The sequence below is a fragment of the Barnesiella intestinihominis YIT 11860 genome, assembly GCF_000296465.1.
In the GTDB taxonomy this organism is placed as follows: domain Bacteria; phylum Bacteroidota; class Bacteroidia; order Bacteroidales; family Barnesiellaceae; genus Barnesiella; species Barnesiella intestinihominis.
Genome location: NZ_JH815206.1, coordinates 1 through 108,930, shown reverse-complemented (window position 1 = coordinate 108,930; position 108,930 = coordinate 1). Strand labels below are relative to the sequence as shown.

97 protein-coding genes, 5 tRNA genes and 2 rRNA genes are annotated in these 108,930 nt (G+C 44.8%); 80 read left to right on the top strand and 24 right to left on the bottom strand.

Annotated features, from left to right (window positions below; translation table 11 throughout):
* The 8 genes from HMPREF9448_RS14725 to HMPREF9448_RS12400 all read left to right on the top strand — a co-directional run.
* On the top strand, window positions 1-729 hold a 729-nt coding region (locus HMPREF9448_RS14725), incomplete at its 5' end, for a tetratricopeptide repeat protein (RefSeq protein ID WP_008862926.1).
* A 114-nt stretch (window positions 730-843) separates the two neighbouring features.
* A complete protein-coding gene (locus HMPREF9448_RS12430; protein ID WP_008862925.1) occupies window positions 844-1,965 on the top strand; it encodes an acyltransferase family protein in 1,122 nt (373 codons plus the stop codon).
* Between the two features lie 471 nt (window positions 1,966-2,436).
* Window positions 2,437-5,022: a DNA mismatch repair protein MutS gene (gene mutS, locus HMPREF9448_RS12425; RefSeq protein WP_195342683.1), complete on the top strand. Its 2,586-nt coding sequence runs from the start codon at window positions 2,437-2,439 to the stop codon at window positions 5,020-5,022.
* Window positions 5,023-5,037: 15 nt separating this feature from the next.
* Window positions 5,038-6,294: a peptidase U32 family protein gene (locus HMPREF9448_RS12420; protein WP_040296281.1), complete on the top strand. Its 1,257-nt coding sequence runs from the start codon at window positions 5,038-5,040 to the stop codon at window positions 6,292-6,294.
* 8 nt (window positions 6,295-6,302) lie between these two features.
* The gene (locus HMPREF9448_RS12415) at window positions 6,303-9,311 is read left to right on the top strand and encodes a tetratricopeptide repeat protein (RefSeq protein ID WP_040296303.1); all 3,009 of its coding nucleotides are present in this window, start codon (window positions 6,303-6,305) and stop codon (window positions 9,309-9,311) included.
* A 25-nt stretch (window positions 9,312-9,336) separates the two neighbouring features.
* The gene (locus HMPREF9448_RS12410) at window positions 9,337-11,007 is read left to right on the top strand and encodes a TonB-dependent receptor (RefSeq protein WP_008862921.1); all 1,671 of its coding nucleotides are present in this window, start codon (window positions 9,337-9,339) and stop codon (window positions 11,005-11,007) included.
* Window positions 11,008-11,379: 372 nt separating this feature from the next.
* Window positions 11,380-13,710, top strand: a complete 2,331-nt coding sequence (gene topA / locus HMPREF9448_RS12405; RefSeq protein WP_008862920.1) for a type I DNA topoisomerase — start codon at window positions 11,380-11,382, stop codon at window positions 13,708-13,710.
* Between the two features lie 465 nt (window positions 13,711-14,175).
* On the top strand, window positions 14,176-15,108 hold the full coding sequence (locus HMPREF9448_RS12400) for a helix-turn-helix transcriptional regulator (protein ID WP_008862919.1): 933 nt from the start codon (window positions 14,176-14,178) through the stop codon (window positions 15,106-15,108).
* 596 nt (window positions 15,109-15,704) lie between these two features.
* Here HMPREF9448_RS12400 and HMPREF9448_RS12395 read toward each other — a convergent pair.
* The 3 genes from HMPREF9448_RS12395 to HMPREF9448_RS12385 form a co-directional block, all read right to left on the bottom strand.
* Complete coding sequence (locus HMPREF9448_RS12395) at window positions 15,705-16,496, bottom strand: DUF3108 domain-containing protein (protein WP_008862917.1); 792 nt, start codon at window positions 16,494-16,496, stop codon at window positions 15,705-15,707.
* Between the two features lie 20 nt (window positions 16,497-16,516).
* Window positions 16,517-18,391: an Ig-like domain-containing domain gene (locus HMPREF9448_RS12390; RefSeq protein WP_008862916.1), complete on the bottom strand. Its 1,875-nt coding sequence runs from the start codon at window positions 18,389-18,391 to the stop codon at window positions 16,517-16,519.
* A 436-nt stretch (window positions 18,392-18,827) separates the two neighbouring features.
* Window positions 18,828-19,856, bottom strand: a complete 1,029-nt coding sequence (locus HMPREF9448_RS12385) for an acyltransferase (RefSeq protein WP_008862915.1) — start codon at window positions 19,854-19,856, stop codon at window positions 18,828-18,830.
* A 292-nt stretch (window positions 19,857-20,148) separates the two neighbouring features.
* On the opposite strand from HMPREF9448_RS12385, the gene secDF reads away from it, so the two are divergent.
* The gene (gene secDF / locus HMPREF9448_RS12380) at window positions 20,149-23,121 is read left to right on the top strand and encodes a protein translocase subunit SecDF (RefSeq protein WP_008862914.1); all 2,973 of its coding nucleotides are present in this window, start codon (window positions 20,149-20,151) and stop codon (window positions 23,119-23,121) included.
* A 53-nt stretch (window positions 23,122-23,174) separates the two neighbouring features.
* On the opposite strand, the gene HMPREF9448_RS12375 is transcribed toward secDF, so the two are convergent.
* Window positions 23,175-23,246: transfer RNA gene (locus HMPREF9448_RS12375), tRNA-Arg, on the bottom strand.
* Between the two features lie 55 nt (window positions 23,247-23,301).
* On the bottom strand, window positions 23,302-24,189 hold the full coding sequence (gene recO, locus HMPREF9448_RS12370) for a DNA repair protein RecO (protein ID WP_232297250.1): 888 nt from the start codon (window positions 24,187-24,189) through the stop codon (window positions 23,302-23,304).
* A 16-nt stretch (window positions 24,190-24,205) separates the two neighbouring features.
* On the opposite strand from recO, the gene HMPREF9448_RS12365 reads away from it, so the two are divergent.
* From HMPREF9448_RS12365 to HMPREF9448_RS12325, 10 genes are all read left to right on the top strand, one after another.
* The gene (locus HMPREF9448_RS12365) at window positions 24,206-25,039 is read left to right on the top strand and encodes a helix-turn-helix transcriptional regulator (protein WP_008862912.1); all 834 of its coding nucleotides are present in this window, start codon (window positions 24,206-24,208) and stop codon (window positions 25,037-25,039) included.
* A 179-nt stretch (window positions 25,040-25,218) separates the two neighbouring features.
* Complete coding sequence (locus HMPREF9448_RS12360) at window positions 25,219-26,055, top strand: carboxymuconolactone decarboxylase family protein (RefSeq protein ID WP_083855876.1); 837 nt, start codon at window positions 25,219-25,221, stop codon at window positions 26,053-26,055.
* A 73-nt stretch (window positions 26,056-26,128) separates the two neighbouring features.
* Window positions 26,129-26,716, top strand: coding sequence for a flavodoxin (locus HMPREF9448_RS12355; RefSeq protein WP_008862910.1), 588 nt, complete (start codon window positions 26,129-26,131; stop codon window positions 26,714-26,716).
* 110 nt (window positions 26,717-26,826) lie between these two features.
* Entirely contained in the window at window positions 26,827-27,396 is a 570-nt protein-coding gene (locus HMPREF9448_RS12350) for a sugar O-acetyltransferase (RefSeq protein WP_008862909.1), read from the top strand.
* A 5-nt stretch (window positions 27,397-27,401) separates the two neighbouring features.
* A complete protein-coding gene (locus HMPREF9448_RS14490) occupies window positions 27,402-27,512 on the top strand; it encodes a twin-arginine translocation signal domain-containing protein (RefSeq protein ID WP_008862908.1) in 111 nt (36 codons plus the stop codon).
* Between the two features lie 284 nt (window positions 27,513-27,796).
* Window positions 27,797-27,868: transfer RNA gene (locus tag HMPREF9448_RS12345), tRNA-Glu, on the top strand.
* A gap of 36 nt (window positions 27,869-27,904) precedes the next feature.
* On the top strand, window positions 27,905-28,156 hold the full coding sequence (rpsT, locus tag HMPREF9448_RS12340; protein ID WP_008862907.1) for a 30S ribosomal protein S20: 252 nt from the start codon (window positions 27,905-27,907) through the stop codon (window positions 28,154-28,156).
* Window positions 28,157-28,204: 48 nt separating this feature from the next.
* Window positions 28,205-28,276: transfer RNA gene (locus HMPREF9448_RS12335), tRNA-Glu, on the top strand.
* A gap of 966 nt (window positions 28,277-29,242) precedes the next feature.
* Window positions 29,243-31,198, top strand: a complete 1,956-nt coding sequence (gene gyrB / locus HMPREF9448_RS12330; protein WP_008862906.1) for a DNA topoisomerase (ATP-hydrolyzing) subunit B — start codon at window positions 29,243-29,245, stop codon at window positions 31,196-31,198.
* Between the two features lie 126 nt (window positions 31,199-31,324).
* Window positions 31,325-31,594, top strand: a complete 270-nt coding sequence (locus HMPREF9448_RS12325; protein ID WP_008862905.1) for a hypothetical protein — start codon at window positions 31,325-31,327, stop codon at window positions 31,592-31,594.
* A 300-nt stretch (window positions 31,595-31,894) separates the two neighbouring features.
* Here HMPREF9448_RS12325 and HMPREF9448_RS12320 read toward each other — a convergent pair whose 3' ends face one another.
* Together HMPREF9448_RS12320 and HMPREF9448_RS12315 are read right to left on the bottom strand one after the other, a co-directional pair.
* On the bottom strand, window positions 31,895-34,033 hold the full coding sequence (locus HMPREF9448_RS12320) for a cation:proton antiporter (protein WP_008862904.1): 2,139 nt from the start codon (window positions 34,031-34,033) through the stop codon (window positions 31,895-31,897).
* 271 nt (window positions 34,034-34,304) lie between these two features.
* On the bottom strand, window positions 34,305-35,351 hold the full coding sequence (locus tag HMPREF9448_RS12315) for a hypothetical protein (RefSeq protein ID WP_008862903.1): 1,047 nt from the start codon (window positions 35,349-35,351) through the stop codon (window positions 34,305-34,307).
* 325 nt (window positions 35,352-35,676) lie between these two features.
* Here HMPREF9448_RS12315 and rnr point away from each other — a divergent pair, with 325 nt between their 5' ends.
* The 6 genes from rnr (at window position 35,677) to HMPREF9448_RS12285 (ending at window position 43,382) form a co-directional block, all read left to right on the top strand.
* On the top strand, window positions 35,677-37,818 hold the full coding sequence (gene rnr / locus HMPREF9448_RS12310) for a ribonuclease R (protein WP_394330246.1): 2,142 nt from the start codon (window positions 35,677-35,679) through the stop codon (window positions 37,816-37,818).
* Between the two features lie 98 nt (window positions 37,819-37,916).
* Window positions 37,917-38,810: a hypothetical protein gene (locus tag HMPREF9448_RS12305; protein ID WP_008862901.1), complete on the top strand. Its 894-nt coding sequence runs from the start codon at window positions 37,917-37,919 to the stop codon at window positions 38,808-38,810.
* A gap of 13 nt (window positions 38,811-38,823) precedes the next feature.
* Window positions 38,824-39,120 (top strand): STAS-like domain-containing protein, encoded by a 297-nt coding sequence (locus tag HMPREF9448_RS12300; protein WP_008862900.1) that lies wholly within the window; start codon window positions 38,824-38,826, stop codon window positions 39,118-39,120.
* A gap of 336 nt (window positions 39,121-39,456) precedes the next feature.
* Entirely contained in the window at window positions 39,457-41,322 is a 1,866-nt protein-coding gene (locus HMPREF9448_RS12295) for a DNA topoisomerase IV subunit B (RefSeq protein WP_008862899.1), read from the top strand.
* Window positions 41,303-41,776: a pantetheine-phosphate adenylyltransferase gene (gene coaD / locus HMPREF9448_RS12290; RefSeq protein ID WP_008862898.1), complete on the top strand. Its 474-nt coding sequence runs from the start codon at window positions 41,303-41,305 to the stop codon at window positions 41,774-41,776. The genes HMPREF9448_RS12295 and coaD overlap by 20 nt, the downstream gene beginning before the upstream one ends.
* Before the next feature lie 13 nt (window positions 41,777-41,789).
* Complete coding sequence (locus tag HMPREF9448_RS12285; RefSeq protein WP_008862897.1) at window positions 41,790-43,382, top strand: S41 family peptidase; 1,593 nt, start codon at window positions 41,790-41,792, stop codon at window positions 43,380-43,382.
* Window positions 43,383-43,442: 60 nt separating this feature from the next.
* Here HMPREF9448_RS12285 and HMPREF9448_RS14485 read toward each other — a convergent pair whose 3' ends face one another.
* From HMPREF9448_RS14485 to HMPREF9448_RS12250, 7 genes are all read right to left on the bottom strand, one after another.
* A complete protein-coding gene (locus tag HMPREF9448_RS14485) occupies window positions 43,443-44,381 on the bottom strand; it encodes an acyltransferase family protein (RefSeq protein ID WP_262483673.1) in 939 nt (312 codons plus the stop codon).
* A gap of 68 nt (window positions 44,382-44,449) precedes the next feature.
* Complete coding sequence (locus HMPREF9448_RS12275; RefSeq protein WP_008862895.1) at window positions 44,450-45,490, bottom strand: acyltransferase family protein; 1,041 nt, start codon at window positions 45,488-45,490, stop codon at window positions 44,450-44,452.
* Between the two features lie 13 nt (window positions 45,491-45,503).
* On the bottom strand, window positions 45,504-45,761 hold the full coding sequence (locus HMPREF9448_RS12270; protein ID WP_008862894.1) for an NfeD family protein: 258 nt from the start codon (window positions 45,759-45,761) through the stop codon (window positions 45,504-45,506).
* 157 nt (window positions 45,762-45,918) lie between these two features.
* Window positions 45,919-48,009, bottom strand: coding sequence for a M3 family metallopeptidase (locus HMPREF9448_RS12265; RefSeq protein WP_008862893.1), 2,091 nt, complete (start codon window positions 48,007-48,009; stop codon window positions 45,919-45,921).
* 19 nt (window positions 48,010-48,028) lie between these two features.
* On the bottom strand, window positions 48,029-49,105 hold the full coding sequence (locus tag HMPREF9448_RS12260) for an endonuclease/exonuclease/phosphatase family protein (RefSeq protein ID WP_008862892.1): 1,077 nt from the start codon (window positions 49,103-49,105) through the stop codon (window positions 48,029-48,031).
* Between the two features lie 7 nt (window positions 49,106-49,112).
* Window positions 49,113-50,006 carry a rhomboid family intramembrane serine protease gene (locus tag HMPREF9448_RS12255; RefSeq protein WP_008862891.1) on the bottom strand — a complete coding sequence of 298 codons (894 nt, stop codon included), beginning with the start codon at window positions 50,004-50,006 and terminating at the stop codon, window positions 49,113-49,115.
* The gene (locus HMPREF9448_RS12250; protein WP_008862890.1) at window positions 49,987-50,685 is read right to left on the bottom strand and encodes a rhomboid family intramembrane serine protease; all 699 of its coding nucleotides are present in this window, start codon (window positions 50,683-50,685) and stop codon (window positions 49,987-49,989) included. Before HMPREF9448_RS12250 ends, HMPREF9448_RS12255 begins: the two co-directional genes overlap by 20 nt.
* Before the next feature lie 252 nt (window positions 50,686-50,937).
* Here HMPREF9448_RS12250 and HMPREF9448_RS12245 point away from each other — a divergent pair, with 252 nt between their 5' ends.
* Window positions 50,938-51,210 (top strand): HU family DNA-binding protein, encoded by a 273-nt coding sequence (locus tag HMPREF9448_RS12245; RefSeq protein WP_008862889.1) that lies wholly within the window; start codon window positions 50,938-50,940, stop codon window positions 51,208-51,210.
* A gap of 965 nt (window positions 51,211-52,175) precedes the next feature.
* Here the strand turns inward: HMPREF9448_RS12245 and HMPREF9448_RS12240 are convergent.
* Window positions 52,176-54,329 carry a cation:proton antiporter gene (locus tag HMPREF9448_RS12240; protein WP_008862888.1) on the bottom strand — a complete coding sequence of 718 codons (2,154 nt, stop codon included), beginning with the start codon at window positions 54,327-54,329 and terminating at the stop codon, window positions 52,176-52,178.
* A 314-nt stretch (window positions 54,330-54,643) separates the two neighbouring features.
* Between HMPREF9448_RS12240 and HMPREF9448_RS12235 the strand changes: the two genes are divergently transcribed.
* Entirely contained in the window at window positions 54,644-55,648 is a 1,005-nt protein-coding gene (locus HMPREF9448_RS12235; RefSeq protein WP_008862887.1) for an aspartate-semialdehyde dehydrogenase, read from the top strand.
* 200 nt (window positions 55,649-55,848) lie between these two features.
* Here the strand turns inward: HMPREF9448_RS12235 and HMPREF9448_RS12230 are convergent, their stop codons facing one another.
* Genes HMPREF9448_RS12230 through HMPREF9448_RS12220 form a run of 3 tightly spaced genes read right to left on the bottom strand, consistent with a single transcriptional unit; the run spans window position 55,849 to window position 60,964 of the window.
* Window positions 55,849-58,347, bottom strand: a complete 2,499-nt coding sequence (locus tag HMPREF9448_RS12230; protein ID WP_008862886.1) for a family 20 glycosylhydrolase — start codon at window positions 58,345-58,347, stop codon at window positions 55,849-55,851.
* Between the two features lie 46 nt (window positions 58,348-58,393).
* The gene (locus HMPREF9448_RS12225) at window positions 58,394-59,623 is read right to left on the bottom strand and encodes a TPM domain-containing protein (RefSeq protein ID WP_008862885.1); all 1,230 of its coding nucleotides are present in this window, start codon (window positions 59,621-59,623) and stop codon (window positions 58,394-58,396) included.
* A 9-nt stretch (window positions 59,624-59,632) separates the two neighbouring features.
* The gene (locus HMPREF9448_RS12220) at window positions 59,633-60,964 is read right to left on the bottom strand and encodes a deoxyguanosinetriphosphate triphosphohydrolase (RefSeq protein WP_040296300.1); all 1,332 of its coding nucleotides are present in this window, start codon (window positions 60,962-60,964) and stop codon (window positions 59,633-59,635) included.
* 269 nt (window positions 60,965-61,233) lie between these two features.
* On the opposite strand from HMPREF9448_RS12220, the gene dut reads away from it, so the two are divergent.
* From dut to HMPREF9448_RS12190, 6 genes are read left to right on the top strand one after another with little or no spacing between them, the layout of a single operon-like run.
* A complete protein-coding gene (gene dut / locus HMPREF9448_RS12215; protein WP_008862883.1) occupies window positions 61,234-61,674 on the top strand; it encodes a dUTP diphosphatase in 441 nt (146 codons plus the stop codon).
* Between the two features lie 25 nt (window positions 61,675-61,699).
* A complete protein-coding gene (locus tag HMPREF9448_RS12210) occupies window positions 61,700-63,448 on the top strand; it encodes a tetratricopeptide repeat protein (RefSeq protein WP_008862882.1) in 1,749 nt (582 codons plus the stop codon).
* Window positions 63,445-64,275: a DUF4292 domain-containing protein gene (locus HMPREF9448_RS14285; protein WP_008862881.1), complete on the top strand. Its 831-nt coding sequence runs from the start codon at window positions 63,445-63,447 to the stop codon at window positions 64,273-64,275. Before HMPREF9448_RS12210 ends, HMPREF9448_RS14285 begins: the two co-directional genes overlap by 4 nt.
* Window positions 64,272-65,516 (top strand): murein hydrolase activator EnvC family protein, encoded by a 1,245-nt coding sequence (locus tag HMPREF9448_RS12200; RefSeq protein ID WP_008862880.1) that lies wholly within the window; start codon window positions 64,272-64,274, stop codon window positions 65,514-65,516. Before HMPREF9448_RS14285 ends, HMPREF9448_RS12200 begins: the two co-directional genes overlap by 4 nt.
* A gap of 17 nt (window positions 65,517-65,533) precedes the next feature.
* Complete coding sequence (locus HMPREF9448_RS12195) at window positions 65,534-66,469, top strand: GNAT family N-acetyltransferase (RefSeq protein ID WP_008862879.1); 936 nt, start codon at window positions 65,534-65,536, stop codon at window positions 66,467-66,469.
* Complete coding sequence (locus HMPREF9448_RS12190; protein ID WP_008862878.1) at window positions 66,466-67,920, top strand: oligosaccharide flippase family protein; 1,455 nt, start codon at window positions 66,466-66,468, stop codon at window positions 67,918-67,920. The genes HMPREF9448_RS12195 and HMPREF9448_RS12190 overlap by 4 nt, the downstream gene beginning before the upstream one ends.
* Here the strand turns inward: HMPREF9448_RS12190 and HMPREF9448_RS12185 are convergent, their stop codons facing one another.
* Together HMPREF9448_RS12185 and HMPREF9448_RS12180 are read right to left on the bottom strand one after the other, a co-directional pair.
* Window positions 67,921-69,021 carry a glycosyltransferase family protein gene (locus HMPREF9448_RS12185; protein WP_008862877.1) on the bottom strand — a complete coding sequence of 367 codons (1,101 nt, stop codon included), beginning with the start codon at window positions 69,019-69,021 and terminating at the stop codon, window positions 67,921-67,923.
* Complete coding sequence (locus HMPREF9448_RS12180) at window positions 68,999-70,102, bottom strand: glycosyltransferase family protein (protein ID WP_008862876.1); 1,104 nt, start codon at window positions 70,100-70,102, stop codon at window positions 68,999-69,001. Before HMPREF9448_RS12180 ends, HMPREF9448_RS12185 begins: the two co-directional genes overlap by 23 nt.
* Window positions 70,103-70,516: 414 nt before the next feature.
* Here HMPREF9448_RS12180 and HMPREF9448_RS12175 point away from each other — a divergent pair, with 414 nt between their 5' ends.
* Complete coding sequence (locus HMPREF9448_RS12175; RefSeq protein ID WP_008862875.1) at window positions 70,517-71,092, top strand: DUF4251 domain-containing protein; 576 nt, start codon at window positions 70,517-70,519, stop codon at window positions 71,090-71,092.
* Window positions 71,093-71,175: 83 nt separating this feature from the next.
* Window positions 71,176-72,120, top strand: coding sequence for a glycosyltransferase family A protein (locus HMPREF9448_RS14280; protein WP_008862874.1), 945 nt, complete (start codon window positions 71,176-71,178; stop codon window positions 72,118-72,120).
* Here HMPREF9448_RS14280 and HMPREF9448_RS12165 read toward each other — a convergent pair.
* Entirely contained in the window at window positions 72,109-73,191 is a 1,083-nt protein-coding gene (locus HMPREF9448_RS12165) for a M20 family metallo-hydrolase (RefSeq protein ID WP_008862873.1), read from the bottom strand. The genes HMPREF9448_RS14280 and HMPREF9448_RS12165 overlap by 12 nt on opposite strands.
* 277 nt (window positions 73,192-73,468) lie before the next feature.
* Here HMPREF9448_RS12165 and HMPREF9448_RS12160 point away from each other — a divergent pair, with 277 nt between their 5' ends.
* The 4 genes from HMPREF9448_RS12160 (at window position 73,469) to HMPREF9448_RS12145 (ending at window position 78,322) form a co-directional block, all read left to right on the top strand.
* Window positions 73,469-75,277, top strand: coding sequence for an AMP-dependent synthetase/ligase (locus tag HMPREF9448_RS12160; RefSeq protein WP_008862872.1), 1,809 nt, complete (start codon window positions 73,469-73,471; stop codon window positions 75,275-75,277).
* Between the two features lie 84 nt (window positions 75,278-75,361).
* Window positions 75,362-76,484, top strand: a protein-coding gene (gene prfB / locus HMPREF9448_RS12155; protein ID WP_118686971.1) for a peptide chain release factor 2 whose coding sequence is annotated in 2 segments (ribosomal slippage) — window positions 75,362-75,424 and window positions 75,426-76,484 — 1,122 coding nt in all. Because the reading frame shifts where the segments join, the coding sequence is not laid out codon by codon here.
* 4 nt (window positions 76,485-76,488) lie between these two features.
* Window positions 76,489-77,262: an acetylglutamate kinase gene (gene argB, locus HMPREF9448_RS12150; RefSeq protein WP_008862870.1), complete on the top strand. Its 774-nt coding sequence runs from the start codon at window positions 76,489-76,491 to the stop codon at window positions 77,260-77,262.
* A 52-nt stretch (window positions 77,263-77,314) separates the two neighbouring features.
* Complete coding sequence (locus HMPREF9448_RS12145; protein WP_083855873.1) at window positions 77,315-78,322, top strand: acyltransferase family protein; 1,008 nt, start codon at window positions 77,315-77,317, stop codon at window positions 78,320-78,322.
* 314 nt (window positions 78,323-78,636) lie between these two features.
* Here HMPREF9448_RS12145 and HMPREF9448_RS12140 read toward each other — a convergent pair whose 3' ends face one another.
* Both HMPREF9448_RS12140 and HMPREF9448_RS12135 read right to left on the bottom strand, forming a co-directional pair.
* A complete protein-coding gene (locus HMPREF9448_RS12140; RefSeq protein ID WP_157260382.1) occupies window positions 78,637-79,098 on the bottom strand; it encodes a hypothetical protein in 462 nt (153 codons plus the stop codon).
* Between the two features lie 314 nt (window positions 79,099-79,412).
* A complete protein-coding gene (locus HMPREF9448_RS12135; RefSeq protein ID WP_008862867.1) occupies window positions 79,413-80,606 on the bottom strand; it encodes a putative sugar nucleotidyl transferase in 1,194 nt (397 codons plus the stop codon).
* A 179-nt stretch (window positions 80,607-80,785) separates the two neighbouring features.
* On the opposite strand from HMPREF9448_RS12135, the gene HMPREF9448_RS12130 reads away from it, so the two are divergent.
* The 36 genes from HMPREF9448_RS12130 (at window position 80,786) to rplQ (ending at window position 101,645) form a co-directional block, all read left to right on the top strand.
* Complete coding sequence (locus HMPREF9448_RS12130; RefSeq protein WP_008862866.1) at window positions 80,786-81,031, top strand: hypothetical protein; 246 nt, start codon at window positions 80,786-80,788, stop codon at window positions 81,029-81,031.
* Between the two features lie 22 nt (window positions 81,032-81,053).
* A complete protein-coding gene (locus HMPREF9448_RS12125; RefSeq protein ID WP_008862865.1) occupies window positions 81,054-82,742 on the top strand; it encodes an asparagine synthetase B family protein in 1,689 nt (562 codons plus the stop codon).
* Window positions 82,743-82,869: 127 nt separating this feature from the next.
* A complete protein-coding gene (gene rfbC, locus HMPREF9448_RS12120; protein WP_040296275.1) occupies window positions 82,870-83,418 on the top strand; it encodes a dTDP-4-dehydrorhamnose 3,5-epimerase in 549 nt (182 codons plus the stop codon).
* 247 nt (window positions 83,419-83,665) lie between these two features.
* Complete coding sequence (rpsL, locus tag HMPREF9448_RS12115) at window positions 83,666-84,070, top strand: 30S ribosomal protein S12 (protein WP_008862863.1); 405 nt, start codon at window positions 83,666-83,668, stop codon at window positions 84,068-84,070.
* Window positions 84,071-84,237: 167 nt separating this feature from the next.
* Window positions 84,238-84,714: a 30S ribosomal protein S7 gene (rpsG, locus tag HMPREF9448_RS12110; protein ID WP_008862862.1), complete on the top strand. Its 477-nt coding sequence runs from the start codon at window positions 84,238-84,240 to the stop codon at window positions 84,712-84,714.
* A gap of 25 nt (window positions 84,715-84,739) precedes the next feature.
* A complete protein-coding gene (gene fusA / locus HMPREF9448_RS12105; protein ID WP_008862861.1) occupies window positions 84,740-86,860 on the top strand; it encodes an elongation factor G in 2,121 nt (706 codons plus the stop codon).
* Between the two features lie 19 nt (window positions 86,861-86,879).
* Window positions 86,880-87,185: a 30S ribosomal protein S10 gene (gene rpsJ, locus HMPREF9448_RS12100; protein WP_008862860.1), complete on the top strand. Its 306-nt coding sequence runs from the start codon at window positions 86,880-86,882 to the stop codon at window positions 87,183-87,185.
* Window positions 87,186-87,203: 18 nt separating this feature from the next.
* Entirely contained in the window at window positions 87,204-87,818 is a 615-nt protein-coding gene (gene rplC, locus HMPREF9448_RS12095; RefSeq protein ID WP_008862859.1) for a 50S ribosomal protein L3, read from the top strand.
* Entirely contained in the window at window positions 87,818-88,438 is a 621-nt protein-coding gene (gene rplD / locus HMPREF9448_RS12090) for a 50S ribosomal protein L4 (protein ID WP_008862858.1), read from the top strand. The genes rplC and rplD overlap by 1 nt, the downstream gene beginning before the upstream one ends.
* Before the next feature lie 17 nt (window positions 88,439-88,455).
* Window positions 88,456-88,746: a 50S ribosomal protein L23 gene (rplW, locus tag HMPREF9448_RS12085; RefSeq protein WP_008862857.1), complete on the top strand. Its 291-nt coding sequence runs from the start codon at window positions 88,456-88,458 to the stop codon at window positions 88,744-88,746.
* 7 nt (window positions 88,747-88,753) lie between these two features.
* Entirely contained in the window at window positions 88,754-89,578 is an 825-nt protein-coding gene (gene rplB, locus HMPREF9448_RS12080) for a 50S ribosomal protein L2 (protein ID WP_008862856.1), read from the top strand.
* A gap of 20 nt (window positions 89,579-89,598) precedes the next feature.
* A complete protein-coding gene (gene rpsS / locus HMPREF9448_RS12075; protein ID WP_008862855.1) occupies window positions 89,599-89,868 on the top strand; it encodes a 30S ribosomal protein S19 in 270 nt (89 codons plus the stop codon).
* 44 nt (window positions 89,869-89,912) lie between these two features.
* Window positions 89,913-90,323 (top strand): 50S ribosomal protein L22, encoded by a 411-nt coding sequence (gene rplV / locus HMPREF9448_RS12070; RefSeq protein ID WP_008862854.1) that lies wholly within the window; start codon window positions 89,913-89,915, stop codon window positions 90,321-90,323.
* Between the two features lie 7 nt (window positions 90,324-90,330).
* Entirely contained in the window at window positions 90,331-91,056 is a 726-nt protein-coding gene (rpsC, locus tag HMPREF9448_RS12065) for a 30S ribosomal protein S3 (protein WP_008862853.1), read from the top strand.
* Between the two features lie 13 nt (window positions 91,057-91,069).
* Window positions 91,070-91,501 carry a 50S ribosomal protein L16 gene (rplP, locus tag HMPREF9448_RS12060; protein WP_008862852.1) on the top strand — a complete coding sequence of 144 codons (432 nt, stop codon included), beginning with the start codon at window positions 91,070-91,072 and terminating at the stop codon, window positions 91,499-91,501.
* Window positions 91,502-91,504: 3 nt separating this feature from the next.
* Window positions 91,505-91,702 carry a 50S ribosomal protein L29 gene (rpmC, locus tag HMPREF9448_RS12055; protein ID WP_008862851.1) on the top strand — a complete coding sequence of 66 codons (198 nt, stop codon included), beginning with the start codon at window positions 91,505-91,507 and terminating at the stop codon, window positions 91,700-91,702.
* A gap of 17 nt (window positions 91,703-91,719) precedes the next feature.
* Window positions 91,720-91,977, top strand: a complete 258-nt coding sequence (gene rpsQ, locus HMPREF9448_RS12050; protein ID WP_008862850.1) for a 30S ribosomal protein S17 — start codon at window positions 91,720-91,722, stop codon at window positions 91,975-91,977.
* A gap of 2 nt (window positions 91,978-91,979) precedes the next feature.
* A complete protein-coding gene (gene rplN, locus HMPREF9448_RS12045; RefSeq protein ID WP_008862849.1) occupies window positions 91,980-92,345 on the top strand; it encodes a 50S ribosomal protein L14 in 366 nt (121 codons plus the stop codon).
* A 21-nt stretch (window positions 92,346-92,366) separates the two neighbouring features.
* Window positions 92,367-92,687: a 50S ribosomal protein L24 gene (gene rplX / locus HMPREF9448_RS12040; protein ID WP_008862848.1), complete on the top strand. Its 321-nt coding sequence runs from the start codon at window positions 92,367-92,369 to the stop codon at window positions 92,685-92,687.
* Window positions 92,687-93,244, top strand: a complete 558-nt coding sequence (gene rplE / locus HMPREF9448_RS12035) for a 50S ribosomal protein L5 (protein ID WP_008862847.1) — start codon at window positions 92,687-92,689, stop codon at window positions 93,242-93,244. Before rplX ends, rplE begins: the two co-directional genes overlap by 1 nt.
* Window positions 93,245-93,247: 3 nt before the next feature.
* Window positions 93,248-93,517, top strand: coding sequence for a 30S ribosomal protein S14 (rpsN, locus tag HMPREF9448_RS12030; RefSeq protein ID WP_008862846.1), 270 nt, complete (start codon window positions 93,248-93,250; stop codon window positions 93,515-93,517).
* A 58-nt stretch (window positions 93,518-93,575) separates the two neighbouring features.
* A complete protein-coding gene (rpsH, locus tag HMPREF9448_RS12025; protein ID WP_008862845.1) occupies window positions 93,576-93,971 on the top strand; it encodes a 30S ribosomal protein S8 in 396 nt (131 codons plus the stop codon).
* 19 nt (window positions 93,972-93,990) lie between these two features.
* Window positions 93,991-94,545, top strand: a complete 555-nt coding sequence (gene rplF, locus HMPREF9448_RS12020; RefSeq protein WP_008862844.1) for a 50S ribosomal protein L6 — start codon at window positions 93,991-93,993, stop codon at window positions 94,543-94,545.
* 19 nt (window positions 94,546-94,564) lie between these two features.
* Window positions 94,565-94,906, top strand: coding sequence for a 50S ribosomal protein L18 (gene rplR / locus HMPREF9448_RS12015; RefSeq protein ID WP_008862843.1), 342 nt, complete (start codon window positions 94,565-94,567; stop codon window positions 94,904-94,906).
* 5 nt (window positions 94,907-94,911) lie between these two features.
* Window positions 94,912-95,430: a 30S ribosomal protein S5 gene (gene rpsE / locus HMPREF9448_RS12010; RefSeq protein WP_008862842.1), complete on the top strand. Its 519-nt coding sequence runs from the start codon at window positions 94,912-94,914 to the stop codon at window positions 95,428-95,430.
* Between the two features lie 15 nt (window positions 95,431-95,445).
* Window positions 95,446-95,622 carry a 50S ribosomal protein L30 gene (gene rpmD / locus HMPREF9448_RS12005; protein ID WP_008862841.1) on the top strand — a complete coding sequence of 59 codons (177 nt, stop codon included), beginning with the start codon at window positions 95,446-95,448 and terminating at the stop codon, window positions 95,620-95,622.
* Between the two features lie 29 nt (window positions 95,623-95,651).
* On the top strand, window positions 95,652-96,098 hold the full coding sequence (rplO, locus tag HMPREF9448_RS12000) for a 50S ribosomal protein L15 (RefSeq protein WP_008862840.1): 447 nt from the start codon (window positions 95,652-95,654) through the stop codon (window positions 96,096-96,098).
* A gap of 4 nt (window positions 96,099-96,102) precedes the next feature.
* The gene (gene secY / locus HMPREF9448_RS11995; protein ID WP_008862839.1) at window positions 96,103-97,425 is read left to right on the top strand and encodes a preprotein translocase subunit SecY; all 1,323 of its coding nucleotides are present in this window, start codon (window positions 96,103-96,105) and stop codon (window positions 97,423-97,425) included.
* A 15-nt stretch (window positions 97,426-97,440) separates the two neighbouring features.
* Window positions 97,441-98,223: a type I methionyl aminopeptidase gene (gene map, locus HMPREF9448_RS11990; RefSeq protein WP_008862838.1), complete on the top strand. Its 783-nt coding sequence runs from the start codon at window positions 97,441-97,443 to the stop codon at window positions 98,221-98,223.
* 7 nt (window positions 98,224-98,230) lie between these two features.
* Window positions 98,231-98,449 (top strand): translation initiation factor IF-1, encoded by a 219-nt coding sequence (gene infA, locus HMPREF9448_RS11985; protein WP_008862837.1) that lies wholly within the window; start codon window positions 98,231-98,233, stop codon window positions 98,447-98,449.
* Window positions 98,450-98,460: 11 nt separating this feature from the next.
* Entirely contained in the window at window positions 98,461-98,577 is a 117-nt protein-coding gene (gene ykgO / locus HMPREF9448_RS14480; RefSeq protein WP_008862836.1) for a type B 50S ribosomal protein L36, read from the top strand.
* Between the two features lie 38 nt (window positions 98,578-98,615).
* Complete coding sequence (rpsM, locus tag HMPREF9448_RS11980; RefSeq protein ID WP_008862835.1) at window positions 98,616-98,996, top strand: 30S ribosomal protein S13; 381 nt, start codon at window positions 98,616-98,618, stop codon at window positions 98,994-98,996.
* A 9-nt stretch (window positions 98,997-99,005) separates the two neighbouring features.
* On the top strand, window positions 99,006-99,395 hold the full coding sequence (gene rpsK, locus HMPREF9448_RS11975) for a 30S ribosomal protein S11 (protein ID WP_008862834.1): 390 nt from the start codon (window positions 99,006-99,008) through the stop codon (window positions 99,393-99,395).
* A gap of 120 nt (window positions 99,396-99,515) precedes the next feature.
* Window positions 99,516-100,121, top strand: a complete 606-nt coding sequence (rpsD, locus tag HMPREF9448_RS11970; protein WP_008862833.1) for a 30S ribosomal protein S4 — start codon at window positions 99,516-99,518, stop codon at window positions 100,119-100,121.
* A gap of 11 nt (window positions 100,122-100,132) precedes the next feature.
* Window positions 100,133-101,125, top strand: coding sequence for a DNA-directed RNA polymerase subunit alpha (locus HMPREF9448_RS11965; RefSeq protein WP_008862832.1), 993 nt, complete (start codon window positions 100,133-100,135; stop codon window positions 101,123-101,125).
* A 4-nt stretch (window positions 101,126-101,129) separates the two neighbouring features.
* The gene (rplQ, locus tag HMPREF9448_RS11960) at window positions 101,130-101,645 is read left to right on the top strand and encodes a 50S ribosomal protein L17 (RefSeq protein ID WP_008862831.1); all 516 of its coding nucleotides are present in this window, start codon (window positions 101,130-101,132) and stop codon (window positions 101,643-101,645) included.
* A gap of 343 nt (window positions 101,646-101,988) precedes the next feature.
* Here the strand turns inward: rplQ and HMPREF9448_RS11955 are convergent, their stop codons facing one another.
* Window positions 101,989-103,884 (bottom strand): choice-of-anchor J domain-containing protein, encoded by a 1,896-nt coding sequence (locus tag HMPREF9448_RS11955; protein WP_008862830.1) that lies wholly within the window; start codon window positions 103,882-103,884, stop codon window positions 101,989-101,991.
* A gap of 310 nt (window positions 103,885-104,194) precedes the next feature.
* On the opposite strand from HMPREF9448_RS11955, the gene eno reads away from it, so the two are divergent.
* The 5 genes from eno to HMPREF9448_RS11930 all read left to right on the top strand — a co-directional run.
* Complete coding sequence (gene eno / locus HMPREF9448_RS11950; RefSeq protein WP_008862829.1) at window positions 104,195-105,475, top strand: phosphopyruvate hydratase; 1,281 nt, start codon at window positions 104,195-104,197, stop codon at window positions 105,473-105,475.
* Between the two features lie 336 nt (window positions 105,476-105,811).
* A 16S ribosomal RNA gene (locus tag HMPREF9448_RS11945) occupies window positions 105,812-107,343 on the top strand.
* Window positions 107,344-107,460: 117 nt separating this feature from the next.
* Window positions 107,461-107,537 (top strand) — tRNA-Ile (locus HMPREF9448_RS11940).
* A gap of 23 nt (window positions 107,538-107,560) precedes the next feature.
* Window positions 107,561-107,634: transfer RNA gene (locus HMPREF9448_RS11935), tRNA-Ala, on the top strand.
* A gap of 101 nt (window positions 107,635-107,735) precedes the next feature.
* Window positions 107,736-108,930: ribosomal RNA gene (locus HMPREF9448_RS11930) — 23S ribosomal RNA — on the top strand; the annotation flags it as partial.

Genomic DNA, 108,930 nt, shown 5'->3' with positions numbered 1-108,930 from the left:
TACGAGCCGGGCTTGGCGAGGACACAAAATAATTTAGGCAATTTGTACAGAGATACCCAACGTTATGAGGAAAGCGAGGAGATGTGCCTCTCCGCCATGGAAATTTATAGACGACTCGCAGCGGTGAATCCACAGGTCTACGAGCCGGGCTTGGCGAGGACACAAAATAATTTAGGCAATTTGTACAGAGATACCCAACGTTATGAGGAAAGCGAGGAGATGTATCTCTCTGCTATGGAAATTTATAGACGACTTGCAGCGGCGAATCCACAGGTCTACGAGTCGGGCTTGGCAAGGACACAATATAGCTTAGGCTGTTTGTATTACAATATCCAACGTTATGAGGAGAGCGAGGAGATGTATCTCTCTGCCTTGGAGGTTTATCAACGGCTTACGGCAGTGAATCCACAAGTGTACGAGCCGTATTTAGTACGAGCGTGCAATAACCTTTCATTCTTATTTCTCGCTCAGGGCAATTTTGAAGAAGCTGAACGGTATGCCCGTGAGGGATCAAAATATGATTCTACTCATCATACCATTTATACAAATCTTGCGGCATCCCTTCTTCTTCAAGGTCGATATGCCGAGGCGGAAGAGATATACCTGCGATACAAGGAAGAGTTAAAAGAGGACTTTCTCTCGGATTTCGAAGATTTCTATCAACGGGGAATTATTCCCCCGGAATGGGAAGACGATGTGGAACGGATAAAAAAGCTGTTGTCGAAATAGGCAGAGACATACATTCGATCGGGATCGCTGTGGGTGCGGATTAGGGAGTGTAACGCATCATTGGATAAACGAGCCGAGTCGCTTGTATACTATACAGAAAAACAGAATTCGGATATGGAAACAAAGAAAAACACACGTCTGTTGTCATTGGATACCCTTCGGGGATTCGATATGCTTTTTATTATGGGTTTCGCCCCGTTGGTAGTCACCTTGAATGCCTTGCACCCGACGGCGGTGGGCGATGTCATAGCGGGGCACATGCGGCACGTCCCGTGGGACGGGTTTACCCAGCACGATATGATATTCCCCCTGTTCTTGTTTATCGCAGGTATATCTTTCCCGTTTTCATTGGCCAAGCAAAGGGGGAGCGGATCGAGCGACAAACACATTTACCTGAGGGTTTTCCGCCGGGGTGTCACCCTCGTTTTGCTGGGATTCTTGTATAACGGATTCTTACAGTTGAATTTCCCCGATGTGCGTTTGGCAAGCGTTTTGGGGCGTATCGGGCTGGCGTGGATGTTCGGGGCTTTCATTTACATGAGTTTGAAAAAGTCGGTACAATATGGTTTGATTGTCTTTATCTTGGTGGGTTATTGGTTGCTGTTGGCTTTTGTGCCGGCTCCCGATGCTGCGGGGGCTTCCCCTCTTTCTATCGAAGGGAATCTGGTCGGATATATCGATCGGCATTGTTTGCCGGGGAAATTGATATACGGTAATTTCGACCCGGAAGGTTTACTGAGCACGCTTCCGGCGATAGTCACGGCATTATTGGGAATTTATGCGGGGGAAATCGTCCGTTCTACCCGCTTGGGAAGCGGAGAGAGAAAGAGTTTGCTGTTGTCGGGAATCGGGGTTGTGTTGGTCGCCATAGGGCTGGTTTGGAATACCGTATTCCCGATTAACAAAATGCTTTGGAGCAGTTCGTTTACCTGTTTCGTGGGAGGGCTTTCGTTCTTGTTATTCGCTTTGTTCTACTATATCGTTGATGTGAAAGGGTGGAAATCGTGGACTCTCTTTTTCCGAGTGATAGGACTAAATTCGATAACGATTTATCTGGCACAGCAGGTGGTAGGATTTTCTCACATGAATAAGTTTTTGTTCGGAGGTATGTCCCAATGGGTGGGAGAATATGCCGGTGAGCCTGCCGGTGCGGTCGTCCTTCGTGCAGGATATGTCGCTTGTTGCTGGTTCTTCCTTTATTTTCTGTATCGGAAAAATATTTTCCTGAAAGTATAGTTTGTCGGTGGTGAACTCGTCCCATCTCATCTACGATGAGCAGGGGGGGAGAGAAGTCTTGTCTCTGTTGCTTTTACTGCTGGTATTTCTTTAACCCCTCCGTCCTACGCTATATTTTGCGTTGCAAAACACCCCGTAATGCTACGGGACGCGGTAAGGGGAGGAGCGAAATGTTTCGAATGTTACAAGGTCTGGCGGGAGGAGGGAGAGAGCTGTTTCAATAGAGAAGCATAAATTTTACTCGTCGTTTTAAGAGCTGACTTTTTGTTTTTCGAAACACAGGGGAGAGTGGGGGAATGGGGGAGTGGCAGCGATGAAGAGGGGAATAGAAAAAAATAAAAACGGTTTCTTACATTTTTTTAATTTCACAATTCCGGTCGAAAATGTTATCTTTGTTTCTCTTAAACAGGATTATTCATACGAATATAAAAGAAATATATCGTGGCCAAGGAAATTGTCGAAACTCCGCTGATGAAACAGTATATCGAGATGAAAGCCAAGCATCCCGATGCGATATTGCTTTTCAGGGTGGGAGACTTTTATGAAACGTTTTCGGACGATGCTTTGGTGGCATCGGAAATATTGGGGATTACATTGACTCGCCGGGCAAATGGAGCCGCCCAGTATGTGGAGTTGGCCGGTTTTCCCCATCATGCTCTCGATACTTACCTTCCCAAATTGGTGCGTGCCGGAAAACGGGTGGCTATTTGCGAACAGCTGGAAGACCCGAAACTGACAAAAAAATTGGTCAAGCGCGGCATTACGGAATTGGTAACACCGGGTGTGTCGATTAACGACAATATTCTCGATCACCGAGAGAATAATTTCTTGGCGGGTGTTCATTTCGGGAAAGGTAACAAAGTGGGTGTGGCTTTTCTCGATATATCGACGGGTGAGTTCTTGACCGCCGAGGGAGATTTCGACTATGTGGACAAGCTGTTGGGCAATTTCTCTCCGAAAGAGGTGCTGTTCGAACGCACGAAACGGAAATTGTTCGAGGAGCATTTCGGTTCCCGTTTTTTTACTTTCGAGTTGGACGATTGGGTTTATACCGAGGATGCCGCTTCGGATCGCTTATTACGTCACTTCGAGACGAAAAACCTCAAAGGTTTCGGAATTCACAATATGCCCAACGCCATTATCGCCGCGGGGTCTCTGCTTCATTATTTGGATATTACACAGCATACGCAGATTTCGCACATTACATCGCTGTCTCGTATCGAGGAGGAGCGATATGTGCGATTGGATAAATTCACGGTGCGGAGTCTCGAATTGCTTTCTCCGATGAACGAAGGGGGAAAGAGCCTGCTCGACGTGATAGACCGGACTGTCACCCCGATGGGGGCACGTATGCTCAAACGGTGGGTTGTCTTTCCGTTGAAAGATGTGAAGCCTATCGAGGATCGGTTGAACGGAGTGGAATTCTTTTTCCGCCACCCCGAAGTTAGGGAGGTTATCGATCCGCAACTCGATACGATAGGCGATATGGAACGCCTCATTTCGAAAGTAGCGGTGGGGCGTATTTCGCCTCGCGAGGTGGTTCAGTTGAAAGTGGCATTGTCGGCGATAGAGCCTATCAAGGCTGTTTGCGAGCAGAGCGATGAACCTGTATTGCAACGTATCGGGGAGCAACTGAATTGCTGTACGATCATCAGGGACCGAATCGAACATGAAATTAATCCCGATGCGCCCAATTTGGTGAATCGGGGAGGAATTATCCGCAAGGGTGTGAACGACGAACTCGACGAGTTGCGAGAGATTTCCTATTCGGGGAAAGACTATTTGTTGCATGTGCAGCAGCGCGAGAGCGAGAAAACGGGTATTCCCAGCTTGAAAATCGGGTATAACAACGTATTCGGGTATTACATCGAAGTGCGCAATACTCACAAGGACAAGGTTCCTTCCGATTGGATCAGAAAGCAGACGTTGGTGAGCGCAGAGCGTTATATCACCCAAGAGTTGAAAGAATACGAGGAGAAGATTTTGGGGGCGGAAGAGAAGATTCTTTCATTGGAAACGCAGTTGTTCAATGATTTGATTCTTGCATTGACGGAGTATATTCCTGCCATACAACTCGATTCCAATCTCATTGCGCGGCTCGACTGCCTGTTGTCGTTCGTGAAGTCGGCCGTGGAAAACCGGTATATTCGTCCCGAAGTAAACGATTCGCTGGTTATCGACATCAAGGAAGGACGTCACCCGGTTATCGAGAAACAGTTGCCGCCGGGCGAACCCTACATCAGCAACAGTGTCGAGCTCGACAACGACAAGCAGCAAATCATGATGATAACGGGACCCAACATGGCCGGTAAATCGGCGTTGTTGCGCCAGACCGCTTTGATTGTTCTGATGGCTCAGATAGGAAGTTTCGTTCCGTCCGAGGCCGCTAAGATAGGGATTGTGGACAAGATTTTCACTCGTGTGGGGGCATCGGACAATATCTCGCTCGGCGAATCTACCTTTATGGTCGAGATGACCGAGGCCGCCGATATTCTCAACAATCTGTCGGAGCGGAGTTTGGTTCTGTTCGACGAGCTGGGGCGGGGAACGAGTACTTACGACGGTATATCTATCGCGTGGGCTATTGTCGAGCATATACACGAGCACCCCAAAGCCCGAGCCAAAACGTTGTTCGCTACCCATTATCACGAGTTGAACGAAATGGAGCGTACATATAAACGCATTGTCAATTATAACGTTTCGGTAAAAGAGGTCGACAACAAGGTGATATTCTTGCGGAAATTGGTACGTGGCGGTAGCGAGCACAGTTTCGGTATCCATGTGGCGAAGCTGGCCGGTATGCCCCAGAGCATCGTCAAGCGGGCCAACCAGATATTGAAACAGTTGGAGTCGGAGAACCGCCAGAACGGTATCGCCAAGCCTACCGCCGAAATCGCTTCGTCGAGAGGTGGCATGCAGTTGAGTTTTTTCCAACTGGACGATCCTGTGCTTTCACAGGTTCGGGACGAAATTTTACAGGTCGATATCAATAACCTTACACCGGTAGAAGCATTGAATAAACTAAACGAAATACGAAAAATAATCACCGGGAAATAGAACGGTTTGTTTATGATGAAGAGAAGCGATTTTGAAATTATGGCGCCGGTGGGTTCGTACGATTCTTTGACGGCGGCCATACAGGGAGGGGCCGATTCGGTATATTTCGGTATCGAGGGGCTGAATATGCGAGCCCGTTCGTCGAATAATTTTACGATAGACGATTTACACGAGATTGTGCGTATTTGTAACGAGCATCACATAAAGAGTTATCTGACGGTCAATACCGTTATCTACGACGAAGATATACCTCTGTTACATCGTATTATCGATGCGGCGAAGGAGGCCGGGCTCTCGGCTATTATCGCCAGCGATGTGGCGGCTATGACCTATGCCCGCGAGATAGGGGTAGAGGTGCATTTATCGACCCAGCTGAATATTTCCAATACCGAGGCGTTGCGATTCTATGCCCGTTTTGCCGATGTGGTGGTGCTGGCCCGGGAGTTGAATATGGAGCAGGTAGCCCGTATTCACGAAGCCATTTTGCGGGATCGTATCGTGGGGCCGGGCGGAGAACCGGTACGTATAGAGATGTTCTGTCACGGGGCATTGTGCATGGCTGTGTCCGGCAAATGTTATTTGAGCCTTCACGAAATGAATGCTTCGGCGAATCGGGGGGCTTGTATGCAGATTTGTCGTCGTTCATACGAAGTGAAAGACAAGGAGACCGGTAACGAGTTGGAAGTGGACAACGCTTACATCATGTCGCCGAAGGACTTGAAAACGATACATTTCCTGAACAAACTGATCGATTCGGGGGTGCGGGTATTTAAAATCGAGGGTCGCGCAAGGGGACCGGAATATGTGCGTACGGTCGTTTCGTGTTACAACGAGGCCATCGAGTCTTATTTGAACGACGACTTTACCGACGAGAAGATCGCACAGTGGGACGAGCGGCTCGCTACCGTCTTTAATCGAGGGTTTTGGAACGGATATTATTTGGGTCAGCGCTTGGGCGAATGGACTCACAATTATGGCTCGGGAGCCACGAAACGAAAGATATATATAGGCAAGGGCGTGAAGTATTTTTCCAACCTCGGTGTGGCCGAATTTCTCATGGAGAGCGGTTCGTTGAGCGTGGGAGACGAGATACTCGTCACCGGCCCGACGACCGGTGCGCTTATCCGCAAGGTGGAAGAGATACGAGTCGATTTGAAACCGGTACAAAAGACGGTAAAAGGCGAGCGGTTCTCGATGCGTATCGATGAGAAGATACGACCGTCGGATAAATTATTTAAATGGGTGGATAGTTCGGAACTTAATACAAAATAAAGATGTTCATGAAACGGGCGATAGTTATACTTTGTGGAATCGTATGCACCGGACAGCTTTTGGCCGCTAAGCCGGGAATCCCGGCTTATAACGATGACAGGGCTTTGATAGATAGGGGAATCTTTCTCTTTCAAGAGAAGAACTATGCGGGTTGTGCCGATGTGATGAAAGAGGCTTGTGAAGGCGATTTGTCGCCTGAGCAGCGGGAAACGGCCGACTGGTATATCGCTCTTTCGGAAGCCCGCAATTATTCGCCGCAGGCTGTACGGCGGTTAACGGATTTTTTGCGAAATTATCCGGATTCTAAACATACTTTGCAGGCTCGGTTGGCATTGGCCGATTATTATTACGACAGTCAAGATTATGCAAAAGCCTTGAAAACCTATCAGACGGTAAATGTGAGTCTGTTGACCGGCGACGAGGAGGACCGGTGGGGATATCGCACGGCATGTTCTTTGTTGAAGACCGGTAATCCCGATGCGGCGAAACCGCTGTTTCAGCTTCTAATCGGGAAAGAGAGATTTCGGACAGGAGCCACGTTCTACCTTTCGTATATACAGATGAACGAGGGAGACGATAGAGCCGCTTTAAGCGGATTTTCGAAAGTGGCGGACGACAGGAGTTTCGGATATGCCGCACGGCTGCACATGTTGCAGATTTATTTCGGGCAAAAACGTTTCGCACAGGTATTGTCCGAGGGTAAAGCGTTGTTGTCCCGTCCGTCTTCCGATGCCGACTTATACACCGAACTTCTTCGGTTGCTCGGCGAAAGCGCTTATCAAGAAGGTGACGATAAAGCGGCGACGGAATATTTGGAAAGGTATTTGCAACGATGTCGCAAACCCGAACGCTCTTCTCTTTATGTCATGGGTGTCATGGCCTATCGCCGGGGAGAAGATAGCGAGACGATCGATTATTTGGGGCGTGTGACCGGCGTGGACGATGCTCTTTCTCAAAATGCTTATCTTTATATCGGGCAAGCCTATTTGCGAGCGGGAGATAAAAATAATGCCCGCATGGCGTTCGAGATGGCTTCACAAGGGAATTACGACCGTCAGGTTCGGGAAACGGCGCTTTACAACTATGCGCTCTGCCTGTATGATCGCACGGCTTCGCCTTTCGATAACTCGGTGGGTGTGTTCGAACGTTTCTTGAACGAGTTTCCCGGTTCTCGCTATGCCGACAAGATTAACGACTATTTGGTAGAAGTTTACATGACGACCCGTAATTATCGGTCGGCACTGGCGTCTATCGATAAAATACGGAAGCCCGACGGGAAAATACTCGCCGCCAAGCAGCGCATTCTTTTCCAGTTGGGGACGGAGGCTTTCACCAATGCCCGTATCGCCGATGCCGAAAGTTTGTTTAGCCGGGCGATCGCTGTGGGAAACTATGATACCGATATACGGGGTAAGGCTGCGTTTTGGCTCGCCGAGTGCCAATATCGTCGGGAACAATACGACATCGCTGCCCGGAATTATTCGGCATATCTTTCTTCCAGCAAGGACAAGCGGAGCGAAATGTATTCGCTGGCTTGGTACGATTGGGCCTACTGTCAATTCAAACAGCATAACTTCTCGCAAGCCCTCGACGGTTTTTCCCGGTATGTCTCTGTACAGACCGGAGGAAATCGAAGCATGCTTGCCGATGCCTATTCCCGGATAGGCGATTGCTATTATTACGCCCGTCGGTTCGCCGATGCCGAGCAGTATTATGCCCGGGCCCAAGAGACCGATGTCGCGAACGGAGATTATGCCCTTTTTCAAAAAGCTTTCATGGCGGGATTGCAGAGGAATCACGAACGCAAAATAGAGTTGTTGGACAAATTGATTGTAGATTATCCCCGTTCGGGGTATCTGGCGAACGCATGGTTCGAAAAGGGACAGGCTTATACGATATTGAATAGGAATAACGATGCTATCGTATGTTACAAACAGTTAATCGCCGATTATCCCCAGAGCGCGATTGCCCGCAAGGGAGGTTTGCAGTTGGGTATGGTCTATTTCAATAACGGGCAGACAGACGAATCGGTGGCTGCTTACCAGCAAGTGATAGAGCGTTATCCGACCAGCGAGGAGGCTCGCATAGCGGTCGCCGACCTCAAATCGGTATATGTAGAGAAAGATGCAGTCGATGCCTATGCTAACTATCTGAACAGCGTAGGACGGTCGGAGCAGGCTCCTGTGAGCGAATTGGATTCTTTGTCGTATATGGCAGCCGAGCGCACTTATATGACGGGGAAAGGTATCGCTTCGTTGGAGAAGTATGTACGAAATTATCCGTCGGGCGCGTTTTTGATTCCGGCTAATTACTATATCGGGAAAGCATCGTTTGCAGCGGAAGACTACGACAAAGCTCTTCCAGCGTTCGACTATGTGGTGACGAACAGTCCCGACGGCGAGTTTGCCGAAGAAGCATTGGCCCGCAAGTGCGAGATACTTTATTTGAAAGCTCGTTATGACGAGGCTTTTGCCGGATTCAAGGAGTTGGAGAAGAAAGCGACTGTCGGCGAGAACAAACAGGCCGCCCGGTTGGGTATGCTTCGTATTGCCCGGAATAAGCGGCAATATGGCGAGGTGGTAACGGTTGCCGACAAGTTGTTGAGCGAAAGCAAACTTTCTCCCGATTTGCGTCAAGAGATTTTATTTGCTCGTGCCGATGCCTATTCCCATACGGGAAAGGGAGAAAATGCGGCCGATGACTGGCGGGAGCTTTCGAAAGATACCCGTTCGATTTACGGGGCGCAAAGTGCCTATTTATTGGCTCAATATCAATTCGACAACAAAGCGATCGATACGGCCGAAAAGACGCTGAATACTTTTATCGACAAAGGTACTCCCCACAATTATTGGTTGGCTCGGGCATTCTTGCTCATGGCCGACATTTATGAAAAACGGGGCGAGACTTTCCAAGCCCGTCAATATTTGCAAAGTTTGCGGAATAACTATCCGGCCAGCGACGACGATATTATTTCCCGGATAGACAAGAAGTTGAGCAAGCTGGGACAAACAGAGTAGTTGAACGATACAATATGTATGGCTTATGAAACGGTTTTCTTTTTTAATCATATCGGTTTTCCCATTCTTCCTGTCGGCACAGGTACGTTCCGATTCGTTGCGGCGGGAAGTAACCATAGAAAAAGATTTTACACCTATCGTGCGCGATGCGTCTAAAATCAATACATTGCCCGAAGTGGAAGCACCGACGGTAACCAAACAATCTATACGGTATAGCGACTGGACGGTTCCGACTCCCCTCGAACCTTGCGCTGTCTTGTTGGCTCCCGGCGGTTTCGGAGAAAAAACCGAAGAAAACCAATCGAGGGGATACGTGGATTTCGGGATAGGCAATTACCTGAATATGGTCGGGAATGCCGGTTATCGTATTTTGCAGAATGACAAAGACAAGTTGGGTGTGTGGTTGCAACATCGCTCTACTTGCGGAACGGTGGATTACAATCAATCGTTAACGGAGGACTATCCCGACTCGAAGAAGATGCACCGGCTCGAAGAGCGAGTGGTCGCCAATTATCTTCACTCCTTCGGGAAGCTGGATTTGGGAATAAGCGGCGGTTATCGTTACGACTCCTTCAACTATTACGGATTGCGATACTCCGGTTTGACGGGAATATCTTCGCCTAACCAAGAGATAAACCGGTTCTTCTTGAAAAGCCATATAGCCTCGACTGCCGGAGAGTCGGACCTACTTTATAAAGTTTCATTGGCATATTACCGGTACGGGTATCACCGGGGATATTTACAAGGTGAAAAAGGGGCTGCCGAGAATTTAGTAAATGCAGACTTTACACTGTCTGCGCCGATCGACAGACGTAGCTCTATTTCTTTGGACGGTTCTTTCGATTATGTGGGTTACAGCCGGTTGCAGTCGGCAGCGAATTACGGTATGATTTCATTGAATCCCCGGTATGACTGGCGGAATGAACACGTGGCTTTTGCTGTGGGTGTCAAGGCCGATGTTTCTTTCAACAACGGAACTATTTTGCGATTCTCTCCCGATGTTCGATTCGATTGGACGATAGTTCCCGATGTACAGTTTTATACGGCTTTTACGGGAGGGAAGAAACTGAATACGTGGCGAAGTGTTTCGGCCTATACGCTCTACTTCAATCCGTCGACACAGGTAGATAATACGTATGTGCCGTTGGATGCCTCATTGGGAATACGTATTAACGCATTGCCCGGATTTTCCGTAGGGCTTTCGGGCGGTTATGAAATTTGTAAAAAGGCGTTGTTCCTTTTGCCCGAAGATTTGAACGGAGAGTTTACAGGTGTGTCGCGTTTTTGGGGTATCGATGCCAATGCTTTGAAAGCAGAGCTCGATGTATCTTATCGTTACGGTACGAAATTGGAGGCTTCGGCGAAGGTCGGGTATCACCGATGGAAGACCGCCGATGGGGGGGAGACGATTTCGTATAACCGTCCGCAGTGGGAAGGAGGAGTGAATATCCGTTATATGCCTGTTCGCCCGTTCACGCTCGAAGCCGGATATGAGTTTGCTGCGGGTCGGGAGTATTCAAATCTCGGAAAGCTCTCCGATATACATCTCGTTCACTTGAAAGCCTCGTATGCTTTCACTTCTTGGTTTTCGCTTTACGGACTTACCGACAATGTGCTGAACCGGAAATACGATATTCTTTACGGTATGCCGGCACAAGGCATCAATTTCATGTTCGGGGTCGATTTGAAATTTTGAGGGTAAGAGGTCTGTTCTCGACATTTTTAACCCTTCCATCACTATGTGTGCCACCTCCCCTATATGACTAACGCCACCCCCCGCAATACTACGGGACGCGGCAGGGGAGAAGAAGGATTTAACCTCTCCCACCGTGTCGGGAGTACTCATGGGACGAGTGGGTAGTTTAAAAACAGGATTTATCTCGTCAGCTTTTTCGGAGGGAATAGTATAGGAGAAAGGCGTTGGGGAGGATATGCGACAAAAACTCTACATGGTAGGAACGATTCAAAATGTGTGCGATATACATTATTTAATAAAAAAGTAGAAAAAAGCTCTGTATTACAATCTGTTTTTCTAATTTTGCGCAAAATTTGAACGAACATTGCGCATATGGCAAAAAATTTGGTAATCGTAGAGTCTCCGGCAAAGGCTAAAACCATTGAAAAGTTTTTGGGAAAGGATTTCGAAGTCCTTTCGAGCTACGGGCATATCCGTGATCTCAAAAAAAAGGATTTCAGTGTGGATATCGAGCATAACTATAAACCTATTTATGAAATCCCCGCCGACAAAAAAAAGTTGGTGGAAACGCTGAAACAGGAGGCAGACAAAGCGGATATGGTTTGGCTGGCTTCCGATGAGGACCGTGAGGGAGAGGCTATCGCATGGCACTTGTTCGAAGTGTTGAAATTGAAACCGGAGAAAACGAAACGGATTGTATTCCATGAGATTACCAAAGATGCCATACTTCATGCTATTGAGAATCCCCGGGATATAGATTTGAATCGGGTAGATGCCCAGCAGGCTCGCAGGGTACTCGACCGTATCGTGGGATTTGAACTTTCGCCTGTTCTGTGGAAAAAGGTGAAGCCCGCTTTGTCGGCCGGTCGTGTACAATCGGTCGCAGTGCGCTTGATTGTAGAACGGGAGCGAGAAATCTCGGCGTTCAAGCCCGAAGCAGCCTATCGGGTGATTGGGGAATTTTTGTTACCCGGAGGGGAATTGTTAAAGGCCGAATTGAGCCAACGATTGAAAACCGAAGACGAGGCGAAGGCTTTGCTCGAAGCCTGCAAGACCGCACAGTTCTCTATCGGAGACGTGACGGTGAAACCTGCAAAGAAATCGCCTGCGGCTCCGTTCACCACTTCCACATTGCAACAGGAAGCTGCCCGGAAATTGGGCTTCTCCGTGGCTCAAACCATGATGGTGGCTCAACGGCTTTATGAGGCTGGACATATCACCTATATGCGTACCGACTCGGTGAATTTGTCATCGCTGGCTATAAATACGACCAAAGACGAGATTGTGAAAACTTTGGGCGAGAGATATCTGCATATTCGAAATTACCATACGCATACCAAAGGAGCACAGGAAGCGCACGAGGCAATACGTCCCACGTACATCAGCCATCACGAAATCAATGCTTCCTCTCAGGAAAAACGATTGTATGAATTGATTTGGAAACGTACGATCGCTTCGCAAATGAGCGATGCCGAGTTGGAAAAGACGACTGCGACCATCGCCGTTTCGGGAAGGAAAGAACACTTCGTCGCCGTGGGCGAGGTCTTGAAATTCGACGGTTTCCTGAAAGTGTATATGGAGTCTACCGATGACGAAAGCGATGCAGAAGGAAACGACAAGATGTTACCTGCATTGGCGAAAGGCGATGTGCTGACATTGTCGTCGGTCACGGCAACGGAACGTTTCTCGCAAGCTCCCGCCCGCTATACCGAGGCCAGTCTGGTTCGTAAATTGGAAGAGCTGGGTATCGGTCGGCCTTCTACCTATGCACCAACCATTTCGACCATACAGCAACGCGAATATGTCGAGAAGGGCGATCGGAAAGGAACGGAGCGGAAATATCGTATGTTGACACTGCACGATGGGAAAATCGAATCGGGAGAGAAAACCGAGCTCACAGGAGCTGATAAAGGCAAACTGCTCCCCACCGATATAGGAGTTGTCGTCAACGATTTCTTGACGGAGTATTTCCCCGATATTCTCAATTATAACTTTACGGCGAATGTCGAGCAGCAATTCGACGATATTGCCGAGGGAAAAACCGTGTGGAACGACGAGATAGATCATTTTTACAAACTCTTTCACCCGGTGGTAGAGAGCGCTCTCGCTTTGCGGTTGGAGCATAAAGTGGGCGAACGGGTATTGGGTACAGACCCGAAAAGCGGCCGTCCCGTATCGGTGAAGATAGGCCGTTTCGGTCCGTTGGTACAAATCGGTACTCCCGAAGATACGGAGAAGCCGTTGTTTGCTTCGTTGCTCAAAGGACAATCGATGAGCACGATTACACTGGAAGAGGCTTTGAAACTGTTCGATTTGCCCCGAACCTTAGGCGATTTCGAAGGCAAAACCGTTGTCGTGGGTATCGGCCGTTTCGGTCCGTATATTCGTCACGACGGCAAATATGTATCGTTGCCCAAAGAGTTCACCCCACAGGGTGTTTCGTTAGAGGATGCGATAATATTGATTCAGCAAAAGCGTGAGCAGGAAAGTCAACGCCTTATCAAGAAGTTCGATGAAGATGATGAACTCGAACTGCTTAACGGTCGTTTCGGTCCGTATATCGCTTATAAAAAGAAGAATTATAAATTACCCAAAGGTTCCGAACCGGCATCGCTCACGTTCGCCGATTGTATGAAGATTGTCGAGGATGCCGACAAGGCTCCTGCCAAAAAGAAACCGGCCCGGAAAAAGACGACGAAATAAAAGAGATCCAATGGAATATTGCGGGGTATGCTCAAAAGTTAAATACTTTTGGGCATACTTTTTTTAGAAGCTGTTTTAAATTTATAGAGAAATAATATTATCATTTCAAGCAGGTATGTTCCGGCCATATTGAGTCCCCGTCTCGCATCTTGAATCCCTTGATTTTTGTCAATAGCCCGCTATTGACTGCCTATCTCGGACTCCAATCTGCTTCAACATAGGTCTCAATCTGTCTCGGAATAAATTTAAAACAGCTTCTATGTATTCGATATTTTCCGATGATTCTTTTATGGCGTTTTGAAGGGTGAATAGAGGGAACCTTGATGTGCGTGGCTTGTTTGTTGTACTGTTGTAAGTGAAAATAGATCTCGGAATCGGGAGAAAATTTTGGAATAGTGATTAGGTGATTGGTGAAATTGCGGGATAGGTATTACTTTTGGAATCATAAAACAGTGGATTTGTGTTATGGCGAAAGAACTTTTCAATCGGTATGTATGGCTGATCGATACGTTGCAGCGTTACGGAAGGCTTACCCGCAGAGAGATAGACGGGTTGTGGCAACGGAGCGAATATTCGGACGGCAAGCCGATGGCTCGACGGACGTTTATGAATTATCGTCAGGCCATACAGGAGATGTTTGACGTGAATATCGAGTGTGATGCTTCTACGTATGAATATTACATCGAGGACCCGGATGCTTTGCAGGGAAACGGTGCACGTGTGTGGGCATTGAACACGCTTGCGGTGAGTAACATGCTGAACGAGAGTCAGGAGTTGCGGAATCGAATCGTTTTGGAGAATATACCTTCGGGGCAGAAATTTTTGAGAATCGTCTTCGAGGCGATGAAGGAGAACCGGGTGCTTATTTTGTCGTATCGTTCATTCCGACGTGTAACAAGTTCGCATACATTGGCGGCTCCCTATTTCGTGAAGTTATTTCGTCAGCGTTGGTATGTCATCGCTAAGGATTTTACGGATCGGAAAATCAAGACTTATGCTTTGGACCGGGTTGCTTCTCTCGAATTGAGCAGTCGTACATTCGTCTATCCCGACAGTTTTTCTCCCATCGATTATTTCCGGGATTGTTTCGGGATTACGCACGACGATATGCCGGCGCAGGAGGTGGTGCTGCGTGTCCCTGCTTTGCAAGCTAATTATTTGAGGACACTTCCTTTGCACGAAAGTCAAGAGGAACTTGACCGGAACGAACATGGCTCTACGTTTCATTACCGTTTGAAAATCACTCCCGATTTCGAACAGGAGGTGTATGCTTTGGGGTATTGGCAAGCTGAGGTTTTGTCTCCGCAGACTTTACGCGATGCGGTGGCTGAACGGTTGTCCCGAAGTTTGGCGTGTTACGGAACGGCGGGGTTATCTTGCCAGGAACGCGGGAAGTAGAAGGTATTTATTTTTTCCTTTCATCGCCGAAAAGAAAGAACCCGGAAATGCAGCCGCTTTTTGTAGCTTTATTGCCCGATAAAGGAGGGGAGAATCTTGTTCTTTTCTTTATATTTTAACCCCCTTACCTTACGTGCACTCCCCCTATCTCATCTACGATGAGCAGAGGGAGAGGATTAAAAGCGACACTTCGATCGGCCTTTTGTGCTTTCTTTTTGCTTTGTGAGTACTTTCTATTCCTTTACAGAAACATAGGGAGAGAGTGATGTTTTTATATGCTTCCTCTGCTATGGATATTTTTTAACCTCTCCGTCCTGCGGACACCTCCCCTATATTTTGCTATGCAAAACACAGAGGAGGTTAATACTTTCCTGTGTATTGTGTTTGTTCTTCTCCCCTGCCGTGTCCCGTAGTATTACGGGGAGTTGCGGAGAATAGGGGAGACACAGAGGAGCGGTAGCGACGATGAGAGGGGTTAAAAAAGATAGGATTTTTGTAGAACTAACCTTTCCATCTTTCGGATACCTTCCCTATCACGCTGCATGTGCAGGAGGTCAGTTTTTAGCTCTTGCCCATGATATAATGATAGATAGTTTCTATTCTCCCGTGTACACGGCTTTCATAGAGCCTAAGGGAAGTTTCCCTTCTACTTTCAAGGGTATGCGTTTATTGTCGGTAGAGATCCATGCCGAGATTTTGTCGCTGGTCTTTTTGCCGGTTCTGTCATAGAATCGGAAATGAAGTTTGTAGGTGCTGTATTCCTTTTTGTTTTGTTTGAGGATTTCCTGTCCCAAATATTCTATTTCGAGGTATTCGAGGTTTTTACCGGAGAAAATTTTGGTGTTATAGATTTGATACATTTCCATTGCTCGGAAGTCGAAGGTGCGAATCACGTAAAAGATACTCAGCATGTCGTAGACTATACCGGGTTCGGTGAGTGTATAGTCCTCTATGGCGTTACGCTTGGGCCGATATAGGCGGATATTTCCCGTGGTCGAGTTTCCATCGTAGGTATAATTTACTTCGTCTTTCCGGTAAGTCCCGTTTTCGTCAGCGAGTTTGGCGTAATAAATGGGTAGCAGTTCTTTGTTTCGCTGCATATCGGATACCAGTGTGTCGCGTACTTTGAATATGTTGTCGGCAAAGGGGAGTGTACGAGCTTTTAAAACAGATGTATATTTGTCGGGGTATTCGGTGAGTTGGAGCGTAGCTGTCGCTGCCCGCTTCCAGAGAAATCCCAGTTGGTATATGACATCGTAGGATAGCCATTCGGGTTGCATACCCGGAGTCGTTTGCGCATAAATTCCGTTCGCCATACTCCAAAAAAGAATCCCGAAAGTAATACGGCGTAACGACCCGGTGTTTTTCATATAACGATGGCGTAGCATGCGGTTTGTTATTAAGATTGTCAGTAATTTCGTTTTTTCTCTTTGGGCTTGTTTTTCTTTATTTTGTCGGGTTTTTGTTTATCGACCGGTGTCGCATAGATGTCCCAATCCTGTTCTATATCCCAATTGGCTTTCAGTTCGAGTTCCTGTGGGTAATACGAAACTTCTTCGGGCTGTCTTTTCTCGGAGTAGTTCCCGGTGTCGTATTTCCCGTTTCCGTTACGGTCGATAAATAAGCGGGCGTAGTAAGTACCCGGATTCATATACATGAACTCGGCTCCTCCATTGATGACCGGGGCTGTTCTTACGGGTTTGTCTCCTGAATCAAGAATTTCGACAAAGGCGGAATCGGATACGCCCGAAATAGAGAGATACAGATTGGCGTAATCTTCGAGGGCTTTGACTTTGAATTCTTGTTTATAGGTGTTCGTGAATAGTCCGTAAATATTGGTGAATGCCGTGGAGTCCATAACGATGCGATAGGATTCTCCCGGAGTCCATTTGTAGGTGAGTGTGTAGTCCCGGATAGCAATGGAGTCTTGGAGGAATGTGTACAGGGAGTCGGCAACAGGTATCCACAAGGTGTCTCTTTTTTGTTCCAGATGTATTTTCCCTGCATCGTATGTTTGCAATGGTTCGGCAAAGGAAAAACGAAGCGGTTTATAAACATCGAGAGAAGAGCTTATCTTGGCGTTCATTTGCATGAATTGGATTTCGGGAACTTCGATGGAGTCGTTGTCCTTGTCTTTCTTTTTTTCTTTTTTCTTGGGCGCTTTGACTTTTTTCATGATGAATTTGAGCGTATCGTTGTAGAGAGACAATTGTCTTAACGTGTCGGTACGGAGATATTCGGCCGTGAATAAAAGTGTATCCATGTTGTAAATGAGCGAGTCTTTTATCCAGTATTGCAGCGTGTCGTTATGGAACGAGCGTTCGAGAATGGCCCAGTCTTCTTGCTCGAAATTCAGCGGCTTCAGCTTGGGCAACGAATCGGCGGGAGCTTTGAAATAAAGGTCGATTTTACGACGGTCTTTTCTTTCGCTTTTGTCGAGATATTGAGATTGGAATCCTTCGTTGAATGCCGTGAGCAGAATATCGTTCGGATAGAAATGGGTGTGGTTGTATTCGATAATGGTGTCGATGGTGACGCTGTCTTTCCAAATGGTGTCGACGTGTAATTTAACATCGGCCGAAGGAATAACGATAGAATCGAGAAAAGCGATATCTTCCGACGGGTTGTCGAAGCGGTAGTCTCGGTTCATGTCTTTCAGCGCGAATAGACGGTATTTGCCGGGTGTTACATTTCGTATCGTGAAATGACCTAATTCGTCGGAACTGGCAATTCTTTCTAATGGGAGTTTCTGGAAAGCCGAGTCTTCGAGGTCGCTGTGTAATCCTACCAACATGCCGGTTATGGGCTCCAAATCCCGGGCATTGAGTAGTATTCCCGAAACTTGCAGAGAGTCTATCTTGGGGCCGGTCGAAAAGGAGTAGGCGAATCCATAGAGCGGATTGCGCTCGTTGTTGTCGATGATGGCATCGGAAAAGTCGATAGTATAGGTCGTGTTGGGTAGTAACGAGTCTTTAAGAATCACGGTTATTTTACGTCCCGAAGTACGAATTTCGGGCATATCTTTTTGGGGGGGGGAGACGATTACTTTTTCGGACGGTTTGTCTACTTGAATGATTTCGTCGAATTCGATTTCGATTTTCTGTTTCGAAACGTTCAATGCGTTAGGAACCGGCATGCTCTTGATGAATACAGGCGGTGTTTCATCGCGGGGACCACCGCCGGGTCTCGACATGTTGGCGCAGGAATATATGGAAATCGCCAGAATGAACGAGGCGACCAGCCGATAGACTGTTATCGTGGAAAGGGGGTGTTTCGGATTCATCGTCGAATATTTTATGTAAAGATAGTACAAATAAGAACAGAAACAAGTTATGTTCTGTTTTGCCGAATCGATCTATTTGCGACAAAGATAGTGCAAACCGAGACCAAAAGCAAGTGTGCCTATTTTTACCGATGTGCAGCCTATTTTCAATTTTTTCGTCACAGGGGGTGAATCGAGTTCCTAAGAAAAGGGGGGCTAAAAAAGATAGTATATAGGATTTTTTGTAGAGCTAACCCCTTCGTCCTACGGACCCCTCCCCTATATTTTGCGTTGCAAAACACCCCGTAATGCTACGGGACACGGCAAGGAAGGAGGGTGGTACTTTTTATTTTATAGTTTGGCATTTTTGTGCAGCAAGTAGGAGTTATCTAACCTTCTTCCTTTTTGCTTGCTCTCTCCTACACCCCGCGACAGGCGAGGAGAGGGTATAATCTTTTTATTTCAATAGTCTCAATAGCGTATGTTTGTATATGAACAGCCGGACTTTATCTGCCATTACCGATACGATGAATACTCCCACCATAAACAGCAAGGCATACGGGAATGATGGGGTGTAATGCGCTTCGATATAGTCGCATGCTGCGCAGTATAGGGGTTTAATGGAGAGGTCGTTATGGATTAAATATACGGCGAACGAGGAAACTGCGATATAGTTGATCCATTTTATGCTACCGATATTTAGTTTTTTGAAGAACAAGAACAGGGCTATGGATTCGAGAACGATAAGGGGGTTGAGGTAGCTATAAGGGGTAATCGTGAATCCTGCTTTCAAGATGAGGGCGGCGATGGCTACCATAATGAATCCGGTAACGAGGTAAACACCTAAATAGACGTATTTCGAGAGATCGAATATGCTGTCTTGTTTCCGGCGGAGATAGGCTCCTATCAAATATAGCCCCACGAGGCTGATGATGCTCATGCCTTTGTTGAAGTCATAGGCTTTTCCCAAGTAGCCGAACAAGGTGCTGAACAGATAAAAAGTAAGAATGAATATACCCAACTCCCGATGTGTCGATTTTTCGATGAAGCGGTTTATCATCGGGGCCAGTATGTACAGTCCGATGTACGCTTCGATAAACCAGCGGGAGAATGTGTTGTGATATAATGTCTTGAATAGGTCGGTCATGTTGAGGGAATCGGTCGCGGCGAATACGATAACAGGGCATACGATCGCCCAGAACAATATTTGAAAAAGGAGGTTGGAGAAAGATTTTAATTTCCAACGGATACCGAAGTACCCGGAGATGAGAATAAAACAATTGACACAGACGAAGCTGATACTACGCAATTCGAGATCGAACAGTGTGCCGAGCGTGTCGTGGGCCAATGTGTCGTGTGTCGGCAGTGTTCGGGAAGGAATATAATGAATCATCAGAACCAAGAACATCGAAAGTATTCTCAGAAGTTCGATATTTGAACTACGCTCTTGTGGCTCTCTTTCTGTTTTATTCGTATAATTGAGCATAACTTATAGGGTTAATAATCGATTTGCCGTCACGTCGAAATATAGGAAATGCGGCACTTCGATCGGGGTGTGAACCTCGGATTATAACCGAAGTACAAAAATAATATTAAATCTTGAAAAAGATATAACCGTTTTCTTTTTCATGTTTCTTTGGGGGATTGTGCTTTATCGGTGTAAAAAACGCTAATAATAAATAAATCGAATAATTTTGGGCTTCTGTGAAAAAATAATATATCTTTGCACCTTGATAAAAATACGAAATTCATTAAACAAAAAATAAAGTAATAGTCACATGCAAAACAAAGGATTTATTAGAGTCGTTGCGGTTTTGCTTACACTTATCTGTTTGTTCTATCTTTCGTTTTCGGTTGTAACCGCTATTTACAATAATAAGGCGAAAGAGTATGCTGCGGGCGATGAGGCTAAGTATAAACATTATATCGACTCTATCTCTACGGAAAAAGTGTATTGGTGGTATTACACGTATCAGCAATGCCGTGAAATGGAAATAGGTTTGGGTCTTGACCTGAAAGGAGGTATGAACGTAACGCTGCAAATTTCTGTGGCAGACGTGCTCAAATCTTTGTCGAATAATAACCCGGACCCTAACTTCAACGCAGCTATCGCTGCCGCTCAGGCTGCTCAGGCCGGGAACAACGACTTTATCGTTTCGTTCTACAACGAATACAAAAAGATAGATCCGAATGTGAGACTTTCGGCTATTTTCAGCACTTTCCAGTTAAAAGATAAAATAACCCCCAGATCGACTAACGACGAGGTGATTTCTATTCTTCGCAACGAGTTGAATAGTGCGGTGGATAACTCGTACAACGTATTGCGTACTCGTATCGACCGTTTCGGTGTGGTCGCTCCCAATATTCAAAAATTGGAAAAGGACGGTCTTATTCTTGTCGAGCTGCCGGGTATCAAAGAACCCGAGCGTGTGAGGAAATTGTTGCAGGGTAGCGCTAACCTCGAATTTTGGGAGACGTATAAACTGGAACAACTTGCTCCGAAACTCGATGCCGTAAATAACGCTATCGCTGCGGCCAATGCTGCGCAAGAGCCGGCAGAGGAAGAAGCTCCGGTCGTTGCCGAGGCTACGCCCGATACGGCAGCCGTTGCAGCTGACAGCACGGCTTCGTCGTTGAAGAAAAAATTACAGCAGGAGGCATCGGAAGCCGAAACTATGGAGCGTATCCGTAAACAGAATCCGTTGCTTTCGTTGATGAATTATACCCAAAGCTACGGGGGATCTCCGGTTATCGGTATTGTCAATAAGAGCGATACGGCAGCGGTAAATGCTATGTTGGCAAGCAAAATCGCCCGCGATATTCTTCCAAGCGACCTCATTCTCCGCTGGACGGTAAAAGCTATCGATGAAAAGGAAACCATGTATCAACTTATTGCGTTGAAAGCCGGTAAAGGCGGCAAGGCTCCTTTGGGTGGCGATGTAATAATCGATGCTCGTGACGACTTCGATAAGATACGGGGCTCTGTGGTGAACATGACCATGAATGCCGAAGGAGCCAAAGTTTGGGAAAAACTTACTCGTGACAATATCGGCAATGCGATTGCTATCGTGTTGGATAATCAGGTATATTCTTTCCCCAATGTGAATGGCGCCATCTCTGGCGGCAGCTCTGAAATTACCGGAGGGTTCTCTCCCGAAGAGGCTAAGGACTTGGCCAACGTGTTGAAGTCGGGTAAGATGGCTGCGGCCGTGACAATTGTACAAGAGGACGTCATCGGTCCTTCGCTGGGACAAGAGGCTATCCAAAACGGTTTGATTTCGTTCTTGGTGGCTTTGGTGTTGTTGATGGCCTATCTGATCATAATGTACGGGTGGACTCCGGGTCTTGTCGCCAGTTTCGGTGTTATATGTAACTTGTTTTTCACGATGGGTATTTTGGCATCGTTACAGGCGGTGCTTACGCTTTCGGGTATTGCTGGTATCGTGTTGTCTTTGGCGATGGCGGTCGATGCCAACGTGCTTATCTTCGAGCGTACCAAAGAAGAGTTGCGTGCCGGTAAGAGCATGAAGTCGGCGGTTGCCGATGGTTACAAGAATGCTTTCTCGGCGATCTTCGACTCGAACTTGACTTCTATGATTACGGGTGTAATCCTGTTGATCTATGGAACCGGTCCTATCTTAGGTTTTGCCACGACTTTGATTATCGGTATCGCTACCTCGTTCTTCACGGCCATCTTTATTACCCGTCTCATTTTCGAGGCTGGTTTGAATCACGGACGATTCAATAACATGGCTTTCACTACGTCTATTTCGCGTAATTTTCTCACGGATACTCACATTAATTTCGTGGGCTTGCGCAAGACGGGTTATATATGCATATTAGCTATCGTTGCTGTATTTGTCATCTCGTTCCTCACGCGTGGAATGAATCAAGGTGTCGATTTTTCGGGAGGTCGCAATTTTGTGGTTCGCTTCGAACAACCGGTAAGTCCGCTTGAAATCGAGAATATGCTTGAACCTTCGTTCGAAGGAAGTTCGTTGTCGGTAATCACCATTACGACCGATAATCAAGTGCGTATTTCTACTAACTACCGTATTGAGGATACGGGCGAAGGTGTTGACAAAGAGATAGAGAAGAAACTTTATGACGGTATGCAAAGTCTGTTGGGCGGTGTTTCGTTGGAGGAATTCAGCGACAACATGATTCAAAGTCGCCAGAAGGTAGGTCCTACTATTGCAGACGATATTAAAGTGGGTGCATATTGGGCTGTCTTCTTCTCGTTGATTGCGATGGCTTTGTATATCTTGCTCCGTTTCCGTAACATTGCGTTCAGTGTGGGTACGCTGGCTTCGGTAGCCTTTACCACCTTCTCGGTAGTAGGCTTGTATTCGTTGCTCTATGGCGTTCTGCCTTTCTCGATGGAAATAGACCAGAATTTCGTAGCTGCGGTATTGACGGTTATCGGTTACTCTGTGAACGATACGGTGGTAATCTTCGACCGTATCCGCGAAGAGAAAACGCTCTATCCCAAACGTGATTTGATAACGTCGATCAACAGTGCGTTGAACAGTACGTTACCTCGTACGATCAACACGGGGCAAAGTACTATTATCGTGTTGTTGTGTATTCTCTTGTTGGGAGCTGAATCGGTTCGCAGTTTCGCATTCGCCATGTTGTTTGGTGTAATTATCGGTACGTTCTCGACCTTGTTCGTGGCTACCCCGATTGCTTACGAAATTCAACGGCGTGGTATCGCTAAAAAGGCTGCCAAAGAAGCCGCTGCAAAATAAAGGTAAGCGTATAAATACAAAAAAAGGAATCCGAATCCGGATTCCTTTTTTTGTACCCTCGCCGAGAATCGAACTCGGATTTAAAGTTTAGGAAACTTCCGTTCTATCCATTGAACTACAAGGGCATTTCGGTCGACAAAAGTAGTATAAAATTTTGTAATAGTCAACCTTTGCAGCATATTAGTCGAATATGGCTCGTAATATTTCGGGAGACCGGAGTTCCGAAATGTCGGGTTGGTGTAGCCGGTAGTATGTTAAGATTCGGTCGAGTATGGCGTTTCTCTCTCCCCGATTGAATTTGAAGTGGCGAAGATTATTGAAATCCATACGGGTGAGACGGGCGAAAACTTCGGCTTCGCGGGCATCGAGTGTGTAGGTGTGAATGGGGCGCGAGGGGGAGAAAATTCCGTTCAACATGTCGAAAAAATATCCGGTCCGGTAGGTCTCCATGTTGGGGCTGAACCCGAGAAAACTGCATAATTGCAGCAGGAAACAGAGATGAAAATTGGCTTTACCTTCTTCCATTATATTGAGGACTTGAATGGAACGGGCGATGAAGGCGAAAAGCGGGAGATTGGGTTCGGGTTCTTTTATGGTTTGACAGAGGACTTCGGATAAAAAGAGTGCTTCTGCGTTTTTTACCGGATCGGAATAGATGTTTTGAAGAGGTAAAACCGTGCGCGCTTCGATGATTTTTTGCAATTCCCGGCTGTTCCGGTAGTCTATATCGAGTTCCAAAATAGAGAACGGCATGAAGAGGGACCGAAACATGCGAGCTTTTTTTCCGCCCCCTTGTGGAATAAGATAGGAAGATCGGCCATATTGTTCGGTGTACAAATGGGCTACCGATATTTTGTCGTTATAGGGAATGATGTGCAGTACTATTCCTAATGTTTTTTCGAGCATTCTCCCGGTAAATTTTTCTACAAAAATAGTTGTTTTATCCAAAGGCCGGTACTGGTTCGGCGCATTGATTTTATTTATTCGGGAGCAGTGGTTGTATCGGGAGTGTGAAAATTGAGCTTCACAGCAAATATTGTACAGATACAATGCATTATATTTGTCCATATAAAAGGCTGATGATATGGAACAGTTAGATGTATTCGATTGCTCGAATGTGCTTATAGCGAGTTATTTTGCCGATGATCGGGAGTGTGCTCATGAAAATCGGGAACATACGCTCATTTATCAGTGTTCCGGTAGATTGGAGATCGAGGAACGTGGAAAGAAAACCGTTTTGTATCCGGGAGATTGTGCCTTTATGCGGCGTGATAACCGAATGTGGTTGCAAAAGAGGGTCGGGAAGGGTGAGCCTTATCGTTCCATTGTGTTGAAATTTTCGAAGGCTTTTTTGAGGGAGTTTTACCAAACACTCGATCGGCAGCAGATTCCAATCGACTCCAAACGAGAGAAAGCGAGCTTGCTCCTCTTGCCGAAAAATAGACCGGATATCCGCTCTTTGTTCGAGTCGGTTATTCCGTATTTCGATGCTGGGGAGAAACCCTCGGAAAAGATTTTGAAATTGAAGATGATCGAAGGTGTGTATGTCTTGCTCAATACCGACCGTAATCTGTATGCATCGTTATTCGATTTCGTGGAACCGTGGAAAATCGATATTCTCGATTACTTGAACGAGAATTATATGTGCGATCTCTCGATGAAAGAAATCGCCAGTTATACAGGGCGTAGTTTGGCTACTTTTAAACGGGATTTTGCCAAAGTGAGCGATTTGACGCCTCAGAAATGGATTATCAGACGACGTCTTGAAGCGGCGCATGATTTAATTCGGTCGGGGAAAAAGAAAGTTACGGAGGCTTGCTTCGATGTAGGCTTTAAGAATCTGTCGCATTTTTCCAAAGTGTATAAAGAGACCTATGGGGTCGCACCATCGTGGCAGGGTGAGCTTTATGGCAAATAGATTTGAGCTTTATAGCAAAATCGTTGCGAGATCTGTTTCGTACCTTTGTACATCGTGCGGAAATAGACGATGATCGATGGAGACTGATGTCTGTCTGTTTCCGATTTTCCAATTACATGATTTCTAAATGATGAGTTGGAAAACTGGTATTTTGTGGTGTTCAATTAAAATCATAGGGTATGAAAACAAAAGTAGTTTTATGGGTTTTATTGTCAATTTTAATATTTCCGATTATGACAAAATCACAAGAGAAAGTCCGACAGACAGCCGGACATGATGCGCTTGGTGAGTTCGCTCCCGAGTTTGCGCATTTGAATGACGATATTCTTTTTGGGGAGGTATGGAGTCGTAACGATTTGCTTTCGCTTCGTGACCGCTCTATCGTGACTGTCGTTGCTCTCATGTCACAGGGGTTGACAGATTCTTCGTTCAAGTATCATCTTGAATCGGCCAAGAAGAACGGGGTGACCAAAACTGAAATCGCTGAAATTCTTACTCATGCTGCGTTCTATGCTGGTTGGCCCAAAGCATGGGCGGCATTTCGTATGGCCAAAGAGGTGTGGGTAGACTGTGCGGATAGTACTGCTGCCTGTTCGCTCGATGCGTATGCTCAATCCATTATTTTTCCTGTCGGCAAACCTAACGATACGTACGCCAAATATTTCATCGGTCAAAGCTATCTCGCACCTGTCGTGACAGAAGGTATTCCCATTTCGAACGTTACTTTCGAGCCCGGTTGCCGTAATAATTGGCACATACACAAGGCTACCAAAGGCGGCGGTCAAATACTTGTGTGCGTGGGTGGCAGAGGTTATTATCAGGAATGGGGAAAAGAACCGGTGGAACTTCTCCCCGGCGATGCGGTTTATATCTCGGCCGGTGTGAAGCATTGGCACGGAGCTGCGCCTGACAGTTGGTTTTCGCATCTCGCCATAGAGGCTCCCGGCGAAAACAAGAGCAATGAGTGGCTCGAACCTGTGAGCGAAGAGGAATATTCGGGCGTTGTCCGTCATTAACGCTGAGCCTCGAAATAGCTCGAACAAGTTTGTCTTTTTCTCGGCTTGTAGTTTATTTCAAAATGAATATAGTATGAAACAGATAGTATTGATACTTATGAGTATTCTCAGTTTTAGTTGTTCGTCACAAACTCAACGACAGGCGACAGATACCACCGAACCGGTGAGTAAGAAAATTCTTGTGGTCTATTTTTCTTGTACCGGAACTACCGGGAGGGTGGCAGAATCTATTGCCGGTGCGGTCGATGGCCGGCTTTACCGGATTACTCCTGCCGAGGTCTATACTTCGGCCGATCTCGATTGGAATGACAAGTCGAGCCGGAGTTCGGTCGAAATGGCCGACGAGGATTCTCGCCCCGAACTGGGTGGGGAGCCTCTCGATATGAAAGATTACGATATCGTATTTCTCGGCTATCCTATTTGGTGGGACTTGTGTCCGCGTCCGGTCAATACGTTTCTTGAAAAATACGATTTTTCCGGTAAAACCGTTATCCCGTTCGCTACTTCCGGAGGAAGTTCGATAGCCCATAGTGTAAGACAGCTCAGGAAACTTTATCCAAACGTGACTTGGAACGACGGCAAGTTACTCAACGGAGGCGTTGCGGTGGCTACCGAATGGGCTAAGCAGGTCGTTGAAAATACTAAAAAGGGAAGTCGGTGAAAGCCGTTATCTCGAAGAATCGAGCTTTATGACAAAGAGTTTTGAGCCCTGTGGCAAAGTTGCCACGGGGCTTTCTTTTTAACTTTGTAACGGATATAAAACAGATTATTATGAATGCTCATACTATTTTTGAAAGAGATCTGAACGGAGAGATGGTTTCCCCGTCGGATCCGGGATACGATGAATTGATAAATGCCATTTGGGATACTATGAAAATGGCGACCGAATTGAATACCGGTTATCATACGCCCGATGAGGTGCGTCGGATATTGAGTGTAATTCTCGGGTGTGAAGTGGACGAATCTATTACTTTGTTGCCACCGTTTTATGTGGATTATGGGAAACACATAAAAATAGGGAAGGGTTGCTTTATTCAACAGTGTTGTACGTTTTTCGGGCGAGGGGGTATTACTCTCGGTGAAAATGTCTTTTTGGGGCCGAAAGTGAATATTATTACCATTAACCATGATCCCGACCCGGAAAATCGGGATGCGACTTATGGTCGCCCTGTTGTTCTTGAAGATAGAGTTTGGGTCGGAATCAATGCTACGATTCTCCCCGGAGTGAGAATAGGATACGGGGCTATCGTGGGGGCGAATAGTGTGGTGACCAAAGATGTGCCGCCTATGACAGTTGTCGCAGGTAATCCTGCTCGGATTATAAAAGAGTTGAAAAAATAATCGATATGAAAGAGGTCAATAAAACGGAAATCGGTCGTCGTGGATTTCTTAAAACAACGACATTAGCGGGGGCAGCATTGACTATGCCCGCAGGATTGAATAGGGCTGGCTGCTAACGAAAAGGGAGGTCGGAGGCTATTATAATGCAGGGTAACAGCGACAAGTAGTTTTTTAATATAGGGTAGAGCCTATAATAAAAATTACTAATGTAGATCGTAGTAGTTTTTAGGGGCAGTAGTTCCTGTTCGAGCGGGAAAGTCCGTGCAGATTGTATGCGATAGAAAGGTAAATGAAAGATTTTTAGGTAAAAATTTTGTCAATTCAAAAAACAGCTCTATATTTGCACTCGCATTTGGAAAGGGCGCCTTACTTTATATATCTAAGGCGCATTTTTATCAAGGGCCCATTCGTCTATCGGCTAGGACGCAAGATTTTCATTCTTGAAAGAGGAGTTCGATTCTCCTATGGGCTACGAATATAAAAATATAATTATTAGGAGACTATTGAGATGGCAAATCATAAATCGTCGGAAAAAAGAATCAGACAAACACAAGTGAGAAATTTGCGTAACCGTTACTATGCAAAGACTGCTCGTAATGCCGTTCGTAAATTGCGTGCTACTACTGTGAAGGAAGAAGCTGCCGCTTTGTATGTAAAAGTTAGTTCGATGTTGGATAAGTTGGCTAAAAAGAATGTGATTCATAAGAACAAAGCTGCTAACTTGAAATCGAAATTGGCTTTACACGTTAATAAGTTGTAATTCCTTGAAATTAAAATCGGCAAGGTTTTCCTTGTCGGGGATAGGTATGGCCCATTCGTCTATCGGCTAGGACGCAAGATTTTCATTCTTGAAAGAGGAGTTCGATTCTCCTATGGGCTACGAATGCGACAGAAAAATCTGTCGCATTTTTTTGTTTAGATATGTGGTATCTTTGTCATGGGGTGTCTTTTTTTTTGATGGGAATTACCTCGGTACAGTAAAAATCAGTGAGAATTGTCCTTTTATACTTCTAACCTTCCAATCAAAGATTATATAATTTTTTCAACCCCCTCGCCCTATGGACACTCCCCCTATCTCATCTGTGATGAGCAGAGGGAGAGAGGAGTCCTGACTTCTGCCACCTTTACTGCCGGTATTTTCCAATCCCTCCGTCACTACGTGACACCTCCCCTATATTTTGCATAGCAAAACACCCCGTAAAGCTACGGGGCACGGCGCAGCCATATGTAAAGAGTATGGGGACGGAACATATGGCTCGGTCTCGTGGACCAAATGGGAGTCGGACTTATGTCATACTCTGATGTCTTTCTTTTTCAAATTTATAATGATTAATGGGAATATACAATAGGGGAGGTGGCACGTAGAGAAGGAGGGGGCGAAAACGACATCTCATCAGTCTGTTTATATTAATTCTCCTGTTGTGTCGCATAACGGTATAGGGGGGGGGCGATGGGCGAGAGGGTTAATTTTTAAAATCACCCCAGTGGATTTATTGTTTTCATTTCCTTTCCTGTTATTGATTGATGTCATTTTTCAGGTTCATAGTGTATATGATTTATATCTTTTTGTGAATAAGGTGCTTTCTGTCAGATGGGTTTTTGTTTTTATCCTTATGTTTGAATTTGCTGTTTGGATTCACAATGTCTGGTCGGGGCTATGATTTGAGAGAAACGTCGGTGTGATTATTTCCACCCGGATTATTTCGCTATTCCAACTTTTTTGTGTATTTTTGTTTGTTGGTGGGAAGCCGGCCGTTTGAGCCGGATTTTAAGTGTTTCCTGTTGATTTTCTGTTAATAAGAATAGCGCAGGGATAGCTCATAAAAACAAAAAAGATTCGGATAATATGTCAGAAGAAACAGAAAACAAAAGTTATTCAGCCGATAGTATTCAGGTGCTCGAAGGTTTAGAGGCCGTTCGTAAACGCCCTGCCATGTATATCGGCGATATCGGTGTAAAAGGGTTGCATCATTTGGTATATGAGGTTGTCGATAACTCTATCGACGAGGCTCTTGCCGGATATGCCACTCATATCGAGGTATATATCAACGAAGATAATTCTATCAGGGTTGTCGATAACGGTCGCGGTATTCCTGTCGATATGCACGAGAAAGAGCATAAATCGGCTCTTGAAGTGGTTTTGACGGTATTGCATGCCGGTGGTAAATTCGATAAGGGGTCTTATAAAGTTTCCGGTGGTTTGCACGGTGTGGGTGTATCGTGCGTAAATGCTCTCTCGACTTATTTACGTGCCGAGATTCGCAGGAACGGAAAGATTTATATGCAAGAGTATTCTTGTGGGAAACCTTTGCACGATGTGGAAATTATAGGAGAGACCGAAGAGACGGGTACGACGATTATCTTCCGTCCAGACGATTCGATTTTTTCTGTTACGGTTTACGACTATAATATTTTGGCGAATCGTTTGCGCGATTTGGCTTATCTGAATGCGGGGATTACCCTTTCGCTGACGGATAAACGGACGACTAACGATGCCGGCGAGTATCGTAAAGAGGTGTTCTATTCAAAGGAGGGATTAAAGGAGTTCGTTCGTTATATCGACTCGAATAAGGAGCATCTTATCGATGATGTGATTCATATCGCTACCGAGCGTCAGGGAGTGCCTGTGGAGGTCGCTATGACGTACAACACGACGTATAACGAGAATGTCTATTCGTATGTGAACAATATCAATACCATCGAGGGGGGAACTCACTTGACGGGTTTCCGTCGGGGATTGACCCGTACTTTGAAGAAGTATGCCGAGGATTCCAAGATGCTTGAAAAAGTGAAAGTGGAAATCAGCAGCGATGACTTCCGAGAGGGGCTTACAGCCGTTATTTCGGTGAAAGTGATGGAGCCACAATTCGAGGGACAGACCAAAACCAAATTGGGCAACAGCGAGGTTATCGGGGCTGTGGACACGGCTGTGAGCGAGGCTTTGGCAAATTATTTGGAAGAACATCCGGCTCAGGCGAAAACAATTGTCGAGAAGGTGATTATCGCCGCCACAGCGCGTCATGCAGCTCGCAAGGCACGTGAGATGGTTCAACGCAAGTCTCCTCTTTCGGGTGGCGGATTGCCCGGTAAATTGGCGGATTGTTCTTCGCGTAACCCTGAGGATTGCGAGATATTCCTTGTCGAAGGGGATTCGGCAGGAGGTTCTGCCAAACAAGGTCGTGACCGTATGTTCCAAGCTATTCTACCGTTGCGCGGTAAGATATTGAATGTGGAAAAAGCGATGGATCACAAGGTCTTCGAAAGTCAGGAAATCAGTAATATGTTCAAGGCTTTGGGTGTGACTATCGGGACGGAAGAAGATTCGAAAGAGGCGAATATCGAGAAATTGCGCTATCATAAAATCATTATTATGACCGATGCCGATGTGGACGGGGCGCACATTGCCACATTATTGTTGACATTCTTTTTCCGTCGTATGCGTCCGTTGTTGGAACAGGGGTATGTTTATTTGGCGACGCCCCCTTTGTACAAATGTAAGAGTAAGCGGGGTAAAACCGAGGAATATTGCTGGACCGATCAACAAAAGGATCAGTTCTGTTTGAAATATTGCGAGGGAAACGAACAGTTGATGGAGACTCAACGATACAAAGGTTTGGGTGAGATGAACCCGCACCAGTTGTGGGAGACGACGATGGATCCCGAGAACCGGATTCTCAAACAGGTGACCATCGACAATGCAGCCGAGGCCGATCGCGTATTCTCGATGTTGATGGGCGAGGACGTGGGTCCGCGTCGCGAGTTTATAGAATCTAATGCGACTTATGCCAATATCGACGCTTAATTCGATGCGATATAGGTCAGCCCGATACGAAATCGGGCTGACTCTGTTTTAAATAGAAGGATTTGAAAATGGTATCGATAGGGGAATGTTTTTCCCTGTCGGTTTATCGATGGATAGGGATTCGTTATGGAACGGAAAGCGTTGAATAGCTTAGGGTATATGGAGCTGGCGGCATTTTTTGTCTTCGGCACATTTTTGTTGGGACTGTATTACGACATTGTGTGGTTGCAATGGGTTACAGCTATTTTGTTTATTTTGCCTATGGCGGGAGTATTGCGCTATCCTTCCCGTTGTAAAGAGAGGCAGGAGCCATTTGTCAAAGCTCGTTTCGCTTGGTCGTTGATAACTATGTTTCTTTATTTGGGTATGGGATTCGGATTGCTTACGATTCTCTGAATTCGTGATTGCGCTCTGGTCGGTTGTATCTTTTTTGTTCTCGTGAATATTTTCGAACCCGCTTTCTGTTGCGGCATGGGAAATTCGATTTTTTTCTTGAATCTTAGAAGCTGTTTTATAAATTTATTGAGAAATAATATTATCATTTCAAGCAGGTATGTTCCGGCCATATTGAGCTCCTGTCTCGCATCTTGAACCCCTTGATTTTTGTCAATAGCCCGCTATTGACTGCATATCTCGGACTCTAATCTGCTTCAACATAGGTCTCAATCTGTCTCGGAATAAATTTAAAACAGCTTCTTAATTTTGTTCTTCTTTTTTCCACAGGAAATCGAGCCAGCCTTTTTTCTTTTCATAAGTTCCTCGTGTGCCGTGTAGCTCTACGAACGTAAGTTCGGGAGAAGCAGGAGCATAGCTGTCGGGGAAGAGTAATATGAAATTTTTATCTGTGTAATAGGCATTGATTTGATGCGGGACGTGTTCGAGCGAAGGCCGGAAAGAAACAGAGCCGTGTCGGGCCATGATGATTACCATGAGGTCGTCGGGTTGTAATTCTGTTGATAGACGCTTTAATTCGTTGCCTCCGTCGGTTTCCTGCATTTCGTATAATACGCTGGTATGATAGCGTTGCAGATAGGCTTGTATTAGAGACAGGGTTTTGGCGTGACCGTGATAGAAAATTCGCCGGCCTGTATTCTCTCCCATTCGGGCGATGCGTTCTGTCCACCGGTAAAATCCAGCTTCATATTCTGCATTTTCCGGGATAGCGACATGAATGTTGTGTACTCTGTTTATCGGCGTGACGGCATGGAGAATCATGATTTGACGATCCATTTTGTTCAGTAGATTGAGCAGTACGGGGCCGAAGAACGATTCGTCTTGTGTGGCTCGTATGTGTAGTCCGACGATAATCTCGGAGGCATCGTTTTCTTTCGAAGCATGAAGTATTCCGTTTGATAAGTTAGTCGCTAACCGGTTTTGAGTTTGTAGCGTTACGTCTGCTTTCGCCGCGACTTCTTGTGCTTGCAGTAAAAGTTTTTTCCCTTGTTCGCGGTCTGTTTCACTGCAATTATCATACATTACGTGTAACCCGACCAGCCCGTGTATCTTTTTAGGGTTGCTGACGAGTAAGGCCAAATAGATAAGGTTTTTAACGTTTTTCTGATTACTGAATGAAATGAGTATTTTTTCGTTGTCCGTACCCGATTGCGTATCATCGGGCGGCAATTCGCTCAGAGCCATTTTTCGGGCAGCAATGTCGGTCGTTATCGAACTGATGATGCATGTAATGAGAATAAGCACGATCGTACCGTTGAGGACATCGTCGTTGAGCAGACGGCTACCGTCCGGTAAAACGATGTTGTATCCTACAAGAACGGCAGCGAGAGTTGCCGCTGCCTGAGCATTGCTTAGTCCGAACATCAGTTGCCGTTCGATTCTCTTCATGCCGTAGATTTTCTGGGTGGTCCATGCTGCAATCCATTTGGTACTAAGGGCCATGAGGGTCATTACGGCGGCTACTTTCATAGATTCTATATGGCCGAAAAATACTCGTACATCGATTAGCATACCTACGCCGATGAGGAAATAGGGAATGAATAGGGCGTTACCGACAAATTCGAGGTAATTTCTTAAAGGAGAGACCGGGGGAATGAGGCGGTTCAGTACCAGTCCCGCAAAGAACGCTCCAAGTATGCCTTCCATTCCGACCAGTTCCATTAAACCGGCAGCGAGGAAAACCATTGCCAGAATGAAGATGAATTGCACGATACCGTCTTCGTATTTCCGTAAAAACCAACGTCCGATGCGAGGGAAGGAGTAGATGATGAAAAGTCCCATCAGAGAGACTTTAAGAATTAATTCCAACCGAGACCAACTGTCTACACTGTCGGTTCTGTACATGCTTCCGACGATGGCGAGAACCAGTAGGGTGAGACTGTCGGTAATGGCAGTGGCCCCTACGGCTATACTGACGCATCTGTGCCGGGAGACTCCGTATCGGGTAACGATGGGATAGGAAATGAGGGTGTGCGAGGCGTACATACTCGCCAGCAAGATGGAAGAGACAATACCATATTTCAAGATGAGTATGTTGCTGAAAAAGCCCAAGACGATAGGAATGATAAAGGCGAGTATCCCAAATACGATGGCTTTGCCCCGGATAGCCGGAAAGTCTTCCATATTCATTTCCAAGCCGGCTAAGAACATGATGTAGTAGAGTCCCACCTGTCCGAACAATTCGAAACTGCTGTCGCGGGCCAAGATATCGAATCCATGCTCACCGATGAGAATACCGGCCAGAATCATACCGATGAGATGAGGTATTTTCAGTTTATTCAACAATACGGGGGCAAATAAAATGATGCAGAGCACGAGAAAGAATATCCACGTGGGATTGGTTATCGGTAGATGTTCCCTGAGGTCGAGTAGGGCAGTCATGGATTTCACTTTATTTGTTTTGCAAAGATAGTACAAGCCGAAAGTAGAAGCAAATCCGTTTGATTGTACCGAGGCGTATCTATTTTCGTTTTATACAAAAATAGCGAATTTATTGTTTTCAGAATTTAAATTTACCGAAGTAACGATAAAAATTTTTTTCAGGAGATAATCCGTCTCCGTTCCATGAGAACATCGATTTACCATACACCATCGTGTATGGTAAATCGATGTTTAGAGCTAATTTAATCGATGAAAGAGTAGCGACCGGTTGCTAAAAGATGTATTGAATGCCTACCAGATAGCCGATGAACAGTTGTCGCAGCCGATTGTCGGTTTGCTTTTTCCACAAGTTGTTCTGCGGAAATAGCGTTTGGTTGTCCATCTCGGTGGTTGTCGAATAATTGAGACTCGCTCCGCCGAATATGTTATAGTGCTTTTTTATTTTGAACGAAGGTAGTAAGGAATAACTTGCGTTTAAAAAGGGTTTATCGGAGGTTGCCGTGGAAGTTACTTTAAATTCATTGTTTATCTGAAACCAAGAGTAACAAGGTATGTATACACCGTATCCAGTTTCCGCAACGGTCTTGTTGTTGCCGGATAATTTGTGGTTATATCCGAAACCGATAATACCGTATGTGTATTTCCCTCCTGAGCGGAACGAGACGATACCGTTACCCAATATGTCATAAGTGAGGGCTATGCCCATCTCTCCGCGCTTGACTATATTGACGAGCCCAATGGGGCAATCGCTTTCTTCGGCGATATTAAGAAGTCCGGCGAATTGTACTCCTCGGACTTTCCCGGCGATATTAAGGAGCCCTGCGAATTGCAGGCCGGTTATATCTTTCGAGGTATTGAGTAATCCGGCAAATTGTACACCTTTGAAATTTCCATTTATGGCGTTGTTCAATCCGGCAAAAGCGATGCCTCTCGATTCTCCCGCCGAGTAATTGGTGATTCCGGCGAGTTGTACACCTTTGTAAGTTCCTTTGGTAATATTGGTGATTCCGGCGAAGGCGACACCTTGTCCCTGTTTGCCTATATAATTGGATATGCCGGCAAATTGTAATCCCCGGGCTTCGTTGGCTATGACATTACTGATCGAGGCAAATGTAAAATTCCTTTCGTTAGCAGACATACCTGCCAATATACTGAAAGAGGCTCCGTTGGTGTATTGCGATGCATTTATTCCATTGGAACTCAGCGGAGGCATGAAACTGAAATGGAAAGGGACGTATTTCCCTTGATTCATTTGGGCGGATAAGTGGAAAACGGTTAAGAGAATGATAAAAACAGATTGGATTTTTTTCATTTTCATAATCTTTGGAATTTTTGTATCGACTTGTGTAACGGTAATTCCCGAAACGGGCACAAAGTTATAAAAAATTTTAATGGTGTAAACGAGTCGTCACGGGTTCGTTTTAATCTGTTATATTATTAAAATTTTTATAAACCGCTTCAAATACATCGTTGAAAAAATTTGAAACAGCTTTATGAATAAAATTTGTTTCTGTCTTTATTTCCGTTATCTTTGTTATACTAAAATGCGGGCAGGGTACGCTTGGTATTCGTCGGGAGAAGTTCGATGTTTTTACCGTTTACTCCGTTTTCCGTATCATTAAGAACAATGTTAAAACCCCTATATCATGAAACAAGGAAAAAGGAAAGGTTCAAAGAGAATCAAGAAAGAAGATATGTTGGCCTCGGTGGTCGAATTCTTCAACCAAGACAGGAAGCGGGCGTTTAATTACAAACAGGTCGCACATGGGGTTGGAGCTACTACTACACCTCAAAAACAGATGGTATTCCAGTTGCTCGAAGGCATGGCGGAGCAGAATTTTCTGATAGAAGTTTCTCCGGGCAAATATAAGGCGAATAGTCGGGGAACGGAGGTTATAGGTCGGTTCGAACGGCGTGTCAATGGGAAAAATCATGTGATTACCGATGACGATGAGTCGATATTCATCGCCGAGCGTAATGCCATGCATGCGATGGACGGTGACCGGGTGAGGGTATTGGTCTATGCCAAGCGCAGAGGGCACGATGCCGAAGGCGAGGTGGTCGAGATTGTCGAAAAGACTCCCCAGATATTTGTCGGAACGTTGGAGGTACAGAAACATTTTGCATTCCTGCTGACCGATAATAAGGTGTTGGCAAATGATATATTTATTCCGAAAACGGCACTTAAAGGCGGAAAAACCGGAGATAAAGCCGTCGTGCGTATCACCGAATGGCCCGATCGGGCCCGCAATCCGTATGGGGAGGTCGTGGATATATTGGGACCTGCCGGAGAAAACAATACCGAAATACATGCCATATTGGCGGAATTCGGATTGCCGTATCGTTACCCCGAAGCAGTGGAAAAAGCGGCTAATAAGATTCCTGACGCGATAACCGACGAAGAGATTGCAGCACGGGAAGATTTCAGACAGGTAACGACATTTACCATAGACCCGAAGGATGCCAAAGATTTCGACGATGCCCTTTCTATCCGCCGATTATCGAACGGAAATTGGGAGGTTGGCGTGCATATAGCCGATGTGAGTTATTATGTAAAACCCGGCAGTATCATCGACAAGGAGGCCGAAAGCCGGGGAACCTCGGTCTATCTGGTGGATCGTGTCGTGCCGATGTTGCCCGAACGATTGTGCAACGAAATCTGTTCGTTACGTCCCGACGAGGATAAACTTACGTTCTCTTGTATTTTCGAGCTGAACGGTAATGCCGAGGTCCAGAAGTCGCATATCGCTCGTACGGTGATTCGGTCTAATCGCCGGTTTGCTTATGAGGAGGCGCAAGAGGTGATAGAGACCGGAGAAGGGGATTATAAAGAGGAAATATTGGCTTTGAACGATTTGGCGCAGAAGCTGCGGAAGCGTCGTTTTGACAATGGTTCTATCAATTTCGACCGTCATGAGGTTAAGTTCGACATAGATGAAAGTGGCAAGCCGATAGGGGTTTATTTCAAGGTATCTAAGGAGGCGAACAAGCTGATCGAAGAGTTTATGCTTCTGGCGAATCGCACGGTAGCAGAATTTATAGGTAAACCCAAAGACGGGAAAAAGCCCAAAGCGTTTGTCTATCGGGTACACGACTTGCCCGATCCCGACAAGATGGCTTCGTTCGCCGCTTTTATCACCCGATTCGGTTATAAAATCAAGACCGAGGGTAGCAAAGCAGACCTTTCGAAGGGTATTAATAGTTTGTTGGCCAACGTACAAGGAAAGCCGGAAGAAAATTTGGTGGAGACGATAGCTATACGAGCCATGGCGAAGGCGGTCTATACGACTGTAAATATCGGTCACTACGGGTTGTCTTTCGACTATTATACCCACTTTACTTCTCCCATACGTCGTTATCCCGACTTGATGGTGCATCGATTATTGGAGCGTTATATGGCGGGTGGACGTAGCGTGAATGTTCAGTCGCTCGAAGACGAATGTAAACATGCTTCGGATATGGAGCAGCTTGCTGCCAATGCAGAGCGGGCTTCTATCAAGTATAAACAGGTAGAGTTTATGGGCGAACGTTTGGGCGAGGAGTACGACGGCGTTATTTCGGGTATTACCGAATGGGGTTTGTATGTAGAAATCAACGAGAATAAATGCGAGGGACTTGTGCCGATACGTGACCTCGAAGACGACTATTACGAGTTCGACGAGAAGAATTATTGTCTGATGGGGCGTCGCAAGCACCGGATATACCGCTTGGGCGATCCTATCCGTATCAAGGTAGCTCGGGCGAACTTGGAGCGGAAACAGCTCGATTTCGCTTTGGTAGAGTAGTATCAACTTGATACGAAGGATATAAAAGTATATTTAAGAATTTGTTTAGTTGTTGTCTTTGGCAACGTGGAATATAATATTTGTAATGAAAGCGTAACATGAGTATAGCTAAATATAGTTGCGTATTATCCAGTTGCGATAAAACAGAATGGATAGAAAAAATTTGTTCTTGGAACAGTAGTTTTAGGAATTCTTCAAGTTGTTATGGTTATGTTGAAATAAGGTTAGGGAAAAACGTGGTAATACATAAGTTCCTTCCATATCATATTGTAACACTTTCGTGTTTTATTGAATTGCTTCGAAGTAAGCGATATATTGTTTTTCTTATTATAGAAAATTTAGAGTTAAAAGAATTTATTTTAAATGATATAAGTATTAAGAATTATTGGAATGGAGAAAAATTAGATCATATTGATTCTCCTAATTCTTCACGATTGAATTTATGGAGAATTGTCGAAGGGAAAGCCGAAGAGTATGAGCTTAGTATTCATCGTTTTTTTTCCAATAAATTTCCTGAGGTTGATTTCTATATGTTGAAAACTTGTTTAGCAGAGCTATATTATAATGTTTTTGATCATGCAAAAGCTGGGGGGAATGCATTTTCGTATATCTATTATGAAGAGGTTAAAAAGATAATACATATAGCTATATGTGATTTTGGAAGAGGCATTGCAAAAACAATAAGAGATGTATATAAAGATATAGATAATGATAAAGATGCTTTGTTGTGGTCATTAAAGAAGGGAATAAGTGCTAGGAGTAATACACACAATGCTGGATTTGGATTGGATACAGTAGTTTCTGCACTTTCTGAAAAATCGATATTGCGAATTGTAAGTAATAAAGCTTTGTTAATTTGTACTAAAAAAGGACCTTCCCTTGAAACAAGAATGTATGATTTACCGTTTTATTTACAAGGTTCGTTAATTTATTTTGATCTTCCCATAGCAGGTTTTGAACAATTGGAGATAAATGAAGAGTTTACATTTTGAGAGGAGGTAATATATGAAACAGGTAGTTTTAAATAATATTTTAACGGCAAAATCTTATCCTGAGGCAGGTACGGAATTTGGCATGATCCTTCAAAATGCTATTGAGGATAAAGATACAGTACAAATAGATATGTTAGGAGTTGAAGCCATACCTACCATGTTTATGACAACATCCTTGGGGTATATTATGAGTAAATATGGTGTGGATAGCTTAAAAAAAACGATGATCTTCAAAAATATAACTAAAGTTCAGATAGAAAGAATAGGTAAATATATAAATGATTATGCGGAGGTTTATAATATAAAATAATCTAAATTTTATGGATATCTAAGCGGTATACTTTCAATAAGTTACCGCTTTTATTGTTAAATATTGTTATCTGATATAATAAAACCAGATAAAGGTCTCTTTTTCAAGGTTGATTGTTTCTTGTAATATATTTGCGTTTTATGTAAAATAGACTTTGTATAGTTTTTGTTTGTTTCTTAAAAAGGGAGTTATTCTTTTTTTTACTCTTTTTTAGCGTTATCTTTGCATAATGCGAAAATGGGCTGTGCCTCGGTATAACCAAGTGCGCTTGTTTCTACTCCCGGCTTGCTTTATCTTTGCATTATACGAAAAATCAGCGGTGAGAGATAGATATTTATGGAAGAGAATACGAATATAAATTCTGAGTTCGAGTACGGCTCCGATGCTATTAAGACGCTCGATTGGAAGGAGCATATCCGTCGCCGCCCTGGTATGTATATCGGGAAGTTGGGGGACGGTTCTCATGCCGATGACGGCATTTATGTATTGTTGAAGGAGGTTCTCGACAATGCTCTCGACGAGCACATGATGGGCTTTGGCAAACAGATTGTCGTGGAGATTTCGAGTGAGGTCGTTTCGGTGAGGGATTATGGTCGGGGTATACCTCTCGACAAAGTGAAAGATGTCTCTTCCAAGATGAATACGGGCGGAAAGTACGATTCGAAGGCATTTAAAAAGTCTGTCGGTCTGAACGGTGTCGGTATCAAGGCGGTCAATGCTTTGTCGTCGAGTTTTTTCATACAGTCTTATCGCGACGGAATGAGTAACTCGGTGAGTTATGCTTGCGGAGAAGTGGTCTCGGAGAGCGGTTTGACGCCTACCGACGAGCCGAACGGTACATTGGTTCAGTTTTCTCCCGATGGAACGATTTTTAAAAATTATGCTTACCGGGAGGAATTGATAGAGCCGTTGCTTAAAAACTATGTGTTCTTAAATACGGGACTGACCATTTTGTTGAACGGACGTAAATTCCATTCCCGTAATGGATTGGTCGATTTGTTGAACGAATATATGACGACCGAACCTTTATATCCTATCATTCATTTGTCGGGAGCGGATATAGAGGTGGTTATCACGCATAGCAACCAATATGGCGAGGAATATTATTCGTTTGTGAACGGGCAACATACGACGCAGGGAGGAACGCACTTGACTGCTTTCAGAGAGGCAGCTACCCGTACGATTAAGGAGTTTTATGCCAAGAATTTCGAATATACCGATATTCGTAACGGTATGGTAGCGGCAATCAGTATCAAGGTGGAAGAACCTGTATTCGAGTCGCAAACCAAGACCAAGCTCGGTTCGAAAGACGTGGGACCTGATGGACCGACTATCGCAAAGTTCATCGGCGATTTCTTGAAAAAGGAATTGGATAATTATCTGCATAAAAACGGCGAAGTGGCCGATGTGATGCTGAAAAAGATATTGGCTTCGGAAAAGGAACGCAAAGCAATAGCGGGGGTTACGAAGTTGGCACGGGAGCGTGCGAAGAAAGCGAATTTGAATAACCGCAAGTTGCGTGATTGCCGCATACACTACAACGATACCAAAGGCGACCGGCAGGACGAGAGCTGTATTTTCATTACCGAGGGGGACTCGGCGAGCGGTTCGATTACCAAGATCCGTAATGTGGAGACGCAAGCGGTCTTCTCTTTGCGGGGTAAGCCGTTGAATACTTACGGACTGACCCAAAAGGTCGTTTATGAGAACGAGGAGTTCAACTTGCTGCAAGCTGCCCTTAATATAGAGGACGGTATCGAGGGGCTCCGGTATAATAAGGTGATTATCGCAACCGATGCCGATGTGGACGGTATGCATATCCGCTTGCTGATGATTACTTTTCTTTTGCAATTTTTCCCCGACCTTATCAAGAAAGGGCATGTTTATATTTTACAGACTCCGCTGTTTCGCGTGAGGAATAAAAAAGAAACACATTATTGCTATACAGACGAGGAACGGCTCGCCGCTATCAAGAAGTGCGGAGCGAATCCCGAAGTGACACGATTCAAAGGATTGGGTGAGATTTCGCCCGACGAGTTCCGTCAGTTTATCGGACCGGATATGCGTCTCGACCGGGTATCGCTGCGTAAGGAGGATTTGGTGAAAGATTTGCTCGAATTTTATATGGGCAAGAACACCATGGAAAGGCAAAACTTTATTATACAAAATCTGGTTATAGAAGATGACACCAATCTCGTCTAAAAGGATAGCTGTGTTCCCGGGAACATTCGACCCTTTTACTCTCGGTCATATGTCGATTGTGAGCAGGGGGCTCGAATTGCTCGATGAAGTGGTCATAGCCATAGGTATCAATGATTCGAAACGCACTTATTTCACCGTGGAACAGCGGTTGGAAATGTTGAGGGATTTGTTTCGGGATAATCCTCGGATTCGAGTCGTTTCGTACGACAGCCTCACCATCGACCTTGCGAAGCAATGGAATGCCCGGTTTATTCTGCGGGGTATCCGGTCGGTGAATGATTTCGAGTATGAGAAGACTATCGCCGACGTGAACCGGAAATTATCGGGGGTAGAGACGATAATTTTGTTTACCGAGCCGGAATTGACTCATATCAGTTCTACCATTGTGCGGGAGCTTTTAAGGTTCGGTCACAGTGTCGATGAATTTGTTCCCAAAGGGTTGAAATTAGTATAATTTTAAGTTGAAGATGAAAAGACTATTTTTTATCATATTCCTACCCGTGATAGCGGTGGGAGCCATGTGGTCGCAAGGCCAAAGCGAAGGAATGCGAAAACTCAGTTTAGCCGATTTCGCCATAACGAATTTGTATGTCGATGAGGTAGACGAGAATAAGTTGGTGGAGGATGCCATTCGGGGTATGCTCGATAAACTCGATCCGCATTCGACCTACACGACAGTCGAGGAGACCCGGGAGATGAACGAGCCTTTACAGGGTAATTTCAGCGGAGTGGGTATCCAGTTCAATATGAATAAAGATACGTTGTATGTGATACAGACTATCGTTGGCGGACCTTCGGAAAAGGTGGGAATATTGGCGGGTGACCGTATCATCGCTGTAAACGATACAACCATAGCCGGAGTGAAGATGAAAAATACCGACATCATGAAACGGCTACGCGGGGAATCGGGTACGGTGGTGCGAGTGACCGTATTGCGCAAAGGGGTGAAGGAGCCTATCGAATTCAGAATCGTACGCGATAAAATACCTATTTACAGTATCGATGCATCTTATATGGCCGATAAAGAAACGGGTTATATACGGGTGAGCCGTTTTGCCGTGACGACAGACAAGGAATTTTCTGATGCCATTAAGGAGTTGAAAAAGAAAGGTATGAAGAATCTTATTGTCGACTTGCAAGGCAACGGCGGTGGATTCTTGACCAGTGCTATCGCTATGGCCGACGAGTTTTTGGCCGACGGGCAGTCGATCGTTTATACCGAGGGTCGTCGTTCTCCACGGGACGATGCTTTCGCTTCGAAACGGGGGCAGTTCCAAAAGGGGAAATTAGTTTTGCTGGTCGATGAGAGCTCGGCTTCGGCAAGTGAAATCCTTTCGGGAGCGATTCAAGATTGGGACCGGGGTATAATCGTAGGGCGTCGTACCTTCGGAAAAGGTTTGGTTCAACGTCCCATACCATTCCCCGACGGATCGATGATAAGGTTGACTGTCGCCCGATATTATACGCCTTCTGGCAGGAGTATACAGAAGCCTTATGACAAAGGCCACGAGGCATACGAGCGGGAATTGCTAGACCGGTTCAATCATGGAGAGCTTATTTATACCGATAGCATTCATTTCCCGGATTCATTGCAATTCCAAACTTTGAAGAGTAAACGTACGGTATATGGTGGCGGGGGTATTATGCCCGATATTTTTATACCGTTAGACACGACGATTTATACCGATTTCCATCGGGATTTGTTGGCGAAAGGGGTATTGAATCAATATCCGGTCAATTATCTCGACAGCCATCGGAAAGAGTTGACGAATAAGTATAAAAAGGTGGACCAGTTTGTCGAAGAATTTGCGGTTACGGACGATATGCTCGCTGAATTGTTGAAGATGGGAGAAACCGAAAAGGTGAAATATAACGAGGAGCAGTATCGGAAATCCAAAGGGTTGATAGCTTTGCAGATAAAGGCTCTTATTGCCCGGGATATGTTCGACACGGCTGCCTATTTCAGAGTAATGAATCCTCGAAATCCTTCGTTCGTCAAGGCTATGGAAATTATAAATGACGATTTGGAGTATAATCGTTTGTTACAACCTAAGTCATAAAGTAGTTTGTCTATATAGATACCGGGGCTGGATAATTCTAGCCCCGGTTCTTTTTTATCCTTATCTTTTTTTCCCGATCGCCCAAGGAAGATATTTATTCACGAAGGGAATGAGGAGATATATGACGAGCAGGGTGAGTGCGACGTCGATGTATCCGGTGAATACTTCCCGATGCCCGAATATTTTCATGATGGCTCGTTGGAAAGGAGTTTGTATGAGAATATGTATGCAGAGGATAAAGAGGGTAGATGTTCCTAAGGTACGAACAATCGCACATATATGGTTCTTGTTGTCGTTGAAATAGGAAAGGGCGGACATGAAACAAAGAAACAAGACGATGGCTTTTAGGAAAAAATAGGCAGGCAGATTACAGTCGATGGCTTGTAAGCCGATGAAAGTGACGAGGGTTGTCAGTACAATGATGTATTTTGATGGGTAGTCGAGAATCAAGCGAGATAATTTCAGGCCGAACAAGTTGCCGATTATGAAATAGGGCAACCATTGCACTGCGTTATTGAACATGAAAATGGTCGGGTAAGATTTGATTTCCTCGTTCCAGATCATGATTACTGCGGTCAATATGAGATATATGATTGTCCGGTATTTTTCCGGAGTGATCTTGTTCATGCACCAGTATATCAGTTGCATGGCGAACAAGCAAAATATGAACCAAAGCGGAACATTGACAAATAGATAATCGCTTTTGTTTGTTATGTCGAATACATCGAAGATACACCCCCAGTCGAAGTTGTTGAGCGTACGGTAATCCCAAAGGTTAAAAATGATTCGGAACGGGTAGGATAGGAGGTAGAAGAAAGTGAATGGGATAATGAGCGTTTTGACTTTCTTTTTTAGGAAAGCGGGAAATGGTTCTTCTTTGAAAAAGAATCCGGAGAGAAAGAAAAAAAGTGCATTTATGTAGGTTACATTGTACCATTGCGGGTGTACAGTGTGACTCCATACGACACCGATGATGGCGATTCCTTTAATAAGATCGATGTAATCGATTCGTTTTGAAGAGGTTGGTTTTACCCCCCCCCCTAATTGTTAAAACTTGTTTATTCATACTATTCTGTTGATTGAGATGATTTCGTGTCCTGTTTTTGTCGTTGTCTCCCGATAGCCCACGGGATATATTTCTCGGTGAAAGGTATAAGAAAGTATATGAGGAGCATAGTAAGCGCAAGGCAGATTAATCCGGTGAGTAAGTCCGGTTTTCCGGTGATGGCGCGAGCCATCGATTGTATAGGGGCTAATAGGAGTACATGAATACCCATGATAAAGAGTGATGATTTCCCGAAATATCGGACTGTCGTCCATATCATCGAGCAGCTGTTTTCGAAGCAAGACAGTAGGGAAAGTATTGCTACGAATATGGTCAATGCTTTGATAAAGGCAAGGATAGAGATATCGATCGGCAAGTATTGGAACCCGATGAACAGGGCAAAACATGTCGGGGCGAGGAGATATTTCAGAGAGGACTTGGAAAGAAATCGGGCTATTTGTAGTCCGAAAAGGTTTCCAGCAATAAAATAGGGAAGGCACTCGATGGCGACATTGAACATAAACGGCGAGTGCCAAGACTCGATTGTACCGTAACCAGCGTATAGGGCAGCTAAGATTACCAAGAACCAGCAGCTGCGGTATTTATTACGGGGTATTACTCTGTTCAGACACCAAAAGATAATTTGCATGACGAACAGGCAGACGAGAAACCACAGAGGTATGTTCACTGTGAGGTAGTCGGGTGTATTGGAAATAGAAAAGATTTCCAACAGGCTATCCCATGCGAATCCGTGTAGGGTGCGAAAGTGTCTGAAATAGAAGGCTATTCGGGCGAGATAGGAAAGTATGTAAAAGAAAAGGAACGGAATAAGTATGGTTCGGATTTTCTTTTTTAGAAAGGGAATGAATGGCTCGTCTTTGAAAAAGATTCCCGATAAGATGAAGAAAAGCGCGCTTATGTGAATGAGATCGCACCATTGCGGGTGAAAGGTGTGTTTCCACACGATTCCCAGAATGGCGATTCCTTTGAACAGATCAATACTGTCGATTCGTTTTTGTGTAGGCAATTTTACGCTTCTCGATTTGTCACAGTTTGTATTCAATGTGCGTTGGTATTTATAACGATATGAAGGATTGAACCGAGATATTACCCTTCCCTCGCTTTGTTTGGACGAGTATAAATGCGATTACAGTGCCGATTATGGCTCCGATCAGCTGCGCTTCGACGCCCCAGTCCAGCAGGGCGCATACCATGGCTATTAGGCAACCTGTTGCCAAACAGAATGTCGCTATCATGGAAGTGAGCAGTTCTATGATAACAAGTATGGCCGCAATAATGAGCCACAAGAGCCAACTTGATATGATTATGTCCATCGCAATTTGAAATCGGATCGTTTTTCCGAGGTTATGTGTCTGTTGTTTATGTACAAATATAATGGGAATATCGATAAATTGAAAGGGTATCGATATTTTTTATAAGAAAGGGAGCTGTGCCACGGCACAGCTCCCTTTTCCTGTATAGAGGAAATTATTATTTCAATCCCCGGTTGCGAAGCAGGGCATCGGGATTAGGCTCTGCTCCACGGAATTGGCGATAAAGTTTCATGGGATCCTCGCTCCCGCCTTTTTCGAGAATGTTTTCACGGAATGCTTTGGCTGTCGCCGGGTCGAAGATACCGTGTTCTTTGAATGCGTCGAAAGCATCGGCATCGAGAACTTCGGCCCAGATGTAGCTGTAATATCCTGCACAGTAATCGTTGGTGAAGATGTGCGAGAAGTAGGTGCTACGGTAGCGATAGGTGATTTCGTCGATGAGTCCGACGGATTGCGCTACTTCTTTTTCGAATTGGCGCACATCGTATTCTTTAACTTCGTCTATTTCGTGCCAACGTATGTCGAGGATAGCCGCAGCTAAAAATTCGGTGGTGGCGAATCCTTGATTGAATTTAGAGGCTGCCTCCATTTTGGCGATTAACGAGTCGGGAATGATTTCGCCGGTTTGATAGTGTTTGGCATATAATTTCAATACTTCGGGGTGCGTTGCCCAGTGTTCGTTGATTTGCGACGGTAGCTCTACGAAATCGCGTGCGACACTGGTCCCGCTTACCGAGGGGTAGTGGCAACGGGTGAGCATGCCGTGCAGGGCATGTCCGAATTCGTGGAAAAGAGTTTGCACTTCGTCGATGGTAAGCAAAGAGGGAGTATCGGCGGTAGGTTTGGTGAAGTTGGCCACGTTGTAAACGATGGGGCGTACTTCCTTACCGTCTTGTACATAGGCTTCACGGAAGTTGTACATCCAAGCTCCGGCACGTTTCCCGGCACGGGGGAAGTAATCGGTATAGAATACGGCCAAATGTTTGCCGTCGGCATCTTTCACTTCGAATGCGCGGACGTCGGGGTGATAGACCGGCATATCTTTCAATTCGGTGATAGTGATTCCATATAATTTATTGGCAACCATGAACGCACCTTCACGTACGTTGTCGAGGCTGAAATAGGGTTTCAGTTCGTCTTCGTTCAAATCGTATTTGGCTTTGCGTACTTTTTCGGCATAGTACCACCAATCCCACGGGGCGAGTTTGAACTCGCCGCCTTCGGCGTCAATGATCTTTTGCATGTCGGCTACTTCTTCTTTTGCACGAGGTATCGCATAGGCCCATACCCGATTGATGAGATCGTTGACGTTCGCATCGGTTTTTGCCATGCGATCATCGAGGGCAAAGTCGGCATAGGTATTGAATCCCAGTAGATTGGCCTTCTTTAAACGGAGGTTGACCATTTTCGATACGATTTCTTTATTGTCGAATTCGTTGTCGTTGTCGGCTTTGTTGATATAGGCTTTATAAACTTTTTCGCGCAGATTGCGGTTGTCGGCGTATTGCAGGAATGGGATGCGGCTGGGTGCATCGAGGGTAAATACCCATTTACCGGCTTTGTTGCGAGCAGCCGCTTCGTCGGCTGCTGCCGTGACTACTGCCTCGGGCAAGCCTGCGAGGTCGGTTTCATTGTCGATGACCAGTTCAAAAGCGTTTGATTCGGCTAAGGCATTGTCTCCGTATTGTATGGAAAGCATAGCCAATTCTTTGTTAATCTCGCGAAGCGTGGCTTTATCTTCTTCGGAGAGAAGAGCACCCGCACGAACAAAGTCTTTGTAGTGGTTTTCGAGAACTTTCATCTGTTCGGTGTCGAGGTTCTCTTTATCCCGGTTCTCGTATACAGTTTTAATTCGGGCAAAGAGTTCTCCGTTGAGCGAGATGTTGTCGTAATGCTCGGTCAGTTTGGGCGAAATCTCTTTGGCGATGGCTTGGAGTTCGTCGTTCGTTTCCGCCTCGGTCAAACTGCTGAATATCAGATTGACCTGAGTCAGTAGCATACCGCTGAATTCGAGCGGTTCGATGGTGTTTTTGAATGTAGGAGCCTCGGGGTTGGCAATGATTGCGGCAATTTCGGCATCGTGCTGACGGATGCCTTCTTCAAAAGCCGGCAAGTAGTGCTCGGGCTTTATTTGTTCGAACGGTGGAACCCCGAAAGGAGTGCTGAACTCGCTAAGCAGCGGATTCTCTTTTTGATTGCAAGAGATCATCATAAGACAAGTTAACGATGTTACTAAAAGTTTTTTCATGAGGTATAATATTACTGTGTTAATGATTTTCGGAATTTTCCCATACAAACCTTGTGACAAGGGGATAATGGTCTGAACTTTTATGTCGTTGGCGGACAAGCCATCGGGCTTCCATATTGCCTTTGTATAGGATATGGTCGATGCGGAACCAGAAGCGATTGGCATGATATGTGATTCCCGGTCCTAATCCCAATTCGTTGTAGGCGTCGCGAAAACCCATACTGTGGAGCTTTCGGACAGAATAGGATAAAGGTGAGTCGTTGAAGTCACCGCAGACGATGATATTACCGGGAATGTTTTGTATTTTCTCGGCTGTCAGGTTGGTTTGGCGATTTCGAATTTCGGCTGCGTTCATGAGTTTGGACAACAAGTGTTTCTTTATTTCGTCCAGTCGGTCGGTATTCGGGTGTGCTGTGATTTCATGATATAGTTCTTTGTCGGTTTGAGTCAATCCAATAGATTCCATGTGTTGGTTGACAACGGTGACTGTATGGTCTTCTATCTTTACCCGGTAAATGGCGATGGCGCTCGACTCGGAATATACCGTATCGAACAACAATGTCGCCGGGTATTTCGACAGGAAATTCATACCGTGGGTCGTAGGAATGCGGTAGGGATACAGCGTGTGTATACTGTCTATTTGTTCTCCGGTGATTTTCAATCCCGGATTCGGAGCGATCAGACCCGGACTTTCCTGCAAGCAAACAAGGTCGGCATTTTGCGAGAGGATAAAGGAAAGGGTTCGGTTTTGTCGGGTATCTGTTCCTTCATAATCGAGGAAGAAGTAGGCATTGTAAGTCATCAGGGAAAAACCGGGTTGGCTGTTGTCTATCGGCTGTGGTTTATGTACCGGACAGTATCGGGCTATTCCTCCCCAAGAGATGACCAGTGCGGCGAGCGGAACCCATATATAACGGGGATTATAGGCGAGCCATATAAAAAAGAACGCTATGCAGGCAAACAGATTCAGCGGAAATAAGAGTTCGACCAGTATGCCTATGCGGGAGGGAAAGTATGCCGAGTAGGAGCCGATGACGAGCAAAAGCCCCCATAGCAGATTGAGCAGCAATAATATGACTTTGACGACATGTTTCATTACCACGTTATTTTTTCCCGGCTTCGAACAGTCTTTTCTTTTCTTCGGCAGAGAGCGAGGTATACCCCGATTTTTTTATTTTGTCGAGAATCGAATCGATTTCGTCGTTTTCTTTCTTTTTGCGGGCTCGGTATTCCATATCGGTCTCGGGCCGGGAAGAGGATCGGTTCGAAGGTCGTGACACTTTGATTTTCGGGCGGGGTTTGAATCCCGTTACGATTTTGTCGATGAGTTTGTTGACAGGCGCCGTCAAATCTTTCCCTTTTTCCCATCGCACAATAAACCAGTAACCGAGAAGGGCTCCTCCGAGGTGAGCGATGTGCCCTCCTCCGTTGGCCGATGTGACACTCAACAAGTCAATGACGATAGTAACCAGTGCGATGTATTTCAAAGATATAGCTCCGAGAAAAAGCAGGTTGACTTTGTAGTCGGGCATTCGGAATGCCGTGGCTACGACAATGGCGATTATCGAGGCAGAGGCTCCGCACATCAATCCTTCTTTGCCATCGAAATAGGGAAACAAATTGTACGAAAGCAGATATAATAAACCACCGGCTATACCTCCTAAAAGATATAGCCCTACCATTTGTTTTTCACTGAACGACATGAGAAATATTTGCCCGAACCAATATAGCCAAAGCATGTTGAACAGAATGTGCCATACATCGTAATGGACGAACATGTATGTGAGCAGAGTCCACGGATGGGTGATGAACTCATAGGGTATCGATGGCATTTCGATGAAGGGCAGTATGACATATCCGTCGATATTGAACAGCATCAAAACGACCCATGTGAGTCTCAGTAGCAGAAAGATCGCTACGTTGATATAGATGAGTTTCAGCAATACGGAGCCTTGCCGGAATTGCTGTTTCAGTTTGTCAATAATAGAATCCGCCACCGCCTATTCCTTTCTTTTTCCAATAACGAATCAAGAAGAAGCCGAAGAGCATGCCGCCTAAATGTGCAAAGTGAGCCACGCTGCTCATGCTTCCGCTGACACCGAAGAATAATTCGAGTAACCCGTAAAAGATGACAAAGTATTTTGCCTTGATGGGAATGGGTATGAATATGATGAACAATGGAGCATTCGGAAATAACATGCCGAAAGCCAATAAAATACCGAATGCTGCGCCAGAAGCTCCTACGGTTATAAAGTTGTTGAGTAGTTGGGACGTTTGTTCCCAACCGTACAATGCTACGGTTTCCGATATGGCTGAACGTAGTTCGAAGTACCATGCCGCTTCTTGCACCAATGCCGCTCCCATTCCTGTGGTAATGTAGTAGAATAGAAAACGTTTCCCTCCCCATACGGCTTCGAGAGTTCTACCGAACATGAAAACGGAGAACATATTGAAGAAAATATGTTCTATTCCGCTGGTGTCGTGTAAAAACATGTAGGTAATCAACTGCACGACATTGAAATCGTCGGCTGCAAAATAGTGTAACCCCAGCCAATAGTTCAAATTTATTCCGGCAATTTTAGGTAGAGTTAAAGCTGCCAGCCACACGATGAAGTTAACGATAATCAAGTTGAGTGTCACCGGTGGTATAGATCCCAAAAATGATCTGTTTTGCATATATCAAATGTACTTTTCTTACGAAGTGTAAACCATTCATTCCAAGCAGGGTAAATGTATTATACTCTGATTGTGCGGACAAAAGTAATGATTTTTCGAGTATTTAGTCAAATATAGCTTGCTTATATTATAAAATCGAGGCTTTTATTATATTTTTTTACTTTATTGTTTGCAGTATTTCATTTTAATCTTTACATTTGCGGTGCTGCTCTTCATGGAGAATTATTTACTTAACTTTAAATTATACGCGTTATGAACAAAACTGAACTTATCAATGCCATGGCAGAAAAAGCCGGTTTGAGCAAAGTTGATGCTAAAAAAGCATTGGATGCTTTCGTAGAAGCTGTTTCTGAATCTCTTGTTAAGGGTGACAAAGTGGCCCTTATCGGTTTCGGAACTTTCGGTGTTACTGAAAAAGCAGCTCGTACGGGTATCAACCCTGCAACCAAACAAAAAATCACTATCGCTGCTAAGAAAGTGGTTAAATTCAAAGCCGGTGCAGAATTGGCAGACAAAGTAAAATAAGCATTTATTTTATTATGGCATAGAAAAGGAAAGGCTGGGAAGGTCTCTCCTTTTTTTATTTATATGCCTCGACAGTCGTTTATAGCTCGGTCGATAGGTAGGGGGAATGGATCTGTCGATAATTGATGGGTATATCGATTCCGTAGGAAATCAGAGGGTATTGTCCTTTTATACCTCTACTCCCTCCATCAAAAATTATATAATCTTTTCAACCCCCTTGCCCTGCGGGTACTTCCCATCTATTTCCTTACAGAAACACCCCGCAATACTACGGGACACGGCAGGGGGAGAGGTTATATAAATATTCCATTTTTTCTAACACTAATCAAAAATCTCTAAGATATTATTCTTAACCCCTCTCATCGTCGCTATCGCTCCTCTGTTTCTCCCCTATATTTTGCTGTGCAAAACACAGGGGAGAAGTGTGAATACCTTCGATAACGGGAACAGAGTGATGCATCTCCCTCTCCTCCTTGCCGTGCCCCGTAGCATTATGGGGTGTTTCCGAATAAACATAGGGGGAGTGTCCAGAGAACGAAGGGGTTAATACAAACAAAAACTTTACTCTCAAATATCCCGCTTTTATCGGGTGGTGAAGGCACAAGGAAATAGGGGGGAAGTACCCTCAGGGTGAAGGGGTTAAACTCCACAATCAAAGATTATGTAATCTTTTCGACCTTTTTCTGAAAAGACTGGAATGAGATTGTCTGCGAAGATTGCATCGCTAAAATCCATGTCTATCCCACGGATTTTTTACTGAATCTTAGAAGCTGTTTTAAATTTATTCCGAGACAGATTGAGCCCTATGTTGAAGCAGATTGGAGTCCGAGATATGCAGTCAATAGTGGGCTATTGACAAAAATCAAGGGATTCAAGATGCGAGACAGGGGCTCAATATGGCCGGAACATACCTGCTTGCAATGATAATATTATTTCTCAATAAATTTAAAACAACTTCTTAATTATCAAAGGTCTATTTTCTTTTTGCGGTTACGGTGAGTCCACCGTTTTTTATAAGTGATAAGCTGTCTGAAAATTTTTTCGAGTCCTAATATCTCGGAGTGGTTGAGCATGTCGTGAGACAGCGGTTCCATGAAAGAGACGGGTGTCGGTTCTGCTGTGCCGAATTGTTCGGGATAGAGGACTATTAGATTGTTGTTGGCGAAATATTTGGAGAGGAAAGAAGGAATATTGTCGGCCTCGGAATTAAACGAAACCGATGTGGGGCGCGCACTGACAACGATAAATAGGTCGTCGTCAAGTACAACATTAGCAAGAAGCAGAATATCGTCCCAGCTTTCCAAAATTTCAAATTCGTTTCTGATGTTGTATCTTCCGGCTCGTAACCGGGCTTTCAAATAGGGAATGGTTTCGGCATAAGCATAGAATATAGCACGGCAACCTATTTGTTTCGCCATGTTCGCCACTCGGTCTATCCATCGGGCGAATCCTGTTTCGTATTCGGCCTTGCGGGGAACGGCTATGACGATACGGGTAACCGTGTTTATGGGATTGACACATTTCGAAATGAGTATCATTTTATTCGTGCTTTTCAAGAGCGATTCTATTTTTGCGCCGAAAAACGTGTCAACGATATTTGCTTTGTGATGTAATCCGAGTACGACCTCCGTTATATTTTTTTCTTTCATGGTGTGGATAATCCCGCTGGTTATGTTCATGTCGTATCGGGCAATCGGGATTAATTTCGTATCGGCGGAAGATGCTACTTTCCCCGCATATTCGAGAACGGCTTGTGAGAGGAAGTTGCTTTTTTTATCGTCGTCGGTTACATGCAAAGCGTAAAGTGCAGATTTCTTTTGCGGAGATTTTAACAAGAGGGCCAGATTGATCAGGTTCTCGATTGTGTCGGGATTAGCCACAGGAATTAATATCTGCTCGTTCTGTATGGGTGACTTGTAACTGGCGGGTTCGTTATTTTGTATTTCGATAACTATGCGCCGGGCGGCCTTTTCGGTAACCAATGTACTGATAATGCAGGTCACTAAAATCATGACGATAGTGCCGTTGAGTATTTCTTCGTTGAAAAGTCCTATGTCGTGACCGATGATGACGGCCGCGAGCGTGGCGGCGGCCTGAGCGTTGCTCAGTCCGAAGATGAGTTGCCGGTCGGATTTCGTCATGTGGCAGGTTTTTTGAGTGAGCCATGCTGCCAACCATTTGCAGATGGTTGCCACTACCGACATGTTTACGGCGACGATGATCGTTTCGGTGCTTTTGAAAATTACTCTCAAATCGATGAGCATGCCTACACCTATGAGAAAATAGGGTATGAACAGGGCGTTGCCTACAAATTCGAGGCGGTTCATCAAGGGGGAAACGTTGGGGATAAAACGGTTCAGAACAATGCCTGCGAAAAATGCTCCCAAGATGGCTTCCAGCCCGATAACTTGCGCCATATAAGATGCCAGGAAAACAAGGGCCAAGATAAATATGAATTGCGTGACATTATCATTGTAGGTCTTGAAAAACCATCGGGTGAGCCGGGGATAAATGTATAGTATGGCTATGCTGTAAATCGTTATGTTCACCGATAGTCTGAGCCAGAAAAATTCGGTCAAGTCGCCTCGTACCATACCAGAAATTACAGCTAAAATAATCAAGGCTCCCAAGACTGTGAAAATGGTTCCGGCGATAGTGATAGGGACGGCTCGGCTACGGGATATTCCATATCTGCTGATAATGGGGTAGGCTATCAGCGTATGCGAGGCGTACATGCTTGCCAACAGTATGGAAGTCATTAGGTTGAGATGGAGGGTGTAGTAACTGATCGCGGTTCCTAAAATCATGGGTATGAGAAACGTGTATAGCCCGAATATGATCCCGTCTTTTTTGCTTTTCTTGAAATCATACATGTCGATTTCGAGTCCTGCCAAAAACATGAGGTAAAGGATTCCTACGTTTCCGAAAATTTCAAAACTACTGTCGCGAGCCAATAGATTCAGACCGTTGGGGCCGATGATTACACCTGATATGATCAGACCGATGATGTGGGGAACACGTATGCGGTTGAGTAATATCGGGGCAAACAAAATAATGACCAGCACGATGAAAAATATCAGCACCGGATTTTCGATAGGTAGAGTCGCGATACCGCTCATAACCCCTGTAATTTAAATGCGAAACTTATAAATGGTGACAAAAATAGAGTGACCCGAGTACGAAAGCAAATTGATTTGTTTCTGCCAAAGTGGAATCTATTTTCGCTTTGTGGCAAAATTAATGATAAAAGTTATTTCTTGCAAGGATTTTCGACCTTCTGTTCAAAATGTGTTACTGATGGCTAAAATACAGCGAGAATGATATAATAATGAGCGTTTTGTTATAGAATTTCATAAATAATTGTATATTTGCGCCAATTTTTAGTATTCTGGAATAATAAGGATTCCTAAGTAGTAATTATAAAAGAAAGAAAATGAAAGTCGCTATTGTGGGCGCCAGTGGCGCTGTCGGACAAGAGTTCCTAAAAGTTTTGGACGAGCGGAATTTCCCGATTGACGAGCTGTTGTTGTTCGGGTCCTCTCGCAGTGCGGGTCGTGAGTACACCTTCCGAGGTAAACAAATTACGGTCAAGGAATTGAAACACAATGACGATTTCAAAGGTGTGGATATAGCTTTCACATCGGCAGGTGCAGGAATTTCTAAGGAATTTGCCGAAACGATTACCCGATACGGTGCTATCATGATCGATAATTCGAGTGCATTCCGCATGGACAAAGATGTTCCTTTGGTTGTTCCAGAAGTGAACGGCGACGATGCATTCGTGCGTCCTCGTGGGATTATCGCAAATCCTAATTGTACTACCATACAAATGGTGGTTGCCCTGAATGCCATAGAGTCACTTTCTCATATCAAGAGAGTGCATGTCGCAACTTATCAGGCGGCGAGCGGAGCCGGTGCATCGGCGATGGCCGAGTTGAGAAAACAATATGAACAGATCGTTGCGGGTGAAACTCCTACGGTAGAGAAATTTTTCTTTCAGTTGGCCTATAATCTGATTCCTCAGGTCGATGTTTTCACCGACAATTTATACACGAAGGAGGAAATGAAAATGTTTCACGAAACCCGTAAGATTATGCATTCCGATATAGCCGTGAGCGCTACTTGCGTGCGAGTGCCGGTGATGAGGGCTCATTCGGAGGCTATCTGGATAGAAACAGAACGACCTGTTTCTGTGTCGGAAGCTCGTGAAGCATTCGCTCATGCGAAAGGTGTAGTCTTGGAAGATGATCCGGAGAACAGGGTGTATCCCATGCCATTGAATAAGGCAGGTAACGATCCTGTGTATGTGGGGCGTGTCCGGTCTGATATTTCTAATCCGAATGGCTTGTCTTTCTGGACTGTGAGCGATCAGATTAAGAAAGGCGCCGCCTTGAATGCCGTTCAGATCGCCGAGTATTTATTGGAGCATTCGAAGTAACAAAGTAGAGAATAGAGACTTCCGTGAGTTTTCGGTTATGGGCTCTATTCGTACGTACTATTTTTTGTTTGTGAACGTGGTTTGTGTTTCGGTATAAAACGGAGCAAACTTATTTCTACTTTCGTTTACTATTGTGATTGGTATATAATGAAGAAGGCTGTATAATTTATACAGCCTTCTTCATTTCTGTTTTTTATCGATTAATCGTTCTTGTAGTCTGTGGTGTGGCTTTCTTTCCCAAGATAGAAAAGTTTTGCTTTGACAACTGTGGCACTGCAATCGACAGGAGCTTCCCAAAGCGTGGAGGTTGCGGTCGGTTCGCTTCCGTCGGTGGTGTATCTTATTTCAGCCTGCGGAATGGGAGAGTTGGCATATAGTTTTCCTTCGACAATTTTAATTCCGGGCTGTGCCACGCGGAAATTAAAACCGTCGGCAGCCAGACGGGGCAGTTCGATTTCGGCTATCTTGGCGTTGTAAATGGCCCGAGCCTTTTCATATAGAGCCTGTTTATCGTCGTTCGGGACAGGGGACCACTCGGGATAGGCATTCCAGCCGCGTTCTACCAGACCGAAAATTTTGGGGAATACATAGTATTGTACCATATCGAAACTGCCGATGGTCTCGGAGAAAAGTTGCGCCTGTACGCCTTTGATGCGTGGACGCGATTGTTCTGTGAGCTGTATCTTCCCTTTTCCGGCTGTTTTGAGATTGTTCTTTTCTCCTGCCGTATTTTCTCTTGCCGAGCAGTAAATGTTGTAGGGTAATATGTTGAACGATGTAAACTCATTGACGTAACCTCCCCATGTGAGTCCCGGTTCGTCTTTGTGCGGATTATAGGCCAAATCGATGTAAAGGTTGTTGACATTGCAAAGTATTACGTCGTATCCTTCGTTGGCTACGGTGTAAGGAACAACATCGCGTTTGCCGATCGTGCTCCAACAATATACACCGGCGAAGCGGGGAGCTATGCGGGCGTTCATTTCGGGAGAGTGGTGTAGAGCGACTTCTTGCCAGCCCGAAGTTTTCACTCCTTTTTTCGACAGCATTTCCGTGATGTTTTCCAAGAAGTATTCCGATAGCTCGTGGGTATCTTTCATGCCTTTTTCCTCCATGAATTTGTGGCAGAGCGGGGAACCTGTCCAAGACCCTTTGGGTACTTCGTCTCCTCCGATGTGAATCGTTGCCAAAGGTACACCGGCATCTTTGTACATTTTAATGATTTCGTCGCTGACTTTATCCATGAAACGATAGACGGAGGGCAAGGCTACATTCATAATATTGTCGGTATAGGCTTGTGCCGATACATATTTCGATGTGTCGGCCGATTCGGAAAGGAGATATTCCCGGGCTTTTTCCATGTCTTCTCCTTTCAATCGGTTGAATCGAGCTTCCATCGCTTTGATAGCCGCGCGTGCATGTCCCGGCGATTCTATTTCGGGTATGACGGTGATGTGTCGTTTTGCAGCGTATTGCAGTACCTCGATGAAATCTTCTCGGGTATAATATCCGTTTGCCGTGGCTGTGGTATCGTTTGGATTCCAGCCTCCGTAATATACGGGATACAGGCGTTGGCTTTCGTCTTCGGTGAATCCTCGGCGAGACCCTATTGCAGTGAGTTCTTCCAATCCGGGGATTTCTAATCTCCAAGCCTCGTCGTCGCTAAAATGGAAATGAAGCACGTTTATTTTATAAGCGGCGAGTTGGTTTATCAGTTTAAGCAAGTCGGCTTTTTTCGTGAAATTTCGTGCGATGTCGAGCATCATACCCCGATATAACAAGTCGGGATAATCATTGATCGCTATATTTTCGAATTTAGCGGGAATAGTCTGTTTTTTGAGTAATGAGACGAGGGTTTGAGTCCCGTTGAAAATAGCGTGTGGGGTTCCGCCACTGATGGTTATGTAATTGTCTTTTACGTCGAGACGGTAGTGCTCGTCGTTTTTGGCTTGCATGTTTTGGGGGAAATGGCACAGGGCTATAACGGTCTGACCTTTGTCTGTGACGTTGTATCCCATTTCTTTTAGATTTTGAATCAGTAGTTTCGCTTCGTCGGCAAAACCATCTTCGACACTCAAAGATATATCTTTGGATATTATACTTGTGCCTTCTCTCGGAGTTACTTCTTTCAGGGAAGGCAGCATGTCGTAGGTTTGTATCTTATATGTGGTTTCGAGGGCTTGATTGTCGGCGTATACTTTTTCCCCGTCGGGATAAGATGGAGCTATTCTCCCCTGAACCGTCCATTGTTCTTTGCGATCGAACGGTGCGATAGAGAGCGGGATAGAGATTTGTGTACCATTGTTCGTGACAAAAAATGGCGATTTGGGAGTGAATAAAGTTTGAGTAAAAATACCTTGATTCAAATAGCTTATTTTAATCGAGTCGCCGGGAGCCAATGGAGTCCATGATTCTGATGGCGCTATTTTGTAATAACCGGCATTTATCATCTCTATGATTACGGGGGAATCTTCGTTTACTTTTACTTGTCTGGGAGAGAGCTGAGTGTAATATATTTCCCAATCTGATTCCAATGGTTTAGTTGAAGTGTTGGTAATCGTAAACGAGCTTTCGTAAAATCCGGGAGCTGCTCCGTTTTTTACCATTTCCCATTGCAGGGAGACCGGACTTTCCTTTGTGTTGTTGCAAGCACAAAGTGCAGTGACAGTCGATGCGATAAGTAAATGTTTCAAATGTTTCATTTTCATGGTGAGTTATTTAGTGTGAATAATCATTAGTCGTTTGTATTTACCAACCGGAAGTCGAGCCTCCGCCACCTGTGGCTCCGCCCCCGAAGCCTCCCCCGAATCCGCCTCCGAAACCTCCGCCTCTACGACCACTTCCGACAACTGCGGCGGCTACGATAATGGGTATGATGTACTGTTTACAGTCTGTTTTGTGACAGTGGGAACAATAGTATCTTTTTTCTCCTAATCCGGTGCTGACCGTCGTGGCTCTGCGTAGAATGTGGTCGCCTTCGAAACTGTAAGCCCGGCTGTGGCAGTACGGGCATTTTTGGTATTGAGTAAATTGGTTTTCATAAGGATATACCAATGTATTCCCGCAATGGTCGCAGAGCCATACGTCGTAATCTACCGAGTTCAGCCGTTCTTCCGTGTTTTCTTGCGGTGTGAGGTATCGGTTGTCTTCTTCTTCGTCGAGCTTTCTCATTTTGTTTCCGCAAGATTCACAGTTGCGAGGCTTGTTGCGAAGACGCTTCAACCGTCGTCCGAGCCCTCCGTAAAGGAGGAGCACGAAGAATGGAAACAAAAAGCTGCCGGCTAAGAGATACGGGCGAAATCTGGCCAGCCGTTTGTATCGCTCGTAGGCGTCTTTTTTTGCATAATGAGCGATGTTCCAAAGCATAGCAAATAACAAGATGTGAGATACGACGAGGGAAACCGTGAGGTATATACCGATGATTCTCTCCCAGTCGATTCCTTTTTTTACCGGTGCGGCGGTAAGTTCTTTTACGGCCTCGGGAGTTGTTAAAATTCGGGTAATGACATTCATTCCGTCGAGGATTCCTTTATCATAGTCTCCTTGTTTGAATTGTGGTATAACGTATTGCGTTTGTATGCGTTTACAAATAGCATCGGGTAATATTCCTTCTATACCATACCCTGTGCGGAATGTAATTCTGCGTTGGTCGAGTATCAACAAAACCAGCAGTCCGTTGTCGTTTTGTTTTCCTATTCCCCATCGGGTAAAAAGTTCCGTGGCGAAGTCGTCTATGTCGTTGTCTCCAATGGACTGTAAGGCGACGACTGCGACTTCGGAAGTGTTGGCTTCTTGTAGGGAGAATAGCATTTGGTCGAGGGTGTTTACTGTCTCGGCCGATAAAATACCGTCGGGATTGCTTACGAAACGTCTCCCGTCATCGAGGTGCACATTGGGAACTTTATCGACCGTGTATTCAATCGCCCGTATGAGCGGGCAGACGAGTAACAATAGAGAAATTATAGCGATTTTTTTCATAATTCATATTTAGAGAGACGGCAAACTCATGCCGTTGATTTTTCGATAGAGGTCGAGGGCATAGACGTCGGTCATACCCGATATATAATCGATGACGGCCTGAACTTTACCGTACAGCGTGGTGGAATGTACTTCGTATTGTTCGGGTACTTTGTTCAGCAATAGTCTCGAATAGGCTTTGTCGGGGAATCGTACGGCATCCAGGAATTTGTCAAGCAGAACGGAAATGATGCGATTACCTGCTAACTCGATATCCAGAACATCGGACGATTTGTAAATTTTCGTCCATGCGGTGTCGGCGCAATTTTGGTAGGCCGTCCGGGGCCTTTCGGAAATGTGGTCCACCAAAGCTCCTTTGAATCTTCCCTCTAACAGCGCTTGTTCTTCCCGGCAAAACAGCGTGGAACATTCGTCTATGAGCGTGCCGATGACACATGACCGCAGATAAACGATTTGCTCGTTGAGGTCGCTCACTATTTCCAAAACTTCGTTGATGTGTTTCTTTCTGTCGTCATCGAAAAAGTCGAGGAATAGTTTCTTGACGGTTTCGGTTGTCAGGATTTTCAGTTTATGGGCATCCTCGATGTCCATAATTTGGTAACAGATGTCGTCGGCAGCTTCGACCAAATAGACTAACGGGTGGCGATGGTATCGTTCGCCGCTGTCGCCGTCCGGCAGTAATCCCAAGTCACGGGCGATACGCAGGAAGTCTTGTTTCTCGGAGGTGAAAAATCCCGATTTTCCTTTTTTTGTCGATTGTATGGAGGAGTAGGGATATTTGACTATCGAGGCCAATGTCGAATAGGTGAGGGCGAATCCTCCGGGTCTCCGACCTTGAAATTGATGGGTGAGCAACCGGAAAGCATTTGCATTACCTTCGAAGTGCGTAAGATCTTGCCAATGATATTCGTTTTTCAGTTCTTGTTTTATTATTTGTCCGTTTCCCTCGGAAAAATAAGTTGCGATAGCTCTTTCGCCCGAATGCCCGAAAGGCGGATTTCCCAAATCGTGGGCAAGACATGCCGCCGAGGTGATGGCTCCCAAGTGGTTGAGTTTGTAACACCACGGTTCGTTTTTGTATTTTTCGCTGAGCACGGCCGACACGTTGTTTCCCAATGAGCGTCCTACGCATGATACTTCGAGGCTGTGGGTCAGTCGGTTATGGACGAAGATGCTACCCGGCAGAGGAAATACCTGTGTTTTGTTCTGTAATCGACGAAACGGGGCCGAGAAAACCAATCGGTCATAATCGCGTTGAAAATCGGTGCGAGTATGATGTCTGTCGTCATGGTATTGCTCCATGCCGAACCGTTTGGAGGTGATCAGTTTCTCCCAGTGCATTTGCGCGGTTTTTTCTTGGGCTTGTGCGTTCATAAGGGTTTTTATCGTCAATCTTTGCAAAAATAGCGAAAGTAGGATAAAACAAATTATTTGTTTTTCATACCGAATCTCTGCTATTTCACATTTTATGCAAATATAGTGAAAACCTCACCCGATTTACAGATATATTGAATTAAAATATAAAAAATAGGCTGCTTTTTTGATAGGATTTCGTTATTTTCGCAAATTAAAAGAATAAAAATAAGAGTTATCTATTAAAACATGCTCAGATGAAAGTTTCCGTCAAGATAGTCAATAAGTCGCATCATGCGTTACCTTCTTACAGTACTTTGTTCTCGGCCGGAATGGATATTCGCGCCAATCTGTCGGAGCCCGTTACGTTAGCTCCTATGGAGCGCCGGTTGATTCCTACCGGGCTTTTTATCGCTTTGCCCGAAGGATACGAGGCTCAGATACGTCCGCGCAGCGGGTTGGCGTTGAAGCATGGTATCACGATACCGAATTCTCCGGGAACGATCGATGCCGATTATCGGGGAGAGGTAGGTATCATCGTGTTGAACGCTTCGGACAAGCCGTTTACCATCGAAGACGGCGAGCGTATTTGCCAAATGGTGGTGAAAGAGTATTGTCGGGTAGAGTGGAATGAAGTGGATAGCTTGGACGAGACCGAGCGAGGAGCCGGCGGATTCGGTCATACAGGTGTGAAATAGCAACCTCCGAGAAATGATGATGGAGATGGGAATACGGAAATATGGATTTACAAGAGGATTGACGTGCTTAATATTTGTTTTTATTTTGTGCGGCTGTGCCTCGACCAAAGGTATTGCGGATAAGTCGGGGGAGCTTTCTTCGGAGGATCGCCGGAAATTTGACTATTTCTATTTGGAGGCCGAGCGATTGAAAGCTATCGGAGAAAACGATGCCGCATTCGATTTGATGAGTCGGGCGGCCGATTTGGATACGACTAGTGCCGCCGCCCGCTTTTTCTTGGCTCCATATTATCTGAGAATGGGATTTTACGAGCAGGCGAGGAAGGACTTGCGATATGCCGCTGAAAAATATCCCGATAATTATTGGTATAACGTAGTGTATGCCAATTTCTCACAGCAGAGCAACCGTCACGACGAGGCCATACGGATATGGACGCGGTTGCTGGAACAGAATCCCGATAAGCCCGAAATAAATTCGGCTTTGGCAGAAGCTTATACGGCCAAAGGCGATATGAAGCAAGCTATCGCCTGTTATGATCGAATGGAGTCGTCGATGGGTATGATGGAGCCGATTACGATAGAGAAGTTGAAACTTTATGAGTATATGGGCGATAAGGAGGCTATGGTGGCCGTGGCGGAGAAGTTGCAACGGACTTTTCCCCGAAATACCGATTATATGAGACTGCTGGGGGATATTTATTTGGAGGCCGGAAACGATTCGGCGGCTCTGTCGATCTATAATAAAGCTTTGGACCTTGAACCCGAAAACGGATATATCTATTTGTCGAGAGCCGGATACTATGAGAAACGAGGCGATACGATCGCTTATAACAACGAAATACGCAATGCTCTGATGAACCGACGTATCGATGTCGATACCAAACTAAGTATTTTCAGTACGTATATCGTCGGCCTCATGAAGAAAAAACAAGAGTTGAACCGGGTCGATTCCTTATTTACCGAGATGTTGGAACAGTACCCTCAGGAGGAACCTGTTCATCGTCTGTTCGGTATGTATCTGTCGAGCCGTAAAGATTTTTCCCGTGCCGAGGAACAGTATGCGATTGCTGCCGATTTGGCTCCTACCAATCCGGAAAACTGGTTGCAACTGATAGGGCTGTATCTTTATCAAGAGAAATACGCCGAGGTGATACGAGTGGGAAAGAGGGCTATACAATATGTTCCCGACCAAAAGGATATATATATGTATGTGGCGGTAGCCAGCGCACAGACTAAAAGTTATGACGAGGCCCTCTCGATGTTGGAAACAGGCTTGAATTATGTAGAGGAGAACGATGCGGGTACGAAGTCGTTTTTTTACGGGCAGATGGGCGATGTGTACCATTCGGCGGGAGATAAGGAGAAGTCGTATGAAATGTATGAGAAAGCCTTGTCTTACAATGCATCGAATATTCCGGTGTTGAATAATTACAGCTATTTTCTCGCTATGGAGGGGCAGGATTTGGATAAAGCCGAGCGAATGAGTGCACAGACCGTTAAGGCCGAGCCGGATAATGCTACCTATCTGGATACGTATGCTTGGATATTTTTCAAGCAGGGCAATTATTCTTTGGCACGGATTTATTTACAAAATGCGTTAGATAAGACGAAAGAGCCGAGTGCGGAGTTGTTCGAGCATTACGGCGATATTTTGTTTATGCTGGGCGAAGTCGATGAGGCTGTGACCTACTGGCAGAAGGCTCTCGAAGCAGGTAGCGAATCGGCCGAGCTGTTGCAAAAGAAAATCAAGAACAAGAAATATATCGAGAAATGAATCACATACGAATCGCGGTTTGCTCGATCGTTCTGCTGATTTTGGCAGGGTGTAAGGGTGGGAAGGAATTGATTTCAGAGCGTCCTGTTTCACAAGAGGTGCGGAATAATTTCGAGTCGTTAAAGGCCTCCTATCCCGATTGGAATACGTTTTCTGCCAAAGGTTCCGCCGATTTATCTTTCGGAGCGAGCGGTTCTTTGAGCGCATCTACTCAACTGCGTATGGTCCGGGGCGAAGTGTTGCAAATCTCGGTGAGAATCATTTTGGGCATAGAAGTTGCTCGGTTATATATGACACCCGACAGTTTGTTTCTGGTGAATAAGATGCAGAAACAGTATGTAGCGGCATCGTTGCAGGAGATAGGGGAGAGGCTGTCCAGTCCCGTTTCGTTGCAGACCGTTCAAGATGCTTTGTTGGGACGCATATTTTTATTGAATAGCGCGAACAATGCATATGGTATAGATGATTTCGAGGTGATGGAATCCGGTTCCTCCCGTTGGTCGCTTTCTCCGAAACGGCAGGACGAGAGATTTAGTTACCGATTCGATTTGGACGAAATAAAACTGCTTTCTACCCAAATGGGTTCGACGAGTGGACTCAAAGAGATTGTTTGCCATTATACCGATTTTATTAAACAGGGACAGAGTGAGAATTTTCCTACGAAGATGAAAATCGCTTTGACGGGGTTGAGTGTCCCGGTTTCGTTGAATTTGAGATATGATTCCTCTTCGGTTTCATGGAATGGAAAAGTCGGTGTAGAGAAACCTGCTTTATCAAAATATACGCGTGTTTCGGCTGCGCAGATGTTAAAGAAATTGTCGATATGAAAAGGTGGTTGATTATATGGTGTTTGTTGTTCGGCTTTTCGGCTGCGGTTTTTTCTCAAACTCTCGAAATGGAGGATTTGCGGAAGAACCGGGAGCGGACTTTGAAAGAGTTGAATGAGACCAATAAAAAACTGAATAAAACGTTGAAGAGTGCCAAAAATTCTTTGAACGAATTAAACAGTATTACCGCAGAAATCAGGCAGCAACGGAATCTTATCTCGAAAATCAATAGGGAAATCGCTGTAATCAATCGCAGGCAAAGGGCTGTGAAAGATACTATTTATTTGTTGCAAAAGGACTTGACGGCTAAAAAAAGGAGTTATGCCAACGCGGTGAAACGCATGGGACATCAGCGGTCGGAGTATGATGAACTTATGTTTATATTTTCTGCATCTTCATTGAGCCAGTCTTATCGTCGTGCTCGTTATCTGAAAGAGTACTCGGCATGGAGAAAGCGGCAGGCAGCCGAGATTGCGGAACGGAAACAGCAATTGGAAGTGTTGCAAAAACAACTTGCCAAAAGTGTAGCCGAAAAGAATGCGGTATTGAAGGAACGGAATGCCGAAACCGAGGTATTGAAAAAACAAGAAGGCAGTAAACGAACGTTGATTGCCGGATTGAAGAAGCAAGAGAAACAACTGAAAAGGGAGATAGACCGGAAGCGGAAACAGGCAGAGGCGTTGGATCGCAAGTTGGAACAACTGATTGCCGAGGAAGAGCGTAAGTCGTCTACCCGTGCTGACAAGACCGAGGGAAAAAATTCTACTGCACAGCAGCGGCCTACCAAAGGTTATAAGATGACCAAAGAAGAATTGGCCTTGTCGGGCAGTTTCGAGAAAAATAAAGGAAAGCTGCCGTTCCCTTTGTCGGGCAGTTATAAAATAGTCGCGCATTTCGGGCGGCAGAAGCACCCGGAGTTGCGCTATGTGCAGACCGAAAATAGCGGTATCGATATCGAGACTACGCCGGGAACAAAGGCTCGTGCTGTGTTCAACGGAGTCGTTTCCCGCATTTTCGTGACACCGGGATACAACAGTACGATTATCGTGCGTCACGGTAATTATCTGACTATCTATGCCAATTTAAGCGAGGTATATGTACGAGCCGGCGAAAAGGTTTCGACCGGACAGAATCTGGGAAAGATTTATTCCGACGCTCAGGACGGCAATCGTACGATTCTTACTTTCCAATTGTGGAAAGAACGTACGAAACTGAATCCGGAGCTATGGCTGAATTTGTAAAATAAAACAAGATTCGTATGATAGAAATACATCGGTACACTGCGGCTTATCATAGGGATTGGAATGATTTCGTATCCGAATCGTCGAACGGTACGTTTTTGTTTTTGCGGGAGTATATGGAGTATCATGCCGATCGCTTTACGGATTATTCTCTTTTGGTTTATGACGGTAATAAATTGTTGGCCTTGTTACCGGCAAACCGTTCGGGCGATGTGTTGTACTCGCATGCCGGACTGACTTACGGCGGGTTGATCATGACTACTCGGAATACGACGGCGCAGGTTCTCGAAATCATGCGGTCGATTGCCGATTTTTTGAAAAAAGAACGGTTTGTCAAATGGGTGTATAAATGTATTCCACATATCTATCATCGTTATCCTTCTGAGTCGGATTTGTATGCTTTATTTCGATTAGAGGCTCGATTGATAGGGCGCAATATATCTTCGACCGTGCAGTTGGATAAACCGCTTCGATTACGTGCCGACCGGCGCAGCCGAATGAAGAAGGCCGAGCAAGCCGGGTTGCGGGTAGTCGAGACCACCGATTTCTCTCCTTTTTGGAAAGTTTTAGATGCCAATTTGCAAGAGCGGTTTCATGTGAAACCTGTTCACTCGTTGGACGAAATCGAGTTGTTGCATAGTCGGTTCCCCGACCGGATTCGTCATTTCGTGACGATGAGGGGTGACGAGATATTGGCGGGGAGCGTCATTTATGATACGGGAATCGTGGCGCATGCGCAATATACTTCTGCTTCGGCAGAAGGGAAAGCATCGGGTGCTCTCGATTTGTTGTACGCCCGGCTTATAGGAGAGGTTTTCGCCGATAGGAAATGGTTCGATTTCGGTCAGTCGACGGAAGATATGGGGCGCTATCTGAACGAGGGGCTTATCGCTCAAAAAGAGGGATTCGGCGGGCGAGGGGTTGCTTATGATATATACGAGATAACGCTATGACCGGCGGGGAGGAGAAAAAAAATATCTATCGCACGATCGTGAAGGCTACCGGACTTTTCGGCGGTACACAGGTATTTACCATTCTCTGCTCGATTATCAAAACGAAATTGGTCGCTATATGGTTGGGAGCCGAGGGTGTGGGTATCATCGGGCTGTATAATAATACCGTCGAGATGATTTCCTCGTTGACAAGATTGGGAATCGGAACGAGTTCCGTGAGGGATTTATCCAAAGCGTTTAAATCGGGGGACGAAAGTCGGTTTGCCGAATTGGTGTCTGTCGTGCGTCGTTGGATTTGGTTCACCGGGTTGTTGGGGGCGGTCGTTATGCTGACTTTCGCTCCGTTGTTAAGCCGATATACGTTTGGTGACGATACCCATATATGGGGGTACGTTTTTTTGTCGTGTACGTTGTTGTTTACAACTCTTACCGAGGGGGAACGGGCGGTGATTCAGGCATCGGAACGTTTGCGGGTTTTGGCGAGATGCTCTGTTTTAGGGTCTTTTTTCGCTTTATTGTTCTCTTTACCCTTGTTCTATTTTTTCGGTATTTCGGGTATTGTCCCCGCCATTATCGCACATACATTTTCCATTTGGGTCGTGACTGTTTCGTTGGGTAGGAAGATGAAGGTAAAGCCAGTAAAAATGAGTTGGACCGAGACTTACCGGCAGGGAAAGAATATCGCTTCGTTGGGTGTTTATATGACGGTAAGCGGATTTGTTACGACCTTGTATTCCTATCTGTTCGTCGCATGGCTCAACGATAGAGGAGGAACCGGAGAGGTAGGTTTTTTTCAAGCGGGTTATACGTTGGTCATGCAGTATGTGGGGTTGGTTTTTACGGCTATGTCTATGGAATATTATCCCCGTTTATCGGCTGTCTGCGAGGATAAAGTATTGTTGTCGGAACATGTGACCCGGCAAGTGGAAACGTCGTTGTTGATATTAGCTCCTGTCATTTCGTTATTCCTGATTTTTCAGAACTTGATTATACATATATTATATACACCTGCGTTTTTAGCCATCAGCGGGTATATTTCGTGGGCTGTATTGGGCATGCTTTTCCGGGCATTTTCGTGGAGCGTGAGTTTTGTTCTGCTGGCGAAGGGAGCAGGCCGTATTTTTTTAATAACGGAAATCGTAGCCGATTCCTTGATGTTCGTGATGTATCTTGTCGGGTATACCCATTGGGGGTTACAAGGTGTCGGAGTGGCCTATTTGTTGGCCTATCTGTTTTCGATGACAGGGATTTACTTGGTTTGTCATCTGAAATTTGGGTTACATATTCCGGTGCGAATGTTCGTTTCTCTTTTTGTTTATAGTTCTTTATGTTATTTCGTTTGGCTGTTGTGGTCGAACGATTGTTTGGCGGGGGCTTACAGTCTGACCGCATTTATTTGTCTTTTTACCGGATTTCAGTTGAAAAAGAAGATATTCCGTAAATCGGAGTAATCAGTGCTTCTCCCAAAATTCGAGATATTGCCGGGCTACTTTTACGTGGTCGTGATATTTTTCTACGAATTGTCTACTTTCGGTCGATAGTCTCGGTAATTGATCCCGATGTATAATCAGATTTTCCAGTTGTTTGAATATATCGTTTCGGTCGGGTAACACGTTGATAATAGGCCGTAGTTTTTGCTCGCCGATAAAATTATAAAATTCGGGTTCGGCCCCGCTTACGGCTATAATGCCTCGTGCCATAGCTGCCAGCGCATTGGTGGCGGGTGTATAGGAATAGAGTTGGTCCAGAAGGATATGACAATCTACCAGTAGTTTGTTGTATTCGTCGAACGGTACGGAAACGACTTTTTGTATATGGCTTTCGCGGGGGTATTTATCATGAATTTCTCGGAGTACGTCGAGTAATATGTCGGTTCCTTTTATCGCTGTGCGGTGTTGTTGTATCCCGATGAAGAACTTAACGACCTCCGGTGTGCTTTTTATCGGGTGGAAAGGATTGATCGACAGGTCGATGGGTATGGGGATATAGGCTAATTTATCGGCATATTCGGGCTGGTATGCTGCATAATATTCATATAAACAGGCAATGATACCATTGGCTTCTTGGGCCATTTCGATGTTGGGTCGCTCGTTGGGACCGCCTATCCATGCCGCAAGCATTTTTTCTCGTTCGGGATGCGGGAGCGGTCGGTCTCCGACGAAGAAGTCGGAGTAACGAAAGGTTTTGCCGTCCAAGCATGCTTTTACATAATAGTGGTCTATGGCGAGAGCATCGAGGAATATCTTTTTGTTGTGCTTTTTCAGGTATTTAAAAATAGTCCAATTCTTTTCTGGCCGTAAATCGAAAAAGACAGGATTAGTTACTTGGACAACATCATAACCTCTCATTTGCGGGAGATGTCGTATAATATCCGCCATGTACTGTATGGAATGAAACAGGTCATATCCTCGGCGAACGATACTGACGTCTCGTTTGTTGTCGAGCCAGTGGCTACCGTGAGAAACGACTGTCACCGTGTGACCATTGGCCCGAAGCCCTTCGGCCAATGTCCAGTGTAAGTTGCTGGCTTCACCGATCAGTAGGATTTTCATGCAGAGTTAAATTATAGATTTGTTGGTAACATAGAATCGTTTTCTGTGCGATAAGTTCCGTATTCATATTTTGTCGGGCAAATTCTGCATTCTTTTCTCCATATCCTGTATTTGCTAATTGTCGGGCATGAGCGACAGCTTCGATAACCGAATGACTGTCGGTGAGGTCGAAAGTAGGATTTCCCGTCAAATCGAGAAGTTCGCCGATATTCCCGAATTTGGGTCCTGCGACGACTTTATGAAAGAAAAGAGCCATAGGAACATTGCCCGAGTTGAGAATTTCTTTACGTTGAATCAGAACGATATCTGCGGCCGAGAAGTAGTAAGGAAGCTCGGTATTCGATATTTTCTCGTGTAGTTGTAAAGCTCTATTCATGTCGAGCCGGAATTTCTTTTTTTGAGTTCGGTATCGCAGTAGATTTTGTATGGGTGTTTTACGGTTGGTAAAACAATTGTTGTAGAAACCGGGAGCCAATAGGAACTTATCCGACATGGGTAGATGCTCGAAAGCATCGACGACAAGGCGCTGCTCTTCTTCGTTGCGGTAACTCCCAAAAGTGAGAATGATGAATTTATCGGTCGGTAGTCCCAGCTTATTGCGGGAGGTCAACTTCGAAGGGAATGCATATCCACATGAATCGTATATGTGATGAGGTATGACGAAATGCCGAGCCGTGTTTTCGGGATATATACGGGCGAACTCTTGTCGGCTATATTCTCCCAAATGAATAATCGCATTGCTTTGAGTTTCGACGATACGATATAGTTCCAGTTTGTTTTTGTCCGTGCAATAATGCGGGATAGCGTCATGGCGGGTATATACGATTTTGGTTCCCATGCTTTTCAGACGAGCGATTCGTTGTCGTAGAACTTTTAACCCGTTATCGGAGGGTTGCCGCCATTTGAAAATGACTTCGGGAAACTGAATGTGGGCGATGTCGTATTTTCGGGTGGAATTCCAAAAGGCATCGATACTACATTCTACGGAGCCATTTTGTCGTCGTATCTCCTCGCATAGGGACTTGACGTACAAATTGTCGTTCTGAATGGTTTTGTCGAAGTAGACGAAAAGTATGTTCATGGCTATGCTTGGACGATGTTTCGTATATCGACAAAAGTAATAAAATTTTATAGAAATGTCCCGACGGAAAGATTGAAATGAGTATTGTGCAGAAATTTATCTTCAACCGAGGAAAATTGTCTTGGTTTCGAGTGTTTTCGAGGTTGAGAATAAAGATGCCGAAGCGAACAATATGAACCTTCGAAGCATTGTATAAATAGGTAACATTATTTATCTGGAATTACAGATTACTCGATTGCCGTTATTGGTTCGGCTGAATGCGGTATTCGATAGCTCTACGTTTGCCGGTCTATGATTAGTAATGCATTGGTGGAGGGTGTGAATGATTTGATTTTGCGGAAGATATACTTCAATTCAATTTTATATGTGGCATGTTTTTTGCAATTATGTTATCGTTAATTTAAAATTTGGAATATGAACAGATTATTTCTTTTTATGACAATATTGGTGCTGGGTGTGCCGGTATATGCTCAGTCGGAAAAACGTATAGATACGAAAGAGAAACAAGAGAATGTAAACAGTCGTGAACTGAAAAAACAGTTGGCTGCTATCCAAGATTCGATTAATTATAAGAATGCGGTGAGTGCTTTGGAAAAATCGAATTTTGTATTGGAAGCAGATCAGTTGCTGTTTAAAAGAGGCGGGACTGCTTTCGTATCGTCCAATACGAATTTTGTTTCTTTGTCGGATAATAGGGCGATCGTACAGGTAGCTCCGTTTAACGGTGGAGGCCCGAACGGGGTGGGTGGTATAACTGTGGAAGGTAGTGCTTCGAATGTAAAAGTACAGACGGATAAGAAAGGGAATACGACTCTTTCCATGAATGTCATGGGAACCGGTATTTCTGCTACGGTCAATATCTTTTTATTCAAAGGGAGTAACTATGCGTCCGTGGTTATTAGTCCCAATTATAATTCGAATCGGATTACTTTGAGGGGACGACTTGTTCCCAAAGAGTATTCAACTGTTTTCAAAGGTTCCTCGTTTTAGATTTTTGTTGTAGATAGATGGATTCTGTATGAAAAACATACATGTGTATGTTTTTCATACAGAATCTGTTTATATTTGCATAGATGAAACAAGCAGGAATAGGGATAGTTATTCCCGTGTATAATCGGGAACAGGAGTTGCGGCGGACATTCGATTCTGTCGTTGCACAGACTTACCGCCCTATCCATGTGGTATTGGTCGATAACGGTTCCACCGATGGGTCGTTGGATTTATGCCGGGAGTTAAAGGGGGCATATGAGACCGATGATTTTCGGATAACGGTTGTCGAAGAGGCTAAACGAGGGCCATCGGCAGCCCGAAACCGAGGTCTTGCTTGTGTGACGGAGGAGTTTGTGGCTTTTCTCGATAGCGACGACGAGTATATTCCCGAGGCAGTTTCGCTGTATATGCAGGCTTTCGAGAGTAATTCATCGGCGGATATCGCGGGGTGTACCATACGGCTTGTACCGGAACAGGGCAAACCTTATTCGGCAAAGGCGGTTTTCTCCAACCGGGTGGAACCTCATTTATTCCATAGTACTTTGGGTACGGTACGTTATGCGGTGCGGACGGCAGTGGTGCGTGCAGTGGGCGGCTGGCCTGAGGACTATATGCGTTGGGAGGATTGGGGTTTAGGAATCAAATTGTTACTGTTTACAGACCGAATCGTATGGGTTCAAACACCTCCGTTGGTGAATGTATATCTCCATGCCGACAGTATTACTGGTTATCGTTATGTTCCTAATGTCCCCGATATTTTAAGAGCGATTGCGCAAGCTCACGAAGATGTGGAGCGAAGCGATTCTGCGCAGAAAGCCCGTTTGCATAAATTGTTGCTTTATAAACAAATGGTTGTGGCCGGACTTTGTCGAAAGGAAAAAAGTCCGTTGGGTACTGAGATTTATCGCTCGACGATGGAGACAGCGGGTAAAGACAGGACGATGCGCTGGTTTTTACCGATGGTTTATCGATATGTCTCTTGGGGAGGTCGAGGATCGGCTATCCTTGTCAACCGATTATTGCGCTGATTTCTCGATTTGAAGCCGATCGAGTAAGCAAATGTATACTTCAATGGCTTCTCGTATTTCTTCTAATATAATGTATTCGTCGGCGGTGTGCGAGCGTGACGAATCGCCCGGACCCATTTTTACCGAGGGGAATGGCATGAGGGCTTGATCGGAGAGGGTGGGAGAACCGAATGGTTTATATCCGGCAAGGAGTGCTCTGCGGACAAACGGGTGCTGCATGGAAATTGCCGATGAATTGAGCCGTAAGGAGCGAGGCGCGATTTTCACTTCGGGAAAACGGGATTTGAGAATCTCGACGGCTTCGGCATTGGTGTAGCGGTCGTTGGTGCGTACATCGACTACAAAATCGCAACGGGCGGGGATAACGTTGTGTTGTGTTCCTGCCTGAATTTGGGTAACAGTCAGTTTTACTTTTCCCAATAAATCGGAAGCGAGCGGAAACTCGAATGTTCGTAGGGCTTCGATCGTTTCGGTGGCTTTGTACAAGGCATTGATTCCTTCGTTGCGAGCGGCGTGTCCCGACTTTCCATGTGTGGAACAATCGAGTACAAGCAACCCTTTTTCACAGACGGCGGGCTGCATACCCGTGGGTTCGCCTACCACGGCGAAATCGATAGTCGGCAGTTGTTCCAGAGCCTTGACAATACCGTTTTGCCCGGAGACTTCTTCCTCGGCGGATGCCAAAAAGACAAGGTTGTAGGGCTGTTCGGTTTCGGAAAGGTGAATGAATGCGCTTAACAAGGAGACGACACTTGCTCCGGCATCGTTGCTTCCTAAGCCATATAGCCGGTTATCTTCCTCGATCGGGACAAAGGGCGAGCGACTCCAACTGTCTGTGGGCTTTACCGTATCTATGTGCGAGTTGAGGAGAACGGTAGGTTTTTCTGAATCGAATTCGCGGGCGAAAGTCCATATGTTATTGCCGGTTCGATATGGTGTGAATCCGTTTTTTTGCAAGGTCTCACAGATTATTTGCGCTGCCGCATCTTCCTCCCGACTGATGGAAGGTGTCCCGATTAACCGATGTAGCAAATCTATGGCAGAATAATATAGTTCGTCTTTTAAGTTCATTACCGATTTCGATTTTCACAAAAGTAGTTTATTTTTATCGGTTTCGATAATTTCTGACCGGATTTATTGGGGGCGATATGGGTTTGAATATTAACCGATATTAACTATTCGGATTTGAACGCTTATTTGTGGGGAAAGGTTGATGTACAAATGATATAAAGCCGAATTTTGCAATGCCGACTTAACAAAATGAAATATATATTCTACTTAAAACTTATTAAAACGGGAATCGTACCGATATAATCTGTAACTTTGTCGCAGATTTATAGTTATATTTATGGTAAATCAATTGACCTCGTTGGTCCGCAGGCAGGCTGCAAAATATGGCAACCGTGAGGTGTTCAGCCACAAGGACTATTCAACCAATCGATGGGTTTCTACTTCTTGGAACCGTTTCGCAGAGCAAGTATCGGATATGGCGAAAGCTATGGTAATATTGGGTATTCGCGAAGAAGAAAATATTTCTACATATACACAGAATAAACCGGAAGGTCTTATCGTGGATTTCGCTGCATTCGATAACCGTGCGGTGACAGTGCCTCTTTACCCGACCAGTTCTTTGGATCAGATAAAGTATATTATCGATGAGGCAGAGATACGATTCCTATTCGTTGGCGGTCAAGTGCAGTACGACAATGCGATTATCGCCTTGCGGGAGTGCCCGACGTTGGAAAAGCTGATACTTTTCGATCCCGATATAAAACGAGCAGAGAGCGATAGCTCGTCTGTCTATTTCGAAGACCTGATAGCAATGGGAAAATCGGCCGACGAGAAAGTCTGCGAAGAAGTGGAGCGGCGTAGAAATGCCGGTTCGCCCGACGATTTGGCTACGTTGATTTATACCTCTGGAACGACCGGAGAGCCCAAAGGAGTTATGTTGGCGCATTCCAATTACGACGAGGCTATGCGTATACATCTTCAACGTTTAGTAACATGTTCGGATAAAGACGTTTCGCTTTGTTTCCTTCCGTTGACTCATGTGTTCGAGCGGGCGTGGTCTTATTATTGTTTGACCGTGGGCATGCGTATCGCTATCAATGTCGATCCGAAAGATATACAGAACACGATTCGAGAGATACGGCCGACTATTATGTGCAGTGTTCCCCGTTTTTGGGAGAAGGTTTACTCGGCCATACAGGATAACCTGTCGAAGATGAAAGGTATCGCTCGTCGCTTGGCAGAGAGGGCGTTCGTAATAGGTCGTCGGCGCAATGTGGAATATTTGCGAGCCGGGAAACGTGTACCGCTGTGGCTCGAATGCCAATACAGATTCTACGACAAGTTCGTTTTCTCGAAAATTCGTCGGGCTGTCGGGGTAGAAAACGGGAATATCTTTCCTACGGCGGGAGCTCCGTTATCCGACACGATTAACGAGTTTCTGCATATTTGCGGTATCAATATCGTTTATGGTTATGGCCTTTCCGAGACGACAGCGACGGTGAGTTGCTTCGATTTGGTGGGATATGAATTCGGAACGGTAGGTTCTTTAATGCCCGATATTCAGGTGAAGTTGGGTGAGAATAACGAGATATTGGTAAAAGGAAAGACCGTAATGAAGGGTTATTACCGTAAACCCGAAGAGACGGCCAGAGTCTTTACCGAGGACGGTTGGTTCCGTACGGGCGATGCCGGCAAGGTAAACGAACAAGGGGCATTGGTGTTGACCGAGCGTTTGAAAGATTTGTTCAAAACGTCCAATGGGAAATATATCGCTCCGCAGGCGTTGGAAACTCGTCTGGGCGAAGATAAGTATATCGACCAAGTGGCGGTGATAGGAGACCAACGGAAATATGTGACGGCTATTATCATTCCGGCTTATGAGGCTTTGAAAGAGTATGCTGCTCAAAAACAGATACAATATCGAAATTTGGAAGAGCTGGTAAAAAATCAGAAGATACAGGCTCTTATTTCGGAACGGATAGAAGCGTTGCAAAAGAATTTCGCCCGGTTCGAACAAATCAAGCGGTTCACGCTATTGCCGCAGGCTTTCAGCATGGAAAAGGGCGAGTTGACCAATACGTTGAAAATTCGTCGGTCGGTTATCAATTTATTGTATAAAGACGAGATAGAGGCCATGTATGCTTAAAAACGAAATATGAAATTTGGTAAATAGGCAGAGGGTGTATATTTTTGTACACCCTTTTGTCATATCATAAGGAAGCCTATAAATATGATTACACAAGAACAATTAAAAGAGACGGAAGAACGCAAGTTGGCGTTGAGGAGGTATCTTTGACATCGATTCGAAGAAAATCGAGGTAGAAGAGGAAGAGTTGCGTACCCATGTGCCCGATTTTTGGGAAGACCAAAAAAAGGCGGAAGCACAGATGAAGAAAGTAAAAGCCTTACATTTCTGGATAGATAGTTATACCGAAATAGAAAAGTCGGTGGAAGAATTGAGGCTGGCTTTCGATTTCGTGAAAGAAGGTATCGTGTCGGAAGAAGAGGTGGACGAGATTTACAAACGCACTACGGAGCTTATCGAGAATCTCGAACTTCGCAATATGTTGCGTCGGGAAGAGGATAAATTGGGTGTCGTTCTGAAAATCAATTCGGGAGCCGGAGGAACCGAGTCGCAAGACTGGGCATCGATGTTGATGCGTATGTACTTGCGATGGTGCGAACAGCATAACTATAAAGCCTCTATTGCCAATATATTGGAGGGCGACGAGGCCGGTATCAAATCGGTGACGATACAAATCGAAGGTGATTATGTATACGGTTATTTGAAAAGCGAGAATGGTGTGCACCGGTTGGTGCGGGTATCTCCGTATAATGCGCAAGGAAAGCGCATGACTTCTTTTGCATCGGTATTCGTCACACCGTTGGTCGACGATACGATAGAAATCAATATCAATCCGGCGAACATTTCGTGGGATACATTCCGATCGAGCGGAGCCGGGGGACAGAACGTGAATAAGGTGGAGTCGGGCGTGCGGTTGCGCTATCAGTTCAAAGACCCTTATACCGGAGAGGAAGAAGAAATCTTGGTCGAGAATACCGAGACACGGGATCAGCCTAAAAACCGGGAGAATGCCATGCGCCAGTTGCGCTCTATTTTGTATGAGAAAGAGTTGCAACATCGTATGGCCGAACAAGCTAAAATCGAAGCCGGCAAGAAAAAAATCGAGTGGGGGTCGCAAATACGCAGTTATGTATTCGACGACCGTCGGGTGAAAGACCACCGTACCAATTATCAAACTTCGGACGTGCAGGGCGTCATGGACGGTAAGATAGACGATTTTATCAAAGCCTATTTGATGGAGTTTGCCGGGGAAGAAAATAACGGTTAGACTAATGGACAAACTGACACTGATAAAAGTAGGGGGTAAAATAGTGGAGGAGCAGGAGACGTTGAGTCGCCTGCTTGTCGCTTTTGCTGCCATTCCCGGGAGAAAGGTCTTGGTACATGGCGGCGGTCGGTCGGCCACCGCCATGGCCTCCCGCTTGGGGATAGAGAGCCGAATGGTAGGCGGTCGTCGCATTACGGATAAATCTATGCTCGAAGTGGTGACAATGGTTTATGGCGGTTTGGTAAACAAAAACATTGTAGCCGGATTACAGGCAGTGGGTGTGAATGCTTTGGGTATGACGGGAGCCGACATGAATATTTTGTTGTCGGACAAACGTCCGGCAGGAGAGGTCGATTACGGTTATGTAGGCGATGTGCGTCATGCCGACGGCAAAGCGCTTACAGGTCTAATCGAGATGGGAGTCGTTCCCGTAATCGCTCCGCTTACCCATGACGGTAAAGGCTCTATGCTCAACACCAATGCCGATACTATGGCAGGGGAAACGGCTAAGGCTTTGGCTCCTTATTACGATGTCTCACTGGTCTATTGTTTCGAGAAAAAAGGAGTGTTGCGAGATGAGAAGGACGACGAGAGTGTTATCCCGGAAATCGATTTTTCTTTATTTCAAGAATATCGAGAGAAAGGAATTATACAAGGCGGCATGATTCCTAAACTCGAAAATGCATTCGAGGCTATTCGGCACGGGGTATGCGAGGTAATCATTACTCGTGCCGATTGTATAGGGCAAAAGGATAGGGGGACAAGGATTGTAGGATAATAACTGGATATTATGTTAAAATATTTTAAATTAGGGGGGGGGTAAATTACGAATATTTACTCGTGATGAGAATTTAGATATAGCGAAGGGACTGGGTATTTTATTGGTCGTATGGGGACATTGTAGTCAATTTTTATTTGGTGAGATTTATGCGTTTCACATGCCTCTATTTTTCTTTTTATCAGGATGTGTTTTAAGTGTAGATAAACCTTATAAAGAGATTATTAAGAAGAAAGTAAAACAATTGCTTTTACCTTATGTGTTTTTTATTTTACTGAGTTGTTGCTTTTATTGGATGCTATTATTGCTGTCGCATCGGTTTACAATAAATCACTTATGGAGTTTGGTAGATTTGTTCCCCTATGATAATGAAATAATTAATACTCCGCTTTGGTTTTTGGTTTCCCTTTTTTGGATGTCGATTATTTATTCGGGAATAAGAAAATGTGTTTCACGTGAATGGATTGTCGGGACGGTTGTTGTGGTATTTTATTTTATCGTGGAGTTAGCGGAGAAATACGAGGTGTCATTACCTTTCTTTTTAGGCCGGGGAATAGGTGAAATGATATATATGCATTTGGGATTTTTCTTTTATAAAAGAGGATATGTGTTTCAATTGTATCGGTTAAAAAAGTCGTGTCAGGTATATTTGTTCCTTTTGAGTGCTATTGCTTTTGTTTGCTTGTTTTATTGTGCGGAAAAGATATATGTCGATAAGGAAATGCTATTTAGGATTATTCATTTGTTTACGGCTATTTCGGGTATCTTTTTTATCTTGATGGGAGCTATACTTTGTGCTGTGTTGTCGGGTGTTTTTGTTAAGGTATTATGTTATTTAGGTCGTAATACACTGTATATATTTGCAGTGCATCTTCCTTTATTGGAATTTGCTAGACCTATTGGGAAATATGTAATTGGCAGTAATGGATTGGGGTATGACAGTATTGTTTTTTTAACAGACTTGGTGTTGGCAATAATCGTTTCGTGGGGATTAAAGATAGGAAAAGATTCTTTTTCAAAAAAATTACCCCATTATTCTCCAACGGGAATAATAGAGTAGATCGATAGTTGTTGGGTTTTTATTTTTCTGCTTGGTTGTAAATAACTTCAAAAATGGTTTTGTCGGCCTCGGTTAAAGTGCGTCCACGGCGAGCCATCATTTTCTCGGCGATAGCATAAAATTTGGTGGTAATAGCGGCTTTCGTACCGTTAATGAATAGATATTGCTCATTTTTTATGGGAAAGAATATAAAAGATATTTCGAAATGAATTGAGATAATTTAGAAAATACAAGGGGCTATCCTGCTTTTGGACAGCCCCTTGTCGTTAAGGATAGGTTATCGTTTATTTAAATAAAGTCCCCTCGGTGAAATTTTAGTATCGACCTATCCATTCCCAACCGGAAGGTGTATATTCCGATGAAAGAATAACGATTCCCTCTTGATTTCGGAGAGATTCTATGACTAAGAAATATCCGCAATGGTTCTGTATTCGAGAAGAACTTTTCCATGCTTGATGTACAAAATAAAGATGCCCGATTTGAGGATAACAGTATGATTCTCCTTCTTGTGGAATGCCAATGGTATTCAGGTCTATATCTTCTGTTTCCCGTTTCCCTAAATCGGTAAAGGTGGTTATTCTGTTTTCTTGTCCCTCGACTTTTCCGTTATTCCATGAGATGATAATATTCTTATTGAGAAACTCGAAGGGGGACTGGTCGCTGATCAATCCCCTTGTCCATACGGTATCGACGTTGGTTGGATATTCTTTCTCGCATGAGGTGAAAGTGATGAGTAAAAGTAAAAAGATAGAGATTTGAAATGTTAAATGTTTCATAAAATAAAAAGGTAAATATCCGACCGGTTCCAAAATCGGATTGTTTGAAAATGGATTGTAGACGGATATAAAAAAGACGCGGAACCTAACTTTATCGTATCTCAAGGTTCTGGAATACCCTATTAAGCAATAAAGTTAAGCCCACGTCGTGCGACGCAGGCGTTATAACTCTATATCCTTGCTTAATGTTTATAGAATTTTCCAGATTCTGAGATACAAGAATAAAAGCTAACGCTCTTTTATATATGTCTTAAAAACGATAAGTTATTTACATAGGCTCTTGTGTTTTATTTGTTTGCGCAAATATACGGATTTTATTTCAATTGTTCCGCTTGATTGTAAATAGCTTCGAAAATGGTTTTGTCGGCATCGGTTAAAGTGCGTCCGCGGCGAGCCATCATTTTCTCGGCGATAGCATAAAATTTGGTGAGTTGTACGTCGGTGAATCCGGCGGTCCCCCCTTCGCTGAACGAGGCGACAAAGTTACGTGGAAATCCGGCTCCGTGTATATTCACGCCTACACCTACGACCGTCGCTGTGTTGAACATGGTGTTGATTCCGGCTTTGGAGTGATCACCCATGATAAGTCCGCAAAATTGCAGGTTCGTGCGGAGGAAGCGGCGGGTAGGATAATTCCACAATTTAATTTCGCTGTAATCGTTTTTGAGATTGGAGGATACAGCTCCGGCGCCCAAGTTACACCATTCGCCAATAACGGCATTTCCTAAAAATCCATCGTGGGCTTTATTGGAGAATCCGAACATGACTACATTATTCAATTCTCCGCCTACCTTACAATATGGCCCCAACGTGGTCGCTCCATAAATTTTAGTACCCATGTTGACAACGGCGTGTTCGCAGGCAGCGAATGGCGCACGAATGCAACTTCCTTCCATGATTTCGCAGTCTTTTCCTAAATATATGGGACCATTTGTGACGTTGAAAATTGCACATTCGGCATGTGCTCCCGGTTCTAAAAATATCTTGGGAGTTCCGTCTGGGAAGCAGGGCTCGCCGATGATACGGTTCGAATCGCTGAGTTTCTCGCTCGTTCGTCCGTTTGTAATGAGTCGGAAATCGGCTTCCAGACATTCTCCGTTCATCAGAAATATATCATAAAGATGTCGGATACATTTCAGCGTGTGGTCGTACTCTATCGTGCGATTGTATCGTTCGTTTCGGAAATCGGCTTCATTTCCTCGAAATGCAAGCAGTTCTTGATTGCAGACGATGGCTTCTCCGGGATCCAAATCGGATATTTGTTTTACCAATGAATCGTCGGGAAGAATGTGGCTTGCGATAAAAATGTTATCGTCCGAGAGAGCCGCCGGATATTTGGCTGCCATATATTCGGGTGTGAGATAGGAGTACATGCCGGGTAACCGGTGTTCCCATTTTTCTCGTATGGTAAGAATTCCTATTCTAATGTCCGAAACCGGACGGGTGAATGCCAGCGGTAAAAGATCGAAATGCTGTTGATTAACGTCGAAAAGAATGATATTTTTCATAACCAAATGTAATTTGATACTTCAAAGGTAATGTAAATCTTAGAAATAGGTTCGGTTTTTTTAATAAATATTTCATACAGAGGGGTGTGCAGTAGAGCGAGGTAACGAATGAACAGCGGTTTGTGAAATCCTTTGAACAAATGAGGCCATATAGTCGTTTATGAGGGAAAAAGGGATATATGGAGAAGAATCGTTTTGTGCAGTTGGTGGCCGATATGCTGTATCGGACGGATCGGGAATCTTTGAATTTGGAGACTCGTTATAAAAGTCTGGAAGAGTGGAATTATTTATTTGAGGTTTCTTTGGCTATGATGCTCGAAGAGGAATATCAAGTAGAGGTTACTCCTGAGGATTTTGATTGCACGAGAACGTTGGGTGAGTTGTTCCATCGGGTTTGTGAACCCAGTTTGGCTGATAAAAACTAAAAAAATCGGAGGAATAGAAAATATGTGCGGATTAGCCGGGATAGTGGGAGAGGTGGATTTGATGGAGCAAGTATTGCTTCATATGTCTGCGGCACAAAATCACAGAGGGAAAGAGACTCCTAATAGTTGGGTCTCTTCTTTTATTGATGCTCGGGTGGGATTGATGCATAATCGCATGAAAACCATCGATATGGCCGTGGCTCCTAAACAACCGTTCGAAGATAACGATACCGGATTGGTCGTTATGTTAGATGGTGAAATATTTAATTATGAAGACGTCCGGCGCCAGCTCGAAAATTATTATTCTTTTACGACTCGTGGAATGTGCGAGGTGATTACAAAAGCGTATGACCGTTGGGGAGATGGTTGTTTCGACCGGTTCGAGGGATACTTTTCTATCGTTATATACAATCGCTGGTCGGAGGAATTGTTGCTTTGCCGAGATCGGTTTGGCATAAAACCCTTGTATTATGCCACCCAAAGAGGTAACTTATTTTTCGCATCCGAAATCAAAGCTTTGTTTGCCGGTGGAATTCGTCCTTTGTTGTCGGCGGAACGATGGGCGAGTTACTTGGCCTATTCTACTTATGGCAGTCCTTATGAAACTTTTTGGGAAGGTGTGCATCAGCTCCCTGCCGGATTTTTGTTGCATTATAATGGTTATTCGCTGGTAGAGAAACGTTGGTATGAGTTTGAAAAAAGAGTCTCATTGTGGAGCGAGGAGTCGCCCGAGCGATTGCCGGAGGCTTTTCTGGAACAGATGTACAGGAGTGTCGGATACAGCTTGATGGGAGAAATGGAGAAAGGTTTGTCGTTAAATGGTAGTTTGGAGTCGGCGTTATTTATTTCTCTGATGAAGGAAATAGGACTTCCGAGGTCGTTGAAGAGCTATATGCATTATCGGGGGAAACTTCATCAAAGCGGAGTTTTGTGGAGTGCCGAGATGCTTGCGGAGACACCTTTGCCAATGGAACAGGTGAAAATTACCAAATCGATGTTGTTGAAGGAGCTCGATTATCTGGCGAGATGGCAAGAGGAACCTATCGACGGTTTGAACACAATTACCTACTCTGCTTTTTTCAGGGTTATGCACAAGCGCGGACTTTCGGTGCTTAGTGGCGGATGGGGACTTAATCATTTTTTAGGCGGGGTTTCGTTGCCGGGTGACAGTTCTACATCATTGGTCCCTTCGGAGGTCCTGTCGGCTGATTTCAGGCGATTGGCACGGAAACCCGAATATCGACATTCGTTTGTTTCGGAAAATGAAAATTTACGGTTTTATGATTTGTGCTATGAACGTATACCACATTTGTTGAGAAGTGTCGATAAAATGAGTATGTATTACGGGGTTCAAATCAGGAATGCTTTTTTAAATCACAACTTGATCGAAATCGCTTTTGCATTGGCCGATGGAAGTTCGGGTAAGCATCGAAAGGCTTGGTTTTCGGATAAAATCGTGATGCCTTTACTTCCTGAAAAAATAAGGCTTGCTCCCAAAAATGAGGTAGAGGGACTTTATGATATTCCCACGGAATTAAAAGGTTGGGCCGATGAAGTGGTGCATGATTTGCGATTCGGGCAAGTTTCGGAATGGTTTGATTATCCCCGGTTGGAAAGAGCGTGGGAGAATCCTGAAAGCGGAGTTTTCTCCGATCCGGTAAAGGCTTGGAAGTTGTTGTCTCTGTGTTTACAGTTGAAAAGTTTGACTTGAATTGATCGTGCTCATGTAGCGGTTCTGATAAATTTTATCTTTTGTTGTAAAACTTTTGCGTTTAGAGGAGATTATATTTGTTTCTCCTCTCGGCTTGCGCTATCTTTGTCTTCCAAAATATATTTCGATGAAATTTACAGAGCAGAAGTTAAAGGGGGTTTTTGTTATAGAACCGCAGGTGTTTGGCGATAGCCGGGGATATTTTATGGAAAGTTATAAAAAGGAACTTTTCGAGAAGTATATAGGGGTTGTCGATTTTATTCAAGACAACGAGTCGCGGTCGAGTTATGGCGTGGTGAGGGGACTCCATTTCCAAAGGGGTGAATGGTCACAGTCCAAATTGGTGAGAGTGACACAGGGGCGTGTCTATGACGTGGTTGTTGATTTGCGTCGTACGTCCCCTACGTTCGGGCAGTATGTAGGGATAGAGCTGTCCGATGAAAATAAAAAGCAACTTTTTGTTCCCAGAGGGTTTGCTCACGGTTTTGCTGTATTGAGTGAAACTGCCCAATTCTGTTACAAGGTAGATAATGTATATGCTCCTCATGAGGAAGTGACATTGTTTTATAACGATCCTCATGTGGCCGTGCAATGGCCTATAAAGGCCGAGGAAATGTTGCTCTCGGAAAAAGATAAGAAGGGACTCGGATTTGAGGAAATCGAGGTTTTCGAATAAAACGAAAATTTTATATTCGTTTTTTTAATGTTTATGGCATAAAGAGAAAAAGCTGAAAAATAATCCCAATATGTTTGGTTTTTAATGATTTAGTCTTTATCTTTGCACCACTTTTGATGCCGTAGAAGGTCGATATTTTTATATAATCGCTTGGTTATGTGAAAGTAATGGCTGGTTTTGGTGTCGTGGATAAAGAGAAAAATAAGAAGAGTTATAAGTAAAAGATTTTTTAAAAAAGTTCTAAGAAATGCCTACAATTCAACAATTAGTAAGAAAAGGACGGGTTGTATTGGAAGACAAGAGTAAATCTCCCGCATTGGATTCATGTCCCCAAAGACGTGGTGTGTGTGTGAGAGTTTACACGACGACTCCTAAAAAACCTAACTCTGCCATGCGTAAAGTAGCTCGTGTGCGCTTAACCAACGGGAAAGAGGTGAACTCTTATATACCGGGTGAAGGTCACAATTTGCAAGAGCACTCTATCGTACTTGTTCGTGGCGGTCGTGTGAAAGATCTTCCCGGTGTGCGTTATCACATCGTTCGTGGTACATTGGATACCGCAGGAGTGGGAGGACGTACACAACGCCGATCCAAGTATGGCGCTAAGAGACCGAAAGCAGGCGCTGCACCTGCCGCAAAGGGTAAAAAATAAGAATCCCCTTTTTATAAAAGCCAGCAAAGAGAGTTAAAGAATTAGTGTCGAACACTGGTTCTCGTTTATTGGATAGGCTGATTGGGTTGAGTAAATGAGGTCGGCGGACTTCGTTGAAGATGTAAAGGACAGCAACCAAAAACAAGAACGACAATTTATTGTAAAAAATGAGAAAAGCAAAACCAAAGAAACGGGTTGTATTACCAGATCCCGTATTCAATGATGTGAGGGTTTCGAAGTTTGTAAACCACTTGATGTATGATGGCAAAAAGAATATTGCCTATACTATTTTCTACAGTGCATTGGAGATTGCGAAATCTAAGTTGCCGAACGAGGAAAAATCTGCCCTCGAAATATGGAAGAAAGCCCTAGAAAATATTACACCTCAAGTAGAGGTTAAATCTCGCCGTGTGGGTGGTGCTACTTTCCAAGTACCTACGGAAATCCGCCCCGATCGTAAGGAATCTATTTCAATGAAAAATCTTATTATCTATTCTCGTAAAAGAGGAGGCAAAACGATGGCCGACAAATTGGCTGCCGAAATTGTCGACGCTTTTAACGAACAGGGTGGTGCGTTTAAACGTAAAGAAGATATGCACAAGATGGCAGAAGCTAACCGTGCATTCGCTCATTTTAGATTTTAATTGAATAAAATAAGGAATAAAGAAAATGGCAAAATCTGACGCTCATTTGAAATATACCAGAAACATTGGTATTATGGCACACATCGATGCCGGTAAGACAACGACTTCGGAACGTATTTTGTTCTATACGGGGTTGACGCACAAAATCGGTGAAGTACACGATGGTGCCGCTACAATGGACTGGATGGAGCAGGAGCAAGAACGTGGTATAACCATTACATCTGCCGCTACTACCGCTTTCTGGAATTATAAGGACGAGAAGTTTAAAATCAACTTGATCGATACTCCGGGGCACGTGGACTTTACCGTAGAGGTAGAGCGCTCTTTGCGTGTACTGGACGGAGCTGTGGCTGCGTTTTGTGCGGTCGGCGGTGTTGAACCTCAGTCCGAGACTGTATGGCGCCAAGCCGATAAATACAATGTTCCTCGTATCGGTTACGTGAATAAAATGGACCGTTCGGGTGCGAATTTCTTTGAAGTTGTCCGTCAGTTAAAAGACGTTTTGGGTGCGAATCCTTGCCCCATTCAAGTGCCTATCGGTGCAGAAGAGACATTCAAAGGCGTGGTTGACTTGGTGAGAATGAAAGCTATTTATTGGCATGACGAGGCAATGGGTGCTGATTATAGTGTGGAGGAAATTCCAGCTAGTTTGCAGGCCGAGTGCGATGAATGGAGGGACAAACTGCTTGAAAAAATAGCCGAGTGTGATGACGAGTTGATGGAGAAGTATTTCACGGATCCTTCGACTATCACCGAAGAGGAAATTATGCGTGCAATTCGTAAAGGAACGTTGGCTATGCAGATTGTTCCTATGATTTGCGGTTCTTCTTTCAAGAACAAGGGTGTACAGCCTCTGCTCGATGCCGTGTGTGCATTTTTACCCAGTCCGGTAGATACTCCTGCCGTAGTGGGACACGATGTGAATGATCCTGAAAAGGAAGTCGTTCGTCATCCTTCTTTCGATCAGCCGATGTGTGCGCTCGCTTTCAAGATTGCAACCGACCCTTATGTAGGTCGTCTCTGCTTCTTCCGTGTGTATTCGGGAGAAGTCGTAGCGGGCTCTTATGTGCTTAATTCCCGTTCGGGTAAGAAAGAGCGTGTTTCCCGTTTGTTCCAAATGCACTCGAATAAACAAAATCCGAAAGAATCTATCGACTGTGGCGATATTGGCGCAGGAGTAGGTTTCAAAGATATTCGCACGGGTGATACGTTGTGTGCAGAAGATGCTCCTATCGTTCTCGAAGCTATGGATTTCCCTACACCTGTAATCGGTATTGCAGTTGAACCTAAGACACAGAAAGATCTCGATAAGTTGGGTATCGGCTTGCAGAAATTGGCCGAAGAAGACCCGACCTTTACCGTGGCTACCAATGAAGAGACCGGACAAACGGTTATCAGTGGTATGGGTGAGCTTCACCTCGAAATTATTATCGATCGTTTGAAACGTGAGTTCAAAGTCGAGTGTAATCAAGGCCGTCCTCAGGTTACTTACAAAGAGGCTATTACCAAACCGGTTGAGTTGCGTGAAGTGTTTAAAAAACAAACCGGTGGTCGTGGTAAGTTTGCCGATATTATCGTACGTGTAGAACCTTCTACTCGTGAAGAAGGCGGATTGGAATTTGTCGATGAAGTAAAAGGTGGTAATATTCCTAAGGAATTTATTCCTTCTATTCAGAAAGGTTTCACTACCGCTATGAAAAACGGTGTGTTGGCCGGTTATCCCGTAGACAGTTTAAAAGTTACTGTAATCGATGGTTCGTTCCACCCTGTGGACTCTGACCAGCTTTCGTTCGAACTTTGTGCTATCCAAGCATTCAAAAAGGCTTGTGAAAAGGCCGGTCCCGTATTGTTGGAGCCAATCATGAAGATCGAGGTTGTAACTCCCGAAGAAAGTATGGGTGATGTAATTTCGGACTTGAATAAACGTCGTGGTCAAATCGAAGGTATGGAATCCAGCCGTTCGGGCGCTCGTATCGTGAAAGCCACAGCACCTCTTGCCGAGATGTTCGGTTATGTAACAGCGTTGCGTACCATTACTTCCGGTCGTGCTACTTCGACGATGTCGTTCTCGCATTATTCCGAAGTAAGTTCTTCGATTGCAAAGAATGTATTGACAGAGGTGAACGGTAGAGTAGATTTATTGTAATTAACTATCAAATATCAATATGAGCCAAAAAATCAGAATTAAATTGAAGTCTTACGATCACAACTTGGTTGATAAATCGGCCGAGAAAATCGTGAAGACGGTGAAAGCTACGGGAGCAGTAGTGAGCGGGCCGATTCCTCTACCTACTCACAAACGTATTTTCACGGTAAACCGCTCGACTTTCGTAAATAAAAAATCGAGAGAGCAATTCGAGTTGTCTTCATTCAAACGTCTTATTGACATTTACAGTTCTACTGCAAAGACTGTGGATGCGTTGATGAAGTTGGAATTGCCGAGCGGAGTAGATGTAGAAATTAAAGTGTGATTAAAAAATTAAGTAGAAATGCCAGGATTATTAGGAAAAAAAATCGGAATGACATCCGTTTTCAGTGCCGAGGGTAAAAATGTACCATGCACTGTTATCGAAGTTGGTCCTTGTGTAGTTACGCAATTGAAAACCGTTGAAAAAGACGGGTACGAGGCTGTGCAAGTAGGATTTATCGACAAGAAAGATAAACACACTACCAAGCCCGAAGCCGGTCATTTCAAGAAAGCAGGCGTAACGCCCAAGAGACACTTGGCCGAGTTCAAATTCGACACCGAATACAAATTGGGCGATACGATTGCTGTCGATTTGTTTGAAGGTGCGGAGTACGTAGATGTAATCGGCGTATCAAAAGGAAAAGGTTTCCAAGGTGTAGTTAAGCGTCATGGCTTCGGTGGTGTGGGACAAACCACTCACGGTCAGCATAACCGCTTACGTGCCCCCGGTTCTATCGGTGCATGTTCATATCCAGCCCGTGTATTCAAGGGTACACGTATGGCCGGCCAGATGGGTAATCACCGCGTAACCGTGCAAAACCTCCAAGTGTTAAAAGTAATACCCGAACACAATCTTTTGCTTATTAAAGGATCTGTGCCCGGAAGTAAAGGTTCAATCGTAATAATTGAGAAATAATGGAACTGAGCGTATATAACATTAAAGGTGAGGACACAGGTAAGAAGGTTGTTTTGGACGATGCTGTATTTGGTATCGAACCCAATGATCACGCCGTATATCTCGATGTGAAACAATACTTGGCAAACTTGCGTCAAGGTACTCACAAATCAAAAGAAAGAAGCGAAGTATCTGGTAGTACCCGTAAGTTGAAAAGACAAAAAGGTACAGGAGGTGCTCGTAGCGGAGATATCAATTCTCCTGTGATGGTAGGTGGTGGCCGTGTATTCGGTCCTAAACCTCGTGACTATCGTTTCAAATTGAACAAGAAAGTAAAAGCGCTTGCTCGTAAATCGGCATTGACTTACAAGGCTCAGGACAATGCGATCGTAGTAGTCGAAGACTTTTCTTTCGATGCTCCTAAGACCAAAGAGTTCGTGAACTTGCTCAAAAATTTGCAAGTTGCTGATAAAAAGTCACTTTTGGTTTTATCGGAACAAAATAAAAACGTATATTTGTCGTCCCGTAATCTCACGGGAGCAAATGTTATAACGGTTTCGGAACTCAATACATACAAAGTGTTGGATAACAAGGCTTTGGTTTTGACTGAAAGTACGGTAGCCGCTATAAATAACTTTTGATGTAAGGAGGCTTGAATATGGGAATAATAATTAAACCTATCGTAACGGAGAAAATGACAGCCATGGGCGAAAAATATAATCGTTATGGTTTCCGCGTTGATCCGAAAGCAGATAAACTGCAAATTAAAAAAGCAGTTGAAGAAATGTACAATGTTACTGTTGTATCGGTAAACACGATGAATTATCGTGGGAAAAACAAGAGCCGTTATACCAAGACGGGTCTTATTTCCGGTAGAACGGCTGCTTATAAAAAAGCCCTAGTTACATTGAAAGAAGGAGAAACTATTGATTTTTATAGCAATATCTAATTGAACAATGGCAGTAAGAAAATTAAAGCCCACAACACCGGGGCAAAGACACAAAATTATTGGTGCATTTGATACTATCACTGCTAGCGCGCCAGAAAAATCTCTTGTAGTAGGTGTCAGAAAATCGGGTGGTCGTAACAATGAAGGGCATTTGACAATGCGCTATATCGGAGGCGGTCACAAGAGAAAATACAGACTTATCGACTTCAAGAGAAATAAAGACGGTGTACCCGCTACTGTAAAGACAATCGAATACGATCCTAACCGTTCGGCTCGTATCGCGTTGTTGTTTTATGCAGACGGTGAGAAACGTTACATTATTGCACCCAACGGCTTGGAAGTTGGAGCAACCTTGATGTCTGGCGAAAATGCGGCTCCCGAAGTAGGAAATGCATTGCCGCTGAAAAACATACCTATCGGTACTGTTATTCACAACATCGAGTTACGTCCGGGACAAGGAGCCTTTTTGGTTCGTTCGGCCGGAACATTCGCTCAGTTGACTTCGAGAGAAGGCGATTATGCAATTATCAAATTACCTTCTGGAGAAACCAGAAAGATCCTCGCAACCTGTAAAGCTACTATCGGTAGTGTAGGAAATTCGGACCACGCACTCGAACGTTCGGGTAAAGCCGGCCGCTCTCGCTGGTTGGGCCGTCGTCCTCGCAACCGTGGTGTTGTGATGAACCCTGTAGATCACCCCATGGGTGGTGGTGAAGGACGTGCATCAGGAGGACACCCCAGATCTAGAAAAGGTTTGTATGCAAAAGGTTTGAAGACCAGAGCTCCGAAGAAACACTCTTCGAAGTATATTATTGAAAGAAGGAAAAAGTAATCTGATAAATTGACAACAACATGAGTCGTTCATTAAAAAAAGGCCCATATATCAGTGTGAAGCTGGATAAAAAAGTTGCCGCCATGGAGGCATCAGGCAAGAAGTCTGTTATCAAAACATGGTCGCGTGCATCTATGATTTCTCCCGATTTCGTAGGTCATACTTTTGCAGTACACAATGGTAATAAATTTATTCCCGTATATGTTACCGAAAACATGGTGGGGCACAAACTCGGTGAGTTCGCTCCTACACGCACATTCCGCGGCCATGCAGGTAACAAGAAAAAATAAGGCCTGAGGGAATGCGAGTTTTAATACAATTAAAGAATTGAAAAATGGGTGCAAGAAAAAGAGAATCAGCCAATAGAAGGAAGGAAGCTCTGAAAACTCAATATTTCGCCAAGTTGAATAATGTTCCCACATCTCCCCGTAAAATGCGTTTGGCCGCAGATATGGTAAGAGGTATGGAGGTATTCAAAGCTCTCGGCGTGTTGAAGTTCTCGAATAAAGAAGCTTCGCAAAGACTGGAAAAACTGTTGCGTTCTGCCATTGCCAATTGGGAGCAAAAGAACGAACGCAAAGCCGAAAACGGAGAACTTTACATCTCTACGATCTATGTGGATTGTGCAGCGATGCTTAAACGTCTTCGTCCGGCTCCGCAAGGAAGAGGTTACAGAATTCGTAAACGTTCGAACCATGTAACATTGTTTGTTGATACAATAAATAAAAACGATAACAAAAACTAATTGCTGGATGGGACAGAAAGTAAATCCGATAAGTAACCGTTTGGGAATCATCAGAGGTTGGGATTCCAATTGGTATGGCGGTAAAAACTATGGTGACAGGTTGTTGGAAGACAGCAAGATCCGCAAGTATTTGAATGCCCGTCTTGCAAAAGCCAGCGTTTCACGCATAGTTATAGAACGTACGTTGAAATTGATAACCATTACCGTGTGTACCGCTCGTCCGGGACTTATTATCGGTAAAGGTGGCCAAGAGGTAGATAAACTCAAAGAAGAATTGAAGAAAATTACCGATAAGGACGTACAAATCAATATCTACGAAGTAAAACGCCCCGAGCTTGATGCCGAAATAGTAGCTAGTAATGTCGCTCGTCAAATCGAAGGCAAGATAGCTTACCGTCGTGCTGTCAAAATGGCTATCGCATCGACTATGCGAATGGGAGCCGAGGGTATCAAAGTGCAAGTATCGGGTCGTTTGAACGGAGCTGAAATGGCTCGTTCCGAAATGTACAAAGAAGGTAGAACCCCCCTTCATACATTGCGTGCCGATATTGACTATGCATTGGTAGAAGCTCATACGAAAGTGGGAGTTATCGGTGTTAAGGTTTGGATTTGCCGTGGCGAAGTTTACGGAAAAAAAGACCTTGCTCCTGCATTCACCAACAGTGCCAAAGAAGCACGCGGTGGAAATGGCGCTCCGAAAAAGGGCTTCAGAAAACCCAAAACTAACCGCTAAACGAAATTGAACTATGTTACAACCGAAAAAAACTAAATTCAGAAGACAGCAAAAAGGTCGCCAAAAGGGTAATGCCCAAAGAGGTAACCAGCTGGCTTTCGGATCTTTCGGCATCAAGTCGTTAGATACTAAATGGATTACAGGTCGTCAAATCGAGGCCGCTCGTGTTGCTGTAACTCGTTACATGCAACGTCAAGGTCAGATTTGGATCCGTATATTCCCCGATAAACCTATTACTAAGAAGCCGGCCGATGTACGTATGGGTAAAGGTAAAGGTAATCCCGAAGGATTCGTATTCCCTATTACTCCGGGTCGTGTAATCATCGAAGTAGAAGGTGTGCCTTATGAGATAGCCAAAGAAGCTTTACGCCTCGGTGCACAAAAGCTTCCTGTAACTACTAAGTTCGTTGTTCGTCGTGACTACGACGCCAGTCAAAATGTGTAAGTTATGAAAAAAGCAGAAATTAAAGAATTAGGCTCCAAAGAGTTACAAGAAAGATTGGATGCAGCGGTAGCTGCTCTCAACCAGTTGGAGATCACCCACAGCATTTCGCCGTTGGATAGTCCTGCTAAAATAACTCACGAACGCAGGATGATTGCGCGTATGAAAACCGAGTTGCGCAAGCGGGAACTTAATAAAAAATAATCAGCCACATATCTAAGATGGAAAGTAGAAATTTAAGAAAAGAGAGAATCGGTGTGGTTTCCAGCAACAAGATGGAAAAAACGATCACGGTGACCGTGAAGTGGAAAGAAAAACACCCGATTTATGGTAAATTCGTGAATAAGACGAAGAAATACCATGCTCATGACGAGAAGAACGAATGCAACATCGGTGATACCGTGAGGCTGATGGAAACTCGTCCTTTGAGCAAAACAAAGAGATGGAGATTAGTAGAAATCATCGAAAGAGCTAAGTAATTATGATACAACAAGAATCAAGACTTACAGTAGCTGACAACAGCGGAGCTAAGGAAGCTCTTTGTATTCGTGTGTTGGGAGGAACGGGACGTCGTTACGCTTCGGTAGGCGATGTTATCGTCGTAGCGATAAAGAGCGCTATCCCTTCGAGCGATGTGAAAAAAGGTGCCGTATCGAAAGCTATTATCGTGCGCACGAAAAAAGAAATCCGTCGTCAAGACGGGTCGTACATTCGCTTCGATGACAATGCATGCGTATTGTTGAATAATGCAGGTGAATTGCGCGGCAGTCGTATTTTCGGCCCGGTAGCAAGAGAGTTGCGTGCCGTGAACATGAAAATCGTGTCGTTAGCACCCGAAGTACTTTAATCGAATAAAGTTAAAGATTAAATGAGCAAGTTACATATTAAAAAGGGAGATACAGTCTATGTAAACGCCGGTGAAGATAAAGGCAAGACCGGTCGTGTCCTGAGCGTGTTGGTGAAAGAGCAACGTGCTATCGTAGAAGGTATCAATATGGTCTCCAAGAGTACCAAACCTAATGCCAAAAACCCTCAGGGAGGTATAGTGAAAAAAGAAGCTCCTATTCATATTTCCAATTTGAATCCTCTGGATCCGAAGACGGGTAAACCCACTCGTATCGGCCGGAAGAAAAATGAAGCAGGCGTTTCAGTACGTTATTCTAAAAAATCAGGAGAGGAGATTAAGTAATGAGCAATACCGCAAATCTGAAAAAAGATTATCTCGAAAGAATCGTGCCCGCCTTGCAGAAGGAGTTTAATTATTCCACGGTTATGCAGGTGCCTGTTTTGAAAAAGATCGTGATCAATCAAGGTCTTGGAGAAGCTACGGCCGACAAGAAAATCATCGAAACCGCCATCAATGAGTTGACGGCCATCACCGGTCAGAAAGCAGTGGCTACACTCTCGCGCAAAGATATTTCGAATTTTAAACTTCGTAAAAAAATGCCTATCGGCGTGATGGTAACCCTCCGTCGCGAACGCATGTACGAGTTCCTCGAACGTCTGGTGCGTGTGTCTCTTCCCCGTATCCGCGACTTCAAAGGTATCGAAAGCAAACTCGATGGGCGAGGAAATTATACCCTCGGAATTCAGGAACAAATTATTTTCCCTGAAATTAATATCGATAGTATTACCAAAATTATGGGAATGAATATTACCTTTGTAACCTCTGCCAAAACAGATGAAGAAGGGTATGCTCTTCTCAAAGCATTTGGTTTACCTTTTAAAAACGCAAAAAAAGACTAAGATATGGCAAAAGAATCGATGAAAGCTCGTGAAGTGAAGAGAGCCAAATTAGTTGCCAAGTATGCCGAAAAGAAAAAACAGCTTAAAGCAGAAGGTAATTATGAGGCACTTCAACTGTTGCCGAAAAACGCTTCGCGTGTACGTTTGCACAACCGTTGTAAAATCACCGGTCGTCCCAAAGGATATATCCGTCAATTCGGGATATCCCGTATACAGTTCCGCGAAATGGCTTCGGCTGGACTTATCCCGGGCGTAAAAAAAGCAAGCTGGTAATTATTTTTAGTGTTAAATATTGTCCGGAGAATCCGGATCAATTTAAACAAATTTTTATATGACAGATCCAATAGCAGATTATCTGACAAGATTGAGAAACGCCATCAAAGCTCATCACAGAGTTGTTGAAGTGCCGGCCTCGAAATTGAAAAAAGAAATCACGAAAATCCTTTTTGAAAAAGGCTACATTCTTAATTATAAGTTTGTAGAAGACGGTCCCCGAGGCACGATCAAGATTGCCTTGAAGTATGACCCCGTAAACAAAGTGAGCGCAATCCAGAAACTCATTCGCATATCGAGTCCGGGTTTGCGTCGTTACACCGGTTATAAAGATATGCCGCGTGTATTGAACGGTTTGGGTATTGCGATTCTCTCTACCTCGAAAGGCGTTATGACTAATAAAGAAGCCAGCGACCTGAAAATAGGTGGAGAAGTATTATGTTACATTTACTAATTAAAAGGAGGTATATATTATGTCAAGAATAGGAAAATTGCCCATAGTAATACCCGCCGGAGTTACCGTTACTATTTCCGGAAATGAGGTAAAAGTAAAAGGACCCAAAGGGGAATTGGTACAGACCGTATCGCCCGAAATTAAAGTTGAAATGGTAGACGGGGAAATTCATGTGACCCGGCCTAACGATGAGAAACAAACTCGCGCCCTTCATGGCCTTTACCGTGCGTTGATTCACAATATGGTAGTCGGCGTATCCGAAGGTTATAAAAAAGAGTTGGAACTTGTCGGTGTAGGTTACCGTGCACAAAGTCAAGGTCAAGTGCTTGAACTTTCGCTCGGTTATTCTCACGCCATCTTTTTGAGACTTCCTGCCGAAATAAAGGTAGAAGCAAAATCAGAGAGAAATAAAAACCCGTTGATTATTCTCGAATCGTGCGACAAACAACTGATCGGCCAAGTATGCGCCAAAATCCGTTCGTTCCGCAAACCTGAACCTTACAAGGGTAAAGGTATCAAGTTCGTTGGTGAGGTAATCCGCAGAAAATCGGGTAAATCGGCAGGCGCCAAATAATCATTAAACAGGTATTATCATGACAACGAAGATAGAAAGAAGAATTAAAATCAAAACCCGTATACGTGGTAAAATATCCGGTACGGCCGAGCGTCCTCGTATGACGGTGTTTAGAAGTAATAAGCAAATATATGTGCAATTGGTCGATGACCTTGCCGGGAAAACGCTTGCCGCAGCCTCTTCGAGGGGTATGGAAGCCGCTCCTAAAAAAGAGTTGGCTGCAAAAGTGGGACAGGAAATCGCCAAGAAAGCACAGGAAGCCGGTATTACCTCGGTTGTTTTTGACCGCAACGGTTACCTGTATCATGGGAGAGTAAAAGAATTAGCTGATGCTGCCCGCAATGGCGGCCTTAAATTTTAATCGTCATGACAGGAAAAAATAATAGAGTAAAGTCAACAAATGACATTGAGTTGAAAGACCGTTTGGTTGCTATCAACCGTGTAACGAAAGTGACCAAGGGTGGTCGTACTTTCAGCTTTTCGGCAATTGTTGTGGTAGGTAACGAAGCCGGTATCGTAGGCTGGGGCTTGGGTAAGGCGAGCGAAGTAACCACGGCTATCGCCAAAGGTGTGGAAGCCGCTAAGAAAAATCTCGTGAAAGTTCCGGTGCTCAAAGGTACTATCCCTCACGATCAATTGGCAAAATTCGGTGGAGCTCTCGTATATATCAAGCCCGCTTCTCCGGGTACTGGAGTAAAGGCCGGTGGTGCTATGCGTGCCGTTCTTGAAAGTGTGGGTATTACCGACGTGCTTGCGAAGTCGAAAGGTTCGTCCAATCCTCACAATTTAGTGAAGGCTACGATCTCTGCATTGTGCGAATTGAGAGATGCTGCTACAGTCGCTCAAAACAGAGGTATCTCTGTTGAAAAAGTCTTTAAAGGTTAATACGGAGGACAAGCAATGGAAAAAATAAAAATCAAACAAGTTAAAAGCCGCATCAATTGCCCTGCTGTACAGAAAAAGACTCTTGATGCACTGGGCCTTAAAAAACTCAACAGTGTTGTAGAGCACAACGCTACTCCCCAAATCTTGGGTATGGTAGAGAAGGTTAAACACCTTGTAAAAGTAGTTGAGTAATTTTATCCATCGATTAAAAAATAACAAATATGGACTTGAGTAATTTAAAACCCGCCGAAGGGTCAACCAAAACAAGAAAGAGAATCGGTCGTGGACCGGGTTCGGGTTTGGGCGGAACTTCTACCAGAGGTCATAAAGGAGCAAAGTCGCGTTCGGGTTACAAACGTAAGATCGGTTTTGAAGGTGGTCAGATGCCACTTCAACGCCGAGTTCCGAAATTCGGTTTCAAGAATATAAACCGTGTAGAATATAAAGCTATCAATATCGATACTTTACAAGCTCTGGCTGATAGCCAAAAGCTCGATAAAATTGGTATTGAAACACTTGTCGCTGCCGGATTTATTTCGTCGAAACAGTTAGTGAAAATTCTTGGTAAAGGAGCTCTTACGGCTAAATTGGAAGTCAGTGCCCACGCATTTTCCAAAACAGCCGAAGCTGCTATCGTTGCCGCAGGTGGAACAGTAGTCAAACTCTAATACAATGAGAGCAATAGAAACTATAAAAAACATTTGGAAAATCGAAGATCTGCGTAAGCGTATCATCACCACGATTTTGTTGGTGCTGGTATATCGCGTTGGATCATACGTCGTGCTTCCCGGTATCGATCCTGCTAATTTGGACGCATTGCGCAGCCAAACGAGCAAAGGGTTGATGCAGTTGCTCGATATGTTTTCGGGAGGAGCATTCTCCAATGCTTCTATATTTGCATTGGGTATTATGCCTTATATCACCGCCTCGATTGTTATCCAACTCTTGGGTATGGTGATGCCCTCGTTCCAGAAGCTGCAACGCGAAGGCGAGAGCGGTCGTACGAAACTTAACCAATACACCCGCTATTTGACCGTTATCATTCTGCTCATGCAAGGACCTGCCTATTTGGTGAATCTTAAAGTGCAGATGGGTTCGGCCTTATTCCCCTCCGGTTGGTTGTTTATAGTTTCTTCTACAATCGTGCTTGCCGCTGGTAGTATGTTTATTATGTGGTTGGGCGAACGTATTACCGATAAAGGTATTGGAAACGGTATTTCGTTTATAATCCTTGTCGGTATTATCGCACGTTTGCCGCTGGCTTTCGCCGCTGAGTTTACGAGCCGTTTGGCCTCTAAACAAGGTGGTCTTGTGATGTTCCTTATCGAGATTATTTTCTTGTTGGCCGTAATCGCCGCAGCGATACTTCTTGTACAAGGTACACGGAAAGTCCCCGTACAATATGCTAAACGTATTGTTGGAAATAAACAATATGGAGGAGCCCGCCAGTATATTCCGTTAAAGGTAAATACAGCCGGTGTAATGCCTATCATTTTTGCTCAGGCGATTATGTTTATACCCATTACAATCGCGGGATTCAGCGCCTCGAATGCAAGCTCGTTTTGGAGTTCTTTCATGTCGATGACAGGGTTTTGGTATAACTTCGTGTTCGCAATCCTTATTATCCTCTTTACCTACTTCTATACGGCAATAACGGTTCAGCCTACACAAATGGCGGAAGATATGAAACGAAACAACGGCTTTATCCCCGGTGTCAAACCCGGAAAGAAAACAGCCGATTATCTCGACTCTATTATGTCGAGAATCACGTTGCCCGGTTCTATCTTTTTGGCTATTGTAGCTATTTTGCCCGCTTTTGCTCAAATATGCGGAGTCAGCGCCGAGTTCTCACAATTCTTCGGTGGAACCTCTCTCCTCATTTTGGTAGGTGTGGTATTGGATACCTTGCAACAGATTGAGAGCCATTTAATGATGCGCCATTACGACGGCCTGATGAAATCGGGTAAAATAAAAGGACGTAGCGGAGCTTATTAAAAAAGGATACAGGTAATGATTTATCTTAAAACAGATGAAGAGATAGAGTTGATGCGAGAGAGTAATCTCTTGGTGGGTATGACTTTGGGCGAAATGGCCAAGTGGATCGCACCGGGGATTACTACGCTGAAACTCGATAAGATAGCCGAAGAATTTATCCGGGATCATGGTGCTCAGCCGGGATTTCTGGGTTATGGAGGCTTTCCCAATACGCTCTGCATCTCAGTGAATGAAGTGATTGTGCACGGCATTCCCAACAGCTATGCATTGAGAGAGGGAGATATTGTTTCTATCGATTGCGGTGCTGTAAAGAATGGATTTAACGGAGACTCGGCCTACACATTTTGTGTGGGAGAAGTAGCCCCGGAGATCAAACAATTGCTTAAAACCACGAAAGAATCGCTCTATTTAGGCATCGAACATGCTGTTGAAGGAAAACGTATAGGTGATATCGGCCATGCCGTCCAGACCTATTGTGAAGCCCGTGGATATTCTGTCGTGAGAGAGTTGTGCGGACATGGCGTCGGGAAAAAACTTCACGAGGAGCCCAACGTCCCCAATTATGGACGACCGGGAACAGGTCCGTTGCTGAAAAATGGCATGTGTATTGCCATTGAGCCTATGATAAATATGGGATCACGCAATATTGTCATCGAACGAGACGGTTGGACGACCCGTACAAGAGACCGTAAACCGGCGGCCCACTTCGAGCATACAATAGCGATCAAGGGAGGGAAAGCCGATATACTATCTTCTTTTGAATACGTAGAGCAAGTTTTAGGAGAAAAATCAATATAACTAATATATGGCGAAACAATCTGCAATAGAACAAGATGGTGTAATCGTGGAAGCATTGTCGAATGCTATGTTCCGCGTGGAGTTGGAAAACGGGCATGAAATAACCGCCCATATTTCGGGAAAGATGCGTATGCACTTTATAAAGATACTCCCGGGAGATAAGGTAAGGATAGAAATGTCTCCTTATGATTTAACCAAAGGAAGAATTGCTTTTAGATATAAATAAAAAACAATAATATGAAAGTAAGAGCATCATTGAAAAAACGTACGCCCGATAGCAAAATCGTGAGAAGACACGGCCGCTTGTACGTAATTAACAAGAAAAATCCTAAGTATAAACAACGTCAAGGATAATTTTATTATTAATTTTGCAAATTAAAAGATTCTAATATATGGCAATAAGAATTGTTGGTGTAGACCTGCCGCAAAATAAAAGAGGAGAAATCGCCTTGACCTATATCTATGGTATCGGTCGTAGTGCGGCGAATTCTATTTTGAGTAAAGCCGGCATTGACAGAGACATCAAAGTTAAGGATTGGACCGACGATCAGTCGGCAAAGGTACGTGAAATCATTAGTACCGAGTATAAGGTGGAAGGTGACCTTCGTACCGAAATACAATTGAATATTAAACGTCTTATGGATATCGGTTGTTATCGTGGTATCCGTCATCGTATCGGTTTGCCTGTGAGAGGCCAAAGTACCAAGAATAACGCCCGTACGCGTAAAGGTAGAAAGAAAACCGTTGCAAATAAGAAAAAAGCTACTAAATAATAAGTAAGTATGGCAAAGAAAACAGTCGCAGCAAAGAAGAGGGTTGTTAAGGTTGATGCCGTTGGCCAAGCCCATATCCATTCTTCGTTCAACAACATCATTGTAACGCTTGCCAATAGCGAAGGACAAGTGATCTCTTGGTCTTCGGCAGGTAAAATGGGCTTTAGAGGCTCTAAGAAAAATACTCCTTATGCCGCTCAAATGGCCGCACAAGATTGTGCAAAGGTGGCTTTTGATTTAGGTTTGAGGAAAGTAAAGGCCTATGTAAAAGGTCCCGGAAACGGTCGTGAATCGGCTGTGAGAACTATACATGGCGCTGGTATCGAAGTAACCGAGATTATCGATGTTACGCCGCTGCCGCACAATGGTTGTCGTCCTCCTAAAAGAAGAAGAGTTTAATTTTTCTTTATTTGTAAACAGAGAATCCCGAACAGTGAATAGATTGCATATTAATCCTCTCTGCAATCGCGGCTGCACTTTTCTCGGTTCGCAATATTATAATTATTAAAATTTTTAGAAATGGCAAGATATACCGGACCTAGAACAAAAATCGCTCGTAAATTCGGCGAAGCTATTTTTGGCCCCGATAAAGTTCTTACAAAAAAGAACTATCCCCCGGGACAACATGGCATCAATAAAAGAAGAAAAACTTCTGAGTATGGTGTTCAGCTTCGTGAGAAACAAAAAGCTAAATACACGTATGGTGTATTGGAAAGACAATTTAGAAATCTGTTTGAGAAAGCTTCGCGTACTAAGGGTGTGAAAGGTGAAGTGCTCCTTCAATTGCTCGAAGCTCGTCTCGACAATGTCGTATTTCGCTTGGGTATAGCACCCACACGTGCAGCTGCCCGTCAGCTCGTTTTACATCGTCATATCGTAGTCGATGGCAAAGTGGTGAATATCCCGTCGTATTCGGTAAAACCGGGACAAGTAGTAGGCGTTCGCGAGAAAGCCAAATCTTTGGAGGTAATAGCCGATGCACTTGCTGGATTTAATCACAGCAAATATCCTTGGTTAGAATGGGACGAAAGCTTGAAAAGCGGTAAATTGTTGCATTTGCCCGAGAGAGCCGATATCCCTGAAAATATCAAAGAACAGTTGATCGTTGAGTTGTATTCTAAATAATAATTGATTCCATGGCGATATTAGCATTTCAAAAACCCGATAAAGTATTAATGCTGGAAGCGGACAATTTTTTCGGTAAATTCGAATTCCGTCCGTTGGAGCCCGGTTACGGTGTTACCGTAGGTAACGCTTTGCGCCGTATTCTCCTCTCCTCGCTCGAAGGCTTTGCGATTACGTCGATTCGCATCGACGGGGTAAAACATGAGTTTTCTACGATTCCCGGTGTAATCGAGGACGTGACGAATGTGATTCTGAACCTTAAAAAGGTGCGGTTCAAACAGGTCGTTGAAGAAATCGAGAATGAAAAAGTAACCATTACTGTTTCGGGTACGGAAGTGTTCAAGGCAGGAGATATCGGTAAGTCTCTTACCGGTTTTGAAGTTTTGAACCCCGACTTGGTTATTTGCCATTTGGATTCAAGCGCAAGTTTTCAAATAGATATCACTATCAACAAAGGCCGTGGTTATGTCCCCGCTGACGAGAACCGCAATCCGGCCGATGATGTAAATGTAATTCCCATCGACTCTATTTACACACCGATTCGGAATGTGAAATATGCTGTTGAAAACTTCCGTGTAGAACAGAAAACGGACTACGAAAAACTGATTTTAGAGATTACAACCGATGGTTCCATTCACCCCAAAGAAGCGTTGAAGGAAGCCGCTAAAATTCTTATTTATCACTTTATGTTGTTCTCTGACGAGAAAATTACGCTCGAGACCAATGATGCCGATGGTAATGAAGAATTTGATGAAGAAGTATTGCACATGCGTCAGTTGCTTAAAACCAAACTGGTCGATATGGATTTGTCAGTACGTGCGCTCAACTGCTTAAAATCGGCCGATGTCGAAACTCTTGGCGAATTGGTAGTATTCAATAAGACCGATTTATTGAAATTCCGTAACTTCGGTAAGAAGTCGTTGACAGAGCTCGATGAACTTTTGGCGAACTTGAATCTTTCGTTCGGAATGGATATCTCGAAGTATAAATTAGATAAAGAGTAAAACGATGAGACATAATAAAAAATTCAACCACTTGGGTCGTACCAAAGCTCACCGCGACGCTATGTTGTCCAATATGGCTACTTCTTTGATTCTTCACAAAAGAATCTTTACCACGTTGGCCAAAGCCAAAGCGTTGAGAGTGTACGTTGAGCCTCTGATCAATCGCGCAAAAGAAGATACTACCGCTTCTCGTCGTGTAGTTTTCCGCTATTTGCAGAGCAAAGAGGCTGTTACAGAATTGTTCAAAGAAATTTCGGTGAAGATAGCCGATCGCCCCGGAGGGTATACCCGTATTTTGAAGACAGGTAATCGCTTGGGCGATAACGCTAAAACTTGCTTCATTGAGCTTGTTGATTACAATGAAAACATGCTTAAAGAAAAAGTCGCTAAGAAAGCAACTCGTACGCGTCGTTCCAAAAAGAGTGCCGCTCCTGCTGCTGTGACTGCCGAGGCTCCTGCGAATGAGGCTCCTGTATCCGAAGCACCTGCAACTCCTACCGAAGAGAAAGCAGCAGAATAAACTTTATTGCTTCATATATGGAAAAGAAAAGGCTCCCGATAACGGAGCCTTTTCTTTTTTAGGAGAGAGGATAGAGGGCATCAGAGAGTATCGTTTCTTCTACCGGTTCTTTGTTATGGTAGAGAAACATTTTTTCTGTGTATTATTGTACCGTAGAGATTGCTATGTATTTATACCATATTGGCTGATGATAATGCCGTTGTTCATAGGGTCGCAAATGTTTCTGAATGAATTAGCGTTTTGTAGATGGGTAAAAAAAGGAACTGAAAATACAATTCAGTTCCTTTTTTTATGATTCCATTTTGTATTCACCAAAATGGATATAAGTCTTGTTACAGGCTTGTTATTTCACGACAACTTTGGTTGCGAATTGGCCGACTTTTACGATATAAATGCCGGGAATCGTCGTTAAATGACAATCTGTCTCTGTGACTTTTTGTGTAGAGATAAGTCGTCCGTCAGGTGTGAAAATAGAGAGCGTTTGTCCATTTGCTCCTGTTACGATAATTTTTCCTGTACCTCCGTATATTTTAGTAGAACTATCGACGGTTGTTTCGATTCCGCTTCCATTTAGATTGTCGATACGGATATTGTCGATGAGTATATAGGGCAAGAGAGCGTGATGCGAAAAGAGTCTCAGTTGTATAATTTGGTCTTTATAGTCGTTCAGAGAAACCTCGACTTTTACCCACCCGTCTTTGTCGGACAGCTCGTACATTTTGAATGTTTCCAAAAGGGTAGAGTTTCCGTTGTGTACAACCGATACGCTTAGCTCGTTATTGTTTGCTTCGTCTTCTCCTATGATATTGTATATATAGAACGTCAAGGTAGGAGTGGTGAGCCCGCTAAGGTCTATTTTTCCGGTGTCGAAAGTTCCGGTATCTTCTGAGTAAGAGCCCTCCGAACCCAGAAATCCGTTGTCTCCATCTTGCGATTCAATCTCCGAGTCTTCGGTTGTATAAGTACTCCATAAAGCATAGTCTTCGGGGTAAATACCGAAGATGTGGGATGCTTTCCCTTCTGCGAATGATTCGTGATAGGGGGTGGAATAAGCCGGTCCGATGGGTAAGAGGGGAGAATAGACGTAGTTTGAGATTCCTCCTTTGGTCTCGGCGACTACCGAATATTGGACAAAGGTTTGAACGGAGGTGTCATCGAGTGCTTTGAATGTTTTGGAAGTCCCGCTGATGTTTGAGAACAAAAGATTCGACTGGGAGCCTTCGCTGTAAATTCGGTAAGTTACAAATTCGGGATCGAGATTATTTCCTCGTATGTCGGTGGTAACGGGAGTCCAGGTGATAGTTACTTCTCCGGGAGTAGATGTTTCTACGAGCGTGATTCCGGTAGGATCCGAAGGTTCTAGTGTGCCTACGAATGCTTTTGTTTCGACGGCAGGGCTTTCTCCCGAAGCATTTACAGCAATGGCAGAATAAGTGTAACGGGAGCACTCGGGAACTTCGTCCACGAATGTCAGTTCCGAACCGGGTTCAGGGGTAGAGAATGTTTTTATCAGATTGCCGTCTCGCATGAGTTTCACGCTTTCGAGTTCTGTTAGGTCTTGTCCGTTCAGATCAAGAGTAGGAGCCGTAAGGGATATATCGGCTTTCAGCTCGCCGTTGGTACGAGTGTTAACCACGAGATTCGATGGGGCGGAAGGAGTAGAGGCTCCGGCAGCAGCGCCAATCTTCAAATTCTTAATACTTAGGCTCAGCATGTCTTTTTGGCTGCAACCGTGAATTCCAACGTAGAACGTGCCACTTTCTGCCGGAGAGATTGTCCCGGTATAAGCCTTGTAAACCGTATGTGCTATCGAAGTTTTTTCTATAATGGGGTTGACCAGAGCTTCGGGTGTTTTATCCTTACCGAACATGACTTCAAATGTTTCATTGAAAGAGCCTCCGGTCATTATCTCTATGGAGAAGCTGTACATTTTACCGCCTTCGAGGTTCAGTGCCGGAGTAATCAACCAATCGTCCATATCTAATTCGGAGTTGTAGGAGATTTGTACCTTCCCAAAATAAGGCTCCCATTTTGTTCCGTCTTGATTGCTGTCGATGATTGTATAGCTTTCTAAAAAGCTTTCATCGGCAAATGTTTCGGAATAGGGTGGCGTTAAAGGTTCCGCTTGGGCATTTTGTGCGGTTGTGACAGATTGACTGACTTGTGATGTCGCACTTAGTCCTAATGACATAGCGGCGCATAGAGATAAAGCCGCCCTTTTAATGTAATGAATTCTCATAATTGTGAAAATTTAATTAATGGTTGGTACTATGATAGATTAACTCATGTATATATTTTCCCTGTCTCTCTCAAACCTTTAAAACAAATTTATAGACAAAAGAAAAATGTATGAATATGTTGAAGTTAAAAATGTATAAAATCTGTCTAGAATAATACAGTTTGGAGTATTTCTTTTCAATTGGAATAAAATCGATATTAGACTTATTTGTTTGATAAGATGGATAAAAATCGTATCTTGCCAAGAAAACAAAAGCGATTGTTTTTGTGTTTACTATTATAATACAGTTATAAACTAAATAAAGACCAATATGAAAATAGAAACGATCAAAGCTCGTGAAATTCTCGACTCTCGGGGAAATCCCACGGTAGAGGTAGATGTGATACTCGATTCTGGTATTATGGGGCGAGCTGCGGTTCCTTCTGGCGCTTCGACAGGAGTGCATGAAGCTCTTGAATTGAGAGATGGTGATAAGAACCGATATGGAGGAAAAGGTGTGGAAAAAGCAGTCCGTCATGTTAATGACGTCATTGCCAAAGCTTTGAAAGGAGCTAATCCATTTGAACAAAGTAGCATAGATTCGGCTTTGATAGCCCTCGACGGTACTGCTACGAAATCGAAATTGGGGGCGAATGCTATATTGGGTGTCTCTTTGGCGGTTGCCAAAGCTGCGGCAGCACAATTGGGAATGCCTTTATATCGATATGTAGGAGGTGTCGATACTTATGTGATGCCTGTTCCCATGATGAATATCATCAATGGTGGTTCGCATTCCGATGCGCCTATTGCATTTCAAGAATTTATGATTCGTCCTGTCGGGGCCGCTTCGTTCAAAGAGGCGCTTCGCATGGGAGCCGAAGTTTTTCATGCGCTGAAAAGCGTTTTACACGCTAAGGGATTGAGTACCGCTGTCGGTGATGAAGGCGGTTTCGCACCTGCATTGCCGGGAACGGAGGCAGCGATAGAGACGATTCTCGAAGCCATTAGCAAAGCCGGATATATGCCCGGCAGAGATGTGAGAATTGCTTTGGATTGTGCCTCGTCGGAATTTTATATCGATGGAGTGTACGACTATACTAAGTTTGAAGGAGCTAACGGTGTGAAGCGGACGACACAGCAGCAAGCCGAATATTTGCAAGACCTCATTTTGCGTTATCCGATAGATTCGATTGAAGATGGCATGAGTGAAGAAGATTGGGACGGTTGGCGGTTATTGACCGATTTGATTGGAGATAAATGTCAGCTTGTGGGGGACGATCTTTTTGTCACCAATGTAGAATATCTTACAAAAGGTATACGCCAACATTGTGCTAATTCCATTTTGGTAAAGCTGAATCAGATAGGTACGTTGACCGAGACGTTGAGGGCTGTCCAATTAGCACAGCATAATGGATATACGGCTGTTATATCGCATCGTTCTGGGGAAACCGAAGATGCCACTATTGCCGATATTGCGGTAGCCACTAATGCAGGGCAAATAAAAACAGGCTCACTGAGCCGGTCCGATCGTATGGCCAAATACAACCAACTTTTACGGATCGAGGAACAATTAGGAGATATTGCTCAATATGGATATAAGCAGGTAAACTAGTCAAAAGTTAGGAAAAAGAAAGGAAAATCCCACTACCGATATGAGTAATGGGATTTTTTTTGGAAAAAATGTTTAATTATAAAATCGTGAAGTACAGTTTGTTGCAAGAAAGTTATGTTATACAGCATAAAAAAGTGGAAAAATATTTGGAGCGGAGTAGGAAAATGCATTAACTTTGCAACCGCAAAAGAGGAAACGGGGCACGCTCCGGGGAACTTTTTTGTCAAGTTCATTGAAGGAATTGAAGAAGCAAGTGTAGTACAGTAAAAGAAGAGAGAAAGAAGTCAATTCAGTCAGGTAACGCTTCGAAGGTATAATAAAGAAAAAGAAGAAGATACAACGAAGAGTTTGATCCTGGCTCAGGATGAACGCTAGCGACAGGCCTAACACATGCAAGTCGAGGGGCAGCGGGGAGGTAGCAATACCTTTGCCGGCGACCGGCGCACGGGTGAGTAACACGTATGCAATCCACCTGTAACAGGGGGATAACCCGGAGAAATCCGGACTAATACCCCATAATATGGGCGCTCCGCATGGAGAGTTCATTAAAGAGAGCAATTTTGGTTACAGACGAGCATGCGCTCCATTAGCCAGTTGGCGGGGTAACGGCCCACCAAAGCGACGATGGATAGGGGTTCTGAGAGGAAGGTCCCCCACATTGGAACTGAGACACGGTCCAAACTCCTACGGGAGGCAGCAGTGAGGAATATTGGTCAATGGTCGGCAGACTGAACCAGCCAAGTCGCGTGAGGGAAGACGGCCCTACGGGTTGTAAACCTCTTTTGTCGGAGAGTAAAGTACGCTACGTGTAGCGTATTGCAAGTATCCGAAGAAAAAGCATCGGCTAACTCCGTGCCAGCAGCCGCGGTAATACGGAGGATGCGAGCGTTATCCGGATTTATTGGGTTTAAAGGGTGCGTAGGCGGCACGCCAAGTCAGCGGTGAAATTTCCGGGCTCAACCCGGAGTGTGCCGTTGAAACTGGCGAGCTAGAGTGCACAAGAGGCAGGCGGAATGCGTGGTGTAGCGGTGAAATGCATAGATATCACGCAGAACCCCGATTGCGAAGGCAGCCTGCTAGGGTGAAACAGACGCTGAGGCACGAAAGCGTGGGTATCGAACAGGATTAGATACCCTGGTAGTCCACGCAGTAAACGATGAATACTAACTGTTTGCGATACAATGTAAGCGGTACAGCGAAAGCGTTAAGTATTCCACCTGGGGAGTACGCCGGCAACGGTGAAACTCAAAGGAATTGACGGGGGCCCGCACAAGCGGAGGAACATGTGGTTTAATTCGATGATACGCGAGGAACCTTACCCGGGCTCAAACGCAGGGGGAATGTCGGTGAAAGCCGGCAGCTAGTAATAGTCACCTGCGAGGTGCTGCATGGTTGTCGTCAGCTCGTGCCGTGAGGTGTCGGCTTAAGTGCCATAACGAGCGCAACCCCTATCGACAGTTACTAACGGGTGAAGCCGAGGACTCTGTCGAGACTGCCGGCGCAAGCCGCGAGGAAGGTGGGGATGACGTCAAATCAGCACGGCCCTTACGTCCGGGGCGACACACGTGTTACAATGGCAGGTACAGAAGGCAGCCAGTCAGCAATGACGCGCGAATCCCGAAAACCTGTCTCAGTTCGGATTGGAGTCTGCAACCCGACTCCATGAAGCTGGATTCGCTAGTAATCGCGCATCAGCCATGGCGCGGTGAATACGTTCCCGGGCCTTGTACACACCGCCCGTCAAGCCATGGAAGCCGGGAGTACCTGAAGCATGCAACCGCAAGGAGCGTACGAAGGTAATACCGGTAACTGGGGCTAAGTCGTAACAAGGTAGCCGTACCGGAAGGTGCGGCTGGAACACCTCCTTTCTGGAGAAGCAAAACCTGCAATAAGACTGGAAAAGACCAAGCTCTCTCTTGGTACTACACGCTTCGTTCAATATAAAAAGAAGGAAAACAACCCGCCGCAGGCACGATTTGAAGAATAGTCCTATAGCTCAGTAGGTTAGAGCGCTACACTGATAATGTAGAGGTCGGCAGTTCAAATCTGCCTGGGACTACCAGGCCGGAGGTCAGGTGGTAAAAGGGGGGATTAGCTCAGCTGGCTAGAGCACCTGCTTTGCAAGCAGGGGGTCAACGGTTCGAATCCGTTATTCTCCACGAAAGATCCTTGACATGATGGAAAAAGAAGAGTAAACGAGCAAAGCAAACCCATATCAACCCCTAACGTCGCCGTCTCTAAGCAGAGACGGAAGACGCGGAAGAAAGTAAACAAGGGCGCATGGAGGATGCCTAGGCTCTCGGAGGCGAAGAAGGACGTGATAAGCTGCGAAAAGTTACGGTAAGGCGCAAATAGCCGTAGACCCGTAAATATCCGAATGGGGCAACCCGGCCAGCAATGGCCATACCGCCAAGCGGTAAGCCAACGCGGGGAACTGAAACATCTAAGTACCCGCAGGAAAAGAAAATAACAATGATTCCGCCAGTAGTGGCGAGCGAACGCGGAACAGCCCAAACCACTCGTGTTACGGCACGAGTGGGGTAGAAGGATCCACGACACGGCAAGAAATAAGTTAGCGGAATACGATGGAAATCGTAGCCAGAGACGGTGACAGCCCGGTACGCGAAAACCGACAGAAGCCCAGTGGACACCTGAGTAACCCAGGACACGAGAAATCCGGGGCGAATCAGCGGGGCCCATCCCGTAAGGCTAAATACTCCCGAGAGACCGATAGCGAACCAGTACTGTGAAGGAAAGGTGAAAAGAACCTCGAACAGAGGAGTGAAACAGACCCTGAAACCATGCGCCTACAAGCGGTCGGAGCATGTTAAAGTGTGACGGCGTGCCTTTTGCATAATGAACCTACGAGTTACTCTCGCTGGCAAGGTTAAGCGATTCAGTCGCGCAGCCGAAGCGAAAGCAAGTCCGAACAAGGCGTACAGTCAGCGGGAGTAGACGCGAAACCAAGTGATCTACCCTTGGTCAGGTTGAAGGTTGGGTAACACCAACTGGAGGACCGCACCGATAAGCGTTGAAAAGCTTACGGATGAACTGAGGGTAGGAGTGAAAGGCCAATCAAACTTGGAGATAGCTCGTACTCCCCGAAATGCATTTAGGTGCAGCCTCGAAGCAGAGTGATAGAGGTAGAGCGACTGATAAGATGCGAGGGCTTCACCGCCTATCAAGTCTTGACAAACTCCGAATACTATCACTTGGTCTTCGGGAGTGAGGGCATGGGTGCTAAGGTCCATGTCCGAAAGAGGAACAACTCAGACCACCGGCTAAGGTCCCGAAATAAGGGCTAAGTTGAACAAACGAAGTAAAACTGCAAAGACAGCTAGGATGTTGGCTTGGAAGCAGCCATTCATTTAAAGAGTGCGTAACAGCTCACTAGTCGAGGAGTTTTGCATGGATAATAATCGGGCATAAGCCCTTTACCGAAGCTGTGGATGTCG

Excerpts from the sequence above, each read along its gene's own strand:
- topA (WP_008862920.1), top strand. The coding sequence starts at position 11,380 with ATGGCAAAAAATTTGGTAATCGTAGAGTCTCCGGCAAAGGCTAAAACC.
- HMPREF9448_RS11955 (WP_008862830.1), bottom strand. The coding sequence starts at position 103,884 with ATGAGAATTCATTACATTAAAAGGGCGGCTTTATCTCTATGCGCCGCT.
- HMPREF9448_RS12240 (WP_008862888.1), bottom strand. The coding sequence starts at position 54,329 with ATGAGCGGTATCGCGACTCTACCTATCGAAAATCCGGTGCTGATATTT.
- HMPREF9448_RS11965 (WP_008862832.1), top strand. The coding sequence starts at position 100,133 with ATGGCGATATTAGCATTTCAAAAACCCGATAAAGTATTAATGCTGGAA.
- HMPREF9448_RS12305 (WP_008862901.1), top strand. The coding sequence starts at position 37,917 with ATGAGTATAGCTAAATATAGTTGCGTATTATCCAGTTGCGATAAAACA.
- rplB (WP_008862856.1), top strand. The coding sequence starts at position 88,754 with ATGGCAGTAAGAAAATTAAAGCCCACAACACCGGGGCAAAGACACAAA.
- HMPREF9448_RS12130 (WP_008862866.1), top strand. The coding sequence starts at position 80,786 with ATGGAGAAGAATCGTTTTGTGCAGTTGGTGGCCGATATGCTGTATCGG.
- rplP (WP_008862852.1), top strand. The coding sequence starts at position 91,070 with ATGTTACAACCGAAAAAAACTAAATTCAGAAGACAGCAAAAAGGTCGC.
- HMPREF9448_RS12235 (WP_008862887.1), top strand. The coding sequence starts at position 54,644 with ATGAAAGTCGCTATTGTGGGCGCCAGTGGCGCTGTCGGACAAGAGTTC.
- rplD (WP_008862858.1), top strand. The coding sequence starts at position 87,818 with ATGGAACTGAGCGTATATAACATTAAAGGTGAGGACACAGGTAAGAAG.
- dut (WP_008862883.1), top strand. The coding sequence starts at position 61,234 with ATGAAAGTTTCCGTCAAGATAGTCAATAAGTCGCATCATGCGTTACCT.
- rfbC (WP_040296275.1), top strand. The coding sequence starts at position 82,870 with ATGAAATTTACAGAGCAGAAGTTAAAGGGGGTTTTTGTTATAGAACCG.
- rpsS (WP_008862855.1), top strand. The coding sequence starts at position 89,599 with ATGAGTCGTTCATTAAAAAAAGGCCCATATATCAGTGTGAAGCTGGAT.
- recO (WP_232297250.1), bottom strand. The coding sequence starts at position 24,189 with ATGGACAAATATAATGCATTGTATCTGTACAATATTTGCTGTGAAGCT.
- mutS (WP_195342683.1), top strand. The coding sequence starts at position 2,437 with ATGAAACAGTATATCGAGATGAAAGCCAAGCATCCCGATGCGATATTG.
- HMPREF9448_RS12245 (WP_008862889.1), top strand. The coding sequence starts at position 50,938 with ATGAACAAAACTGAACTTATCAATGCCATGGCAGAAAAAGCCGGTTTG.
- rpsT (WP_008862907.1), top strand. The coding sequence starts at position 27,905 with ATGGCAAATCATAAATCGTCGGAAAAAAGAATCAGACAAACACAAGTG.
- HMPREF9448_RS12420 (WP_040296281.1), top strand. The coding sequence starts at position 5,038 with ATGAAGAGAAGCGATTTTGAAATTATGGCGCCGGTGGGTTCGTACGAT.
- HMPREF9448_RS12175 (WP_008862875.1), top strand. The coding sequence starts at position 70,517 with ATGAACAGATTATTTCTTTTTATGACAATATTGGTGCTGGGTGTGCCG.
- rpsE (WP_008862842.1), top strand. The coding sequence starts at position 94,912 with ATGACAGGAAAAAATAATAGAGTAAAGTCAACAAATGACATTGAGTTG.
- HMPREF9448_RS12265 (WP_008862893.1), bottom strand. The coding sequence starts at position 48,009 with ATGAAAAAACTTTTAGTAACATCGTTAACTTGTCTTATGATGATCTCT.
- HMPREF9448_RS12260 (WP_008862892.1), bottom strand. The coding sequence starts at position 49,105 with ATGAAACATGTCGTCAAAGTCATATTATTGCTGCTCAATCTGCTATGG.
- HMPREF9448_RS12400 (WP_008862919.1), top strand. The coding sequence starts at position 14,176 with ATGGCGAAAGAACTTTTCAATCGGTATGTATGGCTGATCGATACGTTG.
- HMPREF9448_RS12180 (WP_008862876.1), bottom strand. The coding sequence starts at position 70,102 with ATGAACATACTTTTCGTCTACTTCGACAAAACCATTCAGAACGACAAT.
- HMPREF9448_RS14490 (WP_008862908.1), top strand. The coding sequence starts at position 27,402 with ATGAAAGAGGTCAATAAAACGGAAATCGGTCGTCGTGGATTTCTTAAA.
- HMPREF9448_RS12220 (WP_040296300.1), bottom strand. The coding sequence starts at position 60,964 with ATGCACTGGGAGAAACTGATCACCTCCAAACGGTTCGGCATGGAGCAA.
- HMPREF9448_RS12250 (WP_008862890.1), bottom strand. The coding sequence starts at position 50,685 with ATGCAAAACAGATCATTTTTGGGATCTATACCACCGGTGACACTCAAC.
- rplN (WP_008862849.1), top strand. The coding sequence starts at position 91,980 with ATGATACAACAAGAATCAAGACTTACAGTAGCTGACAACAGCGGAGCT.
- rplF (WP_008862844.1), top strand. The coding sequence starts at position 93,991 with ATGTCAAGAATAGGAAAATTGCCCATAGTAATACCCGCCGGAGTTACC.
- HMPREF9448_RS12315 (WP_008862903.1), bottom strand. The coding sequence starts at position 35,351 with ATGAAAATGAAAAAAATCCAATCTGTTTTTATCATTCTCTTAACCGTT.
- HMPREF9448_RS12365 (WP_008862912.1), top strand. The coding sequence starts at position 24,206 with ATGGAACAGTTAGATGTATTCGATTGCTCGAATGTGCTTATAGCGAGT.
- eno (WP_008862829.1), top strand. The coding sequence starts at position 104,195 with ATGAAAATAGAAACGATCAAAGCTCGTGAAATTCTCGACTCTCGGGGA.
- HMPREF9448_RS14285 (WP_008862881.1), top strand. The coding sequence starts at position 63,445 with ATGAATCACATACGAATCGCGGTTTGCTCGATCGTTCTGCTGATTTTG.
- HMPREF9448_RS12200 (WP_008862880.1), top strand. The coding sequence starts at position 64,272 with ATGAAAAGGTGGTTGATTATATGGTGTTTGTTGTTCGGCTTTTCGGCT.
- rpsN (WP_008862846.1), top strand. The coding sequence starts at position 93,248 with ATGGCAAAAGAATCGATGAAAGCTCGTGAAGTGAAGAGAGCCAAATTA.
- rpsD (WP_008862833.1), top strand. The coding sequence starts at position 99,516 with ATGGCAAGATATACCGGACCTAGAACAAAAATCGCTCGTAAATTCGGC.
- HMPREF9448_RS12320 (WP_008862904.1), bottom strand. The coding sequence starts at position 34,033 with ATGACTGCCCTACTCGACCTCAGGGAACATCTACCGATAACCAATCCC.
- argB (WP_008862870.1), top strand. The coding sequence starts at position 76,489 with ATGGACAAACTGACACTGATAAAAGTAGGGGGTAAAATAGTGGAGGAG.
- coaD (WP_008862898.1), top strand. The coding sequence starts at position 41,303 with ATGACACCAATCTCGTCTAAAAGGATAGCTGTGTTCCCGGGAACATTC.
- HMPREF9448_RS12135 (WP_008862867.1), bottom strand. The coding sequence starts at position 80,606 with ATGAAAAATATCATTCTTTTCGACGTTAATCAACAGCATTTCGATCTT.
- rplX (WP_008862848.1), top strand. The coding sequence starts at position 92,367 with ATGAGCAAGTTACATATTAAAAAGGGAGATACAGTCTATGTAAACGCC.
- HMPREF9448_RS12410 (WP_008862921.1), top strand. The coding sequence starts at position 9,337 with ATGAAACGGTTTTCTTTTTTAATCATATCGGTTTTCCCATTCTTCCTG.
- map (WP_008862838.1), top strand. The coding sequence starts at position 97,441 with ATGATTTATCTTAAAACAGATGAAGAGATAGAGTTGATGCGAGAGAGT.
- HMPREF9448_RS12160 (WP_008862872.1), top strand. The coding sequence starts at position 73,469 with ATGGTAAATCAATTGACCTCGTTGGTCCGCAGGCAGGCTGCAAAATAT.
- HMPREF9448_RS12350 (WP_008862909.1), top strand. The coding sequence starts at position 26,827 with ATGAATGCTCATACTATTTTTGAAAGAGATCTGAACGGAGAGATGGTT.
- HMPREF9448_RS12270 (WP_008862894.1), bottom strand. The coding sequence starts at position 45,761 with ATGGACATAATCATATCAAGTTGGCTCTTGTGGCTCATTATTGCGGCC.
- HMPREF9448_RS12125 (WP_008862865.1), top strand. The coding sequence starts at position 81,054 with ATGTGCGGATTAGCCGGGATAGTGGGAGAGGTGGATTTGATGGAGCAA.
- rpsK (WP_008862834.1), top strand. The coding sequence starts at position 99,006 with ATGGCAAAGAAAACAGTCGCAGCAAAGAAGAGGGTTGTTAAGGTTGAT.
- rplR (WP_008862843.1), top strand. The coding sequence starts at position 94,565 with ATGACAACGAAGATAGAAAGAAGAATTAAAATCAAAACCCGTATACGT.
- HMPREF9448_RS12300 (WP_008862900.1), top strand. The coding sequence starts at position 38,824 with ATGAAACAGGTAGTTTTAAATAATATTTTAACGGCAAAATCTTATCCT.
- HMPREF9448_RS12295 (WP_008862899.1), top strand. The coding sequence starts at position 39,457 with ATGGAAGAGAATACGAATATAAATTCTGAGTTCGAGTACGGCTCCGAT.
- HMPREF9448_RS12430 (WP_008862925.1), top strand. The coding sequence starts at position 844 with ATGGAAACAAAGAAAAACACACGTCTGTTGTCATTGGATACCCTTCGG.
- rplW (WP_008862857.1), top strand. The coding sequence starts at position 88,456 with ATGGGAATAATAATTAAACCTATCGTAACGGAGAAAATGACAGCCATG.
- HMPREF9448_RS12360 (WP_083855876.1), top strand. The coding sequence starts at position 25,219 with ATGAAAACAAAAGTAGTTTTATGGGTTTTATTGTCAATTTTAATATTT.
- gyrB (WP_008862906.1), top strand. The coding sequence starts at position 29,243 with ATGTCAGAAGAAACAGAAAACAAAAGTTATTCAGCCGATAGTATTCAG.
- HMPREF9448_RS12195 (WP_008862879.1), top strand. The coding sequence starts at position 65,534 with ATGATAGAAATACATCGGTACACTGCGGCTTATCATAGGGATTGGAAT.
- infA (WP_008862837.1), top strand. The coding sequence starts at position 98,231 with ATGGCGAAACAATCTGCAATAGAACAAGATGGTGTAATCGTGGAAGCA.
- HMPREF9448_RS12230 (WP_008862886.1), bottom strand. The coding sequence starts at position 58,347 with ATGAAACATTTGAAACATTTACTTATCGCATCGACTGTCACTGCACTT.
- rplE (WP_008862847.1), top strand. The coding sequence starts at position 92,687 with ATGAGCAATACCGCAAATCTGAAAAAAGATTATCTCGAAAGAATCGTG.
- rpmD (WP_008862841.1), top strand. The coding sequence starts at position 95,446 with ATGGAAAAAATAAAAATCAAACAAGTTAAAAGCCGCATCAATTGCCCT.
- rpsC (WP_008862853.1), top strand. The coding sequence starts at position 90,331 with ATGGGACAGAAAGTAAATCCGATAAGTAACCGTTTGGGAATCATCAGA.
- HMPREF9448_RS12190 (WP_008862878.1), top strand. The coding sequence starts at position 66,466 with ATGACCGGCGGGGAGGAGAAAAAAAATATCTATCGCACGATCGTGAAG.
- HMPREF9448_RS12385 (WP_008862915.1), bottom strand. The coding sequence starts at position 19,856 with ATGCTCAATTATACGAATAAAACAGAAAGAGAGCCACAAGAGCGTAGT.
- fusA (WP_008862861.1), top strand. The coding sequence starts at position 84,740 with ATGGCAAAATCTGACGCTCATTTGAAATATACCAGAAACATTGGTATT.
- rpsJ (WP_008862860.1), top strand. The coding sequence starts at position 86,880 with ATGAGCCAAAAAATCAGAATTAAATTGAAGTCTTACGATCACAACTTG.
- secY (WP_008862839.1), top strand. The coding sequence starts at position 96,103 with ATGAGAGCAATAGAAACTATAAAAAACATTTGGAAAATCGAAGATCTG.
- HMPREF9448_RS12355 (WP_008862910.1), top strand. The coding sequence starts at position 26,129 with ATGAAACAGATAGTATTGATACTTATGAGTATTCTCAGTTTTAGTTGT.
- rplV (WP_008862854.1), top strand. The coding sequence starts at position 89,913 with ATGGGTGCAAGAAAAAGAGAATCAGCCAATAGAAGGAAGGAAGCTCTG.
- HMPREF9448_RS12140 (WP_157260382.1), bottom strand. The coding sequence starts at position 79,098 with ATGAAACATTTAACATTTCAAATCTCTATCTTTTTACTTTTACTCATC.
- HMPREF9448_RS12285 (WP_008862897.1), top strand. The coding sequence starts at position 41,790 with ATGAAAAGACTATTTTTTATCATATTCCTACCCGTGATAGCGGTGGGA.
- HMPREF9448_RS12165 (WP_008862873.1), bottom strand. The coding sequence starts at position 73,191 with ATGAACTTAAAAGACGAACTATATTATTCTGCCATAGATTTGCTACAT.
- secDF (WP_008862914.1), top strand. The coding sequence starts at position 20,149 with ATGCAAAACAAAGGATTTATTAGAGTCGTTGCGGTTTTGCTTACACTT.
- rpsH (WP_008862845.1), top strand. The coding sequence starts at position 93,576 with ATGACAGATCCAATAGCAGATTATCTGACAAGATTGAGAAACGCCATC.
- rpsM (WP_008862835.1), top strand. The coding sequence starts at position 98,616 with ATGGCAATAAGAATTGTTGGTGTAGACCTGCCGCAAAATAAAAGAGGA.
- HMPREF9448_RS14280 (WP_008862874.1), top strand. The coding sequence starts at position 71,176 with ATGAAACAAGCAGGAATAGGGATAGTTATTCCCGTGTATAATCGGGAA.
- HMPREF9448_RS12325 (WP_008862905.1), top strand. The coding sequence starts at position 31,325 with ATGGAACGGAAAGCGTTGAATAGCTTAGGGTATATGGAGCTGGCGGCA.
- HMPREF9448_RS12225 (WP_008862885.1), bottom strand. The coding sequence starts at position 59,623 with ATGAAAAAAATCGCTATAATTTCTCTATTGTTACTCGTCTGCCCGCTC.
- rpmC (WP_008862851.1), top strand. The coding sequence starts at position 91,505 with ATGAAAAAAGCAGAAATTAAAGAATTAGGCTCCAAAGAGTTACAAGAA.
- rplO (WP_008862840.1), top strand. The coding sequence starts at position 95,652 with ATGGACTTGAGTAATTTAAAACCCGCCGAAGGGTCAACCAAAACAAGA.
- HMPREF9448_RS12390 (WP_008862916.1), bottom strand. The coding sequence starts at position 18,391 with ATGAATCCGAAACACCCCCTTTCCACGATAACAGTCTATCGGCTGGTC.
- HMPREF9448_RS12415 (WP_040296303.1), top strand. The coding sequence starts at position 6,303 with ATGAAACGGGCGATAGTTATACTTTGTGGAATCGTATGCACCGGACAG.
- rpsQ (WP_008862850.1), top strand. The coding sequence starts at position 91,720 with ATGGAAAGTAGAAATTTAAGAAAAGAGAGAATCGGTGTGGTTTCCAGC.
- rplC (WP_008862859.1), top strand. The coding sequence starts at position 87,204 with ATGCCAGGATTATTAGGAAAAAAAATCGGAATGACATCCGTTTTCAGT.
- rpsG (WP_008862862.1), top strand. The coding sequence starts at position 84,238 with ATGAGAAAAGCAAAACCAAAGAAACGGGTTGTATTACCAGATCCCGTA.
- ykgO (WP_008862836.1), top strand. The coding sequence starts at position 98,461 with ATGAAAGTAAGAGCATCATTGAAAAAACGTACGCCCGATAGCAAAATC.
- HMPREF9448_RS12210 (WP_008862882.1), top strand. The coding sequence starts at position 61,700 with ATGGGAATACGGAAATATGGATTTACAAGAGGATTGACGTGCTTAATA.
- rplQ (WP_008862831.1), top strand. The coding sequence starts at position 101,130 with ATGAGACATAATAAAAAATTCAACCACTTGGGTCGTACCAAAGCTCAC.
- HMPREF9448_RS12185 (WP_008862877.1), bottom strand. The coding sequence starts at position 69,021 with ATGAAAATCCTACTGATCGGTGAAGCCAGCAACTTACACTGGACATTG.
- HMPREF9448_RS12395 (WP_008862917.1), bottom strand. The coding sequence starts at position 16,496 with ATGCTACGCCATCGTTATATGAAAAACACCGGGTCGTTACGCCGTATT.
- rpsL (WP_008862863.1), top strand. The coding sequence starts at position 83,666 with ATGCCTACAATTCAACAATTAGTAAGAAAAGGACGGGTTGTATTGGAA.